This is a genomic window from Pseudomonas sp. NFACC45 (assembly GCF_900113505.1).
In the GTDB taxonomy this organism is placed as follows: Bacteria; Pseudomonadota; Gammaproteobacteria; order Pseudomonadales; family Pseudomonadaceae; genus Aquipseudomonas; species Aquipseudomonas tehranensis.
The window spans coordinates 401,264-512,569 of record NZ_FOPO01000001.1 but is presented as its reverse complement, the minus strand read 5'-3'; the positions used below and the strand labels follow the sequence as shown (position 1 = coordinate 512,569).

General features: G+C 60.6%; 107 protein-coding genes, 1 other RNA gene and 1 pseudogene (2 of these 109 only partly in view). 60 read left to right on the top strand and 49 right to left on the bottom strand.

All coding sequences use genetic code 11. The features are described 5' to 3' along the window. Together lysA and BM132_RS02320 are read right to left on the bottom strand one after the other, a co-directional pair. Positions 1-1,215 carry the 5' portion of a diaminopimelate decarboxylase gene (lysA, locus tag BM132_RS02325; RefSeq protein ID WP_092452888.1) on the bottom strand. Its footprint begins 33 nt before the window's first position, so only the first 1,215 of its 1,248 coding nucleotides appear in the window; it begins with the start codon at positions 1,213-1,215; its stop codon lies off the left edge, out of view. A gap of 9 nt (positions 1,216-1,224) precedes the next feature. Beyond that, the gene (locus BM132_RS02320) at positions 1,225-1,395 is read right to left on the bottom strand and encodes an LPS translocon maturation chaperone LptM (RefSeq protein ID WP_047226132.1); all 171 of its coding nucleotides are present in this window, start codon (positions 1,393-1,395) and stop codon (positions 1,225-1,227) included. A 202-nt stretch (positions 1,396-1,597) separates the two neighbouring features. Here BM132_RS02320 and cyaY point away from each other — a divergent pair, with 202 nt between their 5' ends. The 3 genes from cyaY (at position 1,598) to rnk (ending at position 2,786) form a co-directional block, all read left to right on the top strand. Beyond that, positions 1,598-1,930 carry an iron donor protein CyaY gene (gene cyaY / locus BM132_RS02315; protein ID WP_092395081.1) on the top strand — a complete coding sequence of 111 codons (333 nt, stop codon included), beginning with the start codon at positions 1,598-1,600 and terminating at the stop codon, positions 1,928-1,930. A 4-nt stretch (positions 1,931-1,934) separates the two neighbouring features. Continuing rightward, positions 1,935-2,150, top strand: coding sequence for a DUF1289 domain-containing protein (locus BM132_RS02310; protein ID WP_092395084.1), 216 nt, complete (start codon positions 1,935-1,937; stop codon positions 2,148-2,150). Between the two features lie 225 nt (positions 2,151-2,375). Beyond that, positions 2,376-2,786: a nucleoside diphosphate kinase regulator gene (gene rnk / locus BM132_RS02305; protein WP_047226129.1), complete on the top strand. Its 411-nt coding sequence runs from the start codon at positions 2,376-2,378 to the stop codon at positions 2,784-2,786. Positions 2,787-2,791: 5 nt separating this feature from the next. Here the strand turns inward: rnk and BM132_RS02300 are convergent, their stop codons facing one another. The 3 genes from BM132_RS02300 to BM132_RS02290 form a co-directional block, all read right to left on the bottom strand. Then, on the bottom strand, positions 2,792-5,635 hold the full coding sequence (locus tag BM132_RS02300) for a class I adenylate cyclase (RefSeq protein ID WP_092452885.1): 2,844 nt from the start codon (positions 5,633-5,635) through the stop codon (positions 2,792-2,794). A gap of 179 nt (positions 5,636-5,814) precedes the next feature. Continuing rightward, positions 5,815-6,063 carry a TIGR02647 family protein gene (locus BM132_RS02295; protein WP_047226127.1) on the bottom strand — a complete coding sequence of 83 codons (249 nt, stop codon included), beginning with the start codon at positions 6,061-6,063 and terminating at the stop codon, positions 5,815-5,817. A gap of 277 nt (positions 6,064-6,340) precedes the next feature. Then, a complete protein-coding gene (locus BM132_RS02290) occupies positions 6,341-6,625 on the bottom strand; it encodes a hypothetical protein (protein ID WP_092452881.1) in 285 nt (94 codons plus the stop codon). A 125-nt stretch (positions 6,626-6,750) separates the two neighbouring features. Here BM132_RS02290 and BM132_RS02285 point away from each other — a divergent pair, with 125 nt between their 5' ends. Further along, positions 6,751-7,410 (top strand): glutathione S-transferase family protein, encoded by a 660-nt coding sequence (locus tag BM132_RS02285; protein WP_092452878.1) that lies wholly within the window; start codon positions 6,751-6,753, stop codon positions 7,408-7,410. Between the two features lie 157 nt (positions 7,411-7,567). Here the strand turns inward: BM132_RS02285 and argH are convergent, their stop codons facing one another. Beyond that, positions 7,568-8,962: an argininosuccinate lyase gene (gene argH, locus BM132_RS02280; protein ID WP_092395096.1), complete on the bottom strand. Its 1,395-nt coding sequence runs from the start codon at positions 8,960-8,962 to the stop codon at positions 7,568-7,570. A 458-nt stretch (positions 8,963-9,420) separates the two neighbouring features. Here argH and BM132_RS02270 point away from each other — a divergent pair, with 458 nt between their 5' ends. The 7 genes and pseudogenes from BM132_RS02270 to BM132_RS02245 all read left to right on the top strand — a co-directional run bounded on the left by BM132_RS02270 (position 9,421) and on the right by BM132_RS02245 (position 15,841). Next, positions 9,421-10,167: a LytR/AlgR family response regulator transcription factor gene (locus tag BM132_RS02270; protein ID WP_092395102.1), complete on the top strand. Its 747-nt coding sequence runs from the start codon at positions 9,421-9,423 to the stop codon at positions 10,165-10,167. A 145-nt stretch (positions 10,168-10,312) separates the two neighbouring features. Then, entirely contained in the window at positions 10,313-11,254 is a 942-nt protein-coding gene (gene hemC / locus BM132_RS02265; RefSeq protein ID WP_092452872.1) for a hydroxymethylbilane synthase, read from the top strand. Then, positions 11,251-11,997 (top strand): annotated as a pseudogene (locus tag BM132_RS28615) (uroporphyrinogen-III synthase); the annotation flags it as partial. The gene hemC and the pseudogene BM132_RS28615, both read left to right, overlap by 4 nt. 36 nt (positions 11,998-12,033) lie before the next feature. After that, the gene (locus tag BM132_RS28610) at positions 12,034-13,164 is read left to right on the top strand and encodes a uroporphyrinogen-III C-methyltransferase (protein ID WP_256244100.1); all 1,131 of its coding nucleotides are present in this window, start codon (positions 12,034-12,036) and stop codon (positions 13,162-13,164) included. Further along, complete coding sequence (locus BM132_RS02255; protein ID WP_092452866.1) at positions 13,161-14,408, top strand: heme biosynthesis protein HemY; 1,248 nt, start codon at positions 13,161-13,163, stop codon at positions 14,406-14,408. Before BM132_RS28610 ends, BM132_RS02255 begins: the two co-directional genes overlap by 4 nt. Before the next feature lie 253 nt (positions 14,409-14,661). Beyond that, positions 14,662-15,204 carry a disulfide bond formation protein B gene (locus BM132_RS02250; protein WP_092452861.1) on the top strand — a complete coding sequence of 181 codons (543 nt, stop codon included), beginning with the start codon at positions 14,662-14,664 and terminating at the stop codon, positions 15,202-15,204. A 178-nt stretch (positions 15,205-15,382) separates the two neighbouring features. After that, on the top strand, positions 15,383-15,841 hold the full coding sequence (locus BM132_RS02245) for an Rsd/AlgQ family anti-sigma factor (RefSeq protein ID WP_047226119.1): 459 nt from the start codon (positions 15,383-15,385) through the stop codon (positions 15,839-15,841). Between the two features lie 60 nt (positions 15,842-15,901). On the opposite strand, the gene BM132_RS02240 is transcribed toward BM132_RS02245, so the two are convergent. Then, on the bottom strand, positions 15,902-16,567 hold the full coding sequence (locus BM132_RS02240; RefSeq protein ID WP_092452858.1) for an FKBP-type peptidyl-prolyl cis-trans isomerase: 666 nt from the start codon (positions 16,565-16,567) through the stop codon (positions 15,902-15,904). A gap of 193 nt (positions 16,568-16,760) precedes the next feature. Between BM132_RS02240 and BM132_RS02235 the strand changes: the two genes are divergently transcribed. Beyond that, a complete protein-coding gene (locus BM132_RS02235; RefSeq protein WP_092452855.1) occupies positions 16,761-17,891 on the top strand; it encodes an AlgP family protein in 1,131 nt (376 codons plus the stop codon). Here BM132_RS02235 and BM132_RS02230 read toward each other — a convergent pair. Next, entirely contained in the window at positions 17,888-18,352 is a 465-nt protein-coding gene (locus BM132_RS02230) for a TIGR02444 family protein (RefSeq protein WP_092452852.1), read from the bottom strand. The genes BM132_RS02235 and BM132_RS02230 overlap by 4 nt on opposite strands. Before the next feature lie 50 nt (positions 18,353-18,402). Between BM132_RS02230 and BM132_RS02225 the strand changes: the two genes are divergently transcribed. The 3 genes from BM132_RS02225 (at position 18,403) to rhtB (ending at position 21,614) form a co-directional block, all read left to right on the top strand. Next, positions 18,403-20,313: an ATP-binding cassette domain-containing protein gene (locus tag BM132_RS02225; protein ID WP_092453092.1), complete on the top strand. Its 1,911-nt coding sequence runs from the start codon at positions 18,403-18,405 to the stop codon at positions 20,311-20,313. Then, complete coding sequence (locus tag BM132_RS02220; RefSeq protein ID WP_047226114.1) at positions 20,313-20,894, top strand: mechanosensitive ion channel family protein; 582 nt, start codon at positions 20,313-20,315, stop codon at positions 20,892-20,894. Before BM132_RS02225 ends, BM132_RS02220 begins: the two co-directional genes overlap by 1 nt. 87 nt (positions 20,895-20,981) lie before the next feature. Continuing rightward, a complete protein-coding gene (rhtB, locus tag BM132_RS02215; RefSeq protein ID WP_092395132.1) occupies positions 20,982-21,614 on the top strand; it encodes a homoserine/homoserine lactone efflux protein in 633 nt (210 codons plus the stop codon). Between the two features lie 58 nt (positions 21,615-21,672). Here rhtB and BM132_RS02210 read toward each other — a convergent pair whose 3' ends face one another. The 4 genes from BM132_RS02210 to BM132_RS02195 all read right to left on the bottom strand — a co-directional run bounded on the left by BM132_RS02210 (position 21,673) and on the right by BM132_RS02195 (position 24,992). Then, positions 21,673-22,416, bottom strand: a complete 744-nt coding sequence (locus tag BM132_RS02210; protein ID WP_092452849.1) for a penicillin-binding protein activator LpoB — start codon at positions 22,414-22,416, stop codon at positions 21,673-21,675. A 3-nt stretch (positions 22,417-22,419) separates the two neighbouring features. Continuing rightward, positions 22,420-23,007, bottom strand: coding sequence for a penicillin-binding protein activator LpoB (gene lpoB / locus BM132_RS02205; RefSeq protein ID WP_092452846.1), 588 nt, complete (start codon positions 23,005-23,007; stop codon positions 22,420-22,422). A gap of 197 nt (positions 23,008-23,204) precedes the next feature. After that, positions 23,205-23,576: a YcfL family putative periplasmic lipoprotein gene (locus tag BM132_RS02200; protein ID WP_092452843.1), complete on the bottom strand. Its 372-nt coding sequence runs from the start codon at positions 23,574-23,576 to the stop codon at positions 23,205-23,207. A gap of 18 nt (positions 23,577-23,594) precedes the next feature. Continuing rightward, entirely contained in the window at positions 23,595-24,992 is a 1,398-nt protein-coding gene (locus BM132_RS02195; RefSeq protein WP_092452840.1) for a COG3014 family protein, read from the bottom strand. A gap of 312 nt (positions 24,993-25,304) precedes the next feature. Here BM132_RS02195 and BM132_RS02190 point away from each other — a divergent pair, with 312 nt between their 5' ends. Beyond that, the gene (locus BM132_RS02190) at positions 25,305-27,203 is read left to right on the top strand and encodes an FTR1 family protein (RefSeq protein ID WP_092452837.1); all 1,899 of its coding nucleotides are present in this window, start codon (positions 25,305-25,307) and stop codon (positions 27,201-27,203) included. 108 nt (positions 27,204-27,311) lie between these two features. Next, a complete protein-coding gene (locus tag BM132_RS02185; RefSeq protein WP_092395150.1) occupies positions 27,312-27,767 on the top strand; it encodes a YaiI/YqxD family protein in 456 nt (151 codons plus the stop codon). A 126-nt stretch (positions 27,768-27,893) separates the two neighbouring features. On the opposite strand, the gene elbB is transcribed toward BM132_RS02185, so the two are convergent. Then, on the bottom strand, positions 27,894-28,562 hold the full coding sequence (gene elbB, locus BM132_RS02180) for an isoprenoid biosynthesis glyoxalase ElbB (RefSeq protein ID WP_092395153.1): 669 nt from the start codon (positions 28,560-28,562) through the stop codon (positions 27,894-27,896). A 123-nt stretch (positions 28,563-28,685) separates the two neighbouring features. On the opposite strand from elbB, the gene BM132_RS02175 reads away from it, so the two are divergent. Beyond that, entirely contained in the window at positions 28,686-29,921 is a 1,236-nt protein-coding gene (locus BM132_RS02175) for a sterol desaturase family protein (protein ID WP_092452834.1), read from the top strand. Here BM132_RS02175 and BM132_RS02170 read toward each other — a convergent pair. Continuing rightward, positions 29,902-30,525, bottom strand: coding sequence for a DedA family protein (locus tag BM132_RS02170; RefSeq protein WP_092395159.1), 624 nt, complete (start codon positions 30,523-30,525; stop codon positions 29,902-29,904). The genes BM132_RS02175 and BM132_RS02170 overlap by 20 nt on opposite strands. Positions 30,526-30,730: 205 nt before the next feature. On the opposite strand from BM132_RS02170, the gene hemB reads away from it, so the two are divergent. Together hemB and ppk1 are read left to right on the top strand one after the other, a co-directional pair. Continuing rightward, the gene (gene hemB, locus BM132_RS02165; protein ID WP_092452831.1) at positions 30,731-31,744 is read left to right on the top strand and encodes a porphobilinogen synthase; all 1,014 of its coding nucleotides are present in this window, start codon (positions 30,731-30,733) and stop codon (positions 31,742-31,744) included. Positions 31,745-31,761: 17 nt separating this feature from the next. Further along, positions 31,762-33,984: a polyphosphate kinase 1 gene (ppk1, locus tag BM132_RS02160; protein WP_092452828.1), complete on the top strand. Its 2,223-nt coding sequence runs from the start codon at positions 31,762-31,764 to the stop codon at positions 33,982-33,984. Positions 33,985-34,175: 191 nt separating this feature from the next. On the opposite strand, the gene ppx is transcribed toward ppk1, so the two are convergent. The 5 genes from ppx to BM132_RS02135 form a co-directional block, all read right to left on the bottom strand. After that, on the bottom strand, positions 34,176-35,678 hold the full coding sequence (gene ppx / locus BM132_RS02155) for an exopolyphosphatase (protein WP_092452825.1): 1,503 nt from the start codon (positions 35,676-35,678) through the stop codon (positions 34,176-34,178). 275 nt (positions 35,679-35,953) lie between these two features. Continuing rightward, positions 35,954-36,688 (bottom strand): amino acid ABC transporter ATP-binding protein, encoded by a 735-nt coding sequence (locus BM132_RS02150; RefSeq protein WP_092452822.1) that lies wholly within the window; start codon positions 36,686-36,688, stop codon positions 35,954-35,956. Continuing rightward, complete coding sequence (locus BM132_RS02145) at positions 36,675-37,325, bottom strand: amino acid ABC transporter permease (RefSeq protein WP_092395173.1); 651 nt, start codon at positions 37,323-37,325, stop codon at positions 36,675-36,677. The genes BM132_RS02150 and BM132_RS02145 overlap by 14 nt, the downstream gene beginning before the upstream one ends. Beyond that, positions 37,322-37,990, bottom strand: a complete 669-nt coding sequence (locus BM132_RS02140; protein WP_092452819.1) for an amino acid ABC transporter permease — start codon at positions 37,988-37,990, stop codon at positions 37,322-37,324. Before BM132_RS02140 ends, BM132_RS02145 begins: the two co-directional genes overlap by 4 nt. A 21-nt stretch (positions 37,991-38,011) precedes the next feature. Beyond that, on the bottom strand, positions 38,012-38,797 hold the full coding sequence (locus BM132_RS02135) for a transporter substrate-binding domain-containing protein (RefSeq protein WP_092452816.1): 786 nt from the start codon (positions 38,795-38,797) through the stop codon (positions 38,012-38,014). Positions 38,798-39,051: 254 nt separating this feature from the next. Here BM132_RS02135 and BM132_RS02130 point away from each other — a divergent pair, with 254 nt between their 5' ends. From BM132_RS02130 to BM132_RS02105, 6 genes are all read left to right on the top strand, one after another. Further along, positions 39,052-39,759, top strand: a complete 708-nt coding sequence (locus tag BM132_RS02130) for a FadR/GntR family transcriptional regulator (RefSeq protein ID WP_092452813.1) — start codon at positions 39,052-39,054, stop codon at positions 39,757-39,759. A 121-nt stretch (positions 39,760-39,880) separates the two neighbouring features. Further along, positions 39,881-40,210, top strand: coding sequence for a thioredoxin TrxA (trxA, locus tag BM132_RS02125; RefSeq protein ID WP_092452810.1), 330 nt, complete (start codon positions 39,881-39,883; stop codon positions 40,208-40,210). A gap of 242 nt (positions 40,211-40,452) precedes the next feature. Further along, a complete protein-coding gene (rho, locus tag BM132_RS02120) occupies positions 40,453-41,712 on the top strand; it encodes a transcription termination factor Rho (protein WP_025216061.1) in 1,260 nt (419 codons plus the stop codon). A gap of 121 nt (positions 41,713-41,833) precedes the next feature. Continuing rightward, the gene (gene ubiD, locus BM132_RS02115) at positions 41,834-43,300 is read left to right on the top strand and encodes a 4-hydroxy-3-polyprenylbenzoate decarboxylase (protein WP_092395188.1); all 1,467 of its coding nucleotides are present in this window, start codon (positions 41,834-41,836) and stop codon (positions 43,298-43,300) included. Continuing rightward, on the top strand, positions 43,300-44,268 hold the full coding sequence (locus BM132_RS02110) for a CDP-6-deoxy-delta-3,4-glucoseen reductase (RefSeq protein ID WP_092452807.1): 969 nt from the start codon (positions 43,300-43,302) through the stop codon (positions 44,266-44,268). The genes ubiD and BM132_RS02110 overlap by 1 nt, the downstream gene beginning before the upstream one ends. Before the next feature lie 227 nt (positions 44,269-44,495). Beyond that, entirely contained in the window at positions 44,496-45,164 is a 669-nt protein-coding gene (locus BM132_RS02105; RefSeq protein ID WP_092452804.1) for a gamma-glutamylcyclotransferase, read from the top strand. Here BM132_RS02105 and glpT read toward each other — a convergent pair. After that, positions 45,140-46,489 carry a glycerol-3-phosphate transporter gene (glpT, locus tag BM132_RS02100; RefSeq protein ID WP_092395198.1) on the bottom strand — a complete coding sequence of 450 codons (1,350 nt, stop codon included), beginning with the start codon at positions 46,487-46,489 and terminating at the stop codon, positions 45,140-45,142. The two genes, BM132_RS02105 and glpT, sit on opposite strands and share 25 nt — an antisense overlap. Before the next feature lie 243 nt (positions 46,490-46,732). Next, the gene (locus BM132_RS02095; protein ID WP_092452801.1) at positions 46,733-47,710 is read right to left on the bottom strand and encodes an NADPH:quinone oxidoreductase family protein; all 978 of its coding nucleotides are present in this window, start codon (positions 47,708-47,710) and stop codon (positions 46,733-46,735) included. Positions 47,711-47,860: 150 nt separating this feature from the next. Between BM132_RS02095 and BM132_RS02090 the strand changes: the two genes are divergently transcribed. Then, positions 47,861-48,268, top strand: coding sequence for a flagellar basal body-associated protein FliL (locus BM132_RS02090; protein WP_092453089.1), 408 nt, complete (start codon positions 47,861-47,863; stop codon positions 48,266-48,268). Positions 48,269-48,332: 64 nt separating this feature from the next. Here the strand turns inward: BM132_RS02090 and BM132_RS02085 are convergent, their stop codons facing one another. From BM132_RS02085 to BM132_RS02070, 4 genes are all read right to left on the bottom strand, one after another. Further along, on the bottom strand, positions 48,333-49,451 hold the full coding sequence (locus tag BM132_RS02085) for an ABC transporter permease (protein WP_092452798.1): 1,119 nt from the start codon (positions 49,449-49,451) through the stop codon (positions 48,333-48,335). Next, complete coding sequence (rbbA, locus tag BM132_RS02080; RefSeq protein ID WP_092452795.1) at positions 49,451-52,177, bottom strand: ribosome-associated ATPase/putative transporter RbbA; 2,727 nt, start codon at positions 52,175-52,177, stop codon at positions 49,451-49,453. The genes BM132_RS02085 and rbbA overlap by 1 nt, the downstream gene beginning before the upstream one ends. Continuing rightward, entirely contained in the window at positions 52,174-53,139 is a 966-nt protein-coding gene (locus BM132_RS02075) for an HlyD family secretion protein (protein WP_092395211.1), read from the bottom strand. Before BM132_RS02075 ends, rbbA begins: the two co-directional genes overlap by 4 nt. 81 nt (positions 53,140-53,220) lie before the next feature. Further along, the gene (locus BM132_RS02070; protein WP_092452791.1) at positions 53,221-53,670 is read right to left on the bottom strand and encodes an EVE domain-containing protein; all 450 of its coding nucleotides are present in this window, start codon (positions 53,668-53,670) and stop codon (positions 53,221-53,223) included. Positions 53,671-53,865: 195 nt separating this feature from the next. Here BM132_RS02070 and BM132_RS28405 point away from each other — a divergent pair, with 195 nt between their 5' ends. After that, a complete protein-coding gene (locus BM132_RS28405; RefSeq protein WP_092395219.1) occupies positions 53,866-54,012 on the top strand; it encodes a hypothetical protein in 147 nt (48 codons plus the stop codon). Positions 54,013-54,048: 36 nt separating this feature from the next. Here the strand turns inward: BM132_RS28405 and BM132_RS02060 are convergent, their stop codons facing one another. From BM132_RS02060 to BM132_RS02045, 4 genes are all read right to left on the bottom strand, one after another. Next, positions 54,049-54,654: a 5-formyltetrahydrofolate cyclo-ligase gene (locus BM132_RS02060; protein WP_092395222.1), complete on the bottom strand. Its 606-nt coding sequence runs from the start codon at positions 54,652-54,654 to the stop codon at positions 54,049-54,051. 117 nt (positions 54,655-54,771) lie between these two features. Continuing rightward, a non-coding RNA gene (gene ssrS / locus BM132_RS02055) (6S RNA) lies at positions 54,772-54,951 on the bottom strand. 30 nt (positions 54,952-54,981) lie between these two features. Next, complete coding sequence (locus BM132_RS02050; protein ID WP_047226084.1) at positions 54,982-55,299, bottom strand: cell division protein ZapA; 318 nt, start codon at positions 55,297-55,299, stop codon at positions 54,982-54,984. Next, positions 55,296-55,505 (bottom strand): TIGR02449 family protein, encoded by a 210-nt coding sequence (locus tag BM132_RS02045; protein WP_030138125.1) that lies wholly within the window; start codon positions 55,503-55,505, stop codon positions 55,296-55,298. The genes BM132_RS02050 and BM132_RS02045 overlap by 4 nt, the downstream gene beginning before the upstream one ends. A gap of 127 nt (positions 55,506-55,632) precedes the next feature. Here BM132_RS02045 and BM132_RS02040 point away from each other — a divergent pair, with 127 nt between their 5' ends. The 8 genes from BM132_RS02040 (at position 55,633) to gcvH (ending at position 64,662) form a co-directional block, all read left to right on the top strand. Further along, positions 55,633-56,187 (top strand): YecA/YgfB family protein, encoded by a 555-nt coding sequence (locus BM132_RS02040; protein ID WP_047226083.1) that lies wholly within the window; start codon positions 55,633-55,635, stop codon positions 56,185-56,187. A 27-nt stretch (positions 56,188-56,214) separates the two neighbouring features. Then, positions 56,215-57,549, top strand: coding sequence for a Xaa-Pro aminopeptidase (gene pepP / locus BM132_RS02035; RefSeq protein ID WP_092452787.1), 1,335 nt, complete (start codon positions 56,215-56,217; stop codon positions 57,547-57,549). Further along, positions 57,546-58,733 (top strand): 2-octaprenyl-6-methoxyphenyl hydroxylase, encoded by a 1,188-nt coding sequence (ubiH, locus tag BM132_RS02030; RefSeq protein ID WP_076383057.1) that lies wholly within the window; start codon positions 57,546-57,548, stop codon positions 58,731-58,733. The genes pepP and ubiH overlap by 4 nt, the downstream gene beginning before the upstream one ends. Positions 58,734-58,800: 67 nt before the next feature. Continuing rightward, on the top strand, positions 58,801-60,018 hold the full coding sequence (locus BM132_RS02025) for a 2-octaprenyl-3-methyl-6-methoxy-1,4-benzoquinol hydroxylase (RefSeq protein ID WP_177218132.1): 1,218 nt from the start codon (positions 58,801-58,803) through the stop codon (positions 60,016-60,018). 225 nt (positions 60,019-60,243) lie between these two features. Beyond that, positions 60,244-61,248 carry an extracellular solute-binding protein gene (locus tag BM132_RS02020; protein WP_092452781.1) on the top strand — a complete coding sequence of 335 codons (1,005 nt, stop codon included), beginning with the start codon at positions 60,244-60,246 and terminating at the stop codon, positions 61,246-61,248. Positions 61,249-61,377: 129 nt separating this feature from the next. Beyond that, entirely contained in the window at positions 61,378-62,994 is a 1,617-nt protein-coding gene (locus tag BM132_RS02015) for an ABC transporter permease (protein WP_092395237.1), read from the top strand. A 150-nt stretch (positions 62,995-63,144) separates the two neighbouring features. After that, positions 63,145-64,227: a glycine cleavage system aminomethyltransferase GcvT gene (gene gcvT, locus BM132_RS02010; RefSeq protein ID WP_092395240.1), complete on the top strand. Its 1,083-nt coding sequence runs from the start codon at positions 63,145-63,147 to the stop codon at positions 64,225-64,227. 51 nt (positions 64,228-64,278) lie between these two features. Beyond that, positions 64,279-64,662 carry a glycine cleavage system protein GcvH gene (gene gcvH / locus BM132_RS02005; RefSeq protein WP_092452778.1) on the top strand — a complete coding sequence of 128 codons (384 nt, stop codon included), beginning with the start codon at positions 64,279-64,281 and terminating at the stop codon, positions 64,660-64,662. Positions 64,663-64,846: 184 nt separating this feature from the next. On the opposite strand, the gene BM132_RS02000 is transcribed toward gcvH, so the two are convergent. The 5 genes from BM132_RS02000 to BM132_RS01980 all read right to left on the bottom strand — a co-directional run bounded on the left by BM132_RS02000 (position 64,847) and on the right by BM132_RS01980 (position 69,062). Next, on the bottom strand, positions 64,847-65,167 hold the full coding sequence (locus tag BM132_RS02000; RefSeq protein WP_172436019.1) for a DUF2388 domain-containing protein: 321 nt from the start codon (positions 65,165-65,167) through the stop codon (positions 64,847-64,849). A 65-nt stretch (positions 65,168-65,232) separates the two neighbouring features. Further along, positions 65,233-65,682 carry an NfeD family protein gene (locus BM132_RS01995; protein WP_092452775.1) on the bottom strand — a complete coding sequence of 150 codons (450 nt, stop codon included), beginning with the start codon at positions 65,680-65,682 and terminating at the stop codon, positions 65,233-65,235. A 9-nt stretch (positions 65,683-65,691) separates the two neighbouring features. Then, a complete protein-coding gene (locus BM132_RS01990) occupies positions 65,692-66,612 on the bottom strand; it encodes an SPFH domain-containing protein (protein ID WP_092395249.1) in 921 nt (306 codons plus the stop codon). Between the two features lie 188 nt (positions 66,613-66,800). Further along, complete coding sequence (locus tag BM132_RS01985; protein ID WP_092452771.1) at positions 66,801-68,585, bottom strand: type IV pilus assembly ATPase TfpB; 1,785 nt, start codon at positions 68,583-68,585, stop codon at positions 66,801-66,803. A gap of 144 nt (positions 68,586-68,729) precedes the next feature. After that, on the bottom strand, positions 68,730-69,062 hold the full coding sequence (locus BM132_RS01980; RefSeq protein WP_092395255.1) for a hypothetical protein: 333 nt from the start codon (positions 69,060-69,062) through the stop codon (positions 68,730-68,732). A gap of 125 nt (positions 69,063-69,187) precedes the next feature. Between BM132_RS01980 and BM132_RS01975 the strand changes: the two genes are divergently transcribed. Continuing rightward, positions 69,188-69,658 carry an Lrp/AsnC family transcriptional regulator gene (locus BM132_RS01975; RefSeq protein ID WP_092452768.1) on the top strand — a complete coding sequence of 157 codons (471 nt, stop codon included), beginning with the start codon at positions 69,188-69,190 and terminating at the stop codon, positions 69,656-69,658. Between the two features lie 112 nt (positions 69,659-69,770). On the opposite strand, the gene BM132_RS01970 is transcribed toward BM132_RS01975, so the two are convergent. Then, positions 69,771-71,138: a CYTH domain-containing protein gene (locus tag BM132_RS01970; RefSeq protein ID WP_092452765.1), complete on the bottom strand. Its 1,368-nt coding sequence runs from the start codon at positions 71,136-71,138 to the stop codon at positions 69,771-69,773. 158 nt (positions 71,139-71,296) lie between these two features. On the opposite strand from BM132_RS01970, the gene argE reads away from it, so the two are divergent. The 3 genes from argE (at position 71,297) to BM132_RS01955 (ending at position 75,692) form a co-directional block, all read left to right on the top strand. Beyond that, entirely contained in the window at positions 71,297-72,454 is a 1,158-nt protein-coding gene (gene argE / locus BM132_RS01965) for an acetylornithine deacetylase (RefSeq protein WP_092452763.1), read from the top strand. A gap of 132 nt (positions 72,455-72,586) precedes the next feature. Continuing rightward, positions 72,587-73,885 carry an amino-acid N-acetyltransferase gene (argA, locus tag BM132_RS01960; protein ID WP_092452761.1) on the top strand — a complete coding sequence of 433 codons (1,299 nt, stop codon included), beginning with the start codon at positions 72,587-72,589 and terminating at the stop codon, positions 73,883-73,885. Between the two features lie 487 nt (positions 73,886-74,372). Beyond that, the gene (locus BM132_RS01955) at positions 74,373-75,692 is read left to right on the top strand and encodes an OprD family porin (RefSeq protein WP_092452757.1); all 1,320 of its coding nucleotides are present in this window, start codon (positions 74,373-74,375) and stop codon (positions 75,690-75,692) included. Positions 75,693-75,763: 71 nt separating this feature from the next. Here the strand turns inward: BM132_RS01955 and BM132_RS01950 are convergent, their stop codons facing one another. Then, positions 75,764-76,192 carry a type VII toxin-antitoxin system HepT family RNase toxin gene (locus BM132_RS01950; RefSeq protein WP_092452753.1) on the bottom strand — a complete coding sequence of 143 codons (429 nt, stop codon included), beginning with the start codon at positions 76,190-76,192 and terminating at the stop codon, positions 75,764-75,766. Beyond that, the gene (locus BM132_RS01945) at positions 76,182-76,577 is read right to left on the bottom strand and encodes a type VII toxin-antitoxin system MntA family adenylyltransferase antitoxin (RefSeq protein ID WP_092395275.1); all 396 of its coding nucleotides are present in this window, start codon (positions 76,575-76,577) and stop codon (positions 76,182-76,184) included. Before BM132_RS01945 ends, BM132_RS01950 begins: the two co-directional genes overlap by 11 nt. 345 nt (positions 76,578-76,922) lie before the next feature. Here BM132_RS01945 and BM132_RS01940 point away from each other — a divergent pair, with 345 nt between their 5' ends. From BM132_RS01940 to BM132_RS01910, 7 genes are all read left to right on the top strand, one after another. After that, entirely contained in the window at positions 76,923-77,561 is a 639-nt protein-coding gene (locus tag BM132_RS01940) for a peroxiredoxin (RefSeq protein ID WP_092452750.1), read from the top strand. A gap of 295 nt (positions 77,562-77,856) precedes the next feature. Beyond that, a complete protein-coding gene (ssuE, locus tag BM132_RS01935; protein WP_092452747.1) occupies positions 77,857-78,450 on the top strand; it encodes an NADPH-dependent FMN reductase in 594 nt (197 codons plus the stop codon). 90 nt (positions 78,451-78,540) lie between these two features. Then, entirely contained in the window at positions 78,541-79,506 is a 966-nt protein-coding gene (locus BM132_RS01930) for a sulfonate ABC transporter substrate-binding protein (RefSeq protein ID WP_092452744.1), read from the top strand. Positions 79,507-79,530: 24 nt separating this feature from the next. Continuing rightward, positions 79,531-80,679, top strand: a complete 1,149-nt coding sequence (gene ssuD / locus BM132_RS01925; protein WP_092452741.1) for an FMNH2-dependent alkanesulfonate monooxygenase — start codon at positions 79,531-79,533, stop codon at positions 80,677-80,679. Between the two features lie 7 nt (positions 80,680-80,686). Beyond that, on the top strand, positions 80,687-81,469 hold the full coding sequence (ssuC, locus tag BM132_RS01920) for an aliphatic sulfonate ABC transporter permease SsuC (protein ID WP_092453086.1): 783 nt from the start codon (positions 80,687-80,689) through the stop codon (positions 81,467-81,469). Further along, positions 81,466-82,272 (top strand): aliphatic sulfonates ABC transporter ATP-binding protein, encoded by an 807-nt coding sequence (ssuB, locus tag BM132_RS01915; protein ID WP_092452738.1) that lies wholly within the window; start codon positions 81,466-81,468, stop codon positions 82,270-82,272. The genes ssuC and ssuB overlap by 4 nt, the downstream gene beginning before the upstream one ends. A gap of 88 nt (positions 82,273-82,360) precedes the next feature. Then, positions 82,361-82,576: a TOBE domain-containing protein gene (locus BM132_RS01910; RefSeq protein ID WP_003177394.1), complete on the top strand. Its 216-nt coding sequence runs from the start codon at positions 82,361-82,363 to the stop codon at positions 82,574-82,576. Between the two features lie 75 nt (positions 82,577-82,651). On the opposite strand, the gene BM132_RS01905 is transcribed toward BM132_RS01910, so the two are convergent. Next, a complete protein-coding gene (locus tag BM132_RS01905) occupies positions 82,652-83,284 on the bottom strand; it encodes a TetR/AcrR family transcriptional regulator (protein ID WP_092452735.1) in 633 nt (210 codons plus the stop codon). Between the two features lie 238 nt (positions 83,285-83,522). Continuing rightward, complete coding sequence (locus tag BM132_RS01900; RefSeq protein WP_047226058.1) at positions 83,523-84,899, bottom strand: glutamine synthetase family protein; 1,377 nt, start codon at positions 84,897-84,899, stop codon at positions 83,523-83,525. A gap of 278 nt (positions 84,900-85,177) precedes the next feature. On the opposite strand from BM132_RS01900, the gene BM132_RS01895 reads away from it, so the two are divergent. The 8 genes from BM132_RS01895 (at position 85,178) to BM132_RS01860 (ending at position 94,370) form a co-directional block, all read left to right on the top strand. After that, positions 85,178-85,954, top strand: a complete 777-nt coding sequence (locus BM132_RS01895; RefSeq protein ID WP_092452732.1) for a gamma-glutamyl-gamma-aminobutyrate hydrolase family protein — start codon at positions 85,178-85,180, stop codon at positions 85,952-85,954. Between the two features lie 41 nt (positions 85,955-85,995). Next, positions 85,996-87,354 (top strand): glutamine synthetase family protein, encoded by a 1,359-nt coding sequence (locus BM132_RS01890; protein ID WP_047226056.1) that lies wholly within the window; start codon positions 85,996-85,998, stop codon positions 87,352-87,354. A gap of 60 nt (positions 87,355-87,414) precedes the next feature. Next, entirely contained in the window at positions 87,415-88,779 is a 1,365-nt protein-coding gene (locus tag BM132_RS01885) for an aspartate aminotransferase family protein (protein WP_092452729.1), read from the top strand. A gap of 181 nt (positions 88,780-88,960) precedes the next feature. Beyond that, complete coding sequence (locus BM132_RS01880) at positions 88,961-90,073, top strand: polyamine ABC transporter substrate-binding protein (RefSeq protein ID WP_076386499.1); 1,113 nt, start codon at positions 88,961-88,963, stop codon at positions 90,071-90,073. A 214-nt stretch (positions 90,074-90,287) separates the two neighbouring features. Then, entirely contained in the window at positions 90,288-91,355 is a 1,068-nt protein-coding gene (locus tag BM132_RS01875) for a polyamine ABC transporter substrate-binding protein (RefSeq protein WP_092453083.1), read from the top strand. Between the two features lie 71 nt (positions 91,356-91,426). Continuing rightward, on the top strand, positions 91,427-92,569 hold the full coding sequence (locus tag BM132_RS01870; protein WP_092395290.1) for an ABC transporter ATP-binding protein: 1,143 nt from the start codon (positions 91,427-91,429) through the stop codon (positions 92,567-92,569). Further along, positions 92,566-93,486, top strand: coding sequence for an ABC transporter permease subunit (locus tag BM132_RS01865; protein WP_092452726.1), 921 nt, complete (start codon positions 92,566-92,568; stop codon positions 93,484-93,486). The genes BM132_RS01870 and BM132_RS01865 overlap by 4 nt, the downstream gene beginning before the upstream one ends. Then, entirely contained in the window at positions 93,483-94,370 is an 888-nt protein-coding gene (locus tag BM132_RS01860) for an ABC transporter permease subunit (protein ID WP_092395296.1), read from the top strand. Before BM132_RS01865 ends, BM132_RS01860 begins: the two co-directional genes overlap by 4 nt. Before the next feature lie 213 nt (positions 94,371-94,583). On the opposite strand, the gene BM132_RS01855 is transcribed toward BM132_RS01860, so the two are convergent. From BM132_RS01855 to BM132_RS01845, 3 genes are all read right to left on the bottom strand, one after another. Then, positions 94,584-94,925, bottom strand: a complete 342-nt coding sequence (locus tag BM132_RS01855; protein WP_092395299.1) for a carboxymuconolactone decarboxylase family protein — start codon at positions 94,923-94,925, stop codon at positions 94,584-94,586. 103 nt (positions 94,926-95,028) lie between these two features. After that, positions 95,029-97,437, bottom strand: coding sequence for a penicillin acylase family protein (locus BM132_RS01850; protein WP_092452723.1), 2,409 nt, complete (start codon positions 97,435-97,437; stop codon positions 95,029-95,031). A 110-nt stretch (positions 97,438-97,547) separates the two neighbouring features. Then, positions 97,548-98,135 (bottom strand): DUF6436 domain-containing protein, encoded by a 588-nt coding sequence (locus BM132_RS01845; RefSeq protein ID WP_092452720.1) that lies wholly within the window; start codon positions 98,133-98,135, stop codon positions 97,548-97,550. Positions 98,136-98,242: 107 nt separating this feature from the next. Here BM132_RS01845 and BM132_RS01840 point away from each other — a divergent pair, with 107 nt between their 5' ends. Further along, a complete protein-coding gene (locus BM132_RS01840; protein WP_092452717.1) occupies positions 98,243-99,190 on the top strand; it encodes a phospholipase BipL in 948 nt (315 codons plus the stop codon). A 133-nt stretch (positions 99,191-99,323) separates the two neighbouring features. Here the strand turns inward: BM132_RS01840 and BM132_RS01835 are convergent, their stop codons facing one another. Further along, positions 99,324-100,067, bottom strand: a complete 744-nt coding sequence (locus tag BM132_RS01835; RefSeq protein WP_047226045.1) for a DUF2059 domain-containing protein — start codon at positions 100,065-100,067, stop codon at positions 99,324-99,326. A gap of 140 nt (positions 100,068-100,207) precedes the next feature. Here BM132_RS01835 and BM132_RS01830 point away from each other — a divergent pair, with 140 nt between their 5' ends. Together BM132_RS01830 and BM132_RS01825 are read left to right on the top strand one after the other, a co-directional pair. Continuing rightward, positions 100,208-100,840 (top strand): 2OG-Fe(II) oxygenase, encoded by a 633-nt coding sequence (locus BM132_RS01830; protein WP_092395396.1) that lies wholly within the window; start codon positions 100,208-100,210, stop codon positions 100,838-100,840. Positions 100,841-100,842: 2 nt separating this feature from the next. Continuing rightward, positions 100,843-101,334, top strand: coding sequence for a 2-thiouracil desulfurase family protein (locus BM132_RS01825; protein WP_092452714.1), 492 nt, complete (start codon positions 100,843-100,845; stop codon positions 101,332-101,334). A gap of 193 nt (positions 101,335-101,527) precedes the next feature. Here BM132_RS01825 and BM132_RS01820 read toward each other — a convergent pair whose 3' ends face one another. Further along, entirely contained in the window at positions 101,528-102,901 is a 1,374-nt protein-coding gene (locus tag BM132_RS01820) for a DUF3482 domain-containing protein (protein ID WP_092452711.1), read from the bottom strand. Beyond that, a complete protein-coding gene (locus tag BM132_RS01815; RefSeq protein ID WP_092453081.1) occupies positions 102,894-104,261 on the bottom strand; it encodes a DUF2868 domain-containing protein in 1,368 nt (455 codons plus the stop codon). Before BM132_RS01815 ends, BM132_RS01820 begins: the two co-directional genes overlap by 8 nt. A gap of 75 nt (positions 104,262-104,336) precedes the next feature. On the opposite strand from BM132_RS01815, the gene BM132_RS01810 reads away from it, so the two are divergent. Further along, positions 104,337-104,849: a dihydrofolate reductase gene (locus BM132_RS01810; protein ID WP_092395402.1), complete on the top strand. Its 513-nt coding sequence runs from the start codon at positions 104,337-104,339 to the stop codon at positions 104,847-104,849. Positions 104,850-104,955: 106 nt separating this feature from the next. Here BM132_RS01810 and BM132_RS01805 read toward each other — a convergent pair whose 3' ends face one another. After that, on the bottom strand, positions 104,956-106,347 hold the full coding sequence (locus BM132_RS01805; protein ID WP_092452708.1) for an L-cystine transporter: 1,392 nt from the start codon (positions 106,345-106,347) through the stop codon (positions 104,956-104,958). A 242-nt stretch (positions 106,348-106,589) separates the two neighbouring features. Between BM132_RS01805 and BM132_RS01800 the strand changes: the two genes are divergently transcribed. Next, positions 106,590-107,645: an HAD family hydrolase gene (locus BM132_RS01800; RefSeq protein ID WP_092452705.1), complete on the top strand. Its 1,056-nt coding sequence runs from the start codon at positions 106,590-106,592 to the stop codon at positions 107,643-107,645. A gap of 198 nt (positions 107,646-107,843) precedes the next feature. Here the strand turns inward: BM132_RS01800 and BM132_RS01795 are convergent, their stop codons facing one another. The 3 genes from BM132_RS01795 to BM132_RS01785 form a co-directional block, all read right to left on the bottom strand. Further along, on the bottom strand, positions 107,844-108,584 hold the full coding sequence (locus BM132_RS01795) for a carbonic anhydrase (protein WP_092395408.1): 741 nt from the start codon (positions 108,582-108,584) through the stop codon (positions 107,844-107,846). Positions 108,585-108,825: 241 nt separating this feature from the next. After that, complete coding sequence (gene ilvD, locus BM132_RS01790; protein ID WP_092452702.1) at positions 108,826-110,667, bottom strand: dihydroxy-acid dehydratase; 1,842 nt, start codon at positions 110,665-110,667, stop codon at positions 108,826-108,828. A 267-nt stretch (positions 110,668-110,934) separates the two neighbouring features. Continuing rightward, a protein-coding gene (locus BM132_RS01785) for an MFS transporter (protein WP_092452699.1) crosses the window boundary here: on the bottom strand, positions 110,935-111,306 show its end. It continues 831 nt past the right edge of the window; the window shows 372 of its 1,203 coding nt (coding positions 832-1,203); its start codon lies off the right edge, out of view; its stop codon occupies positions 110,935-110,937.

Below are 111,306 nucleotides of genomic sequence, written 5' to 3'. Positions count from 1 at the left end.
CTCGGCTACCGTCTCGCGGCGACGCACTTCAAACGCCTGATCACCGTCCACCAGCACTTCGGCGCAGCGGCCGCGAGTGTTGTAGTTGGAACTCATGACAAACCCGTAGGCCCCGGCCGAATGCACAGCCAGCAGATCGCCTTCTTCCAGCGCCAGCTCCCGGCCTTTGGCCAGGAAGTCGCCGGTTTCGCAGATAGGGCCGACAATATCGTAGATGCGGGCGGCGGTATCACGAGGACGCACTGCAGTGACGTCCATCCATGCCTGGTACAGCGCCGGGCGGATCAGGTCGTTCATCGCCGCATCGACGATGGCGAAATCCTTGTGCTCGGTGTGCTTGAGGTATTCGACCCGGGTCAACAGCACACCGGCATTGGCAACGATGTAGCGGCCCGGCTCGAACATCAGCGCCAGGTCACGACCTTCGAGGCGTTCACGCACAGCCTTGATGTAGTCGGCCACCAGTGGCGGCTCTTCGTCGCGGTAGCGCACGCCGACGCCGCCGCCCAGGTCGATGTGGCGCAGGTAGATGCCGCAGTCGCCGAGGCGGTCAACCAGCGCCAGCAGGCGGTCAAGGGCATCGATGAAAGGTTCTAGGGTGGTCAGTTGCGAGCCGATGTGGCAATCCACACCCAGCACTTCCAGGTTCGGCAGTTGGGCCGCGCGTACGTACACATCCTCGGCGTCGGCAATGGCGATGCCGAACTTGTTTTCTTTGAGACCGGTGGAAATGTACGGGTGCGTGCCGGCGTCAACGTCCGGGTTCACGCGCAAAGAGATCGGCGCGCGGACACCCATTTCGGCGGCGACCAGTTGCAGGCGCTCCAGCTCATCGGTCGATTCGACGTTGAAGCAGTGCACCCCCACTTCCAGGGCGCGGCGCATGTCTTCACGGGTCTTGCCGACGCCGGAAAAAACGATCTTGTCGGCGCTGCCGCCGGCGGCCAGCACGCGTTCGAGCTCACCACCGGAAACGATGTCAAAGCCGGCGCCCAGGCGTGCCAGGACGTTGAGCACACCGAGGTTGGAGTTGGCTTTTACGGCGAAACACACCAGGTGCGGCATGCCGGCCAGAGCATCGGCGAAAGCCAGATACTGGGCTTCGATGTGTGCACGGGAATAAACGTAGGTTGGCGTGCCGAAACGTTCCGCGAGCGCGGACAAGGCAACTCCTTCCGCGAACAGCTCCCCGCCACGGTAGTTAAAAGCGTCCATGGCGTTCCCTTAATAAGTGGTGTGGGTATCGTGCGCGTGGGACTTGGATTGCGACGATTTGGCCTGTTCTTCAGGGGATTTGCTGTCATCGGGCAGGTACAGCGGACCTTTTTGACCACAGGCTGTCACAAGGCAAGCAACCGCGACGAGCGCAGCAAGGGAAGAGATCAGGCGCTTCATGGCGAAATCCTTGAAAATGCGTTAATTGCGCCGGAGTATACCGGCCACCCGGCAGCTTGCCTATGCAACGGGGTTCCCGTCCGGCGCCGGGGGGCTTTTCCCAAGGCCGGCTGTCGTCGGTCGGTATATCCTTTGCAATCGCTGGGAAGCGTCCGTATCTTGCGGCGCTTGAGCATGAGCAGACATTTTCGAGGTTGCCGCAATGAGTTTGACTGAAGCCCGTTTCCACGATCTGGTCGATGCGACCCAGCAAACGCTGGAGGATGTATTCGACGAAAGCGAGCTGGACATCGACCTGGAAAGCTCCGCCGGGGTGCTGACCGTCAAGTTCGAAAACGGCAGCCAGTTGATTTTCAGCCGCCAGGAGCCGTTGCGCCAGTTGTGGCTGGCAGCGGTGTCCGGCGGTTTCCACTTCGACTACAACGAGGAAAGCGAGCGTTGGATGTGCGACAAGAGCGAAGAGCAACTGGGTGAGATGCTCGAGCGCATCGTCATGCAGCAGGCCGGGGTGGGACTGGATTTCGAAGGCCTTTGACAGCGTGAGCCAGAACACCCCGGCGCGGCCGGCCAAGCCGCTCTACAGCAACGTCAGCCCCGCCGTGCCGTCGCCATGCACTGGCGTGTGCAAACTCGATGAGCAGAAAGTTTGCCTCGGCTGTTTCCGCCACGTGGAAGACATCCGCCAGTGGCGGTCGGCCGATGATGAGCGCAGGCGGGTGATCTGTGCCCAAGCGCTCAAGCGTAGATCCCCGTAGGAGCTGCCGAAGGCTCGGGCCGCGTTCGGACGATCTTTTGATCTTGATCTTGGGGCTTTCGTTTAAGACTCAAGTGCCTGGGGCAAGATCGCAGCCTCGTTGCACTCGTCAGCTCCTACTGATAGTGTCCAGATACGCCTCAACTCATCGAGGCCCGTGAAAACCCCGTCTTTTTGTGGCGGGGTTTTGCTTTTTTCGTGCAGAACAAAGGAGTCTGCCTGAATCATGACCGTACCTTCCATCACCCTTACACGTCTGGACGTACAACGTCTGGAGCGCCTGATCGATAGCCTTGATGAAACGCTGCCGGGCGTGATTGCGTTGCAAACCGAACTGGATCGTGCCGACACCGTGGTAGGCCACGATGAAGTGCCCGCCGATGTCGTGACCATGAATTCGCGTGTGCACTGCCGCGAAGAAAGCAGCGGCAAGGACTATCACCTGACCCTGGTTTATCCACAGGACGCGAATGCCGACGAAGGCAAGATATCCATCCTTGCCCCGGTAGGCAGCGCACTGTTGGGCCTGAAGGTTGGCCAGCACATCGACTGGCCGGCCCCGGGCGGCAAGACGCTGAAACTGACGTTGCTGGCCGTGGAATACCAGCCGGAAGCGGGCGGCGATTTCCACCTCTAAGCGCTTCAGACCAAGGCCAGCGCCTCGTTCAGGGCGCGTTCCAGGTCAGCCTTGTAGCGCAGGTACAAATTACTTGAGCAGGCCCCATCACCCACAAGACCCGAGAGATCCAGGTCGGTGATGTAGCAGCGATAGCGTTCGGCCTCACGGCGCTGTTCGACGATCTCCCTGGCGACCACGCGGAACAACTGGTCGCCATGTTCCAGCTCCGAAAACTCCCGCTGATCGCAATACAGGGTGACGTGCACCTGCCCATGGGTGGCTTTGCCGATGATTGCCTGCACGTCATAGAACGGCTTGTTCACTGGCGTTTGCGGTGCTTGCCGCGCCTCGATCCGCCGTGCCCGCCCGCTGCCCGAGGGCAGGAGCTGGTAGTACAGGGTTTCCAGGGGCAGTGGCTGGGTGGCATCCATCGGCAGTAACGCGTCGCGGCGGTACAGCACCGATTGCAAGAAGCGCTGCAATGGCACCAGCAGGCTGTGGTCGTCGTGATAGGGCAAGCGCTGTTGCCACAGGGCATTGAGCTCATCGAGCACGTACAGCTCAGCGTCGTCCTCGTTGACCCGGTAGAACACCTGAATGCACTCGGGCTGCCCCATGGGCAGGATCAGCGCCAGGTCATGGTCCTCCAGAGCCATCGGGTCCAGGTGCAGCGGGCTGTAGGCCGTCAGCTCCTCGCCCAGGTAATCCATCAGCGCCGACAGGCTGCCCAGGGCCACGTGATTGACCTGGCCCGGCACCAGCTCCAGTACGTGGTAGTGCTGCTGGACCTGGAGCAGATAGCGGTGGTTGAGCCTGCTTAGTAATAAGGTCTGCGCCGTTTCGATGACTTCCTCGACCCGGCGGGCAATGAACTGCGCGCGGTTGTGGCAGAAACAGCGTACCTGCAAACGCGGCTGGCGCTGCGTCACGGGCAAGTCGTTGAGGTAATCGCGCAGACAGTCGAGCAGGGCATGCTCGCCGTCGAAGCGGTTGACCAACACTTCGTTCCAACTGTTGAGCGTGACCTGGTCCAGGGTCAGCACCAGGTTCTCCCGAACCCCGGCGTAGCTCAGGGAGTCCGTGCGCTCGGTGGTCATCAGGATATTGAGGTCGCGATGATGCTTGAGCGGATCGACGCCGACGTTAACCAGTATCAGCACTTCGCTGGGCACGCTGGCGCGCAACAGCTGTTCTTCATCTACCGTGCTCAGCGGCAGGGCGATGGACTGTTGCAGGCTGCCCAGCAGGTTGAACAGTTCGAACTCACTCAGGTCGCTGCTACCAGGGTGCAGCGCCAGGCGCGTACTGCTGTCGATCACACCGTTGCGATGGCACCAGGTCAGCAACTCCAGCAACTCGCGGCAGCGTTTGATCGGTGCGAAGTTTTCCCACTCCAGGGCGTTGAGGCTGCCGTTGTACAGGCCCCACTGGTTCTGCCCAGGTTCTTTCTTGTTCGGTGACTGCACCAGTGTCAGGGTGTCTTCGGCCAGGTCCGGGGCGATGCCGGGGTTGATGAACTCGACTTTGTCGGCCTTGCGCTCGAATGCGGCATACAACCGCCGGCCCAGGACGTTGAGGTCGCGCCTGTTGATCAGGCTGACGGTTTTTTCGGTGCGGGCGAACTGGGTCAGGAAGCGGTAGCTATAGGTCAGTTCGTTGACCAGCGCACGCCGTTCGTTGCTGACCTGACGCACTTTCCACTGGCTGCGGCTGTCCAGCAGCGCCAGTTGCCGTGGGTCCCAGCCCCATTCCCGGGCCAGACGCTCAAGCAGAACCCGTTGCCAGCCGGAGCTGCGCCCCTGGCCGGTCAGCTTGCGATTGACCTTCAGGTAAAGCGCCCTTCGCACCAGCTCCAGGCGTTCGGATTCACCCCGGGCGTTGAGGTACTCCTCGATGCGACGGTAAACCACCATGTATGGATCGAGCTCTTCCAGGTCCAGGCGGTTGGCGAACACCGCCTGTTTGAAGCGCAGGCTCAGGCAGCGAACGTTCGGGTGTTCGCTGGCGTAGACTTCGATCAATAGCAGCTTGAGCACTGATTTGTAGGGCGACTCGATGCCCTTGAACAATTGCCAGAGGCCGGCGCCGATGAATTCTCCCGGCGGGATATAGGCCAGGTGCCCCAGGTTGAGCGTTTCATCGGCGCGGATGAAGCGTTTGGAAATCAGCGTGTGGGTGTACTGCTCATAGTTTTCTTCTTCATACACCGGCACCAGCCACCAGATCGGCGTGCGTCCGGCCAGCCAGATCGCCGTGCGGTAGAACTCGTCCAGCAGCAGGTAATGCTGGGTTGTACCGCAATCGTCGGAACTGAGCTGAGTGTCCCGGTCGCCGCGGACAAAGCGTGCCGGGTCGATCAGGAAAAAATGCGCTTCAGCGCCCTGGGTCGCCGCCCAGGTTTCCAGCAGCAGACATTTTTTGCGCAATTCGGCCAGTTCGTCCTCGCTCAGGTCCGGACCATGGCAGACCCACACGTCCATGTCGCTTTGATCCGCTTGGGCGAGGGTGCCGAGGCTGCCCATCAAAAACAGACCCAGAATCGGTCGCGGCGGATTGCTGCCGTGGCGCGGCTTGTAGGAGAACGAGCGGGTCAGCCGCTGGGCTTCAGCGAGGACGCTGGCGTCGGGCTCGTAGTTGGACAGCCCGGCAGGTGTGCTGCCCGAGACATAGCCGGGCAGTAGCGGGTGGTTGACGTGGAAAAACAACGGCAGCAGCGTCAGTACGCTTTGCTGGCGGGTCGACAGACCTTCCAGGGCGCGATCCATCCGTACGCTGTTGAGCTTGAGAAAACGTGCGCGCAACTGGCTCAGGACCTTGCGGTCGATTCCCTCGTCCAGATCGGGGCGTATTTCGTGATTGCGGGTCATGTCAGCTCAAACCGGCTCGCGGCGTCGAACGTGGGAGATCACAGGTGCTGGCAGTTTAGCGCCCGAACCCCGGATTTCTTAAGCTGAAAGTATGTTTTTGACGTCAGAATTTTTACACAGTGCGCCAGGGCGCCTGCGGAAACCTCGATGAAGGAGATTTCCGTGGGCGACGGGAGGAATCAGGCGGCTTCTTTTACGACGTTGAGAATGGTCAGCAGGCTTTGCACATGCTCGGCGGCATCCCGGCCCAGGCTGGTCAGGTAACCACCGTCGGACTGGGTTATCAGGTCTTTTTCGAACAGGCGTTTGGCGGCAGCGATGGCAGAGGGGGCAGCGGTCTGATGGATTTTCAGGCCTTCCTGGGAACTGTCCAGGTTGAAGAGTGCAAGGATTTCCAGTTCGGCAACCAGCTCAGGGGTAAGCGACATAAGGACTCCAGACTTTCTAGGAATTTGGTCGACAGCGTCACTAAAGTGAGCGCACTCGGCCGAGCTGTCCAGTGTCAGTGTCATGCTTTTTTTGTTTTGGGGGGCAGAGCCACCCTGATCTGTGATGGCCGGTGCAGGCAAGCCCCTGTGGTGAGGGGATTTATCCCCGTTGGACTGCGCAGCAGGCCCAGAAACCAAATATCACTACTCCTTTGGGCCGCTTCGCAGCCCAGCGGGGATAAATCCCCTCGCCACAGGAGCAACTTCGCCTCACGGTTTATTTCTTTTCCGGCGGCAACTCGGGAAGAGCGCGCAACGCCGTTTCGTACCACTGGGTATCGAACGCTCGGTCCTCTTCCAGGATCGTGTCAATTTCCACTGCCAGCACATGGGCCATCAGGTTGAGAATTTCTTCGCGCTCGTAACCCACCAGGGTCAATTTATTGAAAATGGCCTTGGCCGCTGGCGGGTTGTCATTTTCGATCTGGTTTTCGATGGCCTGGATCAGCGTGTTCTCGACGAACTCTTCTTCGTCGTTGTCGATGTCGGTTGGCTCGCTCATGGCAGGCTCCTTGGAGAAAGGTCGCCAGTTTACCCGCATTCAGCGCAGTGATGCGTCTGGCAAGAAACGGCTCGACGGTCTATAACGCAAGGCTGCCCACCCCCGCACGGCCTGGAGGCTTTGTGATGCTCAAGCTTTATGGTTTTTCCGTCAGCAATTATTACAACATGGTCAAGCTGGCGCTGCTGGAGAAGGGCTTGCCCTTCGAAGAGGTGCCGTTCTACGGCGCTCAGACCCCGGATGTGCTGGCCATCAGTCCGCGGGGCAAGGTGCCGGTGCTCAAGACCGAGCAAGGTTTTATCAACGAAACCAGCGTGATCCTCGAATACATCGAGCAAACCCAACCCGGTAAAGCCCTGCTGCCCAGCGAGCCGTTCGAGCGTGCCCAGGTGCTGGCTTTGTGCAGGGAGATTGAGCTGTACATCGAGCTGCCGGGGCGGGCCTGCTACGCCGAGGCGTTTTTCGGCATGTCGGTACCTGATGCCATCAAGGAAAAGACCAAGGCCGAATTGCTGCTGGGGTTCGCTTCGCTCGGCCGGCACGGCAAGTTCTCACCCTACGTGGCGGGCGACAGCCTGAGCCTGGCTGATCTGTATTTCCTCTACAGCGTATCGCTGGCGTGCCAGGTGGGCCGGAAGGTGTTCGATATCGACTTGCTGGCGGATATGCCGGCGGCCAAGGGGCTGATGGAGCGACTGGAGCAGAACCCGCACGTGCAGCGGATTGCGGCGGACAGGGATGCGGCAATGCCGGGGTTTTTGGCGATGATAGCGGCCAAGAAGTAACTTTTTCAGCGCTTTGAAGGACGCCTTCGCGAGCAAGCCCGCTCCCACAGTAGATCTTCAGTGAACTCAAAATCTTTTGGACATGGAGATCCAATGTGGGAGCGGGCTTGCTCGCGAAGCTTTTAGCTTTTAGCTTTTAGCTTTTAGCTTTTAGCTTTTAGCGGCTGGCGAGCAACGCTTGGCCGCGCACCACGGCGGCCTTGACCTGGGCAGGTGCTGTGCCGCCGATGTGGTCGCGGGCATTGACCGAACCTTCCAGAGTCAGCACAGCAAACACGTCCTGCTCGATCTGGTCACTGAACTGGCGTAGTTCGTCCAAGCTCATTTCTGCCAGGTCCTTGCCGTTGTCCACGCCGTACTTCACGGCATGGCCGACGATTTCGTGGCAGTCACGAAACGGCAGGCCACGGCGTACGAGGTAATCAGCGAGGTCGGTGGCGGTGGAGAAGCCGCGCAAGGCCGCTTCGCGCATCACTGCATGCTTGGGCTTGATCGCCGGGATCATGTCGGCAAAGGCCCGCAGCGAATCACGCAGAGTGTCGGCGGCGTCGAACAGCGGCTCCTTGTCTTCCTGGTTGTCCTTGTTGTAAGCCAGCGGCTGGCCTTTCATCAGGGTCAGCAGGCCCATCAGCGCGCCGAACACCCGACCACTCTTGCCGCGTACCAGCTCCGGTACGTCGGGGTTTTTCTTTTGCGGCATGATCGAACTGCCGGTGCAGAAGCGATCCGGCAGGTCAATGAACTGGAATTGCGCGCTGGTCCACAGCACCAGTTCTTCGGAGAAGCGCGACAGGTGCATCATCGCGATGCTCGCGGCGGCGCAGAATTCGATGGCGAAATCGCGGTCCGAAACGTTATCCAGCGAGTTGCCGCCCACGGCGTCGAAACCCAGCAACTGTGCGGTGTATTCACGATCGATAGGGTACGTGGTGCCGGCCAGCGCGGCGCTGCCCAGGGGCATGCGGTTGGTGCGCTTGCGGCAGTCCACCAGGCGCTCGTAGTCGCGGCTGAGCATTTCGAACCAGGCCAGCATGTGATGCCCAAACGTTACAGGTTGAGCGGTTTGCAAGTGCGTGAAGCCCGGCATGATGCTCTCGGCTTCGCGCTCGGCCTGTTCCAGCAAGCCTTTTTGCAGGCGGGTGATTTCGCCCAGGATCAGGTCAATTTCATCGCGCAGCCACAGGCGAATGTCGGTGGCCACCTGGTCGTTCCGGCTGCGGCCGGTGTGCAGTTTCTTGCCGGTCACGCCGATGCGATCGGTCAGGCGCGCTTCAATGTTCATGTGCACGTCTTCGAGATCAACGCGCCAGTCGAACTGGCCGGCCTCGATTTCAGTCTGGATGGTCTTCAGGCCATCGATGATGCTGTCGCGCTCGGCATCGGTCAGTACGCCGACCTTGGCCAGCATGGTGGCGTGGGCGATCGAGCCCATGATGTCGTGGCGATACAGGCGCTGGTCGAAGTTGACGGAGGCGGTGAAGCGGGCGACGAAGGCGTCGACGGGTTCACTGAAGCGGCCGCCCCAGGACTGATTGGTCTTGTCAGTGCTCATGAATTCGCTCGTGATCGGCTGTGGAAAAAGTAGCGGTTAAGGCTGCGGCGGATGATAGCAGGGTTGCCGGGACTGGCGCTGGCACTGGTCGGCAGGTTTTTTGCGCACCTCCCGAGTTTTTAATGGGGTTTTCGCACAACGATATTTTCCGATTGAGCAATATCGGCGCGGCAACCGTCTACAGTGGACTGTAGGACTTTTACTTTTTCATCCACGGAGCATTGGACGAATAGAAGAGGGGGGCTCGTATTGGTCAGATGGAGTGTTAACAATTCCTACGACGACGCCGTGCGACAACAGGCCTTGAGCATCGATCGGCAGGCGCGGGTAAAGATAGACAACCGCCTCGCGGCACTTTTTGGCCCTCGAACGAGTCTTAGCGTGGATCGCGGTGACGGATGTCACTTCCCCTGTCTACGCTATCCTTGTGCGAGACTCACGCAGGAATCCAGCGCAATATGAATGTCCTGATCGTTGATGACGAACCACTGGCCCGTGAGCGCCTGAGCCGAATGGTTGGCGAACTCGAGGGTTACAGTGTCCTGGAGCCGAGCGCCACCAATGGCGAAGAGGCGTTGGCCCTTATTGACAGCCACAAGCCGGATGTCGTGCTGCTCGACATTCGCATGCCTGGCCTGGACGGTTTGCAGGTCGCGGCGAAGTTGTGCGAGCGCGAGTCACCGCCCGCGGTGGTGTTCTGCACCACTCGGGACGACTTCCCGCCGGAGGTCCTGCAAGCCGGCGCCGTGGGCTATCTGATCAAACCGGTCAGTGCCGAGGCGCTGGTCGAGGCCTTGCGCAAGGCCGAGCGGCCCAACCGCGTGCAACTGGCGGCGTTGACCCGTCCGGCGGCCGAAAGCGGCAGCGGCCCGCGCAGCCACATCAGTGCGCGCACTCGCAAAGGCATCGAACTGATCCCATTGAATCAGGTGGTCTATTTTATCGCCGACCATAAATACGTGACCTTGCGTCACGAGAGCGGCGAGGTGCTGCTGGACGAGCCACTCAAGGCCCTTGAAGACGAGTTCGGTGAACGCTTCGTGCGCATCCACCGCAACGCCTTGGTGGCTCGCGAGCGTATCGAGCGTTTGCAGCGCACACCCCTTGGGCATTTCCAGTTGTTTCTCAAAGGCCTCAATGGCGACGCGCTGATTGTCAGCCGGCGGCACGTGGCCGGTGTGCGCAAGATGATGCAACAGCTTTAGCTTGAGGTTCCAAGGCGTCCAAGCCGTTAGCGCGTTCATTTCCAGGACATTGACGGCCAGGGAGGCCTTGGGGTCGTGATTCAAGTCAAAGCGAATTTGGCTGAGCTGTTATTATCCGCCGTATCTTTTAAGTACGGATTGATCCATGTCCCCTCGCGAGATCCGCATCGCCACCCGTAAAAGTGCCTTGGCCCTCTGGCAGGCCGAATACGTCAAAGCCCGTTTGGAAGAGGCCCATCCCGGCCTGATCGTGACGCTGGTGCCCATGGTCAGTCGCGGCGACAAGCTGCTGGACTCGCCGCTGTCGAAAATCGGCGGCAAGGGGCTGTTCGTCAAGGAGCTGGAAACCGCGCTGCTGGACAACGAAGCCGATATCGCCGTGCACTCGATGAAAGATGTGCCCATGGACTTTCCGGAAGGTCTGGGCCTGTTTTGCATCTGCGAGCGAGAAGATCCACGCGATGCGTTCGTTTCCAATACGTATGCAAGCCTCGACGCGCTGCCCGCCGGGAGCGTGGTCGGCACCTCCAGCCTGCGTCGTCAGGCGCAGTTGCTGACCCGCCGCCCAGACCTGCAGATCCGCTTTCTGCGGGGCAACGTCAACACTCGCCTGGCCAAACTCGATGCCGGTGAGTACGACGCAATTATCCTTGCCGCCGCCGGCCTGATCCGCCTCGGTTTTGAAGATCGCATCACGTCGGCCATCAGCGTCGACGACAGCCTGCCGGCCGGTGGGCAGGGGGCGGTGGGTATCGAATGTCGCAGCGCCGACAGCGAAATCCATGCCCTGCTGGCGCCACTGCATCACGACGACACCGCCACCCGGGTCTTCGCCGAGCGCGCCCTCAACAAACACCTCAATGGCGGTTGCCAAGTGCCGATCGCCTGTTACGCCATACTCGAAGGCGATCAGGTCTGGTTGCGCGGTCTGGTGGGTGATCCGAACGGTGGCCGACTGCTCAGTGCCGAGGCCCGGGCGCCGCGCCGCGATGCCGAAGCGCTGGGTGTCCGGGTAGCCGAAGACCTGCTCAACCAGGGCGCGGACGACATTCTCAAGAAGGTCTACGGCGAGGCGGGCCACGCGTGACGGGCTGGCGGCTGCTGCTGACCCGGCCGGTTGACGAGTCGTCGGCCCTGGCGGCTGTCCTGGCCGAGGCCGGGGTGTACAGCAGCAGCCTGCCGTTGCTGGATATCGAGCCGGTCCCCCTGTCCGATTCCGGGCGGGCTATCTTTCAAAGTCTGGACCAGTACTGTGCCGTGATTGTGGTCAGCAAGTCTGCCGCACGTTTGTGTGTGGAACTGCTGCGCCAATATTGGCCTCAGCCCCCAGACCAGCCCTGGTTCAGCGTGGGGGCGGCGACCGGGCAGATTCTTATCGATGCCGGCCTCACTGTGTTTTATCCCGACAACGGCGACGACAGCGAAGCCTTGCTGGAGCATCTGGTGTTACGCCAGGCTATCACCCGACCCAATCCCAAGGTTTTGATTGTGCGCGGCGAGGGCGGGCGCGGTTTGCTGGCGGAGCGCTTGCGCGAGCAAGGTGCTAGTGTCGATTATCTGGAACTGTACCGACGCAGCCTGCCGCATTACCGGGAAGGTGAGTTGGCGGCAAGAGTCAAAGCGGAACGCTTGAACGCGCTGGTGGTCAGCAGTGGGCAGAGCTTCGAGCATCTGCAGCGGTTGGCCGGCGACGCATGGCCTGCGTTGGCACGGTTACCGTTGTTCGTTCCAAGCCCAAGGGTTGCTGAGATGGCCCGTGCCGCCGGAGCCCTGACAGTTGTGGATTGCCGTGGCGCCAGTGCCGCGGCTTTGCTGACGGCGTTACGGAATCAGTCCGTGCCGTTTTCTAATGCAAAGGATGGATACGTGAGCGAAACAGCCTTGCCAAAAGATCAAGACCAACCAGCGATCGATACGCCGGTTGAAACCCCGGCTCCGAAGGCGCCGCGTCGCGGCAACGGGCTGGCCATTGTCGCGTTGTTGTTGGGCGCCGCCGGCGTGGCCGTTGGTGGGTGGGGCGTGTGGCAGGTGCGCCATCTGCAAGCCAATAACCAGCAGCAGTCCACCCAGGTTCAGGCGCTCAACGATCAGGCCCAGGCCCTCAAGCTCAACGAGCAACGCCTCAGTGAGCGTCTGGCGCAGTTGCCACCGGCGCAAGAGCTGGAAGAGCGTCGGCGTCAGGTCGCCCAGTTGCAGGGTGATCAACAGCGACTGAACCAGCGCCTGGAAACCGTGCTCGGTGCCAGCCGCAAGGACTGGCGCCTGGCCGAAGCCGAACATCTGCTGCGCCTTGCCAGCCTGCGTCTTTCCGCCCTGCAGGACATCAGCAGTGCCCAGGCGCTGGTGCAGGGCGCTGACGAAATCCTGCGCGAGCAAAACGACCCCGGTTCGTTCGCCGCTCGCGAACAACTGGCCAAGACCCTTGCGGCGTTGCGCAGTACCGAGCAGCCGGATCGTACCGGGCTGTTCCTGCAGTTGGGGGCCTTGCGTGACCAGGTGCTGCAACTCACCGAGCTGGCACCCGAATACAAGGACCGTGGCGAGTCGTTGCTGGGCTTGACTGCCGATGGCGATGGCGCCAGCCGCTGGGCACAGTGGTGGGAGCAGATATCGCGCTATATCCGTATCGATTTCAACGCGGACGAGAATGTCCGTCCGCTCCTGGCCGGGCAGAGTCTGGTGCAGGTGCGCCTGGCCTTGAGCCTGGCCCTGGAGCAGGCGCAATGGGCCGCTCTCAACGGTCAGGCCCCGGTGTACACCCAGGCACTGGCTCAAGCGCAGGACGTGCTCAAGAACAACTTCAACCAGGACAATCCGCAAAGCAAAGTCATGCTCGAACGCGTGGCCGAGCTGGCCGAACAGCCGGTGACGGTCGTCACGCCGGACCTGACCGGGACCCTGAGCAGCGTTCAGGCCTATCTGGAACGCCGCAACCTGAACGCCGAAGAGTCGGTCAAGCCGCTGGCCAAACCTGATGAGCAGGAGGCCACGCCATGAAACGCCTCTACGTGATTATGTTCGTGGTCATCGCCGTTGCTGCCGTGCTGGGCGTGGCGATCGCCGAACATTCGGGTTACGTGCTGGTGGCTTATAAAAACTTCCGATACGAGGCCGGCCTTTGGGTCACCCTGGCGCTGGTGGCGGTGCTCTGGCTGGTGTGGCGGGGCGTGAGCGCCTTGATTGGGCTGGTGACCACCTCCACTGGCGTGGTCAACCCATGGTCGCGACGCAACCGCAGCCGACGGGTGCAGGTGGCAATCGAGCACGGACAATTGGACCTGGCCGAAGGTCGCTGGGCCAGTGCCCAGCGTCACTTGCATCGCGCGGCCGAAGCCGAGCGCCAACCGTTGCTGTACTATCTCGGCGCTGCCCGTGCGGCCAATGAGCAAGGCCTTTACGAACAGTGCGACAGCCTGTTGGAACGTGCCCTCGAACGCCAGCCTCAGGCCGAGCTGGCGATTGCCCTGACGCACGCACAATTGCAGATGGACCGCGGCGACACTGACGGCGCGCTGAGTACGTTGCAAGCCATGCATGATCGCCATCCACATAACGCCCAGACCCTGCGTCAATTGCAACGTCTGCATCAGCAGCGTGGGGATTGGTCGGCGGTGGTCCGGTTGTTGCCGGAGCTGCGCAAGGACAAAGTCCTGCCGCCGGCTGAGCTGGTTGAACTGGAGCGTCGGGCCTGGGGCGAAAACCTCACCCTGGCAGCCCACCGTGACGAAGACGGCAGTGTCGGGTTGCAATCGCTTAACCGTGCCTGGCAACAACTGACGTCCGCACAACGCCAGGAATCGGCGCTGGTGCTGGCCTATGCCGAGCAACTGCGGCAACTCGGGGCGCAGGCCGAGGCCGAAGAGGTGCTGCGGGCGGCGCTCAAACGTCACTATGACAGTCACCTTGCGCGCCTGTACGGGTTGGTCCGCGGCAATGATCCAGGCCGCCAACTGCAAGCGGCAGAAGGCTGGCTCAAGGATCACCCGAGCGACCCTGGCCTGTTGCTGACGCTGGGCCGCCTGTGCCTGCAAAACAGTTTGTGGGGCAAGGCACGGGATTATCTGGAAAGCAGTTTGCGCCTGCAGCGCAATCCCGAGGCCTGCGCCGAACTGGCGCGATTGCTGGCGCAATTGGGGGATGCCGAGCGCAGCAACCAGCTCTTCCAGGAAGGGTTGGGGTTACTGGATGAGCGCTTGCTGGCCGCGCCGCTGCCGGTCCCGGCTCAGGTCTTGACCACTTGAGAGAGTGAGTCGTTCTTGAGGGTTGTATGAATCATCGTGGCGAGGGAGCAAGCTCCCTCGCCACGTGTTTATTGACGCCCCTAAAGGCGTTACCAATGCCTTCGGTAAAGTCCTACAGCAAACTGCGCTTAATCTTCTCTTGCTTGTCGGGAATTCCCTACACCCCTGGTGAAGTGTCTGCACGGCCCCGCCTTGAAAGGCCGGCGGGCTTTCCTCTACCGTAACAGCCTGTCTCTTCTGTTACGGAACTGCCATGTCTTTGGCTTGCTCACGCTTCTTGTTTTTCATGGCTTTCATCGCCGCCGCTCTGGTTTTTGGTATCGCCAGTTACCTTGAATATGCGGTAGGTCTGACGCCTTGCAGCCTATGTGTTTTGCAACGGTTGTGCCTGATGCTGTTTTTGATGAACTGTCTCGCCGCATGCCTGCATGGTCCCGCTCAGAAGGGCAGCATCTTCTACGGGGCGATGGGGCTGGTTTTCGCGTCGAGCGGGTTGACGTTGGCGTGGCGTCAGGTTCTGGTGCAAGGCGATTCGCTGAAGCAGTTGCCCGATTGTATCGATCACCTCAAGGCAGTGAGTTCGTGGTGGGGCGCTGTACATCGTGTACTCGAGGGTGCGATCGACTGCGCGAGCATCACATGGACCCTGTTCGATCTGAGTCTTCCCGAATGGAGCCTGTTGTTTTTTCTCGCCGTGTCTTTTGTGATGTCCTATCTGCTGCTGCGCCTTGTCTGGAACGCCCTGATACGACCGCTCAGCGGCACAACGTCGCAACTGGTCCGGGTCATGGATTAAACACTTGTATGAACTTTATCTCCTGCGTACCTTGAAGCGGTTGTCGTGCGGGCATAATCTGGCCCGCACGTGTTATCGGATTTATGCCGCTCGATCATGTTGTGTCTGGCCTTGTCCCTGATCATTTCAGGCGGTGCGCAGGCTGCGAGGGGCATGACTCACAAGGGAAGAAATCACCATGCTCGAAAGTTGTCAGAATGCTCAGGAACGCTGGGGTGGGGTGCATCTGCTGATCGACCGCTGGTTGCAGGAGCGTCACGAACTGGTTCGGGCCTATGATGCTCTCGGCGACAGGCCTGAAGCGCTGAGTGAAAGCCGCAAGCCGTTGCAGGAGTTCTGCGGTGTGCTGGTCGACTACGTGTCTGCCGGTCATTTCGAGATATACGAACAACTGACGAGCGAGGCCAAGGCCTTCAACGATAAGCGTGGCCTGGAGCTCGCCGAGCAAATCTACCCGCGTATCGACGTCATCACCGAAAAACTGCTGGCCTTCAATGACCTGTGTGATGAAGGCAAATGCGTAGCGGAAAAATTCAAGGAACTGGGTGGCTTGCTGCACGAGCGTTTCGAACTGGAAGACTGCCTGATCGAAGTGCTGCACAACTCCCACAAGGAAGAAGCGCCGGCCCAGGCTTGAGGTCTTTTGCAGAATCAAAAAAACGGTGCGCATTGCGCACCGTTTTTTTTGGAGTCAGCTTCAGGTCGTCGCGCCCAGTAACTCGATTTCAAACACCAGCGGCGTGAACGGGGGGATGACATCCCCGGCTCCTTCGGCACCGTAGGCCAGGGTCGAAGGAATTACCAATCGCCATTTTGCGCCTACCGGCATTTGTGGCAATGCACTGCGCCAACCGTCAATCACGCTGTCGAGACTGAACCACTGCGCTTGTCCGTTGGAATCAAATACGGTGCCGTCTGGCAATCGACCGACATACAACACCTGGACCTTGCCGTGAGGGCCGGCCTTGGCGCCATGGCCGGGTTTGAGTTCGGTCAGCAGAATGCCATCTGCCAGCTGTTGCGCGCCGGGCCGGGCTTTTTCCTCATCAAGAAATTTCTGCTCGGTTTTCAGTGCCGCTTCGATTTGCGGCGTCGCCGGTGACGACGTCAGCCGTGCCTGATGGTCGGCCAGTATCTGTTCGATGCGCTCATCCTTCAGGGCCAGCGGTTTGCCCAGATAGGCCTGTTGCAGACCCTCGACCAACGCCTGGATCTGCAGGTCGGGCACATCCTGGCGCAGACGTTCACCCAGGCTTGCCCCCAGGCTGTACGCCAGGTCATGAGCGTCGTTTGCGCTGGTTTTTTCTGCGGCCTGAGCCATGGAGCAAACCATGCACAGGAATAAAAACAAGTGACGCGACATGTAGTGTTCTCCGGCCTCGAATCGAGGGGATTATGCCAGTGCCGATATCTGCAAAGCTGGTTTGCCCCGGCAGTGGGGTAGAAGATTTTTCGTACCTTGCAACGCAACGTCTTGTGTACTGTCAACATGCCCTAGCGGCGGTTGCAGCAGAGGTCTAGTATGAGCCGCACTCACGTCAGTCAGGAGGTAAACCATGTCGGCCACCAAGAAGCCAGTAAACACTCCGTTGCACTTGCTCCAACAACTTTCGGGCAGTCTGCTCGAGCATCTGGAAAACGCCTGCTCCCAAGCCCTGGCTGATGCTGAAAAACTGCTCGCCAAACTGGAAAAACAACGCGGCAAAGCGCAGGAAAAACTGCACAAGTCGCGGACCAAACTGCAAGACGCAGCCACCGCTGGCAAGGCCAAGGCACAAGCCAAGGCCAAAGAGGCTGTGAAGGAACTCGAAGACCTGCTCGATGCCTTGAAGGATCGTCAGTCCGAAACCCGCGCCTATATTCTGCAACTCAAGCGTGATGCCCAGGAAAGCCTGAAACTGGCCCAAGGCGTCGGTCGTGTGCAAGAAGCCGTGGGCAAAGCATTGAGCCTTCGTGCTGCCAAGCCTGCCGCTGCCGCTGTATCGGCCAGAAAACCGGCCGCTAAACCGGTCGCGACAAAAACACCGACCAAAGTAGCTGCCAAACCGGCCGCAAAAGCGCCGGCCAAAGCAGCGAGCAAACCAGCTGCTAAACCGGCTGCGAAAAAACCGGTTGCTGCCAGCGCTGCCAAACCCGCTGCGAAAGCAACTGCAGTCAAAGCTGTCGCCAAGCCGGCGGCCAAAGTGGCTGCCAAGCCAGCCGCTAAACCTGTTGCCAAGAGCGTCGCCAAACCAGCCGCTAAAACCGCCGCCGCCAAACCCGCAGCGACAAAACCCTCCGCGGCTAAACCGGCTGCCAAGCCAACTGCTACAAAAACGGCGGCTGCCAAGCCCGCCGCTGCCAAAGCGCCCGCTAAAGTTGCAGCTAAACCGGCTGCCAAGCCAGCCGCTGTCAAAGCACCCGCCAAAGCTGCGGCTAAACCGGCTGCCAAACCGGCTGCTGCCAAACCCGCCACCAAGCCTGCCGCCGCCAAGCCTGTGGCCAAGCCCGCTGCGAAACCTGCTGCGAAACCCGCCGTGAAAAAGCCTGCTGCCGCAAAACCTTCGACTGCTCCGGCGGCCAAGCCTGCGACATCGACTCCGGCTCCTGCAGCGACCCCTGCGCCAACCGCCAGCACTGTGACCCCGGCGCTGAGCCCGAGCGCCACCCCGGCACCGAGCAGCAACACCCCAACCCGCGCTTCCTAAGTGCCGGACGCCGCGACGCGCAGCTGATGCAGCGCGTCGCGGTTCCCTTGGTCGGAGCCCGCCACTAATCCTTGCAGCCATTGCGCTGAATCTTTAGGTTGTTCCCCAGGCCAGTCCTTGGTCGCAGTCTCCAGTCGCTCCAGCAATCTTCGCTCGGCTTCCAGTTCCAGTCGCTTGACCTGCTCGCGCAGGCTATCGAGTGCCGTGTCTTGAAGGGCGCGGACTTTCCATTGGCTACGAAGCGTGCGCAAGGGCTGTACGACGTCCGTGTCCCAAGGCCCGACCCATTGCTGAAGTTGTTGCAGTCTTTGTTCAGTGCAGGCAACCCCGCGCTGTTCCAGCCATAGCCCGCAAAGCAGCAGGCAGACATTGGCGCCGGCGCTCTGTAGCGTCAGACAGGCTTGCTCCACGCCAGGCTTGGCGTAGAGGTCGAGGGAAAAGCTCCATAGATCAGAGGACATCGTGCTACTCGCGCCAGTTGCAAGCGAAGCTGGTAGACTCCGCCGCCATTATGATTCGACTTCAGAACCTGACTTTACAGCGTGGCCCGCAACGTCTGCTAGAAGACGCCGAGCTGACCCTGCACGCCGGCCACAAAGCTGGCCTCATCGGTGCCAACGGCGCTGGCAAATCGAGCCTGTTCGCCCTGCTTCGAGGTGAACTGCACCCGGACTCGGGTGATTGCCTGCTGCCCGCCGATTGGCGTATCGCCCACATGCGCCAGGAGGTCGACACCCTTGAGCGCCTGGCGGTGGACTATGTGTTGGACGGCGACCTGCGCCTTCGTCAGGTCCAGCGCGACCTGGCGGCGGCCGAGGCGGCCCACGACGGCGCCGCCCAGGCCCGTCTGCACGCGGAGCTCGACAGCGCCGACGGCTACACCGCCGATGCCCGCGCACGCAAACTGCTGGCAGGCCTTGGCTTTACCAATGAGCAGATGGACCGTGAGGTCGGGGCCTTCTCCGGTGGCTGGCGGATGCGCTTGAACCTGGCTCAGGCCCTGATGTGCCCCTCGGACCTGCTGCTGCTCGATGAGCCCACCAACCACCTGGACCTCGACGCCATCATCTGGCTCGAAGACTGGCTCAAGAGCTATCCCGGCACACTTCTGCTGATTTCCCATGACCGCGATTTCCTCGACGCGGTGGTGGATCATGTCGCCCATGTCGACCAGCGTAAGCTCACCTTGTACCGTGGCGGCTACAGCGCATTCGAGCGGGCCCGTGCCGAACGTCTGGCCCAGCAACAGCAGGCCTACGAGAAGCAGCAGGCGCAACGTGCGCACATGGAAAGCTACATCGCCCGCTTCAAGGCCCAGGCCACCAAGGCCCGTCAGGCCCAGAGCCGGATCAAGGCACTGGAGCGGATGGAAGAACTGTCCGCGGCCCACGTCGATTCACCGTTTGATTTTGTTTTCCGCGAATCGACCAAGATTTCCAGCCCGCTGATCGACCTGTCGGATGCGCGCCTGGGTTATGGCGACAAAACCGTGCTGGAAAAGGTCAAGCTACAACTGACCCCTGGCGCGCGCATTGGCCTGTTGGGCCCGAACGGTGCCGGTAAGTCGACCCTGATCAAAAACCTCTCCGGCGAGCTCGAACCCCTGGCCGGGCGTCTGACCCGGGGCGAGAACACCGTGGTCGGTTACTTCGCCCAACATCAGCTCGATTCTCTCGACGCCAAGGCCAGCCCGCTGCTGCATTTGCAGCGTCTGGCACCGAACGAGCGCGAGCAGACCCTGCGTGATTTCCTCGGTGGTTTCGACTTTCGCGGTGCACGCATCGACGAGCCGGTGCTGAATTTTTCCGGCGGCGAAAAGGCCCGCCTGGCGCTGGCATTGATCGCCTGGGGCCGACCGAACCTGTTGCTGCTCGACGAACCGACCAACCACCTCGATCTGGAAATGCGCCTGGCTCTCACCATGGCTTTGCAGGAATTCAGCGGCGCGGTGCTGGTGGTGTCTCACGATCGGCATTTGCTCAAGAGCACCACGGATAATTTCTTCCTGGTGGCCGACGGCAAGGTCGAAGAGTTCGACGGTGACCTGGAAGATTACGCGCGCTGGCTGGTGGAGTACCGTCAGCGCAACGCCCCGGTCAGCACCACGCCGGTGAACCCGGACAAGACCGACAAGAAAGCCCAGCGCCAGGCCGCCGCCGCATTGCGCCAGCAGTTGGCGCCTCACAAGCGCGAGGCCGACAAGCTCGAAGTCGAACTGGGCAAGCTGCATGAAAAACTGCAAAAGATCGAAACCAGCCTCGGCGACAGCGGTCTCTACGAAGCGGCGCGCAAGGATGAGTTGCGCGATCTGCTGGCCGAACAGGCCAGGCTGAAGGTTCGGGAAGCGGAGCTTGAGGAGGCGTGGATGCAAGCCCTGGAACTGCTGGAAAACCTGCAAGCGGAGCTGGAGGCACTGTCCTGATGGAAGCCTTGGCCCTGCCTATACCCGTCATGTGGGTCGAGCCGATCTGGCTCGGTGTGCAAATACTGCTGATCCTGCTGGCCGGCTACATCGCACAGCGTTGCGTGGCGCGGGCCCTCACGGGTCTTGCCGAGCGCTACCCATTACCGTCCCAGTTGGTGATCATCCTGCGGGGTGTGCTGCGCTGGCTGATCATGGGCAGCGCGGTGCTGGTGGTGCTCGAACGCCTGGGCGTCTCGGCCACGGTGCTGTGGACCGCGCTGTCGGGGTTCGTCGCGGTGGCGGCGGTGGCGTTCTTCGCCATCTGGAGCGTGCTGTCGAATCTGTTGTGCGCCATCCTGATCTACACCGTCGGGCCGTTTCGTCTGGGCGATGTGGTTGAGCTGGTGGAGTCCACCGACAAGCCCGGCATCAAGGGGCGGGTGGTGGCCATCAACCTGCTTTACACCACCCTGATCGAACCCGAGGAGCTCGGCACGGGCAGTTCCATGGTGCAAGTGCCCAACAGCCTGTTCTTCCAGCGTTCAGTTCGACGCTGGCGCGGCAACGAGGCGTTTCCGGTCGGCGGGTTCGTCGAGTAAGCGGGTCTCGATCATTAAATATCTGTGGTCAACCGTCCGGCGGCGCATTAGCTTAGTGACTTCAACGAATCTGAGCCGAGGTGTGCAATGCTGCTGGAAACATGGCTGGCGTTTTTCGCCGCTTGCTGGGTGATCAGTCTTTCGCCGGGCGCCGGTGCCATCGCATCGATGTCCAGCGGTCTGCAATACGGTTTCTGGCGCGGCTACTGGAATGCCCTGGGCCTGCAATTGGGCCTGGCGTTGCAAATCGTGATTGTCGCCGCCGGTGTCGGCGCGATCCTCACCGCATCGGCGACCGCGTTTTATGCGATCAAATGGTTTGGCGTGGCCTATCTGGTTTATCTGGGCGTCAAGCAGTGGCGAGCCATCCCAGGCGATCTCAGTGATGACGCGGCGGTGCGGCCTATCGGCAAGCCTTTGGCGCTGGTGTTTCGCGGTTTTCTGGTCAACATCAGCAACCCCAAGGCATTGGTGTTCATGCTTGCGGTGTTGCCTCAATTCATCGACCCCCATGCCCCGCTGATCAAGCAATACCTGATCCTGGGCGTGACCATGGTTTGCGTCGACCTCATCGTCATGGCCGGGTACACCGGGCTGGCATCCAAAGTCCTGCGCCTGCTGCGCACTCCGAAACAGCAGCGTCGAATGAATCGCACCTTTGCCGGGTTGTTCATTGGTGCGGCGGGGTTGCTGGCGACGATTCGCAAAGCCTCGGTGTAACCAGACTGTTCTGATGTGGCGGGGAAATTCCCTCGCCACACAATAATCGCTGAACCGCTTAGCGCAAAATAACCGGCGCGGTATCCCGTGGCAGGTTGTTGCGCGGTGCCGGCTCGCCGGCTTGTTCGTAGTTCGGCCCACCGAGTTGTTCGCTCAGTTGCCGTGCCACGTCCTCACCCAGGGCCTTGGACACCTCGCGCACGACCCGCGGGCGGTTGAGGTTGATGCGCACGTCCCGGTGGTTCAACAGCTTGGTGTCCTGGCCTTCACCCATGGCGGTAAAGGCCGAGGTGATTTCGTAGGTCTTGGTGTTGATCAGGCTGAAGTCCGCCACCAGGGTCAAGGCGAGCACCGCCGAGTAGCTGCTGGTATTGGCCAGTTCATTGATGTCGCGGGTGAAGTCGATGTCCGATACGGTGCCGAACAGCACGTAATCGGCGCCCTTGAAATGCCCGGCCTTGATTCGCTTGATCACGTCATAGACGTCGCCCGTGGACGAAGCGGTGTGGGGCGTGCCTTGCACGAGCTGGAACATCCCGCTGCGCAGGATTTCGCCCTTGATGTCGCCAGTGAACTTGCGCAGCTCGCCCTGCTCGATGTAGCTGGTGGTGGCTTCCATCTCGTCGTAGCTCGACGAAGCGCTGGCGCTGTAAGGGTTCGCCTGGAAGTTACTCTGGGCCGAAACGGTGTGGATGTATTCCTCCACCCGTTGTTGGTACGCGAGGTCAGTGACCGCGACTTTCGGGGCCGCCTGCGCGCTGAACGCGCAGGCCAGGGCCATGATGCCAATCCATGTGCGCATGGCTTAGCGCTCCGTGGTCTTGCGGATTTCTTTCTCGTCCATCCACTCGGCCAGACCGCTTTCGACGTCGATCAATTGCAGGCTGAATTTGTAGAAGACGTCCTTGTAGTCGCTGCTGCGCTTGACGATCGAGCTGATGGAGCCTTCGAGGCGGTATTTGGCGGCGATCATGTTGCCGGTCTTGGCCACGGTGCTTTTCTTGTACAGGCCGCTCTGGTTTTGCAGCTTGAGCTGGTCGACCTGGCTGTCCATGGCGTTGTTGTCGCTGGCGAACCGCGCCGCACCGGTCTTCATCAATTGGGTCTTGATGCTGGTGGTGATCTCGCGGGTGTCGATGTACTCGCTGGTCTTGTTCTTCACGTCATAGACCTGAACCACCGGGCGGCCCTGCAAAATGCCGGACTGGGCCAGGGAGCGGGTCATGGATTCGGCGATCATTTGCAGGTCGGTGGAACCGAATTCGTTGGTCACGGTTTCCACGGCCTTGGTGTCGCCGTAGCTGATGTTCTTGTTGCCCAGGACTGGAGAGTTGTTGGCGCAGCCGCTGACCAGCAGGGCGGCCAGAGCGAGGGAAGAGATGCGTAGGAACATGTGGGGACTCTCAAATTGCTGCATAAAGGGTTTTTGTGGCGAGGGGATTTATCCCCTTTGGGCTGCGCACTGTAGGAGCTGCCGAAGGCTGCGATCTTTTGATTTTTCGCTTGCGACTCAATTGTCTAGGACAAGATCGCAGCCTCGTTGCACTCGTCAGCTCCTACATCAGCTCCTATGGCCCAGCGGTGCGTGGCTCAAGGCGTATTGATTTCCAATCGGAAATCCACAGCCTTGGGTGTCGGTGCAATGGCCGGCAGGAAACTGGTTTGTTCGCCGTACAGCGTCAGGCTTTTCCAGGTTTCTGGCTCGGCGATCGGAAAGCCTTCCGGCCCCAGCCAGGCAAAGCGGTAGTACATCGTCTTGTTGTTGAAGCTGGTGTTGCTCAACTGCACATTGACGGTCATGTAGCCGTTTTCCCGGGCTACGCGCATGGCGCCGACCACGATGTTTTTCTGTTTGCCCATGGCCACGACTTTGCTGGCGGCGCTGCCCGGCTCCGGCGGCGGTGGGGTGGCGCAACCGGCCAGCAAGGCCAGGACACCGACGGCGATCAGTTTTAAACGCATTTGAACAAGACTCCGTTCTTAAGGTTGCTTGATGCTGGCGACGGCGGTCGGGTGGGTGCTTGGGATCACTTGGGCGGCCAAGCCGCCGGCGAAGACCTGATTGCCCACCGCCCGCAGGCTGATGACCTGGTAGCGCTGATCGACGGTGACCTTGACCACCGAACCGCCTACTGCACTCGGCAAGGTGACCTGGTGTTCACCTTTTTTCAGGCGCAGACGCACCACCTGGGTGTAGTCCGGCAGGGTGCGCCAGGTTCGGGTGTCCGCGCCTTCGAGCACGGCCGAGGTAAGGCCCACCGCGAGGCCGGCCAGGGGGTTGGTTTCGTTGATCTGTTTTTGCGCCACGCCACGGGTGATCGCACGCACGGTCGTGCGCAGGATGATGCCGGGCATGTCGTCACGCAGGGCGCGGCGGGACATGGCTGTGGTGCTGTTGAGCTGGGTCAGGTCCAATTGACGGCCGTCGACACCGATTTGGGTGAACATGGCGGTGGAGGTATCAGGTTTGATCAGGGGGAATGAAAGTGGCGTGATCACTACATTGCCGCTGATGGGCAAGGGCAGGGGAATGCGGATCGAGTCCCGGGATGGCGCCAGGCCGCTCTGCACCACAATCAGGATGTCGCTTTCATCCTTCTTGTCGGCAGGCTTGTCGAGATTGATCAGTGCCTGCTCCAGCAAAGGCGTGTTCGGACGCAGTTCGGCGGCTTTGCGATAGCCCGGCGCGGCCAGGTCTTTTTCGCCCAAGGCTTCATAGACGAACCCGGCCAGGTAATGGCTGAACGCGCTTTGATAGCTGTTTTTCAGGCTGACCACTTCCGGCGCGTCGAGGCTGGCCACCGGGTAGCCCTGCAGGTCCTTGTACTCGGTCTTGACCCCTTGCTTCTCGGCGTCTTCCTCACGCTTGAGGTATTCCTTGTCCCGCAGGTCGGCAATTACCGCTTCGCGCTCGTGGGTTTTCTTGATCTGCATCCGCGCGCCGTCGAAGTCGTTCACGGCCAGCAGGTTCAGGGCCATCTGCGTGGTGAGCATGACCTTTTCGTAGTCATAGCCTTCGTAGCGCCGAACTTTATCGTTGACCAGAAAACTGCCGAACTGGGCGAGATACTTGCCTGTGTCGAGCTTGACCGCATCTTCCCACTGGCCCACTTGCTGGTCAGCGTTGGTCCAAGCCGCCTGGCTGCCGGGCAGATCGCCCTTGGCACGCAACAGCTCACCTTTTTCGAAGAAATACAGCAGGTCTTTGTCTTGGCTGGTGTTGTTCTTCTCCAGCAGGGTTAACGCCGCGTCGACGTTGCCGGAAGCCAGTTGCTGATTGGTCTGGGCCAATTCGCTGTCGTAGTTGCGAAACGCAGAGCAGCCAGACAACAAGGTGATCGCACCGAGGGCGATCGAAAGAGCGGCACGGGATGCCATGAATACTTCTTCCCTGAGGTATCAGCCGGGGGGGCGGGTCGGGCTGGGACGATCCACGGACGAGCGCCGGGCGCTGTCGGTTCCTCATAACCGGAGGAGCTTTTATGCCATCGAACAATAAGAGGGCGGCGCGATTATAAACATGGCCGTTCGCTATGTAATGGCTTTTTAATCTCGTAATGCAGTTTTTGTGACATCACTTCCAAAGCGTGAAGATCCGATGAAATCTGCTCCTGAAACACATCAGCCCTTGAGCCCAGGTCATTGGAAGTGAACAATGTGTTACTTCTTATTTCCAACTGAGAGTCATTCATGTCTGCCCCGTACCGTTTTCTGGCCTGGCTTGCACTGCCGTTGTTTGCCCTGTGCAGCGCCAATCTGTTGGCCGAGACCCTTGAGGGCGCCCCCCAGGCGCTGCATTTACTGGATTACATTGGGGCGGATTATCCGGCGACAGTGCAGGCGGGCAAGGTTGTTGACGAGTCTGAATACCGTGAGCAACTGGAATTTACCCAGCTTCTGGAAGGGCTGATCGTTGCGCTGCCAGCCAAACCTGAGAAAGCAGAACTGACACAAGGCGTCGGCGCCTTGCGCAGCGCCATCACCGGGCATCAGGATGGCGATGAGGTCGCTCGCCTGGCGCGGCAACTGGGGGCCAGACTGGCGGTGGCGTATGAGGTCAGTCAGGCGCCGGTCATCACCCCGGACCCGGCCCGCGGAGCGCCACTGTATGCGCAGAATTGCTCGGTGTGCCACGGTGACAGTGGAGCAGGCGACGGTCCAGCCGGTGTCGGTCTGGAACCTGCGCCCGCCAACCTGCGCGATGGGGCGCGGCTGGATCATCTGAGTCTCTACGCGATCTACAACACGCTTGGCATGGGCGTTGAAGGCACCGACATGCCGGCCTTCGCGGATCAGCTCGACGATCGTCAACGCTGGGACCTGGCGACGTACATCGCCAGCTTCAGCGCCGATCCGGCGACCGCTAAAAGCGCACAGACCTTCAACCTCGCTGATCTGGCGCGCCAGACTCCGGCCGAAATCCTCGCGGCGCAGGGCCCTGAAGCGGCTGCCACCTTTCGCGCCCAGCGTGCTCAGCCGCCACAGGTGCAGCGTGGCCCGGCGCAGTTGCTCGACTACACCACCAGCACCCTGGACAAGAGCATCGCGGCGTATCGCGCCGGTGATCACGACCAAGCCTATGACTTGTCGGTAGCGGCTTATCTAGAAGGCTTCGAACTGGTGGAAAGTTCGCTCGATAACGTCGATGCCAATGTGCGCAAGGACACTGAAAAGGCGCTGATGGCCTATCGTCAGTCCTTGCAGGATGGCTTGCCGGTCGAGCAGGCCGTACAGCGCCTGGACGCGGCCAAGGCCAAGCTGACGGAGTCGGCGGGGTTGCTGGGTGGCGACGGTTTGAGCTGGTCGCTGAGCTACATCTCGGGCTTGCTGATTCTGTTGCGCGAAGGGCTGGAAGCGATTCTGGTGCTGGCGGCGATCCTGGCGTTCCTGCGCAATACCGGTCAACAGTCAGCGGTTCGCAGCGTCAACGTCGGTTGGGGGCTGGCGTTACTGGCTGGCCTGGCGACCTGGGGGCTGGCCGCCTATGTGATTGATGTCAGCGGCGCCCAGCGCGAATTGCTCGAAGGCGCAACGGCGTTGTTTGCCAGCGTGATGGTGCTGTGGCTGGGAGTGTGGATGCACGATCGGCGTCACGCGGCGGCCTGGCAGGATTACATCAAGAGCAGTCTGGTGGGCGGCGGCGGACGTTTTGGTTTTGCGATCCTGGCGTTTTTCTCGGTCTATCGCGAGCTGTTCGAAGTGATCCTGTTCTACGAAACACTGTGGCTGCAAGCCGGCCCCGCCGGGCATGATGCCGTGTTAGCGGGCGGTGCCACGGCGCTGGTGCTGTTGGTCGGATTGGCCTGGGTGATTCTGCGCGGCTCGGCAAAACTGCCTCTGGCGCTGTTTTTCAGCATCAATGCCGGCCTGCTCTGCGCGCTGTCGGTGGTTTTCGCCGGTCATGGCGTGAAGGCGCTGCAAGAGGCCGGGATTTTCGGAACCCGTCCGGTGGCGTTCTTCGATTTCGATTGGCTGGGCATTCATGCCGATGCTTATTCCTTGGCCGCCCAAGTGGTGGCGATCGCGGCGATTGTGGTGTTGTACGGGCGCAGTTGGGTGGCGGAGAAGCGTAGGGTCCAGGTTTCCTGAACAGCCTTCGCTGCGCTCATAATCGCGGGCAAGCCATGCTCCCACAGTCAGTATCCGCCTGTGGGAGCAAGGCTTGCCCGCGATGCTTTCAATTAGAGGAAAAACTCAATGCGTGTATGGATCGACGCCGACGCCTGTCCCAAGGCCGCGAAGGAACTGGTGGTCAAGTTCGCTTTGAAACGTCGCTTCGAAGTGGTGCTGGTGGCCGGCCAACCGCAGATCAAGCCGGCCTTGGCCTGCGTGAAGTTGATCGTGGTGCCCAGCGGGCCTGACGCGGCGGACGATTACCTGGTGGAGCATGCCGTACCGGGTGAGCTGGTGATCTGCAGCGACGTACCGTTGGCTGACCGGCTGGTGAAGAAGGGGGTTGCGGCACTGGATCCGCGGGGCAAGGAGTTCGATGCGCAGAACATGGGCGATCGGCTGGCGGTGCGCAACCTGTTCACCGACTTGCGTGAGCAGGGCCACGTGGGCGGCGGGCCGGCAGCGTACAGCGAGCGGGACAAGCAGGGGTTCGCCAATGCGCTGGATCGGATACTGACGCGGTTGGCTCGAACCTCCTGATTCTTGCCCGCACCCCTGTGGGAGCGAGCTTGCTCGCGATGGCGGTGTGTCAGCCAATAGATATGCCAATTGAACCGACGCTATCGCGAGCAGGCTCGCTCCCACATGGGGTGGGCGGTGTTGCGGTTACTCATCGTTTTCGTGAGTCAACTCCAATACCCGGTCCACCAGTTTGTTGATCCCCGAAGCCGCTTCACTGATGTTCTGCGCCAGCATGTAGGCCGGAGTACTGACCAGCTTGCGCGCAGTGTCTTCGACGATATCGGTGACTGCGCAGTCTTCGTGGATGCCGCCCATTTTGGTTACGGCGGCGGCAGTGTCGGTATCTGTGCCAATGGTGCAGGTCACCCCCGGACCATAGATTTTTGCCGCCAGGGCCGGGGAGATGCAGATCAGCCCCACCGGTTTTCCCGCTTCGGCAAAGGCTTCGGTCAGCGCCAGAACCTGCGGCTGGACGGTGCAACCCGCGCCTTCGACGGCAAAGTTGGACAGGTTCTTCGCCGCGCCGAAACCGCCAGGCACGATCAGCGCGTCGAAGTCCTCAACGTTGGCTTCGCGCAAATCCTTTACGTTGCCCCGGGCGATCCGGGCGGACTCCACCAAAACGTTGCGGCTCTCGGGCATTTGCTCGCCGGTCAGGTGATTGATGACCTGCAACTGCGCGATGTCGGGGGCGAAACACTGCACCTGTGCGCCGCGCTGGTCGAGGCGCAGCAAGGTGATCACGCTTTCGTGGATCTCTGCACCGTCATACACGCCACAGCCGGAAAGGATCACTGCAACTTTTTTGCTCATGGGCTTTTCTCCAGATTCATGGCGTTAAATGTCCACTAATTTGTCACTCGTTGCCATAGGGTTATCGAGCAGCTACACCTAATCTGCCGACTATCTCCCTGCTTTGTCTGCTCGGGTTGCGTCATGAATTTCATTCTGTATGCCGTGCCGTTTTTCTTTGTGCTGATTGCCGTGGAGTTGCTGGCCGATCGCTGGCGGGGTGTGAGCCACTACCGCGTGGCAGACGCCATCAACAGCCTGAGCACCGGCGTGCTCTCCACCACCACCGGTTTGCTGACCAAGGGCGTGGGGTGGGTGACCTACGCGTTTGCCTTGGAACATCTGGCCGTTATCCACTTGTCTGCCGACCAGGCCTGGGTCTGGGTATTTGCTTTCGTGTTCTATGACTTCTGTTATTACTGGCTGCACCGCATGGGCCATGAGCGCAACATCCTCTGGGCGGCCCATTCGGTGCATCATCAGAGCGAGGACTACAACCTCTCCACTGCGTTGCGTCAGACCAGTACCGGGTTTGTGTTGAGCTGGGTTTTCTACTTGCCGCTGGCTGTGGCCGGCGTGCCGCTGGTGGTGTTCATCAGCGTGGCGGCGTTGAATCTGCTGTATCAGTTCTGGGTCCACACCCAACACATCCCCAAGCTCGGCTGGCTGGAGTGGTGTTTCGTCACGCCGTCCAATCATCGCGCCCACCATGCACAGAACCCTCTTTACATGGATCGCAATTACGGCGGGGTGTTCATTATTTGGGACCGTCTGTTTCGCACCTTTCAGGAAGAAGACGATAACGAACCGGTGATTTTTGGCGTGACCACGCCGCTGGCGAGCTGGAATCCGTTGTGGGCCAACCTGCAGTTCTATGCGCAATTGTGGGCGGATGCGCGACGGGCAGAGCGCTGGCCAGACAAGCTGCGGATCTGGTTTATGCCCACCGGTTGGCGGCCGGCGGACGTGGCGGCGCGATACCCACTGAGCAAACCGGACCTGAGTCAGTTCCGCAAATTCGAGGTGCCGCTGGACGGCCGCCAGCAGTGGTACGTGGCGTTGCAGTTCTGTACCTACATTGCGTTGGGCAGTTACTTGATGAACCTGGAGAGCAGCCTGTCGGTTGCTGCCTTGGTGTTGGGTTGGGGCGCGGTGGCGCTGGGTTTGTTTGTCTTGGGCGTGGCCCTGGAGAATCGCCCGTGGGCCCTGAGGCTGGAGCTGTTACGGCTGGTCCTGAATTTACCCCTGGTGTGGCTGGCGCCGCTGGCGGGGTTGTGGCCGGCAAGCCCCGTGGCCTGGGTCGGGTTGCTCAGCTACAGCCTGCTCAGTGGCATCGGGCTGTATTGCTGTCGCAGTCGAGTCACTCGGTTGGCGTCGTAGGCTCGTGGGGCCTGGCTTGTTCCAGCCGTTCGGCTTCGAGGACTTTCCTGGCCAGGCGTGCATTCTTGATACGCCGACGCAGCCACAGGCACAGCCCCAGCACCAGCAGGGCACCGAGTACCCACAATTCATATTTCTTGATGCTGCCCAGCATGCCTTCGAGCACCGCGCCGAAGTGGTACGCGGCGGCGGCCAGGGCAGTGGCCCAGATCGCCGCGCCGATGCCATTGAGCAACAGATAGCGGCCCGGTGGATAGCCTGACAGCCCGATGGCCACCGGCATTACTGTGCGCAAGCCGTAGACGAAGCGAAAACTCAGGACCCAGATGTCCGGATGCCGGCGAATGTGTTCCAGCGCCCGATCGCCCATCAACTGCCAGCGAGGTTTTCGCGCCAGTAGCCTGCGGCCGTGCTTGCGCCCCATGAAATACCACAATTGATCGCCCGCGTAGCTGCCGCAAAACGCCACCACCACCACCAGATTGATGTCCATGTAGCCACGGAACGCCAGGAAGCCTGCGAGCACGAGGATGGTTTCGCCTTCGAAGAACGTGCCAATAAACAAGGCCAGGTAGCCGAAGTCATGGAGAAATTGCTGGAGCATTGTCTGGGTGCTGGCGAAATGAACGCGCAGCCTACCCCTTCAGGCACATTCAGGAAAGTATCGAGATGTGTCTCGACGTGAACATTTCCTGCAACGACAATGACTGCGACGACGAGACGCAGGTGCACATATCTGTCATCTGTTCGTCATAATGGCCGTCTATAACTGTCACGCTCGCCCGTCAGCGCGGGCTCAGGAGTCTGCCGTGAGCTTTACCCCCGCCAATCGTCTGTTCCCCGCTACCCGTCTGCGTCGCAATCGCCGTGATGAGTTCTCTCGTCGGCTGGTACGTGAAAACGTGCTGACCACCGATGACCTGATCCTGCCGGTGTTCGTGCTGGACGGTGAGAACCGTCGCGAGGCCGTGGCATCGATGCCCGGGGTAGAGCGCCTGACCATCGACCTGTTGCTCGAAGAAGCCGCCCAGTGGGTCGAGTTGGGCATTCCGGCGCTGGCGCTGTTTCCGGTCACGCCTGCCGAGCTCAAGTCCCTGGACGCCGCCGAAGCCTGGAACCCCGATGGCATCGCCCAGCGCGCGACCCGTGCCCTGCGTGCCCGTTTCCCGGAGCTGGGTGTGATCACCGATGTGGCGCTGGACCCGTTCACTACGCATGGGCAGGACGGCATTCTCGATGAAGAAGGCTATGTGCAGAACGACATTACCGTCGATGCCCTGGTCCGGCAGGCGTTGTCTCATGCCGAGGCCGGTGCTCAGGTGGTGGCGCCGTCGGACATGATGGATGGCCGGATCCAGGCGATCCGTGAAGCGCTGGAGATGGCCGGTCATGTCAATGTGCGGATCATGGCCTACTCGGCCAAGTACGCCAGTGCCTATTACGGCCCGTTCCGTGATGCGGTCGGCTCGGCGCTGAACCTGGGCAAGGCCAACAAGGCCTCTTATCAGATGGACCCGGCCAACAGCGAGGAAGCCTTGCACGAAGTGGCGGCGGACTTGTCAGAAGGGGCTGATATGGTGATGGTCAAGCCGGGCATGCCTTACCTCGACATTCTTTGCCGGGTCAAAGACGAATTCAAAGTCCCGACCTTTGTCTATCAGGTCAGCGGCGAGTACGCCATGCACATGGCGGCCATCCAGAACGGCTGGTTGGGCGAAGGCGTGATCCTTGAGTCCTTGACCGCTTTCAAACGTGCAGGAGCTGATGGCATCCTGACTTACTTTGCTGTGCGCGCCGCCCAATTGTTACGAGAGCAGAAATAGCCTCCCAGGAACTTGCGATGAATACCGAAGGACTTTCTGAAGTTGCCGTAAAAGACGCTCAGCCCGTGGTCGAGCAGGTCGCCGAAACACCGCCGGAGCATGAGGCTGTGCCTACGCCGCCGGTGGTGCCCGATGCCCCCGTGGCGCCTGCGATTGTCATTCCCAACCTGGATGACAGCAGCCTGTACATCCATCGCGAGCTGTCGCAACTGCAGTTCAACATCCGCGTGCTGGAGCAGGCGCTGGACGAGTCCTACCCGCTGCTGGAGCGGCTCAAGTTCCTGCTGATCTTTTCCAGCAACCTGGACGAGTTCTTCGAAATCCGCGTCGCCGGCCTGAAGAAGCAAATTACCTTTGCCCGCGAGCAGGCCGGTGCCGACGGTTTGCAACCGCATCAGGCCCTGGCACGGATCAGTGAGCTGGTCCATGGTCACGTGGACCGCCAGTACGCGATTCTCAATGACATTCTGTTGCCCGAGCTGGAAAAACATCAGGTTCGCTTCATTCGTCGGCGCAACTGGAACACCAAGCTCAAGACCTGGGTTCGCCGCTATTTCCGCGACGAGATCGCACCGATCATCACCCCGATCGGCCTCGACCCGACGCACCCGTTCCCGCTGCTGGTCAACAAGAGCCTGAACTTCATTGTCGAGCTTGAAGGTATCGACGCCTTCGGTCGCGACTCCGGCCTGGCGATCATCCCCGCGCCGCGTCTGCTGCCGCGCATCATTCGTGTGCCGGAAGACGTCGGCGGCCCCGGTGACAATTATGTGTTCCTGTCGTCGATGATCCACGCCCATGCCGATGACCTGTTCCAGGGCATGAAGGTGAAGGGTTGCTACCAGTTCCGCCTGACCCGCAACGCCGACCTGTCGGTAGACACCGAAGACGTCGAAGACCTGGCCCGCGCCCTGCGCGGCGAGCTGTTCTCGCGCCGCTACGGCGACGCGGTGCGCCTGGAAGTCGCCGACACGTGCCCCAAACACCTGTCCGACTACCTGCTCAAACAGTTCAACCTGCATGAGACTGAGCTGTATCAGGTCAATGGCCCGGTCAACCTGACCCGACTGTTCAGCATCACCGGTCTGGACAGCCATCCGGAACTGCAATATTTACCGTTCACGCCGCAGATCCCGAAGTTGCTGCAAAACAGCGAGAACATCTTCAGCGTGATCAGCAAGCAGGACATCCTGCTGCTGCACCCTTTCGAGTCGTTCACGCCGGTGGTCGACCTGCTGCGCCAGGCAGCCAAGGATCCCCACGTATTGGCGGTGCGCCAGACCCTGTATCGCAGCGGCGCCAACTCGGAAATCGTCGACGCCCTGGTGGACGCAGCGCGTAACGGCAAAGAGGTCACGGCGGTGATCGAGTTGCGGGCGCGCTTCGATGAAGAGTCCAACCTGCAACTGGCCAGTCGTCTGCAAGCGGCCGGTGCGGTGGTGATTTATGGTGTGGTCGGCTTCAAGACCCACGCCAAGATGATGCTGATCCTGCGGCGCGAGGCCGGCGAAATCGTGCGTTACGCCCACTTGGGCACCGGCAACTATCACGCCGCCAACGCCCGTCTGTACACCGACTACAGCCTTCTGACCTCCGACGATGCCTTGTGCGAAGACGTCGGCAAACTGTTCAGTCAGTTGATCGGCATGGGCAAGACCCTGCGCATGAAAAAACTGCTGCACGCTCCCTTCACTTTGAAGAAGGGCATGCTCGACATGATCGCTCGGGAGACGCAGTTCGCCCTGGACGGTAAACCGGCGCACATCATCGCCAAATTCAACTCGCTGACCGATCCGAAGATCATCCGTGCGTTGTACAAGGCCAGCCAGTCGGGCGTGCGCATCGACCTGGTGGTGCGCGGCATGTGCTGCCTGCGGCCGGGTATCCCGGGGGTTTCCCATAACATCCACGTGCGCTCGATCATCGGCCGCTTCCTGGAACATACGCGGGTGTTCTACTTCCTCAACGGTGGGGAGGAGCAGATGTTCCTGTCCAGCGCCGACTGGATGGAGCGCAACCTCGACAAGCGCGTCGAGACCTGCTTCCCGGTGGAAGGCAAGAAGCTGATCCTGCGGGTCAAGAAGGAGCTGGAAAGCTACCTCACCGACAACACCCACAGCTGGAGCCTGCAATCGGACGGTCGCTACATCCGCAACACGCCGACCGGCAACCAGAATGCACGCAGCGCCCAGGCGACATTGCTGGAGCGCTTGGGCAGCCCGTTGCTGACGGTTCGTTAAGAGGGGGAGGCAGGCTCGGCTTTTGTGGCAAATGGGCTTGCTCTCTCTGAGCCCGTAGGAGCTGTCGAGCGAAGCGAGGCTGCGATCTTTTGATTTTCGCTTGATATTCAAACGTCAGGAAAAGATCGCAGCCTCGCTTCGCTCGACAGCTCCTACGGATCCAGCGGGATTGCAGTCACTGCAGCAAACAATCAGTGGATGTTCAGCGCAATCCCGACCCGGGTGAGCCATTCGGCTTCCTGGGCGAAGTCAGCCTGGGTCAGTTGGTTCTCTTGCAGCCAGCCTTCGGGAAACAACACATCCAGCTCAGCTCCATCGGCGCGCAGGACCACCTGGGGCATTTCCTGGGTACCGCGGATGTGGTGGAACAGAATCGCAAAGCGCAGCAGCACGCACAGACGAATCAGCTTGATGCCGTCATTACCGAACTCAGCGAATTTATCCTTGGGAATATTGCGCCGGTGTCCACGCACCAATAGCGCGAGCATCTGCTGGTCTTCGCGGGAGAAGCCCGCCAGGTCCGAATGTTCGATCAAATAGGCGCCGTGCTTGTGGTAGTGATAGTGGGCGATGTCCAGGCCCACCTCATGCACCTTGGCGGCCCAGCCCAGCAGTTCGCGCCAGACCCCGTCGTTCAGGTCCCAATCGTCGGCCACCTGGTCGAAAGCGTGCAGCGCCTTGCGCTCGACCCGTGCGGCCTGTTCCTGATCGACGTGGTAACGCTCCATGAGCGAGCCCAGGGTGCGCTCACGGACGTCTTCATGGTGATGGCGCCCGAGTAGGTCATAGAGCACGCCTTCGCGCAGGGCGCCCTCGCAGTGGTCCATGCGTTGCAGTTCGAGGGCGTCGAAAATCGCTTCGAGGATCGCCAGGCCCGCCGGGAAAATCGCCCGGCGGTCGGGCTTGATGCCTTCGAAATCGATTTTGTCCGAGTCGCCGAGCTTGAACACCCTGCGCTTGAGCCAGGCCAGGCCTTCGGCGTTGACCTCGCCAGTGCCATGGCCGCCGGCCTTGAGGGCCAGGCCAATGGCGCGAATGGTGCCTGAGGAGCCGATGGCTTCATCCCAGGTCAGGCGGTGCAAGGCATGTTCGATGCTCATGATTTCCAGGCGCGCCGCCGTATAGGCCTGGGCGTAGCGCGCCGGAGTGATCTTGCCGTCGCGGAAATAACGCTGGGTGTAGCTGACACAACCCATTTGCAGGCTTTCGCGCAGCAGAGGCTCGAAGCGCTGGCCAATGATGAATTCGGTACTGCCGCCCCCGATGTCCGCCACCAGGCGTTTGCCCGGGGTGTCGGCCAGCGTATGGGAGACGCCGAGGTAGATCAGACGGGCCTCTTCACGCCCGGAAATGACTTCCACCGGATGGCCGAGGATCTCTTCGGCGCGGTGGATGAATTCGCCCCGGTTGCGCGCCTCGCGCAATGCGTTGGTGCCCACGATCCGCACCGCGCCCAGGGGCATGCCGTTGATCAGTTGGGCGAACCGCTTGAGGCAATCGAGCCCGCGCTGGATGGATTCTTCGCTCAGTTGGCGCTCTTCGTCGATGCCGGCGGCCAGCTGGACCTTCTCGCCGAGCCGCTCAAGAATTCGGATTTCCCCGTTCTGGGCCTTGGCAACGACCATGTGGAAGCTGTTGGAGCCCAGGTCTATGGCAGCGATCAGGGACAGATTCTTGGCTTGGGATGGCGGCATGGTCAAAAAGTCTCGGTCGATAACCTCGCCATCCTGCCACGATCAACCGCTTACGCCAACGCACCTGAACCAAACCCTTGAGCCAGAGCAGTTCAGTGTGGCGAGGGCGCTTGCTCCCGCGCCTCTGTAGGAGCTGGCGAAGCCTGCGATCTTTTGATCTTTCGCTCCAGACTCAATTGGCAGGGGAAAGATCGCAGCCTCGCTTCGCTCGGCAGCACCTACAAACCCGGCGGGAGCAAGCGCCCTCGCCACAGGAGGCTCTTTAGCCGTGAGGATCAGGCCGGCTCCACTGTGCCGATAAAGTTCGCCAGCTCCGCCGTCTGCGGATCGGCGAACAACACCTTGGGATCCCCCACCTCATGCACCTTGCCTTGGTGCATGAACACCAGTTTGTCCCCGACTTCCCGGGCAAAGCGCATTTCGTGGGTGACCATGATCAGGGTCATGCCGTCCTTGGCCAGTTGGCGCACCACGCCGAGCACTTCATTGACCAGTTCCGGGTCCAGGGCGGAGGTGATTTCGTCGCACAGCAGCACCTTTGGCGACATCGCCAGGGCGCGGGCGATGGCGACCCTCTGTTGCTGGCCGCCGGACAGGCGGTCCGGGAAGGCGTCGAATTTCTCCCCGAGTCCGACTCGCTCCAGCATCTGGCGTGCCAGTTCAGCCGCTTTGGCCTTGGGTACTTTTTGAACAACCTGCGGCGCGAGCATCACGTTCTCACCGACGGTCAGGTGCGGGAACAGGTTGAATTGCTGGAACACCATCCCGACTTTCTGCCGCAGGCTGCGCAGGTCGGCGCGGGCGGCGTCGAGGTATTCACCGTCGACTTCAATCACGCCGTCGTTGATCGACTCCAAACCATTGAGGGTGCGCAACAGGGTGGATTTGCCCGAACCGCTGCGGCCGATGATCGCCACGACCTGGCCCTCCTCGACGCTCAGGTCGATGCCTTTAAGCACGTGGTGATCGCCGTAGTATTTATGCAGGGCGGAAATTCTAAGCAGAGGCATGCAGTCTCCTTTCCAGGTAGCGCGCACTGAGGGACAAGGGGTAGCAAAGCAGGAAGTAACCGAGGGCCACCAGGCCATACACCATGAACGGCTCGAACGTGGCGTTGGCGAGCATGCCGCCGGTTTTGGTCAGTTCGGTAAAGCCAATGATCGAAGTCACGGCTGTGCCTTTGACCACCTGCACGGAAAAGCCCACGGTCGGGGCCACGGCGATGCGCAAGGCCTGGGGCAGGATCACGTAGCGCAACTGCTCCAGCGGGCTGAGGGCCAGGCTCGCCGAGGCTTCCCATTGGCCGTTGGAAATCGAGTCGACACAACCGCGCCAGATCTCCGCCAGGTAGGCGCTGGTAAACAGCGTCAAGGCAATCGCCGCGGCCATCCACGGGGAAATCTCCACCCCGGCCAGGGCTACGCCGAAGAACACCAGAAACAGCTGCATCAACAGCGGCGTGCCCTGGAACAGCTCGATGTAAGTACGGGCAATGTTGCGGGGCAGGGCGCTTTTGGAAATGCGCAGCACCATCACCAGCAAGCCGATCACGCCGCCCCCGATAAACGCCACCAGCGACAAGGCCAGGGTCCATTGCAGGCCCGTGAGCAGGTTGCGCACCACGTCCCAGAAAGTGAAATCGCTCATTGGCTACTCCTGGCAATGTAGCGGCGCCCCACCCAGTTGAGGAACTGGCGGATCAACAGCGCCATGCACAAGTAGATCAGCGTGGTCAGTGCATAGGTCTCGAACGCGCGGAAATTACGCGACTGAATGAAGTTGGCGGCAAAGCTCAGCTCTTCGGTAGCGATCTGCGAGCAGACCGCCGAGCCGAGCATCACGATGATGATCTGGCTGCTCAGGGCTGGCCAGACCTTGCCCAGCGCCGGCAGCAGCACCACATGACGGAAAGCTTCGAAACGGCTCATCGCCAGGGCCGCGGCGGCTTCCAGTTGCCCGCGCGGGATGGCCTGGATGCCGGCGCGGATGATCTCGGTGGAGTAGGCGCCGAGGTTGATCACCATGGCCAGTACCGCTGCCTGCCATTCGGATATCTGCAAACCCAGGGACGGCAGGCCGAAGAAAATGAAAAACAGCTGCACCAGGAATGGCGTGTTGCGGATCAGCTCCACGTACACGCCGAAGATCGCCGCGAACGGACGAATATGCCACGCCCGCACCACGGCCCCGACGATGCCCAGGCCAACCCCGAGCAGCGCGCCGATGGCCGTCAACTCCAAGGTGAACAAGGCACCGCGCAGCAGTAGCTCGGTGTTCTGCACCACCGGCATAAAATCGAACTGATAAGCCATGCTCAACCTCTCAAGCGACGGTCAGAGATCGGCTGGCAGCGGCTGTTTGAGCCAAGTCTGGGAGTTTTTCTCCAGGCTGCCATCGGTTTTGGCAGTGGCCAGGATCTGGTTGACCTTGTCCAACAGCGCCGGCTCGTTCTTGTTCACGCCCACATACACTGGCGAATCCTTGAGTTTGACTTTCAGCGCCGGGACGCGCTTGGGGTTGCGTTCGCTGATCGCAACCATGACCACGTTGCCGCTGGCGATCAGGTCCACCTGACCGGCCAGATAGGCGGCGATGGTCGAGTTGTTGTCTTCAAAGCGCTTGATCGTGGCGCCCTGGGGAGCGACCTTGGTCAGCTCGATGTCTTCGATGGAGCCACGGGTGACGCTGATGGTCTTGCCCTTGAGGTCCTCCAGGCCATTGATGGCGGCGTCGGGCGGGCCGAATACGGCGAGGTAGAACGGCGCGTAGGCACTGGAGAAATCGATGACTTTTTCACGCTCGGGGTTTTTGCCCAGGCTGGAGATCACCAGGTCGACCTTGCCGGTGGTCAGGAACGGAATGCGGTTGGTGCTGTTGACGGGGGTCAGTTCAAGCTTGACCTTGAGTTGGTCGGCCAGCAGCTGCGCGGTGTCGATGTCCAGGCCGCGAGGTTTCATGTCCGGGCCTACCGAGCCGAACGGTGGGAAGTCCTGGGGCACTGCGACCTTGAGGGTGCCGCGCTTGACCACCTCTTCCAGGCCGTCTGCTTGAGCGGGCAGATGAGTGAGCATCAGGCTGGCGAACAGGGCGGTAAGCAGGGCGCTGTAACGCTTAATCATGGCGAATCTCCGCATCGGTGATGTGATTTCTGCGTTCGGACAGAGCACAGGCCATGCCAAGCTGGTTTTTAATCTGCCAAAGCCACGGTTTTACTGGCGGGATGAGGTCTTACTGGTCTGAACAGTTGCGCCGCGTTTCGCACCGTTATCGGGCGTTGGTATTTGCCGCCGAACCCAACTGGAGCACGACTTGCCGGGCGCGGCGTTTAGCTTTACAACTAGCCGTTCACTGGCCCGGTTCATCTGAAAAAATCATGAATTCCATCGCTCGCGCCGTTCCCGAAGTGGCCCTGCAAGCCATCCGTAAACTGATCGTCGACGAAGGCTTCGCTCCCGGGGATGCGCTGCCGTCACAACGGGACCTGGCGCTGCAACTGGGGGTGAGTCGAGCCTCGTTGCGTGAGGCGCTTTCATCGTTGAGTGCGCTGGGCGTCATCAGCGTACAGCCGGGCAAGGGTGTGTTCGTGCAGTCCTCGGTGGAGGTTTCGCGCAGCGAACTGGCCCCGGGCTGGCCGTTCGCGGCCCAGGCTTCACCGGTGGATATCTTCCAGTTGCGTTATGCCCTGGAAGGTTTCGCGGCCGGGTTGGCGGCGGTGACGCTGAGCGCCGATGAACTCGACACGCTGGAGGACAACGTCGAGGCCATGCGCCGGGAGCTCAAGTCAGGGGATTTCGATGCCGCAGCGCGGCTGGATTTCGAGTTCCATCGGCGCATCCTGCAGGCCAGCGGTAACCAGGCGATGCTGAGTATTCTCACCGCCAGCGCCGACATCTTTCTGGAAAGCCAGAAACTACCGTTCATCCGAGCGGAACGGGCGATGGAAACGTGGCAGGAGCATCGCAAGATCCTTCGGGCCCTGGCCCGTCGTGCTTCGGCTGGCGCGCAAAAAGCCATGCAGGAACATGTGCGTAACGCCGCGCTGCGCACCGGAATTTCCTTCGTGGCCCCGGCTGCTCCATGAGGCGCGTCATACCCAAATACATCGGACACCATAGCGAGACTCAATCAACTGCGGCTTCCTGAACCCGGTAAGGGCCGCTATGATGGGCCACGTTTTTTTGCTGACAATCCCGGAGATTTCAATGAGCAGCGATCTGATCAAACACGTTACCGACGCTAGCTTCGACGAAGAAGTACTTAAGTCCGAAGGCCCGGTACTGGTCGACTATTGGGCTGAGTGGTGCGGTCCGTGCAAGATGATCGCGCCGGTCCTGGACGAAATTGCCCAGACCTACGAGGGCAAGCTGACCGTGGCCAAGCTGAACATCGACGAGAACCAGGAAACCCCGCCCAAGTATGGCGTGCGTGGTATCCCGACGCTGATGCTGTTCAAGAACGGCAACGTCGAAGCCACCAAGGTGGGTGCGCTGTCGAAGTCGCAACTGGCCGCGTTCCTCGACGCCAACATCTAAGCGCCGAATGCTGCTGAAAAAGCCCCGCTAATCGCGGGGCTTTTTTCGTTACTCGGGGCTAGACGCTCGCAAACCCAGGTGTTACATTCGGCCCCGCACTGGTTTCTCCTTTGCCCCCTGCAAGCCGTCGCCGACGCACTCCTTTCGAATAAGTACGCGATCCTGTCGCCTTCTCCGCGGCGCGGCCTCATTAAGCCAAAAGCTTAATTTCCCCCCTCCATAAATGATTACGTCATTCCTATATGAATCTGACTGAACTCAAGCAAAAGCCGATTACCGAACTGCTCGAATTGGCCGAACAGATGGGCATAGAAAATATGGCCCGTTCGCGCAAGCAGGACGTGATTTTCTCCCTGCTCAAAAAGCACGCGAAAAGCGGCGAGGAAATCTCCGGTGATGGCGTGCTGGAGATTCTCCAGGACGGCTTCGGCTTTCTCCGCTCCGCAGACGCTTCCTATCTTGCCGGCCCAGACGATATCTACGTCTCGCCGAGCCAGATCCGTCGTTTCAACTTGCGCACCGGTGACACCATCGTTGGCAAGATCCGCCCTCCGAAGGAAGGCGAGCGTTACTTCGCACTGCTCAAGGTCGACACGATCAACTTCGACCGTCCGGAAAACGCGAAGAACAAGATTCTCTTCGAGAACCTGACCCCGCTGTTCCCGACCGTGCGCATGAAGATGGAAGCCGGTAACGGTTCCACCGAAGACCTCACCGGCCGGGTCATCGACCTGTGCGCACCCATCGGCAAGGGCCAGCGCGGTCTGATCGTGGCGCCGCCGAAAGCGGGCAAGACGATCATGCTGCAGAACATCGCGGCCAACATCGCTCGTAACAACCCTGAAGTTCATCTGATCGTGCTGCTGATCGACGAGCGTCCGGAAGAAGTGACCGAGATGCAGCGCACCGTGCGCGGCGAAGTGGTTGCCTCGACGTTCGACGAGCCGCCGACCCGCCACGTGCAGGTTGCCGAAATGGTGATCGAGAAGGCCAAGCGCCTGGTCGAGCACAAGAAGGACGTGGTGATCCTGCTGGACTCCATCACCCGTCTGGCCCGTGCCTACAACACTGTGATCCCGAGCTCCGGCAAGGTGCTGACCGGTGGTGTCGATGCCCACGCCCTGGAGAAACCGAAACGTTTCTTCGGTGCTGCGCGTAACATCGAAGAAGGCGGCTCGCTGACCATCATCGCCACGGCGCTGGTTGAAACCGGCTCGAAGATGGACGAAGTGATCTACGAGGAATTCAAAGGCACCGGTAACATGGAACTGCCTCTGGATCGCAAGATCGCTGAAAAGCGCGTCTTCCCGGCCATCAACATCAACCGTTCCGGCACCCGCCGCGAAGAGTTGCTGACCGCCGACGACGAGCTGCAGCGTATGTGGATCCTGCGCAAGCTCCTGCATCCTATGGATGAAGTCGCTGCCATCGAGTTCCTGGTCGACAAGTTGAAACAGACCAAGACCAACGATGAGTTCTTCCTGTCGATGAAACGCAAGTAATCGATCAGGCAGGGCAGCAAAGCCGGGGAAACCCGGCTTTTTGCTATCCGTGCATTCACTATTTTGAACGGGCGGCGTTAAACTCGGGCCCCCGACGCCCCGGCTACCATGAGGCTTTTGCATGCAGTATCGCGACTTGCGCGACTTTATCAGCGGTCTGGAACAGCGCGGCGAACTCAAGCGCATCCAGGTGCCGGTGTCCCCCGTACTGGAAATGACCGAGGTCTGCGACCGTACGCTGCGAGCCAAAGGCCCGGCGCTATTGTTTGAAAACCCGACCGGTTATGACATCCCGGTGCTGGGCAACTTGTTCGGCACGCCACATCGCGTGGCCTTGGGCATGGGCGCCGAAGCCGTCAGCGAATTGCGCGAAATCGGCAAGCTGCTGGCGTTTCTCAAGGAGCCTGAGCCGCCCAAAGGTCTGAAGGATGCGTGGTCCAAGCTGCCGATTTTCCGCAAGATCATTTCCATGGCGCCGAAAGTCGTCAAGGACGCCATCTGCCAGGAAGTGGTGATCGAAGGTGACGATGTCGACCTGGCGATGTTGCCGGTGCAGACCTGCTGGCCGGGCGATGTGGGGCCGCTGATTACCTGGGGCCTGACCGTCACCAAAGGTCCGAACAAGGATCGTCAGAACCTTGGTATCTACCGTCAGCAGGTCATTGGCCGTAACAAGGTCATCATGCGCTGGCTGAGCCACCGTGGCGGTGCGCTGGATTACCGGGAATGGTGTGAAAAACATCCTGGGCAACCGTTTCCGGTGTCCGTGGCCCTGGGCGCGGACCCGGCGACCATCCTCGGTGCTGTCACGCCAGTGCCTGACAGTCTTTCCGAATACGCATTCGCCGGGCTGTTGCGCGGCAACCGCACCGAACTGGTGAAATGCCGCGGCAACGATCTGCAAGTCCCGGCCACGGCCGAGATTATTCTTGAAGGCGTGATCCATCCCGGCGAAATGGCCGATGAAGGGCCGTATGGCGACCACACCGGCTACTACAACGAAGTCGACAGCTTTCCGGTGTTCACCGTCGAGCGCATTACGCATCGAATCAAGCCGATTTACCACAGCACCTACACCGGCCGTCCACCGGATGAGCCGGCCATTCTCGGGGTGGCGCTGAACGAGGTGTTCGTGCCGATCCTGCAGAAGCAGTTTCCCGAAATCACCGACTTCTACTTGCCGCCGGAAGGTTGCTCTTACCGCATGGCCGTGGTGACCATGAAGAAGTCGTACCCAGGGCACGCCAAGCGGGTCATGCTGGGGGTCTGGTCGTTTTTGCGACAGTTCATGTACACCAAGTTCGTTATTGTCACTGACGACGATATCAACGCACGGGATTGGAACGACGTGATCTGGGCCATCACCACGCGCATGGACCCCAAGCGTGACACGGTGATGATCGAGAATACGCCGATCGATTACCTCGACTTTGCCTCGCCGGTGTCCGGCCTGGGCTCGAAGATGGGACTCGATGCCACGCATAAATGGCCCGGTGAAACCACCCGTGAATGGGGCCGGGTGATCGTCAAGGATGAAGCCGTTACCCAACGGATCGATGCCATCTGGAATCAGTTAGGAATAGATTGATGCGTGTAACCTTGCAGCCTTCCGGGGCGGTGTTGGATATCCGGCCCTCCGAGCGGATTCTCGATGGCGCGCGACGCCTGGGCTATGAGTGCCCGCAAAGCTGCCGCAATGGCAACTGCCATGTCTGCGGTGCGCTGCTAGTGGAAGGCCGCGTGGAGCAGGCGGGTGAAGTGCGCGATCACGGTGAGATTTTCACCTGCATTGCCGAGCCTCTGGAGGACTGCGTGGTGCTGTGGGATGGCGTGCTGTCACCGGGTGAGTTGCCCGTGCGCAGCCTGGCGTGCCAAGTCACTGAATGCGCCGACGTGGGTGGTGATGTCTGGCGAGTACGCCTGCGCGCACCGGCGGGCAAGCCGCCGCGCTATCACGCGGGGCAGTACCTGATGATCGAGCGGGAGAATGGCGAGAAATCGGCGTTTTCCCTGGCCTCGGCGCCGCATTCGGGGCGCGAGCTGCAATTGCACGTATTAGTGCGCGAAAACAGTGCGCAGACGCTGCTGGAGCAACTTCAGCGTAACCCCAATGTGCGCATCGAAATGCCCTTTGGCGACACCCATTTGTCCGAGTTGCCGGAGGGCCCGCTGGTGTTGATTGCCGCCGGTACTGGCATGGCGCAGATGCACAGCCTGATCGAACATTGCCGCGCAGCGGGCTTCAAGCACCCGGTGCATCTGTATTGGGGGGTGCGGCGCCCGGAAGATTTCTATGAAATCGAACATTGGGACGAGTGGAAAACGCTGCCTAACCTGTTCCTGCACAAAGTCGTCAGCGACTTGTGTGGCTGGGAAGGGCGCTGTGGGATGCTTCACGAAGCCGTGTGCGAGGACATCAGCGATCTCAAGGGCGTGCATGTCTACGCCAGCGGCTCGCCGGCGATGATCTATGCCACCCTCGACGCGTTGGTCGATGCCGGAATGGACGCCCACCAAATGCGCGCCGACGTATTTGCCTATGCGCCGCGGGCGTAGGAGCTGTCGAGCGAAGCGAGGCTGCGATCTTTCCCCTGACAGTTGAGTCTCAAGCGAAAGATCAAAAGATCGCAGCCTCGCTTCGCTCGACAGCTCCTACGCAATATTAGAATTCCCTCGTTCATGGGCATTTATGGCATTTAATTTGCCTTGCTCCTGACAAGCGTCAGTGTCATGACGCGCACCATCCAGCTTCATGAACCGCGAGGAGCCAACCGCTACCGGCCATGACCGCGATCGAATCCGCCTTTACTTGTGCGCCATACCCGCCACGCCTCGACCTGGGGCCGCAGCTGACCCGTGAGCAATTGCTCGCCTCGATGCAATTGACCATGAGCCTGCACCGGGGTGGGCCGGTGTGGCTGTTTGCTTACGGTTCGTTGATCTGGCGGCCGGAGTGCACAGCGGTGGAGCGGGTGCGCGGTCGGGTCCACGGGTACCATCGCGGTTTGTATTTGTGGTCTCACGAGCACCGGGGGACCCCGGAATTACCGGGGTTGGTGTTCGGGTTGGACCGAGGCGGGTCGTGCAGCGGTTTCGCCTATCGATTATCGGAAGAGAATCTGGAGGACTCGCTGTTCGCCCTGTGGCAGCGCGAGATGCCGTTCCCGTCCTATCGCCCGTACTGGCTCAGTTGCCGCCTCGAAGATGGCAGCCGGGTGCAGGCCTTGGGATTCGTGCTGGAGCGGCACCTGCCCAGCTATGCCGGCAACTTGCCGGACCATGTGCTGAGCCAGGTGTTCGAAAACGCCTGTGGGCGCTATGGCACCACTCGCGATTATGTCGAGCAGACCATCCACGCCCTGCGCAGCCACGCCATGCCAGACCGGAATCTGGAGGCGCGGCTCAAACGCTGCAAATCAGCCCTGGATCAGGCCACCGCTTCGCGGCTCTGACTGGCGATTTGCTTGTGCCACAAGGTTGGCGCGAGGAACGCCATCGCCAGCAGGCAAGCACCCACCAGCAATACAAAACCACCGTTCCAGCCGAAATGGTCCACCGTGTAGCCCATCGCAGCACTGGCCGCGACCGAGCCGCCCAGGTAGCCAAACAGCCCGGTGAAACCGGCGGCGGTACCGGCGGCCTTTTTCGGTGCCAGTTCCAGGGCCTGCAAACCGATCAGCATGACCGGGCCGTAGATCAGAAAGCCAATGGAAACCAGGGCGACCATGTCCACGGTCGGGTTGCCCGCCGGGTTCAGCCAGTACACCAGCGTCGCCACGGTCACTAGCGCCATGAACACCATGCCCGTCAGGCCCCGGTTGCCGCGGAAGATTTTGTCCGACATCCAGCCGCACAGTAACGTGCCAGGGATGCCTGCCCACTCATACAAAAAGTACGCCCAGGAGGTTTTATCCACCGTGAAGCCTTTGGCTTCCTTGAGGTAGGTGGGCGCCCAATCCAGCACGCCGTAGCGCAGCAGGTACACAAAGACGTTTGCCATGGCGATGTACCAGAGCATTTTGTTGCGCAGCACGTACTTGACGAAGATTTCCTTGGCGCTGAACTCGTTCTCGTGACTGGCGTCGTAGCCTTCCGGGTAATCGTTCTTGTATTTTTCGATCGGCGGCAGGCCTACCGATTGCGGGGTGTCGCGCATGGTCGCGAAGGCAAACAGCGCCACCAGTAGCGCCACGGCCGCCGGTACATAAAACGCCGCGTGCCAGTCATTGAACCAGCCCATCCCCAGCAGGAACAACGGCCCAATCAAGCCACCGCCGACGTTATGCGCCACGTTCCAGACCGACACCACGCCGCCGCGTTCTTTCTGTGACCACCAGTGCACCATGGTCCGCCCACTGGGCGGCCAGCCCATGCCCTGGGCCCAGCCATTGATGAACAGCAGGATGAACATCATGGTGACGCTGGAGGTTGCCCAAGGCGCGAAACCGAAAATGAACATCACCCCCGCCGAGACCAGCAAACCGAATGGCAGGAAATAGCGCGGATTGGAACGGTCGGACACCAGGCCCATCAGGAACTTCGAAAGCCCGTAGGCGATGGCGATGGCCGACATGGCCAGGCCCAACTGACCTCGGGTGTAGCCCTCGTCGATCAGGTACGGCATGGCCAGGGAGAAGTTTTTGCGCAGCAGGTAATACCCGGCGTAGCCGATGAAGATGCCGGCGAAAATCTGCCAGCGAAGGCGTCGGTAGGTGCTGTCTATTTTTTCTTCAGGCAGGGGCGCCTGATGTACGGCAGGACGAAAGAAAGCAAACATTCAAGGGCTCCAGATTCTTGTTATGACTGCGGATGCGAATGTTACAGTTTCGTTACCGAAAATAGCACCGCTTCTCATCGTCAAAACAGTGGAAATTCCCCTTGATGAATGTTCTTAAATGAACATGTCGCTCAGACATACGCTGATGGCGCTGTCGGAATTGCCTTGTGGCCAGGTTCAACGTGGCCAGGTTCAACAATCATGCGGTCCGCAGCCTCCGGCACCCGGACCGCTTGATTGGCTTCAACGAACTTGCACCACCACCTTCCCCACAGCCTTGCGCTGGCCCAGGTCGTTGATCGCCTGGGCGGCGTTGCTCAGTGGATACACCTGCGAGACCAGCGGCTTGAGCTTGCCTTCGGTAAACCAGTCGAACAATTGCTGGAAGTTGGCGGCGTTGTCCTGGGGTTGGCGTTGGGCGAAGGAGCCCCAGAACACACCCACCACGGCGGCGCCCTTGAGCAAGGCCAGGTTCACGGGCAACTCGGGGATGCGCCCGCTGGCAAAGCCGACCACCAGCAGCCGGCCATTCCAGGCGATGGCGCGAATGGCCTGGTCGAACAGGTCGCCGCCTACCGGGTCGTAGATCACGTCGGCGCCTTGGCCGTCGGTGAGGCGTTTGATTTCATCCTTGAGGCTGGTTTCGCTGTAGTTGATCAGTTCGTCGGCGCCGGCGGCCTTGGCCACGGCCAGTTTCTCTGCGCTGCTGGCGGCGGCAATCACCCGGGCGCCCATGGCCTTGCCGATCTCCACCGCCGCGAGGCCGACGCCGCCGGATGCGCCGAGCACCAGCAGGGTTTCGCCAGGTTGCAGGTTGGCCCGTTGCTTGAGGGCATGCATCGAGGTGCCGTAGGTCATGCTGAAGGCGGCAGCGGTGTTGAAGTCCATGGACGCCGGGATCGGCAACACGTTGTAGCCAGGCACCGCCACCTGTTCGGCAAAGCTGCCCCAGCCGGTCAGCGCCATCACCCGGTCACCGACCTTCAGGTGGCTGACTTTTTCACCCACCGCGCTGATCACGCCCGCCGCTTCGCCGCCAGGGGAAAACGGGAAGGGTGGCTTGAATTGATATTTGCCCTCGATGATCAGCGTGTCAGGGAAGTTCACCCCGGCGGCATGCACGTCCAGCAGCACTTCGTTCTTCTTCGCGACGGGGCTGGCGACGTCTTCCAGCACCAGCGATTCGGCAGGACCGAATTCTTTGCACAGCACGGCTTTCATCAGGGCTATTCCTTTGGGAGTGATGGCCGATAAGTGTAGGTGTGAGAGTCAACGGGTCAATGAGCATGCCCCGCCCTGATAGCCGGCCATAAGCTTGTGCTTGAACGGCGGGTCGGTATGCTGGGCCGCAAACCGTATGAGGAGTCGAATGTGAAAGCGTGGATCATGTTGATGCTGGCTCTGTCGTTGCCTGTGACGGCGATGGCCGAGGAAACCAAAGAAGGCGAGGCGCCGAAGGTCAGTTACATCACCCTCAGCCCGCCATTCGTGGGCAATTATGGCCTGGACGGCTCGGCGAAGCTGAGGGTGTACAAGGCCGATGTGGCCCTGCGTGTGACCGGTGACGCAGCCGCTGCGGCAGTCAAGGCCAACGAGCCATTGATCCGCAACCAACTGGTGGCGTTGTTCGCCCAGCAGACCACCGAGGCGATGAACAACCTCGAAGCCAAGGAAAAACTGCGTCAGGAAGCGTTGAAGCAGACCCAGCAAGTGATGAACGACGAGACCGGCAAGCCGATGGTGGATGATCTGTTGTTCAATAACCTGATCATTCAATAAGTCGGCTGGATCGTAGCCCCGACAGCGCCACGAATCAGTAGGCGCTGACGAAGGCTGCTTATTATCAGGACGCCAGGCTTTTGCGAAACCGCCCCAGGGCGATGAAAAAGAACAAGAGCCCGATTGCCGCCAGTGCCAGCAGGTCTGGCCATACCACGCTAACGCTCGCATCCCGGAATAGAATCGCCGCGCTGAGGCTGACGAAATGGGTCGAAGGCGAACCTTGCATCACCCATTGCAACCATTGCGGCATGCTATCGAGCGGCGTGCTGCCGCCCGACAACAGCAGCATCGGTATGATGACCGGGATCGACAGTAGACCGAACTGCGGCGTTGAGCGGGCCAGGGTGGCGAGAAAAATGCCCAGGGCGGTGCTGGCGAACAGGTAGAGCGCGGTCACCAGCAGAAATAGCAACATGGAGCCGGCAAGCGGCACGCCCAAGGCGACCTTGACGATTATTTCCAGCGAGGCCCAGGTGCATAGCACCACCACCAGCATGTTGCTCCAGATTTTCGCCAGCATGATTTCCAGTGCGGTCAGCGGTAGCACCAGCAGGTGATCGAGGGTGCCGTGCTCGCGCTCGCGCAGCAGCGCGGTGCCCGTCAGGATGATGGCCAGGATCGTGATGTTGTTGACGATCTGGATCACGGCCAGAAACCACCCGCCCTCAAGATTGGTGTTAAACAGCGCTCGGGTGGTCAGCTTCACGGGCGTTTGTGCGCTTGCTTGTGCCTGCCCGCTGTAGGTCAGCAGTTCCTGTTGGAAAATCCGCCCGATGTAGCCGGCGCCCATGAACGCCTGGCTCATGGCTGTGGCATCAACGTTGAGTTGCAGCGCAGGCTCTCGTCCGGCGAGCAGATCGGCCTGGAAGTTGGCGGGCACATTGATGACGAAGGTGTAGCGGCCACTGTCCATGACCTTGTCCAGCTCGGCATAGGGCAACGCCACGGGGCTCTGGAATTCCGGCGGTTGCAGAGCCTGGATCAATTGACGTGAGAGATGGCTTTGGTCTTCATCCACCACCGCCACGCTGGCGTTGTGGACGCCGATCACCGAGCCTGCGGCCGGCATGTAGATCGCCACGGTGAATGCGTAGCCTAAAAACAGCAGCAGGACGGAGTCATACCGCAGGCTGGTCAGTTCCTTGAGGCCAAGACGCCAGATATGCGAAAACTTGTGCATCAGGCCTCCTGTTTTTTCAGCATGACCAGGCTGAGCCCGGTGAACACCAGAAAAAAGCCCAGTAGCGCCAGGCATTGCGGCCATAGCTGGCGCAGGTCCAGGGCCTTGGTGAAAGTGCCGACGGCGATGTCCAGGAAATAACCGGCGGGAAACAACTGGCCCATCACCGAGGCTGCCCCGTCCAGGGATGAGCGCGGCACGATCAACCCCGAGAATTGGATGGTCGGAAGACTGGTGATGATCATGGTGCCGAGGATCGCTGCGATCTGGGTGCGGGTAAACGCCGAGATCAACAACCCCATACTGGTGGTTGCCAGTACGTAGAGCAGCCCGCCCAACGCCAGCGTCAGGCCGCTGCCTTTGAATGGCACGCCGAACAGCCAGCGATTCATCGCCGTCAGCAGGGCCAGATTGATCAGGCTGACCGCCAGATAGGGCGCTTGTTTGCCCAGCAGGAACTCCAGGCGGGTCAACGGTGTGGCGTAGAAATTGGTGATCGAGCCCAACTCCTTTTCCCGCACGATCCCCAGAGCCGTCAACATGGCCGGAATGAACGCGAGGATCAACGCCATCACGCCCGGACCGATAGCGTTCACGCTGACCACGTCCTGGTTGTAGCGGAACCGGGTCTCCAGGCTAGCTGCGCTTTGCTGGTTTAGCGCTGGGCTGCTCTGTTCAACCCGTTGTTCGAGATTGGCCTGATGTACCGCCTGGACGTAGTTGCGACTGGTTTCGGCGCGAAACGGCATGCCGCCGTCCAGCCAGGCGCCAACGGTGGGTTGCCGACCGGCATACAGGTCACGGCCGAAACCGGGTGGGATTTGCAGGGCCAGCTTGATTTCCGAACGTTGCAAGCGCCGATGCAGCGCGTTCGCGTCCTGGATAACCGGCTGCTCCTCGAAATAGCGCGAGCTGCGAAATGCTTCCAGGTAAGCGCGACTTTGCGGGCTCTGATCCTGATCGAACACGGCGAAGGCGAGCTTTTCCACGTCCAATGAAATGCCGTAGCCGAAGATCACCATCATGAACAGGGCTCCCATCAAGGCGAAGGCCATGCGTACCTTATCTCGCAGCAGCTCCTTGCCTTCCCGGCTGGCGACGGCCCACAGGCGCCTGAGGCTCAAGCCGTGCCGGTCCTGCGGCGTGCCGGCATTGTCGAGGGGCACGGGGGCGGTGTCTTGCTGTGCTTCACCCTGGGCCTGTTCCAGGCAGGTGACGAACGCGGCCTCCAGCGTCTGACCGTTGAACTGTGCCTGGAGGGCCGCGGGTGTGTCGCAGGCCAGGACTTTGCCGGCGTGCATCAGCGAAATGCGGTCGCAGCGTTGGGCTTCGTTCATGAAATGCGTGGAAAGAAATATCGTCACGCCCTGTTCGCGGGACAACTCAATCAGCAGTCGCCAGAAATCATCCCGCGCGGCCGGATCAACGCCTGAGGTCGGTTCATCGAGGATCAGCACTTCCGGGCGATGCAGCACCGCCACCGCGAGGGACAAGCGCTGACGCAGGCCCAGGGGCAGGGCGCCGGAAGGCTGGTCTGCCATTGCCTGAAGATTGAAGCGCCGGATCAACTCGTCGATGCGCTGATGGCTGTCCACCGTGGGCAGATCAAACAGTTTGGCGTGCAACTCCAGGTTTTGGCGCACGCTCAATTCGCCATACAGTGAAAAACTCTGGGACATGAAGCCCACGCGTTTGCGGGTGGCCAGGTCTTTGGCGTTGACCGGGTTGCCCAGCAGATGGGCGCTGCCTTCGCTGGCGGGCATCAGCCCGGTCAACACCTTCATGGTGGTGGTCTTGCCGCAACCGTTGGAGCCCAGAAAGCCAAAGATCTCACCGCGACCAATCGCGAAGCTGACGTTGTCGACTGCGGTGAAATCACCGAAGCGCAAGGTAAGGTCGTGGGCTTCGATGGCGATGTCGGCGGTATCGTCGGTCCTGGGTGGGATCATCAGCGGTTCGGCGCTGTGGCCGCTGTCGCCCTGAAAGTGGGTGAAGGCCGAGTCGAGCTTGCCGTCGGGTGTGACGCCGGCCAGCTCGACGCTCAGCCCCTGGGCAATCAAACGACCGCCGTCGAGCATCAGGCAGTGCTCGAATTGTTCGGCCTCTTCCATATAAGCCGTGGCGACCAGCAAAGTCAGTTGCGGGCGTTGTCGGCGCACATCTTCGATCAGTTCCCAAAAGCGTCGGCGGGAGAGGGGGTCCACGCCGGTGGTGGGCTCATCGAGGATCAGCAGGTCCGGTTCGTGGATCAGTGCGCAACACAAACCCAGTTTCTGTTTCATGCCACCGGACAATTTGCCCGCTGGCCGGTCGGCAAACCGCTGTAGATCGGTCGCCAGCAGCAGCGTGCCCATTCGCTGCTCGCAGTCTGCCCGCGATAGCCCGAACAGCGTGCCGAAGAACCGGATGTTCTCGCGTATCGACAAGTCAGGATAAAGGTTGCCCCCCAGCCCTTGAGGCATGAAGGCGATGCGTCGATAAAGGGTCTTGCGATGGTGTCGGTCCTCGATTGAGCCACCCAGCACCTGCAGTTGGCCGCTCTGGAGTTTCTTCACGCCGGCAATCAGCCCCAGCAGGCTCGATTTGCCTGCCCCGTCCGGCCCGATCAGGCCACAACGGGTGCCGGCGGGCAGGCTGAAGGCAATATCGCTCAAGGCCAGGTGCTGGCCATAGCGGTGATCGAGGCCCGAAGCGTGCAGTGCCGGTTCGCCGAGAGCGGCGCTCATTGCAAGTTGGCCGGCCAGTCAATGGGGGCCGTGCGCACGTAGCCGGCGCCGGGCATGCCCGGTTTTGCCTGGGGCACTTCGCCGGGCCGCGACAGGCGTATCTTGACGCGGAACACCAGTTTCTGGCGCTCGTCACGGGTTTCGACTTCTTTGGGAGTGAACTGCGATTTGGCCGCGACGAAGCTGACCGTTGCCGGCAATGGTCGATCGGGCAGGGCGTCGAGCAGCAGACGCGCCTGATCGCCCACCGCCAGTTTCCCGGCCACGGACGCCGGCAAATACAGGTTCATGTATTGATCGTTCGGATCGATCATCAGCAGTACCCGTCCACCGGCACCCAGCACTTCGCCCGGCTCGGCCAGGCGTAGCTGAATCACGCCGTCAATGGGGGCACGCAGGCTGCTGTCGTCGATTTCGCTGGTCAGTTGGGCAACCTGGGCCTGGGTCGCACCGATGGCGGCGGCCGCGGCCGACACCTGAGCCTGAGCAGCATTGACCGCAGCGTTAGCTGTGTCGAAACGGGCTTGTTGTTGGTCGATCGCCTGGGCACTGGCGTAACCGCGCCTGAACAGTTCCTGGGTGCGTTTGAGTTCTTGGTGGGCGAGCAATTGTTCGCTCTGGCGCAGTTGCACATTGGCTTGAGCGGCGGACAGGTTTTCCCGGGCGCGCGTTACTTCGGCTTCGGCCTGGTTTCGCTGGGCCTCCAGGGTGCGGGTGTCCATGCGCGCCAGAAGTTGGCCCTTGCTGACGACATCGCCTTCGTCAACATGAACGTCGGCCAGGCGCCCGGGTGTCTTGCTGGCGATCTGGACTTCGGTGGCCTCCAGGCGCCCATTGCCCATGCTTAGGCCTTCGGGCAGGCGATCCTGGCGTGACTTCCAATAGCCAAACCCTCCGGCGGCCAACAACAGAGCCATCAAGGCGAGGGCGAAAAAGCGAGAGCTACGGTGGTTTGTCGACATGTCCGGCATCCTGCGGCTGTAGCGTTGCAGTCTGCTGGATCCGTTACTGGCCCAGCTTGATATCCATCAACTCATGGCGGATCAGCGTAAGGCAATAACCGCCGCCCACTGCTCAGCCGTCACCGGCATCACCGACAGTCGCGAGCCTTTTTGCACCAGCGGCATTTCAGCCAGGGCGGTTTGCTGCTTGAGATAGTCGAGCTTGAGCACGCGGGGAAACGTTTGGACATGGGCCACGTCGATTGCAGTCCAGGGATTTTTATCCGGGCTGGCCTTGGGGTCGAAATAGTGACTGTCGGGCTCCAATGCCGTCGGGTCAGGGTAGGCCGCCCGAATGATTTGTCCAATGCCGGCTATACCCGGCTCCGGGCAACTGGAGTGGTAGAAAAAGAACGAGTCGCCCACCGCCATGGCCCGCAAGAAGTTACGTGCCTGGTAGTTGCGAACCCCGTCCCATCGTGCCTGGCCGAGCTTTTCCAGACCCTTGATGGATAATTCGTCGGGCTCGGATTTCATCAGCCAATAGGCCATGATTTCTACTCCTGGGCGGTAATGATAAAAAAAGTTCAGCGATCTTATGACAAACCGACAGTCGGTTGACGCCAGAGTTTGCGTGTTGATGCCGGTTGCCGCAAAATGCCGGCCTTCCAAGCTTTACGCTGCTGCACGGCCAATAAGAAAACCGCTGCTGTCATCGTGTGTGATATGCCTTGAGGGGGGCAATCGATGAAACGCAAACCGGATTTGTTGTGGATCTTGGTCATTCTGTTCGGCCTGGGGGTCGTTACCACGGGTTACGCCCAGAGTTTGTGGGCCAGCAAGACCGATACACCGATGGAAATCACCCAGCCCGCGCCTTCGCTCAAACGCTGAGCCGGTCTGCAGGACGCCGCTGTTTTCCTGCGGCGTCTACCCCGCGATATACCAGTACCGGTCGCTGACCGTTCCCAGCAGCGGCACGTCCCAGCTCGCCTGCGCCAACCGTTCGACTTTCTGACACTCATGGGCCAGCCCCAACAGCGTCGGTTTGCGCCATTGCTTGCGTCGCGCCAGATACCCCAGGCTGCGGTCATAAAAGCCACCGCCCATGCCCAGCCGACCTCCCGCATCGTCAAACCCCACCAGCGGCAATAGCACCAGGTCCAGCGTCCAGACCTTGCGTTGCCGGGCAATGTTCATCCGCGGCTCCAGAATACGAAAACGATTGGGTCGCAGCTTTTCGCCGGGGCGGATGCGTTGGAACACCATCTTGGTCTGCGGCCATGGGCTCAGTACCGGCAGATAAGTAGCCTTGCCCCGGCGCTGAGCGGCGCGCAGCAACAGGCGCGGGTCGATCTCGCCATCGTTGGGCAGGTACAGGGCGATGTGTCTTGCCCGGCGAAACAGCGGGTGCTGGGCCAGTTGCTTATAGAGCCCTCGAGCGGCTTCACGCTGCTGGGCAGCTGTCAGGGCGCGACGAGCCTGGCGTAGCAGGCGGCGGAGTTGCGGGCGCGGCAGCAGCGCGGGTTCGGTCATATGAATATTTCACGCAATCGGTGGCGACAGCACAGCGTAACCGCAAAACAGGGCGCTCAGAAATGCCTGCGCCAGACACAACAATGCCAGTCTTGATGACTGGCATTGTGAGAAATCAGGCTCCCCGGATGAACCGCTGTCGGCTTAGCCCTTGAACCCGAAAGTTCAAGGTGGAAGTTGCAGGGGGCGTTAAGGCTTTCCGTCAAGCGGACATGCACACCGGCCCCAACGTGCAACTCCCGTGGTTGTGCGTATCGGCTCAGGGACATCACCAACTGGCAAGCACCCCAGGGAGTGACGCAAGTATACCCCAGGCAGCCTCGCGAATCAGCCCTTGCTGACGTCCGGGTCGGTGGCCAGTACCAGATCCACCCGATCGAGCAGATCGCGCACCTGTTCACGGGTCGAGCCGCTGACTTGCACGTCCGGCGTATCCTGGCGGTGCAACAGCTCGTGGGTGATGTTCAAGGCAGCCATTACAGCAATGCGGTCGGCGCCGATGACTTTGCCGCTGCTGCGGATCTCGCGCATCTTGCCGTCCAGGTAACGGGCGGCGCTTACCAGGTTGCTGCGCTCTTCCTGGGGGCAGATGATCGAATATTCTTTATCGAGGATCTGCACGGTTACGCTATTGCTTGAACTCATGAGTCTTGCTCCAGGGCCTTGAGGCGCGAAATCATCGATTCGACCTTACGCCGGGCGATTTCGTTTTTTTCAATGAGGTGCGCGCGTTCCTCGCGCCAGGTCTTTTCCTGAGCTAATAGGAGTCCGTTTTGGCTCTTAAGTTGCTCGACCCGCTCAATTAGCAATTCGAGTCTGGCCATCAGCGCTTGCAGGTCGGTGTCTTCCATTGTGTCCACTGAAGATTGTGTCTGATGGGGATAGGGTCGCACAGCCTCTGATAGTCTTGGCGAGTCTGTCGATGTAGGATACAAGGCCTCCATTCTAGACATAGCGCCGTCTGGCGCCTAGCTGCCCATGCCCATTCAGAATTCCCCGTATCAAGCGTTTGCCACCCTGCTGAGCACCAGCGGTCATCCTGTCTCGCCTGCTGAACTGCATGGCCTGTTGCTGGGGCGCAGTTGCGCCGGCGCCGGCTTCGATGCCGACGGCTGGCTGGCTGACGCCGCCGAGTTGCTGGAAGGCGAACCGGCGGACAACGTGCGCAATGCGCTCATCGGCCTGCAGGAAATGGTCAAGGGTGAGTTGACCAGCGATGACATGACCGTCGTCCTGCTGCTGCCTACCGATGACGCTCCGCTGGCCGAACGCGCCGCTGCGCTGGGCCAGTGGTGCCAGGGCTTCCTCGCCGGCTTCGGCCTGACCCGCCGCGAATATGCGTTGAGTGACGAGGCCAAGGAAGTATTGCAAGACCTGGCGGCGATCTCTCAGGTCCAGGACGCTCTGGAAGAGTCCGATGACGGCGAAAGCGACTACATGGAAGTGATGGAGTACCTGCGGGTCGCGCCATTGCTGCTGTTCACCGAAACCAAGAAAACCGCTGAACCGGCCGCCAAGCCGTCCTTGCACTGATTGCTTGAAAGGGAACACCGTCTGCCCATGATTCATATCCCGAAATCGGAATACAGCCGTCGCCGCAAGGCCCTGATGGCGCAGATGGAACCCAATAGCATCGCAATCCTGCCCGCCGCCGCCGTTGCCATTCGCAACCGCGACGTCGAGCACGTTTACCGCCAGGACAGCGACTTTCAATACCTCAGCGGCTTCCCCGAGCCGCAAGCGGTGATCGTACTGATGCCCGGCCGGGCCCATGGCGAATACATCCTGTTCTGCCGCGAACGCAACGCCGAGCGGGAGTTGTGGGATGGCCTGAGAGCCGGCCAGGAAGGGGCGATGCGTGACTATGGCGCCGACGATGCATTTCCTATCACCGACATCGACGACATCCTGCCGGGCCTGATCGAAGGCCGTGACCGGGTGTACTCGGCCATGGGCAGCAACCCGGAATTCGACCGGCACCTGATGGAGTGGATCAACGTGATTCGCTCCAAAGCCCATCTCGGTGCCCAGCCGCCGAACGAATTCGTTGCCCTGGATCACCTGTTGCACGACATGCGCCTGTATAAATCGGCGGCAGAGGTGAAGGTGATGCGCGAAGCGGCGCGGATTTCCGCCCAGGCGCACATCCGGGCCATGCAGGCCGCGCGCGCGGGGTTGTACGAATACAGCCTGGAGGCCGAGCTCGATTATGAGTTCCGCAAGGGCGGGGCAAAAATGCCGGCCTACGGGTCGATCGTCGCGGCGGGTCGCAACGGCTGCATCCTGCATTACCAGCAGAACGACGCACTGCTCAAGGACGGTGACCTGGTATTGATCGACGCCGGTTGTGAAATCGACTGCTACGCCAGTGATATCACCCGTACCTGGCCGGTCAGCGGCAGGTTTTCGCCCGAACAGAAGGCAATCTACGAAGTGGTGCTGGCCGCCCAGGAGGCGGCGTTTGCCGAAATTGCACCGGACAAACACTGGAACCAGGCCCACGAAGCAACAGTGCGGGTCATTACCGAGGGGCTGGTGCGCCTGGGCCTGTTGGAGGGCGAGGTGGACGAGTTGATCGCCAGCGAAGCCCACAGGGCCTTCTACATGCACCGCGCCGGCCACTGGCTGGGCATGGACGTGCACGACGTTGGCGAGTACCGGGTCGGCGGCGAATGGCGGGTACTGGAAGTCGGCATGACGTTGACCGTTGAGCCGGGCATCTACATCGCCCCGAACAATCGCAACGTAGCGAAAAAATGGCGCGGCATTGGCGTGCGCATCGAGGATGACGTGGTAGTGACCAAAACCGGTTGTGAAATCCTGAGTCACGGCGTACCCAAGACGGTCGCTGAAATCGAGGCCCTGATGGCCGCCGCCCGGGCTGATGCGGCATGAGCCGGGTCAATCTGGCGATCGTCGGCGGTGGCCTGGTGGGCGCGAGCCTGGCTCTGGCCCTGCAAGCCGGTGCCAAGGCGCGGGGCTGGAAGATCATGCTGATCGAGCCCTTCGCTCCCGGCGATGCCTGGCAACCGAGCTACGATGCCCGTTCCTCGGCATTGTCGTTCGGGTCGCGGCAGATTTATCAACGCCTGGGGATCTGGCAGGAAGTTTCTCGTCGCGCCGAGCCGATCAAGCAGATCCACGTGTCTGATCGCGGACGATTCTCCACGGCGCGGTTGTCGGCCATGGAAGAAGGGGTGCCGGCCCTGGGTTATGTGGTGGAAAACGCCTGGCTCGGCCAGTGCCTGTGGCAAGGGCTGGACACCGAGGTGGTCAGTTGGCACTGTCCGGCACAAGTCACCCGGATGGAGCCCATGGTCGGCGGCTATCGCCTGACGCTCGATGACGAAACCACCTTGGAATGCGACCTTGCCGTGCTGGCTGACGGTGGCCGTTCCAGCCTGCGTGAACAGCTGGGTATTGGCGTGCGCAATCGACCTTACGGCCAGAGCGCGCTGATTGCCAACATCACACCCGGCGAAGCCCACAACGGCATGGCCTTCGAGCGCTTCACCGACGATGGCCCGATGGCCTTGTTGCCGCTGCCGGAGAACCGTTGCGCGCTGGTCTGGACCCGTCAGGGCATGGATGCGCAACGACTGGCGACCCTGGATGAGCGCAGCTTTCTCAGCGAATTGCAGGGCGTGTTCGGTTATCGCCTGGGTACCCTGAAACAGGTAGGCGCTCGACATCTTTATCCGTTGGCGCTGGTGGAAGCCGAAGAGCAGGTCCGCCCGCATCTGGCGATCCTGGGCAACGCGGCCCACAGTCTGCATCCGATTGCCGGCCAGGGGTTCAACCTGTCTCTGCGCGATGCCCAGGCCCTGGCCGACGCCTTGCTCGACAGCGACAGCGCGCCGGGGGATTTCGCCGTGCTGCAAGCCTATCGCGAGCGTCAACGGATGGATCAGACCCTGACCGTCGGGTTTTCCGACCAGGTTACGCGTCTGTTCAGCAGCAATCTGCCGCTGGTGTCTCTGGGCCGTAACCTTGGCCTGCTGGGCCTCGACCTGTTGCCGCCGGCCAAGCGCTGGTTCGCCCGCCAGGCCATGGGGTTGGGGACACGTCCCGATGCGTGAGGCTTGTTTCGATCATTTTTCTCATGGGCGACTCATGTCGCCAGCACAACAGGCTTAAAGCATGGAATTGCGTGCAGATCTGCTGATTGTCGGCGCCGGAATGGTCGGCAGCGCCCTGGCGCTGGCGTTGCAGGGCAGTGGCCTGCAAGTGCTGTTGCTCGACGGCAGCCCGATGAGCGTCAAACCCTTCGATCCCCAGGCTGCCTTCGAACCCCGGGTCAGTGCCTTGTCGGCGGCGAGCCAGCGGATCCTTGATCGTCTTGGGGTCTGGGACGGCATTATCGCCCGGCGCGCCAGTCCTTATACCGACATGCACGTCTGGGACGGCAGCGGCACCGGGCAGATCCATTTCTCGGCGGCCAGCCTGCATGCCGAGGTCCTGGGGCACATCGTCGAAAACCGCGTCGTGCAGGATGCCCTGCTGGAGCGCCTGCATGACTGCGATCTGGGCCTGCTGGCCAACGCGCGGCTTGAGCAGATGCGCCGCTCCGGCGATGACTGGTTGCTCACCCTGGCCGATGGCCGCACCCTGCGGGCACCGCTGGTGATCGCCGCCGACGGGGCGAACTCCGCCGTGCGTCGCTTGACCGGGGTCGCGACCCGGGAATGGGATTACCTGCACCATGCCATCGTGACCAGTGTGCGCAGCGCTCGGCCTCATCGGATGACCGCATGGCAGCGCTTTACCGATAACGGTCCCTTGGCATTCCTGCCACTGGAGCGCGACGGCCAGCAGGATTGGTGCTCGATCGTCTGGTCCACCACCCCTGGCGAGGCACAGCGGTTGATGGCGCTTGAGGAAGCGGATTTCTGCAACCAACTGGAGCGGGCCTTCGAAGGTCAACTGGGGACGGTGCTGAGTGCCGATCCGCGCTTGTGCGTACCGCTGCGCCAGCGCCATGCCAAGCGCTACGTGGCCGAAGGGCTGGCGCTGATCGGCGATGCGGCCCACACCATCCATCCGCTGGCCGGACAGGGGGTGAACCTGGGTTTCCTGGATGCCGCCGTCCTGGCCGAAGTGCTGCTGCAGGCAGCCGGGCGCGGTGAACGGCTGGCGGACGTGAAGGTATTGAGCCGCTACGAACGCCGACGCATGCCCCATAACCTGGCGCTGATGGCCGCGATGGAAGGGTTTGAGCGGCTGTTCCAGGCCGATCCGTTGCCGGTGCGCTGGCTGCGTAATACCGGGCTGAAACTGGTGGACGGTCTGCCCGAAGCGAAGGCGCTGTTTGTGCGTGAGGCGCTGGGGTTGACTGGGGACCTGCCGGATTTGGCCAAGGCCTAGATTTTTGTCGGGACGAAAGACCTCATCGCGGGCAAGCCATGCTCCCACAGAGGGCAATGTAGGACGACTTTTGTGGGAGCAAGGCTTGCCCGCGATGGCGGACGCAAAAACACAGCACATCTCATAGCTGCAACATTTTGAAACGTGTCTGCGCAGTGTTAGATTGAGAAGCTAAATGTGAGTCCTTATCATTTGCGCACTTATAACAATCGAGAGACCGCCCCCATGTTGGCATCCAAGCGTCTGCTGTCCGTCCTCGCCCTGACCCTGATCGGCGCCACTGCCGCCCAGGCTGCCGATGAGGTGGTGGTCTACTCCTCGCGTATCGATGAACTGATCAAGCCGGTTTTCGATGCGTACACCAAGAAGACTGGCGTCCCGGTGAAGTTCATCACCGACAAGGAAGCGCCATTGATGCAGCGGATCAAGGCCGAGGGTGAAAATGCCACCGCCGACCTGCTGCTCACCGTTGACGCCGGCAACCTCTGGCAGGCCGAGCAGATGGGGATTCTCCAACCGTTCACTTCCAAGGTGATCGACGCCAACATCCCGGCCCAATACCGTGCGTCTTCCCACGCCTGGACCGGCCTGAGCCTGCGGGCGCGGACCATTGTCTACTCCACCGACCGGGTCAAACCGAGCGAACTGACCACCTATGAAGCCCTGGCGGGTAAAGAGTGGGAAGGCCGCCTGTGCCTGCGCACCTCGAAGAAGGTCTACAACCAGTCCCTGACCGCCACCCTGATCGAAACCCACGGCGCGGAAAAAACCGAAGAGATCATCAAGGGTTGGGTCAAGAACCTGTCCACCGATGTGTTCTCCGATGACACGGCATTGCTTGAGGCCATCAATGCCGGGCAGTGCGACGTCGGTATCGTCAACACTTACTACTTCGGGCGCCTGCACCAGCAGAAGCCGGACCTGAAGGTCAAGCTGTTCTGGCCGAACCAGGCCGACCGTGGCGTGCACATCAACCTCTCGGGCATCGGCCTGACCAAGTACGCACCGCACCCGGAAGCGGCGAAGAAACTGGTGGAGTGGATGACCACGCCTGAAGCCCAGAACATTTTTGCCGACGTGAACCAGGAGTTCCCGGCCAACCCGAACGTGGAGCCTTCCAAGGAAGTCGCCGCCTGGGGCAAGTTCAAGGCCGACACCCTGCCGGTGGAAGTGGCGGGTAAACGCCAGGCCGAAGCCATCCGCTTGATGGATCGCGCTGGCTGGAACTAAAAAAGCACTCAAGATCGCAGCCTGCGGCAGCTCCTACAGGGATTCGCGTCCCAATGTAGGAACTGTCGCAGGCTGCGATCTTTTTTTTGCGGTTTAATAGGCGTTTGCTGTCAGCCCCGAGACTCCCCCTTGACCCACCCCGTCCAACGCCGCTGGTACCCTCTGGTTTTTGCTATCGCCGCGCTGGTGCTGTTGCCCTTGAGCGTCCTGCTGCTGTCCTGGCAAAACATCGACCAGCAGATATGGTCCCACCTGTGGGATACCCAGATGCCACGCTTGTTGGGCAACACCCTGACGCTGATTGTCGGCGTGGGTGTCGGTGTAACCTTGCTGGGCGTCAGCCTCGCCTGGCTCACCAGCCTGTGTGAGTTCCCCGGCCGACGCTGGCTCGACTGGGCGTTGATGTTGCCGTTTGCGATTCCGGCCTACGTGCTGGCGTTTGTCTTCGTCGGCCTGCTGGACTTTGCCGGACCGGTGCAGACATTGATGCGCGAATGGTTCGGCAGCAACCTGCGCCTGCCCCGGGTTCGCTCCACCGGCGGGGTGATCCTGGTGTTGGTCCTGGTTTTTTACCCGTACGTTTATTTGCTGGCGCGAAGTGCATTCCTGGCCCAAGGCAAGGGCTTGATGGAAGCGGCCCGGGTGCTGGGGCAGTCGCCCTGGCAGGCGTTCTGGCGAGTGGCGTTGCCGGTCGCCAGGCCGGCCATTGGTGCCGGCGTGGCGCTGGCGTTGATGGAAACCCTGGCGGATTTCGGCGCGGTCTCGGTGTTCAACTTCGACACCTTCACCACGGCCATCTACAAAACCTGGTACGGCTTCTTCAGCCTCTCCAGCGCCGCGCAACTGGCCAGTCTGTTGTTGCTGGCGGTGATGCTGGTGCTTTACGGCGAACGCCGCGCCCGAGGCGCCCAGCGGGCGAGCAACGAGCGACCCCGGGTCAAGGCGCTTTATCACTTGCGCGGCCTCAAGGCTGCGGCGGCCAGCGGCTGGTGCGCCCTGGTATTTGCCTGTGCTTTTGTTATTCCGATGCTGCAACTGCTGGTGTGGTTCTGGCAGCGCGGCCGGTTCGATCTGGACGAACGTTATGCCGGGCTGATCGTCCACACGCTCTATCTGGGTGGGCTGGCGGCCCTGGTCACCGTTTGCGTCGCCTTGCTGTTGGCGTTCGCCCGCCGTCTGGCGCCGACCCGTCCCATTCGCGCCGGTGTCGGCCTGGCGAACCTGGGCTACGCCTTGCCCGGTTCGGTGCTGGCGGTATCGATCATGCTTGCCTTCAGTTATCTGGACCGCGAACTGGTCATCCCCCTGTCAACGCTACTGGGCGGTGCCGGCAAACCGTTGCTGTTGGGCAGCCTGTCGGCCCTGCTGCTGGCCTATCTGGTGCGCTTTTTGGCCGTGGCCTACGGTCCACTGGAAAGCAGCCTCGCGCGAATCCGCCCTTCTTTGCCTGAAGCGGCACGTAGTCTTGGGGTCAGTGGGCCGCGACTGTTTTTCAAAGTGTATCTGCCGTTGCTGTTGCCGGGCACCCTGAGTGCGGCGTTGCTGGTGTTCGTCGATGTGCTCAAGGAAATGCCCGCGACCCTGCTGATGCGCCCGTTCGGCTGGGACACGCTGGCGGTGCGGATCTTCGAAATGACCAGTGAAGGGGAGTGGGCCCGGGCCGCGTTACCGGCGCTGACCCTGGTGCTGGTGGGGTTGTTGCCGGTCATCGGATTGATACGACGCTCTGCCCATCGAAACAGCTAGGTGTCAGTCCTACATCATGCGGCTACAATGCGCGGCATTCGGTGCGGTCCGTCTGTCGGACCGGGCAACTGATAGCGTCTGAAAACGTTTTTGGCGTTCACGCTGTGCAGTGCTCGTCCGCACCTTCGCCAAGCCCGGAAGGAGACACCCATGGGACAGCGTACGCCTCTGTATGACCTTCATCTCGCCCTCGGCGCGAAGATGGTCGATTTTGGCGGTTGGGATATGCCTTTGCATTACGGCTCGCAGGTTGAGGAGCACCATCAGGTGCGTCGCGACTGCGGTGTGTTCGATGTATCCCACATGACCGTTATCGATGTCGCCGGTCCCCAGGCCAAGGCCTGGTTGCAGCGCTTGCTGGCCAACGATGTCGATCGCTTGCAGGACACGGGACGTGCCTTGTACAGCACCATGCTTAACGAGCGCGGCGGCATCGTCGACGACATGATCATTTATCGGGTCGAGCACGGCTATCGGCTGGTCTTCAACGCCTCGACCCGCGACCAGGACCTGGCCTGGATGCAGGCGCAGCTTGGTGAATACGATGTGCGCCTGCTTGAGCGCCCCGAACTGGCAATGCTGGCTATCCAGGGCCCCCAGGCCCGTCACAAGATTGCCGAACTGGTCTCGCAATCGCGCGGCCAACTGATCCAGCAACTCAAGCCTTTCGAAGGCCGTGCCGACGGTGACTGGTTCATCGCCCGCACCGGCTACACTGGCGAAGATGGCCTGGAAATCGTCCTGCCTGCCCACGAAGCCCCGAGTTTTTTCAATGATCTGGTGGGCGCCGGCATTTCTCCCATCGGCCTTGGCGCTCGCGATACCTTGCGCCTGGAAGCCGGCATGAACCTGTATGGCCAGGATATCCACCAGGAGGTTTCGCCGCTGGCCTCGAACATGGCCTGGAGCATCGCCTGGGAACCGGCGAGCCGTCAGTTTATCGGTCGCAGTGCGCTGGAAGCCGAACTGGCCGGCGGTGTACAGCAAAAACTGGTGGGCCTGGTGTTGGAGGAGCGCGGCGTTCTGCGCGCTCATCAGGTGGTCCGCATCGCCGATGTTGGCGAAGGGGAGATCACCAGTGGTAGTTTTTCTCCTACGCTTAGCAAGTCAATTGCCTTGGCACGCGTTCCGATGGCCACCGCCGATCGTGCCGAGGTGGAAATTCGTGGTAAGTGGTACCCGGTACGAGTGGTCAAGCCGACCTTCGTCCGCCATGGCAAAACCCTGATCTAACCTTTTGCGGCGGGCCGCTGGCCGCTGACACTACTCTTGAGGACACAGAATATGAGTGATATCCCTGCCGAACTGCGTTTTGCCAAAAGCCACGAGTGGGCGCGTCTGGAAGCTGACGGTACGGTCACCGTGGGCATTAGCGATTATGCGCAGGAAGCTCTGGGTGATGTGGTGTATATCGAACTGACCGAGGCCGGTAAGGTTTTTTCCGCCGGTGACCAGGCCGGTGTGGTGGAGTCGGTCAAGGCTGCTTCCGACATCTACTCGCCGATCAGTGGCGAAGTGATTGCGGTCAACGAAGACCTGGGCGGTTCACCGCAACTGCTGAACTCCGATCCTTACGGCGCGTGGATTTTCAAGCTCAAGCCAAGCGACAAGGCCGAGTTGGACAAGCTGCTTGATGCGGCAGGCTACGAGGCTGCTATCGGCGAATAACCCGGATCTAATGTGGGAGCGGGCTTGCTCGCGAAAGCGGTGTGTCAGCTTCAGTGTTGTTGACTGATACACCGCTTTCGCGAGCAAGCCCGCTCCCACGCGGGATACTGCGTACAGCCTGATAATATTTTCGGGCAAAAAAATGCCGCTCCCATCGAGCGGCATTTTGTTTATGGGTCTGGAATCAGTCCTGGGCGACGGCGTTTTTCGCCAGGATCGCGTTGGCCAATTCCATGTCGGTGGCCTGCAGGCCTGGGTTGTCGGCACGGACTTTCTGCATCGCAGCTTCCAGGTAAGGACCACGGATACCGCCGTCGCTGGCAACGAAACTGCCGGCATCGTCCTGAGCGGCGACGATCAGCTTGTTGTCCTTGAAGGTCAGGTAGGTGGAACCGGTGGTTGCACCGGATGAAATGACGTTACGCCAAAATGTGTCGGCCATTGCCGAGCCGACAGGAAGAGACAGCAAGGCCAGGGTCGCGACAGCAAGTTTGAGACGCATGATTGGTGACTCCACAGGGTTAACTATAGGTTTTGAGCGTCAATGCCCGCGTTCAGTTCCGTGACCCTTCAGTCATCCCGTTCCACCCTCAATACCGCCCCTTCCTGTGCCACCACCCGGACCCGCGTACCCACGGGCGATTCGGGGCCTTTGACCAGCCACACCCCGTCGGCCACCTTGATCTTGCCGCGCCCGTCGATGATTGCTTCGTGCACCTGGAAAGTTTTGCCGATCAGCTCCTGTCCACGCAGGTTCAGGAGAGGCTGATCGCTTTCACGGACGGCACTGCGCTGACGTCGCCACCAGTACAACGCTGTCGCCATGGCGAACAGCCCGAACAGCAGGAACTGCATCTCCCATGACAACTGCGGCAGGATGAATGTCAGCACGCCGACCGCCGCTGCGGCCATGCCGATCCATAGCAGGTAGCCACCGGCACCGAACACTTCCAGGATCAACAGGATGACGCCCAGCGCCAGCCAGTCCCAATACGACATCTGTTGCAGGAAAGCCCACATACCCGAGCCTCAGCTTTTCTTGCTGTCGAAAGTGGCCTTGACGATCTCACCGATGCCACCGACTGCCCCGATCACCTGGCTGGCCTCCAATGGCATCAGGATGACCTTGCTGTTGTTGGCCGAGGCCAGACGACCCAGGGCGTCGATATATTTTTGTGCGACGAAGTAGTTCACCGCCTGAACATTACCGGCGGCAATCGCTTCGGATACTACTTTGGTGGCCAGCGCTTCGGCCTCCGCCTGACGCTCACGGGCCTCGGATTCCAGGAACGCGGCCTGACGGCTGCCTTCGGCCTCGAGGATCTGCGCCTGTTTCTTGCCTTCGGCGGTCAGAATCGCTGAGGCGCGCAGGCCTTCAGCTTCCAGGATCTGGGCACGCTTGATCCGTTCGGCTTTCATTTGTCCCGACATGGCAGCCATGAGATCCGCCGGCGGGCTGATGTCCTTGATCTCGATCCGGGTGATCTTGATACCCCACGGCGCCGTGGCTTCGTCGACAGTGCGCAGCAGCTTTTCGTTGATCCCATCACGCTGGCTCAGCATCGCATCCAGCTCCATGGAGCCAAGCACGGTACGGATGTTGGTTTGCAGCAGGTTGCGGATGGCGTGTTCGAGGTTGTTGACCTCATAGGCCGCCTGGGCCGTATTCACCACCTGAAAGAAGCACACCGCGTCTATCTGCACCGTGGCGTTGTCGGCGGTAATGACTTCCTGTGGCGGGATGTCCAGTACGCTTTCCATGACGTTGATCTTGCGACCGATACGGTCCATCACGGGAATGATGATGTTCAGGCCGGGCTTGAGGGTGTTGGTGTAGCGCCCGAACCGCTCGACGGTCCATTGGTACCCCTGGGGCACGACCTTGAAGCCCATGAACAGGATGGCGACCACCAGCCCGATAAAAAGTAAAAGTACGCTACCGATCTGCATAACTGCTCCTTGTTTAAATGAGATGATCCGTGAGTGTAAGGCAAGCGGCCATTATCTGTGGCGAGGGAATTTATCCCCGCTGGGCTGCGAAGCAGGCCCCAACTGACAACGTGGTGTTTCAGACCGATTGTGTTGTCTGTAATTGGGCTTGCTCCGCAAGCCAACGGGGATAAATCCCCTCGCCACAATTACTTCTGCTCACTCTGTGGCGTCACCCGCAACACTTCCTCGACAGTGGTCAAGCCCGCCGCCACCTTTTGCGCCCCCGACAGCCGCAAGCTGCGCATCCCTTCCTTGAACGCCTGGCGACGCACTGCCAGCAGGTCGGTGTCGGGGTGAATCAAGCTTTTGACGCTGTCGGTCAATTGCATGATTTCGTAGACCCCGGCACGGCCACGATAGCCGGTGTCACGACACTCCAGGCAGCCGACGGCCTGTTGGGCATTGCCCGGCAACGGGGCCTGCCAGGGGCGTGTCAGGGTTTGCCAATCGTCGTCATCCAGGGTCAGGGGGGCCTTGCAGTGCGGGCATAGCGTGCGTACCAGGCGCTGGGCCATGACACCGAGCACCGTGGCTTTGATCAGGTAATGGGGCACGCCGAGTTCCAGCAAACGACTGATGGCGCTCGGTGCATCGTTGGTGTGCAGGGTCGAGAGGACGAGGTGTCCGGTGAGCGCCGCCTGGATCGCCATTTCGGCGGTTTCCAGGTCGCGGATCTCGCCGATCATGATGATGTCCGGGTCTTGCCGCATCAGCGCCCGTACTCCGGCGGCGAAAGTCAGGTCGATGTTGTGCTGCACCTGCATCTGGTTGAAGGACCCTTCGACCATTTCAATCGGGTCCTCGATGGTGCAGAGGTTTACCTCCGGCGTCGCCAGCTTCTTGAGGGTGGTGTAGAGGGTGGTGGTCTTGCCCGAACCGGTGGGGCCGGTCACCAGGATGATGCCGTTGGGCTGACGGGTCATGTCTTGCCAGCGGCGCAAGTCATCGGCGGAGAAACCGAGCTGGTCGAAGTCCTTGAGCAGTACTTCGGGATCGAAGATCCGCATGACCATTTTTTCGCCAAACGCCGTGGGCAGCGTCGACAGGCGTAATTCCACTTCGCCGCCATCTGGGGTCTTGGTCTTGACGCGACCGTCCTGGGGCTTGCGCTTTTCCGCGACGTTCATCCGCCCCAGGCTCTTGAGGCGACTGATGATCGCCATCGTCACCTGCGGCGGGAACTGATAGACGGTGTGCAGCACCCCGTCGATGCGAAAGCGCACCGTCCCCTGCTCGCGACGCGGTTCGATGTGGATATCGCTGGCGCGTTGCTGGAAGGCGTACTGGAACAGCCAGTCGACAATATTGACGATATGAGCGTCGTTGGCGTCCGGCTCCTGATCGCTGGCGCCCAGGTTGAGCAGTTGTTCGAAATTGCTCAGGTTGCTCGGTTGCTGGTCGACCGTCGTGGCGCCGCTGACCGATTTGGCCAGGCGATAGAACTCCACGCTCAAGCGCTGGATATCGACCGGGTTGGCAACGACTCGCTGGATCGGCAGCTTGAGCACATGGGTCAAGTCTGCTTCCCAACTGCGGACGTAAGGCTGCGCGCTGGCCACCGTGACCGCGTCGCGGTCCACAGCCACCGCGAGAATCTTGTGGCGCTGGGCAAAGGCGTAGGACATCAGCGGCGTGACGGCCGCCACGTTGATTTTCAGCGGGTCGATGCGCAGGTAGGGCTGGCCGGCCTGCTGCGACAGCCAGAGGGTCAGGCTTTCCAGGTCCAGGCGCTTGCCGGGGCGGCTGAGGTCGTCCAGATGCTGGTTGGCGATGAACTCCAGTGGGTGCAGCTGGGCGCTGGCGCTATGGCGCCGGCGCGCATTGAGTGCGGTTTCGGCGCAGTCCTGGCTGATGAAGCCCTGGGCGACCAGTTGGCGCAGCAGATCGTTGAGGTCCAGCCAGCGGTCCTGAGTGGCGTGTTTGGTGGACATGCGGGTTCCTATTGGACAATTGCAGCAAAGCCGCGATACAGACGCTTCGGCGTCCTCGCTCGGTCTGCAAAAGAATAGTCCCGACACTATGGACCGTTGGGCCACTACCCGACCAATGCGTTTCGAATTCTTGCCGCTAGCCTTTCAGCCTGCCGCCTGGGCCGGCTCAAGGCGCGCACTGTCAGCGTCTTGCAGGTCCACGGAACACACGCTGATCAGGTTACGTAATTTTTCAGCGAGCACTTGGGCACGGTGCCAGCTCAAGCCGTCCATGAGGAGTTCCATCGACAGCAGATCGTCGTGGCGTTCGACGCGGACCTGTCGGGGTGTCAGGCCCTGCAAGGCAAACAGATTCAGCGCCCGGCACAGCAGATCCGGTTCAGCTTCGGCCAGCAGATGGTAGCGAGCGCGACAATGGGCGTTATGAGCGTGCCAGACATCGGTGCGGGTGGGGGTGACGGCTTCGAGAGGGGGCATGGACAGTCTCCGGGGTTATGGAGAAATGTTTACATGCGCGAAGGGGTATTTCTTATCTAATATGGATGATTCTCCAGATATTGAGAATAATTCTATTCAGAATTTAACATAAAAAGGGTTTATTTATGCACGATGAACTGGACGGCTACGACCGCAGGATTCTGGCGCTGCTGCAAGAGGATGCTTCGCTGTCCAGTGCGCAAATCGCCGAGCAGGTGGGCTTGTCCCAATCCCCCTGTTGGCGGCGAATTCAACGGATGAAGGAGGAAGGGATTATCCGCGGTCAGGTGACCTTGCTCGATCGCAAGAAAATCGGCCTCAACACGCAGATATTCGCCGAAATCAAACTCAACGCGCACGGACGTTCAAATTTCACGGAGTTCACCGAAGCCATTCGCGGCTTCCCCGAGGTGCTGGAATGCTACGTGCTGATGGGCTCGGTGGATTTCCTGCTGCGCATCGTCACGGCGGACATCGAGGCGTATGAACGCTTCTTCTTCGAAAAGCTGTCGATGGTGCCTGGGATCCAGGAAGTGAACTCGATCGTGGCGCTGTCGGAGATCAAGTCGACGACGAGTTTGCCGGTACTGCGCTGAGCTTATTTTTGCGGTGTTTGTGCTGGCCCCATCGCGAGCAGGCTCGCTCCCACATGGAATCTCTGTTCGCCGAAGATCCATTGTGGGAGCGAGCCTGCTCGCGATGGCGATGTTACAGCCGCAGCAAAGTCTTCCAGGCCCGATTCTGATAGACCGCAATCGCCTGTTGCTTGCGCGCCTCCAGGGCTTCGTCGGTAATCGGTTCGTTGGCCAGTTGCGCCAGTTTGTTCAGCTCCCCGTAGAGGCGGTCCATTTCCGGGATTTCCAGCACCTGGCGAGCGTGGTGCAGCCAGGCCTGGATGCGTTCGATGCGCGGCAGCTGTTCGGCCAGGTCTTCCGGCTGTTGCTGATAGCGTTGCAGTTGCAGCGACGACGATTCTTCGCCCAGCAGGCGGGGCAGCCAGCTACCCAGTTGGGCCGCTCCCTGGCGATTGCCGCGGGTGTTGCGCTCGGCAGCCCAGCTACGAGCCAGCAGCCAGCGTGAAGTGTTGAGGGAGAATTGGCCCCAGCGCGGGTCTTGCAGCTCTTCAAGGAACTGTTCCGGCGCGGCCTTGCGCACGTCTTCGTCATCCAGGCCGGCCTGGACCAACGGGCGCCAGTCTTCCAGCAGTGCGTCCAGGGCGACGCGCAGGTCATGGGTCGATTGGCGTGGTGCGGCCTGGCCAAGGCTGCTGAGCAGGGCGCGCAGTTCGGCCAGGTTTTCCACCCAGTCCTGCAGCAGGCGCCAGTGGCCGTTAAAGCGATACTGTTCGGCCAGACGCTGGCTGCTGCCCAGCAAATGCCAACTCAGCGCGGCAAAGGCATCATCGAGTGGCATCTCGGCGGTCAATTGCGGGGCTGGCAGGCTCAGGGCATAGCTGTTCGCATCATGCAGGCGATAGCCACGCTCGGCCTTGCTGATATCACACGGCATCAGGGGCAGGGTCGCGGCCAGCTCGGCCGCCAGTTCCAGCAGGGCGGCGGGTTCGCCTTCGCGCAATTCCAGCTCCAGCTCGCAGATTTCTTCCTTCTGCTTGCCGACCACGACGTGGCCCAGGTCCAGCGCGGCCTCGATGACCACTTTGCTTTTGCCGCGGCCCCAGGCGATTTCCGCGCGTTCACGAACGAAGTCTGTGGTGAAGATGGCCTTGAGGGTTTTCTTGTCCAGTTCGGCCAACGTCTCTGGCCAGCATTCGCCATCGAGTTTCTTCAGGTCGAGCTTGGCTTTGGGCAGGTGCCAGTCGTACTCGTTGCGCTCGGACAGGCCGGCGATGCTCTGGCCGCGCGTCTTGAGGGTCTGGATCACCTCTTCGCCGTCGCGCCGCAGGCGCAGGGCGACCTTGGCCCCGGCCAGGTCGCGCTCTGGCGTGTCGAAATACTGGTTCATCAGTTCGTGGCGTTCCCAGCCGCTTTTGTTGCGTTTCTTGAGCAATGGGTGCTCGCGCAAGGCTGCCAGGGTCTCGCGGCTGACGCGGAGTTTGATTTCGGTTTCTTTCTGCATGGCCGGAAAATCCAGGGATCGAGTGCGCAGCCGGGGGAAGGTGTGGCTGCCAAGGTCGTGCAGTGTACAGGACTCATCCGTCCTACGCGCCGCGACGGTTTCTTCCTTGCGCCGGATGGTTCTATGATGAACGTCAATTTGTAAGTCCGGAGCCAGCGATGCCTTTGCCTACCCTGAAAGATCAGTTCGCTGCCCTGATCGCCGTGCCTTCGGTCAGTTGTACCCAGCCTGGGCTGGACCAATCCAACAGTGCCGTGATCGAGCTGCTGGCGGGCTGGCTCGCCGACCTGGGGTTCTCCTGTGATATCCAGCAGGTCAACCCCGGCAAGTTCAATTTACTGGCCAGTTTCGGCAGCGGTCCCGGAGGCCTGGTGCTGGCCGGGCACAGCGACACGGTGCCGTTCGACGGCCAGTTGTGGCAGACCGATCCGCTGAAGCTCACCGAGGTCGATGGTCGTTGGGTTGGCCTGGGCAGTTGCGACATGAAGGGCTTTTTCGCCCTGGCCATCGAAGCGGTCAAGCCCTTGCTGGAGCAGCCGTTCAAGCAGCCCTTGCTGATCCTGGCCACTTGCGACGAAGAAAGCTCCATGGCCGGCGCCCGCGCCCTGGCCGATGCCGGAAGGCCGTTGGGGCGCGCGGCGGTGATCGGCGAGCCGACCGGCCTCAAGCCGATCCGGATGCACAAAGGCATCATGATGGAGCGCATCGATATCCTTGGGCGCAGCGGCCATTCCTCCGACCCGAGCCTGGGTCACAGCGCCCTTGAAGCGATGCACGACGCCATGGGCGAATTGCGTGGCCTGCGCCTGCAATGGCAGCGCGAATTTCGTAACCCGCAATTCACCGTGCCACAGCCAACCCTGAATTTCGGCTGCATCCACGGCGGCGACAACCCCAACCGGATTTGCGGCCAGTGCTCCATGGAGTTCGACCTGCGGCCATTGCCTGGCATGGACCCGAATGTCTTGCGGGCTGCGATCCAGCAGAAGCTCAATCCCATCGCCGAGCGCCATAAAGTCAAGATCGACTACGCACCGCTGTTTCCCGAGGTGCCGCCCTTCGAGCAGGCCGAAGACTGCGAACTGGTGCGAGTGGCCGAGCGACTCACCGGCCATCGTGCCGAAGCAGTGGCGTTTGGCACCGAAGCGCCTTATCTTCAGCGTCTTGGCTGCGAAACCCTGGTACTTGGCCCCGGCGATATCGCCTGTGCCCACCAACCGGGCGAGTACCTTGAAATGTCACGTTTGCAACCTACCGTGCAGCTATTGCGGCAACTGATCGAACATTACTGCCTGACACCGGCCACGGCCGGCTAAATTGCCCACATCCGGGCTCGTATTCATGAGGAGAGCGCGCGTGTCGCCAAGCCTGTTCCGACGATAACCATCAGCCCGCTGTGCGTTCCGTTTCGTCTTTTTTCGGCTGCTATTTATTACAGGCCCAGGTTCATGCCCGAATACGTCAATTGGCTTCGTCACGCTTCGCCCTACATCAACGCCCACCGCGATTGCACCTTCATCGTCATGCTGCCCGGCGATGGTGTGGAACATCCGAACTTCGGCAACATCGTCCATGACCTGGTGTTGCTGCACAGCCTGGGTGTACGCCTGGTGCTGGTTCATGGTTCGCGCCCACAGATCGAAACCCGCCTCGCTGCGCGGGGCCTGACGCCCCATTACCACCACGGTATGCGCATCACCGACGCTGCAACCCTGGAGTGTGTGATCGACGCTGTCGGCCAGTTGCGCATTGCTATCGAAGCGCGGCTGTCGATGGACATGGCGTCCTCGCCGATGCAGGGTTCGCGCCTGCGTGTCGCCAGCGGCAACCTCGTGACGGCACGGCCCATCGGCGTACTGGAAGGCGTGGATTATCACCACACCGGCGAAGTCCGTCGGGTCGATCGCAAAGGCATCAATCGCCTGCTGGACGAGCGCTCCATCGTCCTGCTGTCACCATTGGGCTATTCGCCGACCGGGGAGATTTTCAACCTCGCCTGCGAAGACGTCGCGACCCGGGCGGCCATTGACCTGGCAGCCGACAAACTGCTGCTGTTCGGTGCCGAGCAGGGGTTGATCGGCGAAGATGGTCGGTTGGTACGCGAGTTGCGCCCGCAACAGGTCCCGGCCCACATGCAACGGCTGGGCAGTGACTATCAGGCCGAGCTGCTGGATGCGGCGGCCCAGGCCTGTCGCGGTGGTGTGGCGCGCAGTCATATCGTCAGCTACGTCGAAGACGGTGCGTTGCTGGCCGAACTGTTTACCCGCGATGGCAGCGGTACGCTGGTGGCCCAGGAACAATTCGAGGTGGTGCGCGAAGCGGCCATCGAGGATGTCGGCGGTTTGCTGGACCTGATCAGCCCGCTGGAAGAGCAGGGGATTCTGGTGCGTCGTTCCCGCGAAGTGCTGGAGCGTGAGATTGAGCAGTTCAGCGTGGTCGAACGCGAAGGCATGATCATCGCCTGCGCGGCGCTTTACCAGATCGCCGACTCGGATGCCGGGGAACTGGCGTGCCTGGCGGTGAATCCGGAATACCGCCACGGCGGTCGTGGCGATGAGCTGCTGGAGCGGATTGAAAGCCGGGCTCGGGCCAAAGGACTCAAGACGCTGTTCGTACTCACCACCCGTACGGCCCATTGGTTCCGCGAGCGGGGCTTTGAGCCCAGCAGTGTCGAGCGTCTGCCAGCGGCGCGGGCATCGCTGTACAACTATCAGCGCAATTCGAAAATCTTCGAAAAAGCCCTCTAGGCGCGCTGCCTGGGGGAGCCGCCCATCGCAGTGAACCGCGTAGCTGCGACCTTCTTGATTCCAGACAATGATCCGTCAGGCTGGAATCTATCAAGATCGCAGCTACGCTGTTTTGTCCATGAGTGCTGCAGTTGGAATGCTCGGGAGCCTGCTGCGTTTCCCAGGATCGCCACACTGCAGAACCGCTATCAATAAAAACATTCAGTAATTCCCAGGCTGGCCGATATGCCATGTCACGGTTGGATGAGGCTTTGATGGCCGTGATATTTCCAAATGAGCTGAAAAATTATGAAACAATTATTTTTAGATTTATAAACAAACCATTATTCTGCGGGCAGGTGTCGCAGGGTTAGACCTTGGTCGTAATCACAAATGCTTACGATTGACTTGCCAGTCACAGACTGGCGCTAATCAAGCATCCGCGGATTCCGGGCGTTCGACCCGAAGCCAAAGACACACAAGAATTAGAAAACGAGAGGAGCGAAGCATGAACAAGTCCACCTTGGCCCTGGCTGTGGCCGTTGGGGTTTTGGCGCAGCAGGCAGGCGCCGCCGGTTTTATCGAGGACAGCAAGGCGTCTGTCAGTTCCCGTACTCTGTACTTCAATAACGATAACCACGAAACGGGCAGTGAAGATCTGCGCGAAACGGGCACCGGCCTCAAATTCGACTACAAATCTGGCTTCACACAAGGTGTTGTTGGTTTCGGTATCGACGCTCAGGCGCTGGTTGGTATTCGTCTCGATGGCGGCAGGGGTCGTAACAACGGCTCCTACATGCCAAGCGATACGGATGGTTCGGCGGTACATGAGTGGAGCCGTTTGTCCGGTAACGTAAAGGCACTTTTCTCCAAGACAGAAGCTCACGTGGGTGGCGCCCTGGCACCAAACCTGCCAATCCTGGTTGCCAACGACAGCCGTCTGCTGCCACAGACCTTTGAAGGTGGCACCATCACCTCCAAGGAAATCGACAACGTTACTTTCAACGCTGGTCAGTTGGAACACGCCACAGGTCGTGCATCGAGCAACAGCACTGGTCTGGCAGTGGCGGGCGGTACCGAGGAGAGCAACCAGTTCCGCTTTGCCGGTGCTGACTGGAAGGTCACTAAAGACCTGACCCTGCAGTACTACTACGCTAATTTGCAGGATTACTACAAGCAGCACTTCCTGGGCGCGGTACACGTTTTCCCGATCAGCGAAGGTCAATCCTTCAAGACTGACCTGCGTTACTTCGACAGTAGCTCGGATGGCCGTAACGGCGACGCAGGCTATCGCTTCAACAACAACAACGGCTATGCCAAGACCCCAGGCGAGGTCGATAACAAGACCTGGAGCGCGATGTTCACTTACACCCTCGGCGGCAGTGCCTTCCTGTTGGGTCACCAGCAAGTCGGCGATGACGGTGGCTTTGTCTACCTGAACCAGGGCAACGTAGTTGATGGTAACGGTCGCCCCGAAGGTGCCGGTGGTGCGAGTTTCTATCTGTTCACCGATAGCATGATCAACGGGTTTGTCCGTGCCGGTGAAAACACCACGTTCGGTCAATACTCCTACGACTTCGCTTCCTTGGGCGTTCCAGGCCTGAAAGCCTCGGTTTCCTACCTGCGTGGTGATGACGTTAAAACCGTCAGCGGCGCAAGCGATTACTCCGAGTGGGAACGCGACATGCGTGTGGATTACGTCATCCAGCAGGGCGCGTTGAAAGGCTTCGGTACCACCGTGCGTCACGGTACCTACCGCAGCAGCGGTGTTGGCGATGATCAGGATCAGACTCGTGTGATCTTCAACTACACTTACAACTTCATGTAAGACGTAGAGCCATAAAAAAAGCCCCGCCCGGCAACACACCGGACGGGGCTTTTTGCGTTTTCGGGGCAGCGCTATGGTGCTGACTGGGTGGCGTCTTTACGCAGGATGAACGCGCTGAATGCCAGGAAGTCGTCCAGGTGCCGGGTAATGATGGCAACCATGATCGGCAGTTGCAGGGCTTGATAGTCATGCACGGCGATATTTCTGAAACCCACCATGTTTTTCAGATTTTTCACCAAGCCTTCTTCCACCCAGCCACCTTGAAAAAGTAACTCGAAGACATCCCGGGCACTTTGCGGGACGCCCAGTCGCTCGCGGCGAATCAAATGTTGGCCCATATCCAGTGCCGCTTCACACGCACGCTGAATATTCAGAACAGCCGAATCCTGGCGAGTGAAATCAGCCGCGAAGGTGGCGGGATCCTTGTCGTATTCCTCCCGCACCCTGGCGACGCAGCGCTCAATGCTCGCCGCTTTGTTGACCAATACATCATCGACCATACACATTGCCTTCTGTGTGAATATCCTTGAGCAGGCCGGCCCGAGCGGCGTCGAAAGCGGTTTTTTCACTGAGAATAAAACTTTCGAACAGCCCCGCCTGGACGTCCCTGGCCCACAGTCGCCGACCCCGGGTCACGATCTGGTATTGCATGACGGTCGTTGCCGCGCCTAAATCAATCAGGTCCACCGGACTCCCGGCGATATCCGCCAAGTCTCCTGAAAGCTGCCATAACAACACAGGGTCGACCCGGCCAGGCAAGAGCACAGCCATATCGACATCACTGTCGGGGCCTGCGGTCCCCTGTGCATGGCTGCCGAACAGGTAGACCGCGAGTAGATCAGGCAAATGGTTTTGCAGATGAGTCAACAAGGCTTGAGTGTTCATGCTGCCTATCCTAGCCGCTCGTCCAGACAGCGGGCCAATAATTTACTCATCAAAGGCGCAAACAAAGCCGGTAAGAAAAAGCCCCGCCCGGCAACACACCGGACGGGGCTTTTTGCGTTTTCGAGTCGGGCCCACCCCTGTAGCCTTTCTCGAACCTTCTCCTCTTTCAGCAAATCGAGGCCTTCTCGAACCTCAGGGGCAATCCTGGCTCCGATGGCGCTCCGGTGCCAGTGAACAGTTTTTTAATATTTGAAAACGTTATAAACAAATCGACATTCGGTCTTTCTAAGCCGAGTCAAACGCAGGCACAGTTGGGCTCCCCAAGCACCCCATCAGGAGCTGCACATGAGCCTCAGACTGGGCGACATCGCCCCCGACTTCGAACAGGATTCCAGCGCGGGCAAGATCCGCTTCCACCAATGGCTCGGCGATAGCTGGGGTGTGCTGTTTTCCCACCCGGCGGACTTCACCCCGGTATGCACCACCGAGCTGGGCTTGACCGCCAACCTCAAGGGTGAATTCGACAAACGCGGCGTCAAGGCCATCGCGCTATCGGTGGACCCGGTGGACTCGCACCAGAAATGGATCGAGGACATCAACGAAACTCAGAATGCGGTCGTCAATTTCCCGATCCTGGCTGACGCTGACCGCAAAGTCTCGGACCTGTATGACCTGATTCACCCCAACGCCAGTGACACCCTGACCGTGCGTTCTCTGTTCGTGATCGACCCGAACAAGAAGATTCGCCTGACCATCACCTATCCGGCCAGCACCGGGCGCAATTTCAACGAGATCCTGCGGGTGATCGACTCATTGCAACTGACCGACAACTACAAAGTCGCCACCCCGGCCAATTGGCAGGACGGCGATGAAGTGGTGATCGTGCCGTCGCTCAAGGATGAAGACGAAATCAAACAGCGTTTCCCTAAAGGCTATCGCGCGGTGAAGCCCTACCTGCGCCTGACGCCGCAGCCTAATCGCTAACGCACAACCTGAGTCAGCACCTGTGGGAGCCTGCTCGCCAAGTGTTATGCCAGGCAGCGCAGTCTTGCCAAGCCTGACGCCTTCGCGAGTGGGCTCGCTCCCACCGGAGAAGCACTGTGCACCAAGGTTTTGGCCGTTCCGACGGCCTTTTTTACGATCTGATTTTTATATATTTTTATCGAATAAATAAATGAATAAATATGATTTAAAGATATATAAACCGGCTGCTATGGTTTGCTCCATCCCGCGACATCGCCCACCGCGCATCGCACGTTACAGTTGAGGAATGGTTGGTATGTTGGTTGTCTCGCTCGGCGGCAGTCCCAGCCGGCGCTCCCGTTCAGGAGTGCTGCTGGAGCGCTCAAAACGTTGGTTGCAGCAACAGCGGGTGGAAGTGGTGAGCTATCAGATACGCGATTTTCCCGCTGAGGATCTGCTCCATGCCCGTTTCGGCAGCCCGATGGTGGTCGATTTTCTCGAGCAGATCGAGCATGCCGACGGCCTGCTGATCGCCACGCCGGTCTACAAGGCGTCTTTTTCCGGTGCATTGAAGACCGTACTGGACCTTCTACCGGAACGTGCCCTGGCCCATAAGGTGGTCTTGCCCATGGCCACGGGCGGCAGCATCGCCCATATGCTGGCGGTGGATTACGCCCTCAAGCCGGTGCTGTCGGCGCTCAAGGCCGAGGAAATGCTCCATGGGATTTTCGCCGAAGACAACCAGATCGCTTATGGCGAAGGCAGTGCCCAGGCGCAGTTGGCCCCGGCCCTGCAAGCGCGCCTGAGCGAAGCGCTGGAGCAGTTCTACAGCGCCATGGCTCGCCGGCCAAAGCCGCTGGACCCCAGCGTATTGAATGAACGCCTATTGAGTGCTCGCTGGAGCATCTGACCCGATACATCACTGATTCAACTCCACCTTACTCAGCCGCCAACGGCCAAGCAGGTGCAGCCAAAACCCCACAGCAAAAGGAGAGGCGCCATGCGCACTGTCATTTTGCGTCGCGGGCTGGTCGCTCTGTTTGCTGCGGCTGTGTCCTTCGGCGCCATCACCCAGGCTCAAGCCGAGACCCTTCGGATCGGTTATCAAAAATACGGCACGTTGGTGCTGCTCAAGGCCAAGGGCACTTTGGAAAAGCGCCTCGCTGCCCAAGGCGTGGACGTGCAATGGACCGAGTTTCCCGGTGGCCCGCAACTGCTCGAAGGCCTGAACGTCGGCTCCATCGACTTTGGCGTGACCGGTGAAACCCCGCCGGTGTTCGCCCAGGCGGCAGGCGCCGATTTGCTCTACGTTGCCTACGAACCACCAGCGCCCACCAGCGAGGCGATCCTGGTGCCCAAGGGATCGCCCATTCAGTCGGTGCAAGACCTCAAGGGCAAGAAAGTTGTGCTGAACAAAGGCTCCAACGTCCATTACCTGTTGGTGCGGGCGCTGGAGGATGCCGGTCTCAAATACTCCGACATCCACACGGTGTTCCTGCCACCGGCCGACGCCCGCGCTGCGTTCGAGCGTGGCAGTGTCGATGCCTGGGTGATCTGGGACCCGTATCAGGCCGCCGCCGAACAACAGTTGCAGGCGCGGACCCTGCGTGACGGCCAAGGGATCGTCGACAACCATCAGTTCTACCTCGCTACCCGATCCTATGCGCAAACAAATCCTCAGGTCATTACCGCCCTGGTGGAAGAAGTGCGCGCGGTGGGGGAGTGGGCCAGCGCCAATCCCGAAGACGTGACCCGACAGGTATCGCCGTTGCTCGGCCTGCCTGCTGATATCACCCTCGCCTCGATGAAGCGCCAGGGCTTTGGGGCGTTATTCCTCACGTCAGAGGTGGTGCTGGCGCAGCAGAAAATCGCCGACAGCTTCTACCAGCTCAAATTGATCCCCAAGCCCTTGAGCATCAAGGACGTGATCTGGACGCCGCCGGCGGCCGTTGTGAACGCGCAGTAATTCGATCCCTTAGGAGACCACTCCATGAGCCTCAATATTTTCTGGTTCCTGCCCACCCACGGCGATGGCCATTACCTTGGCACTACTGAAGGCGCCCGCGCCGTCGATCACGGCTACCTGCAACAGGTTGCCCAGGCGGCGGATCGACTGGGTTTCGGTGGTGTGCTGATTCCTACCGGGCGTTCCTGCGAGGACTCCTGGCTGGTGGCCGCTTCGTTGATTCCGGTGACCCAGCGCCTGAAGTTCCTCGTCGCCCTGCGCCCCGGGATCATTTCCCCGACGGTGGCGGCGCGCCAGGCCGCGACGCTCGACCGATTGTCCGGCGGACGTGCGCTATTCAACCTGGTGACCGGCGGCGACCCAGACGAGCTGGCTGGCGACGGCCTGTTCCTGGACCACGAGCAACGCTACCAGGCGTCGGTGGAGTTCACCCGCATCTGGCGCCGGGTGCTGGAAGGCGAAACAGTGGATTATGACGGTGAGCACATCAGTGTGAAGGGCGCCAAGCTGCTCTATCCGCCGATCCAGCAACCGCGTCCACCGCTGTATTTCGGCGGCTCGTCGCAAGCCGCCCAGGATCTTGCTGCCGAACAGGTGGAAATGGTGCTGACCTGGGGCGAGCCGCCCGCAGCCGTCGCGCAAAAAATCGAACAAGTGCGGGCCAAGGCCGCGAAGCTTGGTCGTACTGTGCGCTTCGGCATCCGCCTGCATGTGATCGTGCGTGAAACCAACGCCGAAGCCTGGCGAGCGGCCGACCGGCTGATCTCCCACCTGGACGACGACACCATTGCCCGTGCCCAGGCTTCCCTGGCGCGTTTCGATTCGGTGGGCCAGCAACGTATGGCCGCGTTGCATGGCGGCCGACGCGACAAGTTGGAAGTCAGCCCCAACCTGTGGGCCGGTGTCGGCCTGGTGCGCGGCGGCGCCGGAACGGCGTTGGTGGGTGATGGCCCGACCGTGGCGGCCCGAGTCAAGGAGTACGCCGACCTTGGTATCGACACCTTTATCTTCTCCGGTTATCCACACTTGGAAGAGTCCTATCGCGTGGCGGAACTGCTGTTCCCACACCTGGACGTGGAGCGCCCGGAGTTGCCGAAGAGCCAAGGCTATGTGAGCCCGTTTGGTGAAATGGTCGCCAACGATATTCTTCCCAAAGCCGCATCCCAGAGCTGAGGTGGCCATGAAGAAAATTATCCACAACCTGGTGCCCTGGGCGGTGCCGCTGCTGTTGCTGGCGGTGTGGCAATTGTCGGTATCGGCAGGCTGGTTGTCCACGCGGATCTTGCCGGCCCCCGTGGCCGTCATCGAAGCCGGGGTCAACCTGGTGCGTAGCGGCGAGATATGGACGCATCTGGCCATCAGCGGTTGGCGCGCCGCGGTGGGCTTTCTGATCGGTGGCGGCATCGGCTTGGCCCTGGGCTTCATCACCGGTTTGTCGAAGTGGGGCGAACGCCTGCTGGACAGCTCCGTGCAAATGGTAAGGAACGTCCCGCACCTGGCGCTGATTCCGCTGGTGATCCTGTGGTTCGGCATCGATGAGTCAGCGAAGATTTTCCTGGTGGCGCTGGGCACGCTGTTCCCCATCTACCTCAATACCTATCACGGTATTCGCAACGTCGATCCGGCGCTGGTGGAAATGTCCCGTAGCTACGGCTTGTCCGGCTTCAGCCTGTTTCGCCAAGTGATCCTGCCGGGCGCGTTGCCTTCGATCCTGGTGGGCGTGCGCTTTGCGTTGGGCTTCATGTGGTTGACGCTGATCGTGGCGGAAACCATTTCAGCCAGTGCCGGCATCGGTTATCTGGCGATGAATGCCCGGGAATTCCTGCAGACCGACGTGGTGGTCCTGGCGATTCTTCTGTATGCCGTGCTCGGCAAGCTGGCCGACCTTACCGCCCGCGGGCTTGAGCGGGTATGGCTGCGCTGGCACCCGGCGTATCAAGTGAGCAAGGGAGGCACCGCATGACCGCCCAACAACCTCCACGCCTGCTGCGCGGTGTCCCGCTGGCCGTGCGCAAATTGCAAAAAAACTTTAGTTCACGCCAGGTGCTGCGTGACATCGACCTGCATATACCGGCCGGGCAGTTCGTTGCAGTGGTCGGGCGCAGCGGCTGCGGCAAAAGTACTTTGCTGCGCTTGCTGGCGGGCCTCGATCAACCCACCGACGGCCAATTGCTGGCGGGTTCGGCACCGTTGAGTGCCGCGCAACAGTACACGCGGTTGATGTTCCAGGAGGCGCGTTTGCTGCCTTGGAAAAAAATCATCGACAACGTCGGCCTCGGGCTAAAGGGCAACTGGCGCCCGCAGGCGTTGCAAGCACTGGAAGCCGTCGGCTTGGCCGACCGCGCCCATGAGTGGCCGGCGGCGCTGTCTGGCGGACAGAAACAACGGGTGGCCCTGGCCCGCGCGCTGATTCATCAGCCACGCCTGTTGCTGCTCGACGAACCCTTGGGGGCGCTGGACGCCCTGACCCGGATCGAGATGCAGCAATTGATCGAGCGCCTGTGGCAGCAACACGGCTTCACCGTGCTGCTGGTGACCCATGACGTCAGCGAAGCGGTGGCCATCGCCGACCGGGTGATCCTGATCGAAGATGGCCGGATCGGCCTCGACCTGGCCATCAACCTGCCACGCCCACGGGCTCGCGGCTCTCATCGGCTGGCGAGCCTGGAAACCGAAGTCCTCAACCGCGTGCTGTCCTTGCCCGGCCAACCGCCGGGGCCCGAACCCGTTTCACCCTTGCCTACGCAATTGCGGTGGGCGCAGTGAGGCAGCGGCAAGCTTCAAGCTATAAGCGACAAGTCAAAGCAAATCGGCTTTTTACTTGCCGCTCATTTCAACCCCCAGGAGAAATCGTATGACGATCAAAGCCATCAACGTACGCAACCAGTTCAAAGGCACCATCAAGGAAATCGTCGAAGGCGACGTGCTGTCGGAAATCGACGTGCAGACTGCCTCGGGTATTGTCACCTCGGTCATCACCACTCGTTCCGTCAAGGAGCTGGAGCTGGCGATTGGCAGCGAAGTGATCGCCTTCGTCAAATCCACGGAGGTGTCTATCGCCAAGTTGTGAGCGATGTTCCACCACAGCCCCGGACGGCTTTAGCCCTTCGGGGCTTTTTTGTTCCCACGCTCTGCGTGGGAACGATCAATCAGAGCGCTTGGGCAAATACGGTGGCAGATACAACCCCAGGTAAGCATCGAACACCCGCATGCCTTCTTCGGCCATGCGCGGGGTGATCTGGCCGTGTTGCTGCACCGAGCGGGCGTAGACGCGGTCGCCCAGTTCCATGGCCAGGGCAAACACATCAACATCATGGGGCAGCGCTGGCAGCTCGAAATGGCGAGCGAAGAGCTTGTGCAACAATTCGCCGAGTTCGAGATCGTGCTGGCGGTCGGCCTGGATGACTTCGGTCAGGCCATGTTGGGCCAGGATCAGTTGGCGGGCGGCGGCGTCCTGGCTGTAGATGGTGAGCATGCGTTGCTCCACCAACCGCGACAGGTCGTGCCAGTGGTTCAGTCGCGCATGATCGATCGGCACTTGCAGGCAGGCGCGAAAGGCCGCGTGGACGTCGGCGGTCAGCCCTTGCAGCAGCGCCGGGACGCTGGCGAAGAAGTGATACACCGAGGAGGGCGGGATGCCGGCGCGCTCGGCGACGCTGTAGATCGACAGGCTGGCCACGCCTTCGGCAGCAAGCAGCGTGCGGGCGGCATCGAGTATCGAGTCGATCCGGGCCTGGCTGCGTGCGCGAGGCTTGCGAGGGGTGGCGGTGCGCGTCATCGGTGTCTCCTGCGGGGCTGCCGAGCATTGTACGAGCGGGGATTTGTGTTGTCTGCCAGATCGCCATCGCGAGCAGGCTCGCTCCCACAGGATTTTGTGCAAATCAACTAATCCATGTGTCGCAAAGTTCATTGTGGGAGCGAGCCTGCTCGCGATCCGCCGAAGGCGGCCATTTGTCCGCGTCCATAAAAAAACGCCGCAGCCTCGAAGGCCTGCGGCGTTTTTCTACTGCAACCGCTTACACGGTATGCAGGTACCAGTTGTACTCAAGGTCGGAGATGGAATGTTCAAACTCCTCCAGCTCGCTTTCCTTGCAGGCCACGAAGATATCGATGTATTTCGGATCGATGTACTTGGCCATGACTTCGCTGTCGTCCAGCTCGCGCAGGGCATCGCGCAGGTTGTTCGGCAGGCTTTGCTCGTTCTGCTCGTAGCTGTTGCCTTCCACCGGCGCACCGGGCTCGATCTTGTTGACCAGGCCATGGTGCACGCCAGCCAGTACGGCGGCCATCAGCAGATACGGGTTGGCGTCGGCGCCGGCCACGCGGTGTTCCAGACGCACCGCATCGGCGGAGCCGGTGGGTACGCGCAGGGCCACGGTGCGGTTGTCCAGGCCCCAGGTCGGCGAGTTCGGCACGTAGAACTGTGCGCCGAAACGACGGTAGGAGTTCACGTTCGGGCAGAGGAAAGCCATCTGCGCCGGTAGGGTCTCGAGCACACCGCCGATCGCGTGACGCAGTGCGGCGTTCTGCTCGGGATCCTCGCTGGCAAAAATATTCTTGCCATCCTTGTCCAGAATCGAAATGTGAACGTGCAGACCGTTGCCCGCCTGGCCGGGATACGGCTTGGCCATGAAGGTGGTGTCCATTTCATGGTCGTAGGCGATGTTCTTGATCAGGCGCTTGAGCAGTACCGCGTAGTCGCAGGCCTTGATCGGGTCGGCCACGTGGTGCAGGTTCACTTCGAACTGCGCCGGGGCACTTTCCTTGACGATGGCATCGGCGGGAATGCCTTGCTCCTTGGCTCCCTCCAGAATGTCCTGGAGGCAATCGACGTATTCGTCGAGGTCGTCGATCAGGTAGACCTGTGTCGAGTGCGGGCGTTTGCCGGAGATCGGCGAGCGGGGCGGCTGTGGGCGTCCATTCACGTTCTCCTGGTCGATCAGGTAGAACTCCAGCTCGAATGCCGCGCAAATGGTCAGGCCCAGCTCATCGAACTTGGTCACGACCTGGCGCAGCACTTCGCGAGGGTCGGCAAAGAAAGGGTCACCTTCAAGTTCGTGCATGGTCATTAACAGTTGCGCGGTAGGACGCTTCTGCCAGGGCTCGTTGCACAGGGTGTCAGGGATTGGATAACAGATCCGGTCAGCGTCGCCGATGTCCAGGCCCAGGCCGGTGCTTTCCACCGTGGAGCCATTGATATCCAGGGCAAATAAAGAGGCCGGCAGGTTGATGCCTTTCTCGTAAACCTTGTGGAGGCTGGTGCGTTCAATGCGCTTGCCGCGCACCACACCATTCATATCCGCAATCAGAAGGTCAACGTACAGAACCTCAGGATGTTCCTTAAGGAACGCGTTCGCTTCGTTAAGCTGAACGGCACGCGGGGGTACCGACATGATGCAACACCTTTGTTGTTAAAAATATCAATCATTGATCTCTTCTAAACCCAGTCAACCCGAACGGCATGCCGAAGTCAAGCTGGGCCTTTTTTGCTCTAAAAAAGCACCTGCGGGGCTTTTTTGAGGCAATTTGGGGCGTTTTTTTCCCTTTGGAGGAGACGGCGCCCGCAGGCTTGAGCGGGCCGTGTTGTATTTTTTACGGGGGTGTTGTGTAAAAAAATGAACAAGGCTAAGCTCGATTCAAACCCATAACAGCAATAATACCGGGGTGCTTCATGTCTCGCCTGCCGTTAATCGGCGTCACCACCTGCTCCAAGCAGATCGGTCTGCATGCTTATCACATCAGTGGCGATAAATATTCCCGGGCTGTCGCGACAGCCGCCAAGGGTCTGCCCATGATGATCCCGTCCCTGGCGGATCTGTTCTCGCCGTCCGATATTCTGGACGCCCTGGACGGCATTCTTTTTACCGGCTCTCCTTCCAATGTAGAACCTTTTCATTATCAGGGCCCCGCCAGCGCGCCGGGCACTGCACATGATCCTGCACGCGATGCCACCACCCTACCGTTGATCCGCGCCGCTGTAGCTGCCGGCATCCCGGTGCTGGGTATCTGTCGTGGGTTCCAGGAGATGAACGTAGCCTTTGGCGGCAGCCTGCATCAGAAAGTTCATGAAGTCGGAACGTTCATTGATCATCGTGAAGACGACACTCAAGCGGTGGATGTCCAATACGGTCCTGCCCACGCCGTGCATATCCAGCCTGGCGGCATCCTGGCAGGTCTGGGGTTGCCGCAGGTGATTCAGGTCAATTCGATCCACAGCCAGGGTATCGAACGTCTGGCACCGGGGTTGCGGGCCGAAGCGGTGGCGCCGGATGGCCTGATCGAGGCTGTTTCGGTGCCAGGAGGCAAGGCTTTTGCTTTAGGTGTGCAATGGCACCCTGAATGGGGGGTAAGCTCCCATCCGTACTACCTTGCGATTTTCCAGGCATTTGGCGATGCCTGCCGGGCAAGGGCAACACAACGCGACGCCGATGCGTCAAACAACGCCTGACTACTAAATAGCAGCCAGGAAACTCACGCCTAGAGGCATTTATGAGTAACAACCTCGACCAGCTCACCGATTGGTTGAAAGACCATAAGATCACAGAAGTCGAATGCATGATTGGCGACTTGACCGGCATCACCCGGGGCAAGATTTCGCCGACCAACAAGTTCATTGCCGAAAAAGGCATGCGCCTGCCCGAGAGCGTTCTGCTCCAGACCGTTACGGGCGACTATGTCGAAGACGACATCTATTACGAACTGCTCGACCCTGCCGACATCGACATGATGTGCCGCCCGGACGAAAACGCAGTGTTTCTTGTGCCCTGGGCCATTGAGCCCACCGCCCAGGTTATCCACGACTCCTACGACAAGCATGGCAACCCGATCGAACTGTCGCCGCGCAACGTGCTCAAGAAAGTGCTCAAACTCTATGCCGACAAGGGCTGGCAACCGATCGTCGCGCCGGAAATGGAGTTCTACCTGACCAAGCGCAGCGACGACCCGGACTTCCCGTTGCAGCCGCCCATTGGCCGCTCCGGTCGCCCGGAAACCGGTCGTCAGTCGTTCTCGATCGAAGCGGCCAACGAATTCGACCCGTTGTTCGAGGACGTCTACGACTGGTGTGAACTGCAGGAGCTGGACCTCGACACGCTGATCCATGAGGACGGCACGGCGCAGATGGAGATCAATTTCCGTCACGGCGACGCCTTGTCCCTGGCCGACCAGATCCTGGTGTTCAAGCGCACCATGCGCGAGGCGGCGCTCAAGCACAACGTAGCCGCCACCTTCATGGCCAAGCCCATGACCGGCGAGCCCGGCAGTGCGATGCACCTGCACCAGAGCATCATCGACAAAGACACCGGCAAGAACGTCTTTTCCAATGAAGACGGGACCATGAGCACGCTGTTCCTGAATCACATCGGGGGGCTGCAGAAGTTCATCCCCGAACTGCTGCCGCTGTTCGCCCCCAACGTAAACTCGTTCCGCCGCTTCCTGCCGGATACATCGGCGCCGGTGAATGTGGAATGGGGTGAAGAGAACCGCACCGTGGGCCTGCGTGTGCCGGAAGCCGGGCCGCAGAACCGTCGGGTGGAAAACCGTTTGCCGGGCGCCGACGCCAACCCGTACCTGGCGATCGCCGCCAGCCTGTTGTGCGGCTACATCGGCATGGTCGAAGGCATCAACCCGAGCGCGCCGGTGGTGGGGCGAGGGTATGAACGTCGCAACCTGCGCCTGCCACTGACCATCGAAGATGCCCTCGAGCGCATGGAAAACAGCGCCACCATCGAGAAATACCTGGGCAAGAAATTCATCACAGGCTACGTCGCGGTCAAGCGGGCCGAGCATGAAAACTTCAAGCGCGTCATCAGTTCGTGGGAGCGGGAATTCCTGCTCTTTGCCGTCTGAAGCGCCGGGCGGGGCTGCTTCAGGCAGCTGCGCCCCCACCGATCTACAAGGAGAATTCGCATGACCGGCAACAATCCGCAAACCCGTAAATGGCAGGCCCTGAGCAACGATCACCACCTGGCGCCATTCAGCGACTTCAAGCAGCTCAAAGAGAAAGGCCCGCGCATCATCACCCACGCCAAGGGCGTTTATCTCTGGGACAGTGAAGGCAACAAGATCCTCGATGGCATGGCCGGCCTCTGGTGCGTGGCCGTCGGCTACGGCCGCGACGAACTGGCCGACGCCGCCAGCCAGCAGATGCGCGAGCTGCCGTACTACAACCTGTTCTTCCAGACCGCTCACCCGCCGGTACTGGAATTGTCCAAAGCCATCGCCGACATCGCCCCTGAAGGCATGAACCACGTGTTCTTCACCGGCTCCGGCTCCGAAGGCAACGACACCATGCTGCGTATGGTCCGCCACTACTGGGCGATCAAGGGCCAGCCGAACAAAAAAGTCATCATCAGCCGCAAGAACGGTTATCACGGTTCGACCGTGGCCGGCGCGAGCCTAGGCGGCATGACGTACATGCACGAGCAGGGCGACCTGCCGATCCCCGGCATTGTCCACATCGCCCAACCTTACTGGTTCGGCGAGGGCGGCGACATGAGCCCGGAAGAGTTCGGCGTATGGGCCGCGAACCAGTTGGAAGAAAAGATCCTGGAGATCGGCGTGGACAACGTCGGTGCCTTCATCGCCGAGCCGATCCAGGGCGCGGGCGGAGTCATCGTGCCGCCGGACAGCTACTGGCCGCGCATGAAGGAAATCCTCGCCAAGTACGACATCCTGTTCGTGGCCGATGAAGTGATCTGTGGTTTCGGTCGCACCGGTGAGTGGTTCGGTACCGATCATTACGGGTTGAAACCCCACATGATGACCATCGCCAAGGGCCTGACCTCCGGTTATATCCCCATGGGCGGCCTGATCGTGCGCGACGATGTGGTGGCGGTGCTCAACGAAGGCGGCGACTTCAACCACGGTTTTACCTATTCCGGTCACCCGGTTGCCGCGGCGGTGGCCCTGGAAAACATCCGCATCCTGCGCGACGAAAAGATCATCGAGCGCGTTCACGGCGAAACGGCACCCTATTTGCAGCAACGCCTGCGGGAACTGAACGATCATCCGTTGGTGGGTGAGGTGCGCGGGGTCGGTTTGCTGGGGGCGATCGAACTGGTCCAGGACAAGGCCACGCGCAAACGCTACGAAGGCAAGGGTGTGGGCATGATCTGCCGGCAGTTCTGTTTTGATAACGGGCTGATCATGCGCGCCGTGGGTGACACCATGATCATTGCGCCGCCGCTGGTGATCAGCAAGGACGAGATCGATGAGCTGGTGACCAAGGCGCGGTACTGCCTGGACCTGACGCTCAGTGCGTTGCAAGGCTAAGTGCTAGGCTCTGAGCGAGGCGCCCGTACGGGCCTCGTCCGGCGTAAACAAAAGGCTGGGCTTTTGTTGAAAGGCTAGCCTGTAACTTGCCAGACTACCGGCGGTTCAAGTTGCCCGCGATCCGGCTGCTGAACGACGGCTAAGAAGAATAACTGGAGCATTTTTCATGAAGGCATTAGGCATGAAGACATTAGGTATGAAGATGGCTGGCAAGACCCTCCTCGCCATGTCCCTGACGGGCGTGATGGCGAGTGCTGTTCAGGCGGACGACAAAGTGCTGCACGTCTATAACTGGTCCGATTACATTGCACCGGACACGGTCGCCAAGTTCGAGAAAGAGACGGGGATCAAGGTCGTCTACGACGTCTTCGACAGCAACGAGACCCTGGAAGCCAAGTTGCTGGCGGGCAAGTCCGGCTATGACATCGTGGTGCCGTCGAACAACTTCCTGGCCAAGCAGATCAAGGCTGGCGTTTATCAGGAGCTGGACAAGTCCAAGCTGCCGGACTGGAAGAACCTGGACACGGACTTGCTCAAGGCCGTGGGCGACGCCAGCGACAAGGGCAACAAATACGCCTTCCCCTACATGTGGGGCTCCATCGGTATTGGCTACAACCCGGAGAAGGTCAAGGCCGCACTGGGTATCGACAAGATCGATTCGTGGGACGTGGTGTTCAAACCGGAAAACATGGCCAAGCTCAAGAGCTGCGGCGTGAGCTTCCTCGATGCTCCGACCGAGATGATCCCGGCGGCCCTGCATTACCTGGGCAAGCCGACCGACAGCAAGGACAAGGCCGACCTGAAGGCCGCTGAAGACCTGTTCCTGAAGATTCGTCCTTCGGTTGCCTATTTCCACTCCTCCAAATACATCTCGGACCTGGCCAACGGCAACATCTGCGTGGCCGTGGGTTACTCCGGTGATCTGGAGCAGTCCAAGGAGCGCGCCAAGGAAGCGGGAGACAAGGTCAAGCTCAGCTACGTCATTCCCAAAGAAGGCGCCGGCACTTTCTACGACATGGTCGCCATTCCCAAGGACGCCGAGAACGTCGAATCCGCCTACAAGTTCATGAACTTCCTGATGCAGCCGCAGATCATGGCTGAAATCACCAACGCCGTGCGTTTCCCGAACGGCAACAAGGCGGCCACGCCTCTGGTGGACAAGGACATCACCAGCGATCCGAGCATCTACCCGTCTGACGAAGTGAAGAAGCAGCTGTATGCAATCAGTGATCTGGATGCCGGTACGTTGCGTTTGATCACCCGCAGCTGGACCAAGATCAAGTCCGGTAAATAAGCCGGTCTGAAGCATCTTCCTGTTGCCGCCGGCATCGCGGCGGCGGCAACGGGAACAATTAAATGACTAAAAGTTTTGCTGGATCGGTTTATCGAGGGTAAGTTGCGCGCCGGTTTTGTTGCAGGGCACATCGCTGCCAGGTAACGGGGGCAACTTGGGCCCAACTATTTAAGAGGACCTCCACGTGCCTGTTTTTTCTTTGTTACGCAATGCCATGCTGATCGGTGCCGGACTGACGCTTGCCCTCAGCGTCCAGGCTGCCTCCACCGTGCATATTTATAACTGGTCGGACTACATCGGCGAGACCACCCTGGCGGACTTTGAAAAGGCCACCGGGATCAAGCCGGTGTATGACGTGTTCGATTCCAACGAAACCCTGGAGGGCAAATTGCTGGCCGGTCGTACCGGTTATGACGTGGTCGTGCCGTCCAACCACTTCCTGGGCAAGCAGATCAAAGCCGGGGCGTTCCAGAAGCTCGACAAGTCGCAGTTGCCCGAATACGCCAACCTGGACCCGGTGCTGCTCAAGCGCCTGGACAAGAACGATCCGGGCAACCAGTACGCCGTGCCTTATCTGTGGGGCACCAACGGCATCGGCTACAACGTCGAGAAGGTCAAGGCTGCGCTGGGCGTCGACAAGATCGACTCGTGGGCCATGCTGTTCGAACCGGAAAACATCAAAAAGCTGTCCAGCTGTGGCGTTTCGTTTCTCGATTCGGGCGACGAGATGATTCCGGCGATGCTCAATTACCTGGGCCTGGACCCCAACAGCCAGAACCCTGAAGACTACAAGAAGGCCGAGGCCCAGCTGCTCAAGATCCGGCCTTACGTGACCTACTTCAACTCCTCCAAATACATCTCCGATCTGGCCAATGGCGAGATCTGCGTGGCCGCCGGTTTCTCCGGTGACATCTTCCAGGCTCGCGAACGTGCTGAAGAAGCGAAAAAAGGCATCGAGATCGCTTATGTGATCCCTAAAGAGGGCGCCAACCTCTGGTTCGACATGCTTGCGATCCCGCGCGACGCCTCCAATGCCAAAGAAGCCCACGCCTTCATCAATTACTTGCTCAAGCCCGAGGTGATCGCCAAGGTCAGTGATTACGTCGGCTATGCGAACCCGAACCCCAAGGCCGGCGAGCTGATGGACCAGGATGTGCGCACCGATGAAGCGGTTTACCCACCGCAAGCAGTCGTCGACAAGCTTTACGTCAATTCCGAGCTGCCACCCAATATCCAGCGCGTCATGACCCGCAGTTGGACCAGGGTCAAGTCAGGCAAATAGCGCCAAGCGCTTTAACTATTCCAAGGCTCGTCCGCGCAGGGCGAGCTGCAAATTTTGTGGGAGTTTCGTAAATGGCAGTTGCCTCCGGCGCCTATAAGAAAGCCCTCGAGGGCGACCAGACACCCAAGCAGGTGTTGGTCAAAATCGACCGGGTCACGAAAAAGTTCGACGAGACGATTGCCGTGGACGATGTGTCCCTGGAAATCAAGAAAGGCGAAATCTTCGCCCTGCTCGGCGGTTCGGGATCGGGCAAATCCACCTTGCTACGCATGCTGGCGGGTTTCGAACGGCCCACGGAGGGGCGCATTTTCCTCGACGGTGTAGACATCACCGACATGCCGCCCTATGAGCGGCCGATCAACATGATGTTCCAGTCCTACGCCTTGTTCCCCCACATGACCGTGGCGCAGAACATTGCTTTCGGCCTGCAGCAGGACAAAATCCCGAAAGCCGAGATCGACGCCCGGGTGGCCGAAATGCTCAAGCTGGTGCAGATGAGCCAGTACGCCAAGCGCAAGCCGCATCAGCTCTCCGGCGGCCAGCGTCAACGTGTGGCCCTGGCCCGTTCCCTGGCCAAGCGGCCCAAGCTGTTGCTGCTCGACGAACCGATGGGGGCCTTGGACAAGAAGCTGCGTTCGCAAATGCAGCTTGAGCTGGTCGAGATCATCGAGCGGGTTGGCGTAACCTGCGTCATGGTGACTCACGATCAAGAAGAGGCCATGACCATGGCCGAGCGCATCGCGATCATGCACCTGGGTTGGATCGCCCAGATCGGCAGCCCGATCGACATCTACGAAACACCCACCAGCCGGCTGGTCTGCGAGTTCATCGGCAACGTCAACATCTTCGAGACCGAAGTGGTGGACGACGCCGAAGGCCATGCGGTGCTGACCTGCAAGGACCTGGACCGCCACATCTACGTGGGCCACGGCATCAGCACCTCGGTTCAGGACAAGTCCGTCACCTACGCCATCCGCCCGGAAAAACTGCTGGTCACCGCCGAGCAGCCGGATTGCGAGCACAACTGGTCCAGCGGCAAGGTCCATGACATTGCCTACCTGGGTGGCCATTCGGTGTTCTACGTCGAATTGCCGAGCGGCAAGCTGGTGCAGTCCTTCGTCGCCAACGCCGAGCGCCGTGGTCAGCGTCCGACCTGGGGCGACCAGGTATTCGTGTGGTGGGAAGACGACAGCGGCGTGGTGCTTCGCTCATGAACATGCGCAAATTCAAACGCCGACTCGACCGAATAACGCCCGGTGGCCGTCAGCTGGTCATCGGGGTGCCCTTCATCTGGCTGTTCCTGTTCTTCATGCTGCCGTTCTTCATCGTCCTGAAGATCAGTTTTGCCGAAGCCGACGTGGCCATTCCGCCGTACACCGAGATCTACAGCTACATCGACCAGAAGCTGCAGGTGCTGCTCAACTTCAGTAACTATGTGCTGCTCAGCGAAGATGATCTGTACATCGCCGCTTACCTCGGCTCGCTGAAGATGGCCCTGATCAGCACCGTCTTGTGCCTGCTGATCGGCTACCCGATGGCCTACGCCATCGCCAAGGCCCGCCCGGAACTGCAAACGGTGCTCCTGCTGCTGATCATGATGCCGACCTGGACCGCGATCCTGATCCGCGTCTACGCCTGGATGGGCATCCTCAGCAACAACGGTCTGCTCAACGGGTTTCTGATGAGCATGGGCTGGATCAGCGAACCGCTGCAGATCCTCAACACCAACCTGGCGGTGTACATCGGCATCGTCTACTCGTACCTGCCGTTCATGATCCTGCCGCTCTACGCCAACCTGGTGAAGCACGATGCCAGCCTGCTGGAAGCAGCGTCCGACCTGGGATCGAGCACCTTCAACAGTTTCTGGAAAATCACCGTGCCGCTGTCCAAGAACGGCATCATCGCCGGCTGCATGCTGGTGTTCATCCCGGTGGTGGGCGAGTTCGTCATCCCGGAGCTGCTGGGCGGCCCGGAAACCCTGATGATCGGTAAAGTGCTGTGGCAGGAATTCTTCAACAACCGTGACTGGCCGGTGGCGTCCGCGCTGGCAGTGGTGATGCTGGCGATCCTGATCGTGCCCATCATCCTGTTCAACCGCAGTCAGGCCAAAGAAATGGAGGGCAAGGAATGAAGCGCTTCAGTTTTTCAAGCCTGATGCTGGTGCTGGGTCTGCTGTTCATCTATGCGCCGATGCTGATCCTGGTGATTTACTCTTTCAACGCCTCGAAACTGGTGACGGTGTGGGGCGGCTGGTCGATCAAGTGGTACGTCGGTCTGCTGGACAACAGCCAGTTGATGGGTTCGGTAGTGCGCTCCCTGGAAATCGCCTGCTATACGGCGATCGCCGCGGTGGCCCTGGGTACACTGGCGGCCTTCGTGCTGACCCGCATCACCCATTTCAAGGGCCGCACGCTGTTCGGCGGCCTGGTGACCGCACCGTTGGTGATGCCGGAAGTGATCACCGGTCTGTCGCTGTTGCTGCTGTTCGTGGCGATGGCGCAGATGATCGGCTGGCCCCAGGAGCGTGGCCTCGTCACGATCTGGATCGCCCACACCACGTTCTGCTCGGCCTATGTGGCGGTGGTGGTCTCGGCGCGCTTGCGTGAGCTGGACCTGTCCATCGAAGAAGCGGCCATGGACCTGGGGGCGCGGCCGTGGAAGGTGTTCTTTCTGATCACCATCCCGATGATCGCGCCATCGCTGGCGGCGGGGGGCATGATGTCGTTCGCCTTGTCGCTGGACGATCTGGTGCTGGCGAGTTTCGTCTCCGGCCCGGGCTCGACCACCTTGCCGATGGAAGTGTTCTCGGCGGTACGCCTGGGGGTCAAGCCGGAAATCAACGCCGTGGCGAGCCTGATCCTGCTGGCCGTATCGTTGGTGACGTTCCTGGTCTGGTACTTCAGCCGCCGCGCCGAAGAAAACCGCAAGCGGGCGATCCAGCAAGCCATCGAAGAAAGCGCCGCCGACTCCTGGAAACAACCAGACCCGCGCCGGGCCGAGACCGCGCCGGTCTGACCGGACGCTGAGTCACTGTGGGAGCGGGCTTGCTCGCGATAGCGGTGTGACAGTAGACGAAGATGTTGAATGTCAGTCCGCCTTCGCGAGCAAGCCCGCTCCCACAGGTCTTTTGGTTGCCCACAAATCCGGGGGCAGGCCCCAATCCAATGTGGGAGCAAGCCTGCTCGCGATAGCCGCGTAGCAGTCAATGAAGATGTCAGTGATCGCCTCTCACTTCTTCAACGCATCATGCGCTTCCAGCGCCCGCAGGGAGTAGATATACGCCGCGCCGGCATTCAGCGAAACCGCAGTGGCCAGGGTGGCGGCGATCTCTTCGCGGGTGGCGCCAGCCTTGATGGCCGCATCGGTATGCACGCCGATGCAGCCGTCACACCGGGTCGTGATCGCCACGGCGATGGAGATCAGCTCCCGGGTCTTGGCATCCAGCACGTTGTTATCGGCCGCGGCTTCATCCAGGGCCATGTAGGCCTTGACCATTTTCGGATTGCTTTTGCCCAGGGCGCCGAAGGCAGTTTTGATGGTGGGCAGCAGCTCGGACCAGTTGATGAACATGGGGGGACTCCATAAAGAGGGGTAGTTGTTAAACCCGTTCAGTCTTGACCATAAATAGCGTCCAAGCCTGTTAATTGATGAAAAGCGCTGCCCGCCATCGGGTTCAGGGTTCGGCTCCGACCGGCAGCAGCTTCAAGGTGCTGCGGGTATTGGCCATCACTTCTATTTCGGCCAGATGCGCCTGGTAGTACAGCCCTTCGATGTAAGCCTCGGCTTGATCCGCGTAATGCGCGTCGAACGGCACGCCGCTTTGGCCGACGGGGTTGACGGTGACGCTGTGGGCCGGATCGGCGAAGTCGATAATGCGCCGGGTGGAAGGGCCATAGGTCACTGGCCAGGGCGCCGGGCCGATTTTGGCCGAGAGGTTGTTGGGTACTTCATGGGTGCCGGGTGCAGCAAAGGGGCCGACGTTGAAGATCCGGTCCAGCGGCTTTTGCAGGCCCAGCGGATGACCATGGGTCAGAGTGTGGGCCTTGCCCCATTGCCATTGGCTGGCATCCTCGCCCAGGGTGGCCTTCAAGTGTGCCAGGCTCTTGCCCCAGGCGCTCATCACCGTGTCGGCACGGGTCTCCTTGCCCGGGGTGGTGCGATCGTCCCACCAGGGCGAATCCTCTGAGGCCGCCAGGCGTGGCAGCGCGGCGTCGATCACTCGGGTCGATAGCGCCGTTTCGAAGAGCCCGTCGCCCAATTCATCGTGCAGCGCGGCGTCGGCCAGGTTGAAGAGGAACTGGTTGAACAGCGTGGCGCTGATGGAGTCCAGCGGATAGTCGCCCTGCCATTGGGCCAGTTGCTCCACCCATTTGCGCTCCCGGGGGGCGCTGACCCCGTTGCGCAGCACCGGCAGCAAAGGCGCGAGCAGACGCGGGCCGTAGGCGGTGGTGGTGCCCAGTTGCAGTTTCTGGGTGGTTTGGAGGTCCCACTTCGCTTGCTTGTCGCTGAGCTGGAGATTGAGTTGCTGGCCGCGGTCGGCGAGGTTGTAGTAGCCCGGTATCTCAATGCCGCTGGCCGGCACTGGCTGGAAGTTGGCCGAGACGATGTAGCCCCGCGCCGGATTTTCTTCCTGGGGGTTGCTGCTGAACGGGTAGAACCCTTCCTTTTCCGCTTCCTGGCTGCTGCCATCGAGGATGAACCCGGGTTTCACGCCGGCCGGCCGCTTGGGCAACTGCGCGGCGGCCCACCAGCCGATATCGCCCTTGGCGTTGGCCCACACGACGTTCAGGCCCGGCGCGTGGATCTTGGCCGAGGCACCGCGGGCCTTGGCCAGGGTATCGGCGCGGTTGAGCTGGTAAAAGGCGTCGAGGATCGGGTTGCGGCTTTCCAGAAAACCCCACCACATGGCGATCGGTGTCTTGCCCGCGTTTGCGCCGAGAGCATCGTTGACGATCGGGCCGTGGGGCGACTGGCGCAGCACCAGCGTCACCGGCGCCTGGCCCTTGACCGCGATCTGTTGTTCGCTGCGGGTCATGTCCACCCATTGGTCGCGATACCAGACCTGTTGGGGATTCTCAGGGTTGACCCTCTCGGCGATCAGATCCAGGTCGTCGTTCTGGAACATGGTGATGCTCCAGCCAAAATCCTTGTTCATGCCCAGCGTCGCAAACGGCATCAATGCCTGGTAGTGCCCGTAGAGCTCGAAACCCGGCGCGGACAGATGCGCTTCGTACCACACCGATGGCGCGGAAAAGCGGATGTGCGGATCACCCGCCAGCAACGGCTTGCCGCTGAGGGTGCGGTTGCCGGAAACCGCCCAGGCGTTGCTGCCTTCGAACTGCGGCAGGCCGTTCTCGGCCAGGGTCTGTTCACTCAGGCGGGCCAGGGCGTTGAGGTCTTTCCAGTCGGCGGCGGCCAGGGGCAGGCCGCTCTTGCGAGTCTCGGCCAGGACGCCCTTGGGCTGCCAGTCGAGGTCGAAAATGTTCAGGTAGTCGCTGCCCAGCTGATCGCGCACATAAGTCAAAAGCGGCTCGGTGCGAAACGCTGCCGCAAAACTGTAGGCCATGTAGCCGGCAATGCTCACAGTGTCCTCTGCGGTGAAAGGACGCTTGGGGATGCCCAGCACATCGAACTCCACCGGCCTGGCATGGGTTTCCTGGTAGCGGTTGATGCCATCCAGGTACGCCTGCATCGCGATCCAGGCCGGGGATTGTGGGTCTTGTTCGGTCACATAGGTCGCGGCGCGCTCGCGGATGCGCAGGCTGCGCATCAGCTTGTCGGTGTCGAGCAGCTTCGGCCCCAGCACCTCGGCCAGTTCGCCACGGGCGAGACGGCGCATGATCTCCATTTGAAACAGCCGGTCCTGGGCATGGACATAACCCAGGGCGCGGTACAGGTCGGTTTCGTTTTCAGCACGGATATGCGGCACGCCGCGCTCGTCATAGCGCACGGTCACCGAGCCTTGCAGACCTTGCAGCTGCACCGTGCCCTGGCGGGTGGGCTGCTTGCTGTAGAGGTAGCCGCCCGCGACGATGATGGCGGTGACGACCAATGACAGGAAGGCGATGAGGCTGCGTTTCATGCTAAATCCTTATTGAGTGACAGCGGTCCCATGGTTTCGCTGTTTATTCCCATGTGTAACATGCCGCCGGGTGTCTGCGTATGCTTGCTCAGGGGGATTTTCCCTGCGGCCTATTTTTTGGCGGATGTGTCCTGTCCCCACGGGCAATAACACCCTACCGCCAGCGTGTGGGTCGCATTCACCGCCCGGCCGCTGCTCAGGGCCTCAAGTATCGGCTCGATGAAGCTGTTGCTTGAATTGCAGGTCAGGCCTTCGCTGTAGGGGCCGAAGTACGCCAGTTTGCCGCTGCGATCCCAGATCGCCACCGCCGGGCTGGCGGGAATCTGGCTTGAGCCGGGGAGCACCGAAAGCGGTTTGAGGCTGCTCAGCGTGGTCGGCAATTGACCCTGGCTGCCGGTTTTTTGGACCGCATAAAACTCGACGCCTTGCGGTATGTACTTCTCCACCAACTCGGAAAGGTGCTGTTGATTGCCGACGTTGCACGGGCAGGCCGGATCCCAGAAATGCACCAGGCGGATCGGGCCGGGGCCGGCCAGGCCGGGGGGCAGGCGCAAAGGGTCGCCGGAAAATACCGCCGTGTGTTCGCTGAACGCTCGCAGAAAACGTCCCTGGAACCAGTCGTAGGCGATCCACAACACGACGGCGCATCCGAGGGCAAGCAGGCTGGCAAGCAAGGTCGTGCGGTGGGACGGGCGCATGGAGTCGATCCTCTGAGGCCGCGTAGCTTGCCATGCCTGGCGCGACAGATGAATATCGCAGGCCTACAAAGTCTGTTTCGCGCGTTGCGCTTTTGTCTGGAAATCCTATGCCCGTCAGTTTCGACCCCGATCACCTGCGTGCCAGCCTGCAACCTCTGGCTCAGTGGCAGCCGTTGTCTGCGCAGGCGCTGGCTTATCAGCGGTTCTACGGCCTGGATTTTCCCCACCGCACATTGCGCAAGGGCCTGGGGCGTTTCGAGATAGACGGATATGAGCTGGTCGGTCAGGTCTGGTGGCCGGAAAAAGCTGTAGCGACGCTGTTTCTGTTCCACGGCTATTACGACCATATGGGGTTGTACCGGCACTTGATCGAGTGGGCGCTGGAGCAGAAATTCGCCGTGATCGCCTGCGACTTGCCGGGTCACGGCCTGTCCAGTGGCGAACGCGCCAGCATCGGTGATTTCGCCGAGTACCAGGCCACGTTGCAAGGGCTGCTGACCGAGGCCGGGACGCTGGAGCTGCCGCAACCCTGGCATCTGTGCGGACAAAGCACCGGAGGGGCCATCGTGGTTGATCACGTGCTCAATCAGGGCCAGCACAGCCCTGCCCAAGGTCAGGTCATACTGCTGTCGCCCTTGGTGCGGCCGCGGGCCTGGGGCTGGTCGCGCTTGAGTTACTACTTGCTCAAACCCTTTGTAACCGGCATCGCCCGACGTTTCAGCGAGAACTCCACCGACCCGGACTTCCTGCCGTTCCTGCAAGCCGACCCGTTGCAACCGCTACGCCTGCCCACCGCCTGGGTGGGCGCATTGGGGCAATGGATCAAGCGTATTGAAGCCGCCCCGAGCAGCCCGCGCCAGCCCTTGATCGTGCAGGGCCAGGCGGACATGACGGTGGATTGGGCGCATAACCTGCAGGTGTTGCGCAGCAAGTTCGATCGGCCCCAGGTGCTGATGTTGCCCGAAGGCCGGCATCATCTGGCCAATGAGGCACTGGCGATGCGGCAGGAGATGTTTGGGTTCTTGACGAAGCGGATGAGCCGGATTCGGCGGTGACCGTGCTATTGCTATCGCGAGCAGGCTCGCTCCCACACTGGTTTTTCGACGATCACAAAATCTGAGTTCACTCAAACGCCCTGTGGGAGCGAGCCTGCTCGCGATAGCGGTGTCAGGGGCGCTGAAGATCTATCTATTGCCCCAGAGTCTGCCCCACCGCCAACCCCGCCCGAATCGCTGCCAAGGCCGCTTGATAATAGGCCTGGCCCTCCGCCGACTCGGCGAAGGTGGCGAACTCTTCCAGCTCGGTGTCCGTCAGGTCGCGGTAGACATACAGCAGCGTGTTGTTCAGGTCTGCGCCGATCTGCTCCATCAGACGCTGGCGCTGACCGTTCAGCATGCCCTGGGCCTGGCCGGCACCCAGCAGGCCGGGGATCATCGAGCTCAGGCTGTCCGCCGCCACGCCGGCGATCGCCAGGCTGACTTCGGCGCCGGCCTCGCGGGCGGGTAGGGACTGGGCCAGATGGCCGATGATCAACAGGCGGTTGTCACTGACTTGCATCTTCGGCAGGCCCTTGGCGTTCTTCGCCAATTGATCGCGACGGGTCGCCAGCAGCTCGGCTGCCACGACCTTGCGGCCCAGGGGCGACTGAAAAAAACTCAGGGCCGGGGCTGGGTCGGTGAGGTTCTTGCGCAATTGCGCCTCGGCCCGCTGGTCCATGGCCTGGGGGGCAAAGCGTTGATTGCTGTTGTTCACCAGTGCCTGGAACACTGCCGGTGGCAGGCTGCTCTGGTAACGCTGTTGCGCGGCGCTCAAGGCGTCATTGAAATGCGCCCGTTGTTCCGGCCAGCCGGCGACCTTGTACAACTGGTCGTAGCTGTCTGCCCAGGCGGGCAACGCACAGAACATCAACAATGAGAAAAGCAAACGGCGCATAGGGACTCCTGTCAGCAGCCGACTATTCTCCGTGGGGTGTGGGGACTTGTCGAGAATTCGTATCAAGTTCCTGCGCCTGCGCCATGAAGCATGACAAACCCGCTGCGCGGCGCTGTCGGTTTTGCAGGCACAGGAATACTATGCGCGCCATGCAAATACCTTCTGATCATCCGCTGCTGTTACGTATCGTCGACGACCTGGCCGAGCGCGGCTGGTCGCAGCAGAATATCTTCCTGCCCGATGCGCTGACCCGCGCGTTGGCAGCCGAATGTCGCCAGCGCGCCGCCGAAGGCGAACTGGCCCCGGCCGCGGTCGGGCGCGGGCCGTTTTCGGAGATTCGTGAAGGGATTCGGGGTGATCATATCCAATGGATCGAGCCCGGCCAGGCGCAAGCGTGTGACCGTTACCTGGGCTTGATGGACAGCCTGCGGGAGGCGATCAATCGCGGATTGTTCCTGGGGCTGGAGGATTTTGAAAGTCACTTCGCGCTGTACCCTCCCGGCGCCTTCTACCTCAAACACGTCGACCGCTTTCGCGATGACGATCGACGCATGGTGTCGGCGGTGCTTTACCTCAACGACGCCTGGTTGCCGGAGCATGGCGGCCAGTTACGCATGTACCTGGACGATGGCGTGGAGCACGATGTGGTGCCTACCGGCGGTTGTCTGGTGGTGTTCCTGTCGGGGGACATCCCCCATGAAGTCCTGCCGGCTACGCGCGATCGCCTGTCCTTGACCGGCTGGTTCCGGCGCCGCGGCACTGAGTTGTTCTGATCATGGAAAAGATTCTGGTCAGTCGTTGCCTGCTTGGGCACCGCGTGCGCTACGACGGCGGTGCCAGCGGCCCGTTCGATCAGCTTCAACGCTGGCTCGATGAAGGTCGGGTCGTGCCGCTGTGCCCGGAAGTGGCCGGCGGCTTGCCCACGCCTCGGGCGGCGGCGGAGATTTCCGGCGGGCAGGGTGGGCAAGTGGTCGATGGTCTCGCATCAGTGATCACTGCCGACGGCGAAGAGGTCAGTGCGCAGTTTTTGTCAGGTGCGCATCAGGCGCTGGCGTTGGTGCGCGAGCACGGCATCCGGGTCGCCGTGCTCAAGGCCAACAGCCCATCGTGCGGCAATCTGCTGACCTATGACGGGACGTTCAGGGGGGTGAAAGTCAGTGGCGAAGGCGTGACGGCGGCCTTGCTCAAACGTCATGGGGTGAAGGTGTTCAGTGAGTTGGAATTGCCTGAAGCGGCTTTGGCGCTCAAGGGATTGATCAACGACTGACGATTGGCGGCGCTGCCTTTTGTGGCGAGGGGATTTATCCCCGCTGGGCTGCGTAGCCGCCCCAAAACCTGACACCCCGGTTCCTCAGATTAATAGCGTTCAACCATTTTGGGGGCGCTTCGCACCCCCAACGGGGATAAATCCCCTCACCACAAACTGTGTCCACCCTATCCTCGGTTCAGGTAGGGGGTGTCTAGAACTCCTCGGCCAACCGCTCAATCTGCTCCTGCCGCTCCGCCTGGTTCAATCGTGACTTGGGATTAAGCGACGACCACTGCGGATACGCCCTAGCCCTGTTCAAGGCTTCGGGCAGCTTGCCCTCGCGCCAGGCCTTGTCCTGGGACGGGGCGATGTGGATGCTGTCCATTGCCGCATGGCCGCGCTGGTTGAGGGCTTGCAGCAGTTGCCGTTGGCGCAGGGCCAACAGGCGCAGCACGCTGTCGTCCACGGTCAGCTCCCGCTGGCCCTTGAGCTTGCTCATCAACCGATTGCCATAGCTACGGGCGGTTTGCAGGGCGCCACCGGCAATGGCGCCGGCCAGGGCGGCGGCGCCGAGGGTCAGACCACCCACCAGCAAGTCCACGCCGGCACCGGCCGCTGCGCCCGCCGCGATCCCGCCACCCACACGCACGCCCAGCTGTTTGAGGGTGTCGGGATTGAACAGGTCGTCGCCCCAGCGGCCGTCGAGTAGAGGTAAATCGCTGGCCGCGGCATCCTGGGGGCGGAAGGCGTAGAGCTTGAGCAAGGCTTCGACGCAGCGCTGCTCCCGCTGACGCACTGCGTTGCGCAGCTCGCTGATGGCCTGTCGTTCCAGCTCGGCATCGCTGGCTACGCTGCGTCGGCAAGCGGCGCAATCGATCAGCAGTTCGGCGATCAAGCGCTGCGCGCTCCGTTGACGGGCCAGGCGTTGTGCCTGTTGATCGGCGACCAGTCGCTCCAGTTGCCCTCGGGCGCTTTCCAATAACAGCGCGAGGCTTTCATACAGGCGTCGCTCGCCATCCTCGGGCGGGGCGACGCTGTCGAAACGCACCAGAGCGTGCAGCCCCAACCGTGCCAGGGCTTCGCGCCAGTCGGGCTCGCGGTGGCTGGCGCTGCTGACGAAATTCAACACCGGCAGCAGCGGTTTGCCGCAACTGGCGAGCACTTGAAGCTCATCCCGGTACTTGGCCAGCACCGGCTCTCGCGCGTCGATCACATAGAGACCGGCATCGCTGGCGAGTAATTGCCGCAGCACTTTGGCTTCCTGTTCGAAGCGTTGTCGTGCTTCGCTGCCGTCCAGGAATCGCGCCAGGCGTGCCGGTCCGTCCAGGCGTTCACCAGGACGCTCCAGGCGCTCGAGATAATCGAGCAGGGCGATGGCGTCTTCCAGGCCCGGCGTGTCGTACAGTTCCAGCAGGGCTTCGCCGTCTACCGACAGGCGCGCGCCCTCGACGTGTCGGGTCGTACTGGGGCGGTGGGAAACTTCACCAAAGCCGACATCCCGGGTCAGGGTGCGCAGCAAAGAGGTTTTGCCCACATTGGTGTGGCCAACCACGGCCAGTTTCAGCGGCTTGCTGGGTTCAGTCATGGCCGGTCTCCAGCCAGTTCAAAGGCGCGCAGTCCGCGAAGGGTAATTGCAACTGTTGCAGCGCGTTGTGCCAATCGCCCAGGCGTTCGGCGTCCAGCACTTGCCCGGGCGGTGCTTGCAACAGCCAGATACGGGTGGCACTGGCACTGCGGGCCAGCTCGGCAATCAGCGCCAGGCTGCCACGATCCGGTGAACGTCGTGGGTCGCAGGCAATCGCCAGGCGCGCGGGAGGAAAGCGTGACAGTTGCTCAAGCAGTTTGTGGCGGGATTCGCGGCTGTCGAGCACCCCGGCGTTTTTCACCGTGCCTGGCAGTTTCGGTGGCCAAGGCCGGTCGTCCAGTTCGATCGCCACCAGCAGCGCACCGTCGCTTTGCAGTGCGCCGACGTTATTTTCAATTTGATGCAATTGCGCGGGCGCGGCATCGCGGATGCCCAGGCGCTCGCTACTGGGCATCAGCCGCTCCCGCAGCTGAGCATAACCTGGCAGATTCAAGTCCAGGCGCAGCGTGGCGCTGCCGCGACGCCAGCGCCACAGGCACAACAGCGCCAGACACAGGCGCGGCAACACGCCGTAGACCAGCGTCACGCCTACCAGCCAGGCGGCCCAGGCCTGGCGGGCGCTTTCGATATTCAGCGCGGCGTCGCCACTGGCGCGAATCATCTCTTCGGTTGGCCCGCTCAAGCCCAGCAAGGCGGGCAGGGCGCCGAGGGCCTGGGTCATGACGACGAAGGTCTCACCGCCGAGAATGGTGGTTTCCCATACAAAACCGTAGCGCCGGGTGGCCATCAGCATCAGTACGATGACCAGCGCGCTGAGCATCGCCAGTAGCCACAAACCATTGACCAGCGCACCGAGAGCCCAGCGATTGAGCTTGTGCCGTTGCAATAACAGCAGCAGGGCTGGCGCCAGTTGCGCAGCCTTGGCATCGCGGGCGAGTTTTTCGCTGAGCCACAACCACAGGCGCCCCAGCGCTGCTCCTTGCTCACCCGCAAAGAACAGGCCCAGGACCCAGCCGATAAGCAAGATCAGGTTCAATGCCAACAGGCTGCCCAGGGCCCAGAACACATTGACCGGCGTTTGTCCGTCGCCGAGTGCGGCAAACCCTAGGCCAGCGCCACTGATGATGGCGAGTACAGCCATTATGATCAGCGCCAGGCGCGCCCCTTGCAGCCAGTGATGCAAGGCCTGGCTGAGGCCGTCGCGCTCGGCCAGCCAGCGGGCGCGGTGGCGGATACGGCTGGATAAATCGCCGCCCGCCGCGCGGGCCAGGCGATTGGCTTCCTGATCTTCGAGCGGGCCGGCGTGTTCTTCACGCAGGCGTACCGTCTCGGTCAACCAGAGGTCGTGCAGCTTTGTCAGGGGTTCAGACACGGGCGTTTCCGTTGCAAATGAGGGTTGAGCATAACCGCTGTGGCCTCTGGTATCCTCGCCGTCATGAAAAAAACACTTCCCTTAAGCCTGATCGCAGCCCTCGGTGAAAACCGTGTGATCGGCGTCGACAACAGCATGCCCTGGCACTTGCCAGGGGACTTTAAATACTTCAAGGCCACCACCTTGGGCAAGCCGATCATCATGGGCCGCAAGACCTGGGATTCCCTGGGGCGGCCGCTGCCGGGGCGCTTGAACATCGTGGTCAGTCGTCAGTCTGGCCTCGTGCTGGAGGGCGCGGAAGTCTTTTCCACGCTGGAGGCCGCGGTGGAGCGGGCCGAGGCGTGGGCGCTGGAGCAGGGCGTCGATGAGTTGATGTTGATTGGCGGCGCCCAACTGTACGCCCAGGCCCTGGAACAGGCGGATCGGCTGTACCTGACCCGTGTGGCGTTGAGCCCGGATGGCGATGCCTGGTTTCCGGCGTTCGATTCGAGCCAGTGGAAATTGGTGTCGACCCAGCCGAATCCGGCAGAAGGAGACAAGCCGGCCTACAGCTTTGAGGTGTGGGAAAAGCTGTAAGTCATGTGGGGGCAAAGCTTGCTCGCGATTCAGACGACGCGCGCTTCAGTCGAACCGCATCACCGTTCTTCGCGAGCAAGCTTTGCTCCCACAAGTTATCGAGCAATCAAGCCTGCACCAACTCCCCATGCTCCTCGGCATCCAGCAAAGCCTTGTCGGTCTGCTGCATCACCTGGCTGGTGATGGCCCCGGCGGTGATCGAGCCGCTGACGTTCAACGCCGTGCGGCCCATGTCGATCAGCGGCTCGACGGAAATCAGCAGCGCCACCAGGGAAACCGGCAAGCCCATGGCCGGCAGCACGATCAACGCGGCAAACGTTGCGCCGCCACCGACGCCGGCCACCCCGGCCGAGCTCAAGGTCACAATCGCTACCAGCGTTGCGAGCCACACCGGATCCAGCGGGTTGATGCCCACGGTCGGCGCGACCATCACCGCCAGCATGGCCGGGTAGAGCCCGGCGCAGCCGTTCTGGCCGATGGTAGCGCCGAATGACGCGCTGAAGCTGGCAATGGCCCGTGGAATGCCGAGACGGCTGGTCTGGGCTTCGATACTCAGCGGGATGGTCGCGGCGCTGGAGCGGCTGGTGAAGGCGAAGGTCAGGACCGGCCAAATCTTGCGGAAGAAGCGCAACGGGTTGATTCCAGCCGCTGACACCAGCAGGCCGTGAACCACGAACATCAGGCCCAGCCCCAGGTACGACACCACCACGAAACTGCCAAGCTTGATGATGTCCTGCACGTTGGAGCCGGCCACCACTTTGGTCATCAGCGCCAGCACGCCGTACGGGGTCAGCTTCATCACCAGCCGCACCAGACGTGTCACCCAGCTTTGCAGGGTGTCGATGGCGTTGACCACTTTCTGACCTTTTTCCACGTCATCCTTGAGCAATTGCAGCGCCGCGACACCCAGGAAGGCCGCGAATATCACCACGCTGATGATGGAGGTCGGCTTGGCCCGGGCCAGGTCGGCAAAGGGGTTTTGCGGAACGAATGAGAGCAGCAGTTGCGGGATATTCAGGTCAGCGACCTTGCCGGCATAGTCGCTCTGGATCACCTGCAGGCGCGCGATTTCCTGGGTGCCGGCCACCAGGCCTTCGGCGGTGAGACCGAACAGGTTGGTCAGGCCGATACCAATAAGCGCGGCGATGGCGGTGGTGAACAGCAGCGTGCCGATGGTCAGGAAGCTGATCTTGCCCAGGGAGGAGGCGTTATGCAGGCGCGCTACCGCGCTGAGAATTGAAGCGAAGACCAGCGGAATCACGATCATCTGCAGCAACTGCACGTAGCCGTTGCCCACCAGGTCAAACCAGCTGATCGAGGCTTTCAACACCGGGTTGCCGGCGCCGTAAATCGTGTGCAGGACGGTGCCGAACAGCACACCCAGCACCAGTGCCAGCAGCACTTTTTTGGCCAGGCTCCAGGTGCTGTGACGGGTTTGCGCCAGACCAAACAGCAAGGCGAGGAACACCAGCAGATTGAGGATCAGCGGAAGATTCATCAAAAAACTCCGATAGAACGTGTGCCAGTCGCCTGAAGCCGCGACTGCGAGGCGGGAAGCCTAACAGCCTGATATCTAATGAATTAATAATAAAAAGGTATGTAGATTGTCGTTTATGGAATAAGGCAATGACGTTTATGGGCATGCCGCTGGCGGTATCAAGACGCAAGCGGTCGCGGGCAGGAGAGAAACGTCACAAGCATTTGTTAGCGTCGAGTTCTTTGAACCTTGGAGAAACGCCGATGAAGCTTGCACCTCACCTTCTCGTTGTCGCCTTGGGCCTGGGCCTCGTTGGCCAGGCGCTCGCTACTGAGCTCAAGCACTGGCCAGCGGAACAGGCCAAGGCGCTGGACGCGATGATTGCGGCCAACGCCAACAAAGGTAACTACGCGGTGTTCGACATGGACAACACCAGTTACCGCTACGACCTGGAAGAGTCGTTGCTGCCGTTCATGGAGAACAAGGGCCTCATCACCCGCGAAACCCTCGACCCATCTCTGAAGCTGATGCCGTTCAAAGACACGGCCGAACACAAGGAAAGCCTGTTCAGCTACTACTACCGTTTGTGCGAAGTGGACGACATGGTCTGCTACCCCTGGGTCGCCCAGGTGTTTTCCGGCTTTACCCTCAAAGAACTCAAGGGCTACGTCGACGAACTGATGGCTTCTGGCAAACCGGTCCCGACCACGTATTACGACGGCGACAAGGTGGTCAACTACAACGTCAACCCGCCGAAGATTTTCACCGGTCAGGTCGAGCTGTACAACAAACTGATGGAAAACGGCATCGAGGTCTATGTCATGACCGCCGCTTCGGAAGAACTGGTGCGCATGGTCGCCGCCGATCCGAAGTACGGCTACAACCTCAAGCCGCAGAACATCATCGGTGTAACCACGCTGCTCAAGGACCGCAAGACGGGCGAACTGACCACGGCCCGCAAGCAGATCACCAATGGCAAATATGACGAGAAGGCCAACCTGAGCCTTGAGTACACACCGTATCTGTGGACCCCGGCGACCTGGATGGCCGGCAAGCATGCGGCAATCCTGACGTACATCGACGAATGGAAAAAACCGGTGTTAGTGGCTGGCGACACGCCCAGCAGCGACGGCTACATGTTGTTCCACGATGTGAACGTGGCCAAAGGCGGCATTCACTTGTGGGTCAATCGCAAAGATAAGTACATGGACCAGATCAACGGCATGATGGCCAAGCACGCAGCGGCCCAGGCCAAGGAAGGACTGCCGGTGACGGCGGACAAGAACTGGGTGATCGTCAAGCCGGAAGATATCCAGTAGGCGCTGGCGAAGCCTGCGATCTTTTCATCTATCGCTTGAAATTCGAGCGGTAGGGAAAAGATCGCCTCGCCTGATCGCGGCTCGGCGACTTTTCGTATAAGCCTGGAAATGGGTTATCAAAATCAAAAATGCAGGGCAAAGCAAAATCCTGAATTCTTTGTTTTGATTGCGGGGAGAAATGACAATCGGTTCGCCCGACTATCCCCCACCTACCTCCACTATCCGATTGTTCAATGGCTGAAGCGGCCGAGCATTCATTTTGTAATGCGTTTTAAAAGCTTGTATCTGCTCTTTGGAAATCTCAACAGGCTCCGTCATAATCCGCCAAGTAACACCATCGCTACACGGAGGTGTTGTGAGTGAGCCCGTGTATTTATAGTATTCCCTGCCCTGGGGAAATAGGCTGTGCAGATTGTAATAGGCGACTTTGTTGACTTGGCCGGCTGTTGGGAATGCATTAAAAATTTGCGTAACTCCAAAATTTTCATGCCCTTCTTTAAATAGAACAGCCGTCACCGAAATCCTGCCATCACGAGTCACGTGAACAAAGTGGGCATCTAACGGGTAGGCCACTCCATCAATCTGTTCTTCACTGGGAGAATGGAAATGAAACTGTTTAAGATCCGCTTCTTCCCCGCCCACGTATAGTTTGCTGCCTGGTGCGACGTTTACTTGTATCGTATGTTCATTGTTTATGATCTCAACATGGTCTGCGATGTAGTACATATCTAGCTTTGGTAGAGCGACCCTCTGAGCAAGACCTGACTCAATGTTAATAGGGGATTGTTGATAGCTTGTCATGCAGGTCGCATACTCTGGAGTTAAATTTCCCCAGTGCTCTGGTCCGTGACTGCCGTCATAAGTCCATGAGGCGCTGAAACAACTTTCATATGCACCCAAAGCTGCCAAAAAGATGAAGGTATCAATTTTTCTGTTCATCACCGTTTCTCCTTGTGAGTGAGGAAAAATATCAATCTCCGGGTACTTTCAGACACTGTTATAACTGACAGTTTTTTATGCTTGTTAGAGATAGGTCTTGCTACTTATTGAAATAAGTAATCAGGCATAAAAAATCCGATGCCAGGGCCTGGCATCGGATCTCGGTAAGCCCGCCGATGACGTCAATGCTTACGTAACAGCATTAATTACTTAGGCGGGCATTGTGATTGAGATGTTTGACTTATAGCCCGTCCAACATCGCCTTGTTCCGCACCGCGCCCTTGTCGGCGCTGGTGGCGAGCAGGGCGTAGGCCTTGAGGGCGGTGGTGACTTTACGCGGACGCACTTCTACCGGCTTCCAGCCTTTGTTGTCCTGTTCAACACGGCGCCCGGCCAGTTCTTCATCGCTGATCAGCAGGTTGATCGAGCGGTTCGGAATGTCGATCAGGACTTTGTCACCGTCGCGTACCAGACCGATGGCCCCGCCAGCAGCGGCTTCCGGTGAAGCATGGCCGATGGACAAGCCTGAGGTGCCGCCGGAGAAGCGTCCATCGGTCAGCAGGGCGCAGTCTTTGCCCAGGCCTTTGGATTTCAGGTAGGACGTGGGGTAAAGCATTTCCTGCATGCCCGGACCGCCTTTTGGCCCTTCGTAGCGGATGATCACAATATCGCCAGCTTTCACTTCGTCGGCGAGGATCCCGCGCACGGCGCTGTCCTGGCTCTCGAAAATCTTGGCGTTGCCCTCGAACACATGGATCGATTCGTCGACGCCGGCGGTTTTTACTACGCAGCCATCCAGGGCGATGTTGCCGTACAGCACGGCCAGGCCACCTTCTTTGGAGTACGCGTGTTCGACGCTGCGAATGCAGCCGTTCTCACGGTCATCGTCCAGGGTTTCCCAGCGGGTCGATTGACTGAACGCCGTTTGCGTCGGAATGCCTGCCGGGCCGGCCTTGAAGAAATGATGCACAGCTTCGTCAGTGGTCTGCGTGATATCCCACTTGGCGATGGCCTCGGCCATGGTTTTGCTGTGTACGGTCGGCAGATCGGTGTGCAACAGACCACCACGGGCCAGAGAACCGAGGATGCTGAAGATCCCGCCAGCGCGGTGTACGTCTTCCATATGGTACTTCTGGATGTTCGGCGCGACCTTGCACAACTGCGGCACGTGCCGGGACAAACGGTCGATGTCGCGCAGGTCGAAATCGATCTCGGCTTCCTGGGCGGCGGCCAGCAAATGCAGGATGGTGTTGGTGGAACCGCCCATGGCGATGTCCAGGGTCATGGCGTTTTCGAACGCCTTGAAGTTAGCGATGTTACGCGGCAGCACCGACTCGTCGTTCTCGCCGTAGTAGCGTTTGCAGAGCTCGACGATGGTCCGGCCGGCCTGCAGGAACAGCTGTTCGCGATCGCTGTGGGTGGCGAGGGTCGAACCGTTGCCCGGTAGGGCAAGGCCCAAGGCTTCGGTCAGGCAGTTCATCGAGTTGGCGGTGAACATGCCGGAGCACGAACCGCAGGTCGGACAGGCGCTGCGCTCATACTCCGCGACCTTCTCGTCAGAGGCGCTGGAGTCGGCGGCGATCACCATGGCGTCGACCAGGTCAAGGCCATGACTGGCGAGTTTGGTCTTGCCGGCTTCCATCGGGCCGCCGGAAACGAAGATCACCGGGATGTTCAGGCGCAAGGCAGCCATGAGCATGCCAGGGGTGATCTTGTCGCAGTTGGAAATACATACGATGGCATCGGCGCAATGGGCATTGACCATGTATTCGACCGAGTCGGCGATGATCTCGCGACTGGGCAGCGAATAGAGCATGCCGTCGTGGCCCATGGCGATACCGTCATCCACGGCAATGGTGTTGAACTCTTTGGCTACGCCACCTACGCGTTCGATTTCCCGGGCAACCAGTTGGCCCAGATCCTTGAGATGGACATGGCCTGGCACGAACTGGGTGAAGGAGTTGGCAATGGCGATGATCGGCTTCTTGAAGTCGTCATCCTTCATCCCCGTGGCGCGCCACAATGCACGGGCGCCGGCCATGTTGCGGCCATGGGTGGATGTTTTCGAGCGGTAATCAGGCATGGAGCACTCCGGGCGGCAAATCAGGTACGTATCAGGTATCAATGGGAAGTGAGCTTCTGTCGACGTCTGGAACACTCGGTTTTGGCCGTGTGTCCGGAAGTGGCCGATGACTTTGCAGGATCACTGCGCGCCTGGGCATGAGCTCATAAACCCGCCGGGGATGAATGGCGATGAATCTCGCGATTCTACACCGCTGGCGTCAGGATGAAATGACGCAAAGCGCTGATCGGGCGCCAATGTCGCGCTCGGGATGACGACTGGCAACGTTCAGCCTGCCAACAGCTCCCTGTGACGATGCCGGAGCAGACCATTGAGTGCCAGCCCCAGGAGGCTGAGCAATATCAGGCACAGGGCCAGGGTGGTTTGCAGGTCCAGCGGCGTGAGGCTGAGCGCAGCACTGGTCAAACCGCCAACAATGAAGATCAGCACGCTGCCTGCCGAGGCCGATGTACCGGCTTGCTCGGGGAATATGTTCATCGCCCGGGTGTGGGCCGCCGCACGGGCAATGGTTGTTCCGGCGGTGCATACGATCATGGGCAGCAACAGGGTAGTGATCGACAAACCGCGCTGGCTGGAGAGCCCAAGCATCAATACGCCCGCCGTCAGGATCAGGCACAGCCCCGTGAGGATTTGCGTCTG

Excerpts from the sequence above, each read along its gene's own strand:
- BM132_RS01850 (WP_092452723.1), bottom strand. The coding sequence starts at position 97,437 with ATGAAACGCAGCCTCATCGCCTTCCTGTCATTGGTCGTCACCGCCATC.
- BM132_RS01995 (WP_092452775.1), bottom strand. The coding sequence starts at position 65,682 with ATGTGGGCTTTCCTGCAACAGATGTCGTATTGGGACTGGCTGGCGCTG.
- BM132_RS02140 (WP_092452819.1), bottom strand. The coding sequence starts at position 37,990 with ATGGCTTATCAGTTCGATTTTATGCCGGTGGTGCAGAACACCGAGCTA.
- BM132_RS02130 (WP_092452813.1), top strand. The coding sequence starts at position 39,052 with ATGAATTCCATCGCTCGCGCCGTTCCCGAAGTGGCCCTGCAAGCCATC.
- BM132_RS02300 (WP_092452885.1), bottom strand. The coding sequence starts at position 5,635 with ATGACCCGCAATCACGAAATACGCCCCGATCTGGACGAGGGAATCGAC.
- BM132_RS02200 (WP_092452843.1), bottom strand. The coding sequence starts at position 23,576 with ATGCGTTTAAAACTGATCGCCGTCGGTGTCCTGGCCTTGCTGGCCGGT.
- argH (WP_092395096.1), bottom strand. The coding sequence starts at position 8,962 with ATGAGCACTGACAAGACCAATCAGTCCTGGGGCGGCCGCTTCAGTGAA.
- rbbA (WP_092452795.1), bottom strand. The coding sequence starts at position 52,177 with ATGAGCGCCGCTCTCGGCGAACCGGCACTGCACGCTTCGGGCCTCGAT.
- BM132_RS28405 (WP_092395219.1), top strand. The coding sequence starts at position 53,866 with ATGAAACGCAAACCGGATTTGTTGTGGATCTTGGTCATTCTGTTCGGC.
- BM132_RS01825 (WP_092452714.1), top strand. The coding sequence starts at position 100,843 with ATGGAAAAGATTCTGGTCAGTCGTTGCCTGCTTGGGCACCGCGTGCGC.
- BM132_RS01945 (WP_092395275.1), bottom strand. The coding sequence starts at position 76,577 with ATGAACACTCAAGCCTTGTTGACTCATCTGCAAAACCATTTGCCTGAT.
- BM132_RS02105 (WP_092452804.1), top strand. The coding sequence starts at position 44,496 with ATGACCGCGATCGAATCCGCCTTTACTTGTGCGCCATACCCGCCACGC.
- ssuE (WP_092452747.1), top strand. The coding sequence starts at position 77,857 with ATGTTGGTTGTCTCGCTCGGCGGCAGTCCCAGCCGGCGCTCCCGTTCA.
- BM132_RS02210 (WP_092452849.1), bottom strand. The coding sequence starts at position 22,416 with ATGCGCACATGGATTGGCATCATGGCCCTGGCCTGCGCGTTCAGCGCG.
- ubiD (WP_092395188.1), top strand. The coding sequence starts at position 41,834 with ATGCAGTATCGCGACTTGCGCGACTTTATCAGCGGTCTGGAACAGCGC.
- ssuC (WP_092453086.1), top strand. The coding sequence starts at position 80,687 with ATGAAGAAAATTATCCACAACCTGGTGCCCTGGGCGGTGCCGCTGCTG.
- BM132_RS02075 (WP_092395211.1), bottom strand. The coding sequence starts at position 53,139 with ATGTCGACAAACCACCGTAGCTCTCGCTTTTTCGCCCTCGCCTTGATG.
- BM132_RS01910 (WP_003177394.1), top strand. The coding sequence starts at position 82,361 with ATGACGATCAAAGCCATCAACGTACGCAACCAGTTCAAAGGCACCATC.
- BM132_RS01835 (WP_047226045.1), bottom strand. The coding sequence starts at position 100,067 with ATGCGCCGTTTGCTTTTCTCATTGTTGATGTTCTGTGCGTTGCCCGCC.
- BM132_RS01985 (WP_092452771.1), bottom strand. The coding sequence starts at position 68,585 with ATGTCCACCAAACACGCCACTCAGGACCGCTGGCTGGACCTCAACGAT.
- ubiH (WP_076383057.1), top strand. The coding sequence starts at position 57,546 with ATGAGCCGGGTCAATCTGGCGATCGTCGGCGGTGGCCTGGTGGGCGCG.
- cyaY (WP_092395081.1), top strand. The coding sequence starts at position 1,598 with ATGAGTTTGACTGAAGCCCGTTTCCACGATCTGGTCGATGCGACCCAG.
- trxA (WP_092452810.1), top strand. The coding sequence starts at position 39,881 with ATGAGCAGCGATCTGATCAAACACGTTACCGACGCTAGCTTCGACGAA.
- BM132_RS02230 (WP_092452852.1), bottom strand. The coding sequence starts at position 18,352 with ATGTCCTCTGATCTATGGAGCTTTTCCCTCGACCTCTACGCCAAGCCT.
- rho (WP_025216061.1), top strand. The coding sequence starts at position 40,453 with ATGAATCTGACTGAACTCAAGCAAAAGCCGATTACCGAACTGCTCGAA.
- BM132_RS01860 (WP_092395296.1), top strand. The coding sequence starts at position 93,483 with ATGAAGCGCTTCAGTTTTTCAAGCCTGATGCTGGTGCTGGGTCTGCTG.
- BM132_RS02145 (WP_092395173.1), bottom strand. The coding sequence starts at position 37,325 with ATGAGCGATTTCACTTTCTGGGACGTGGTGCGCAACCTGCTCACGGGC.
- glpT (WP_092395198.1), bottom strand. The coding sequence starts at position 46,489 with ATGTTTGCTTTCTTTCGTCCTGCCGTACATCAGGCGCCCCTGCCTGAA.
- BM132_RS02250 (WP_092452861.1), top strand. The coding sequence starts at position 14,662 with ATGTCTTTGGCTTGCTCACGCTTCTTGTTTTTCATGGCTTTCATCGCC.
- BM132_RS02195 (WP_092452840.1), bottom strand. The coding sequence starts at position 24,992 with ATGGCATCCCGTGCCGCTCTTTCGATCGCCCTCGGTGCGATCACCTTG.
- BM132_RS02320 (WP_047226132.1), bottom strand. The coding sequence starts at position 1,395 with ATGAAGCGCCTGATCTCTTCCCTTGCTGCGCTCGTCGCGGTTGCTTGC.
- lpoB (WP_092452846.1), bottom strand. The coding sequence starts at position 23,007 with ATGTTCCTACGCATCTCTTCCCTCGCTCTGGCCGCCCTGCTGGTCAGC.
- BM132_RS02135 (WP_092452816.1), bottom strand. The coding sequence starts at position 38,797 with ATGATTAAGCGTTACAGCGCCCTGCTTACCGCCCTGTTCGCCAGCCTG.
- argA (WP_092452761.1), top strand. The coding sequence starts at position 72,587 with ATGCCCGAATACGTCAATTGGCTTCGTCACGCTTCGCCCTACATCAAC.
- ilvD (WP_092452702.1), bottom strand. The coding sequence starts at position 110,667 with ATGCCTGATTACCGCTCGAAAACATCCACCCATGGCCGCAACATGGCC.
- rnk (WP_047226129.1), top strand. The coding sequence starts at position 2,376 with ATGACCGTACCTTCCATCACCCTTACACGTCTGGACGTACAACGTCTG.
- BM132_RS01875 (WP_092453083.1), top strand. The coding sequence starts at position 90,288 with ATGCTGATCGGTGCCGGACTGACGCTTGCCCTCAGCGTCCAGGCTGCC.
- BM132_RS02220 (WP_047226114.1), top strand. The coding sequence starts at position 20,313 with ATGGAAGCCTTGGCCCTGCCTATACCCGTCATGTGGGTCGAGCCGATC.
- BM132_RS01870 (WP_092395290.1), top strand. The coding sequence starts at position 91,427 with ATGGCAGTTGCCTCCGGCGCCTATAAGAAAGCCCTCGAGGGCGACCAG.
- BM132_RS02045 (WP_030138125.1), bottom strand. The coding sequence starts at position 55,505 with ATGGAAGACACCGACCTGCAAGCGCTGATGGCCAGACTCGAATTGCTA.
- BM132_RS02185 (WP_092395150.1), top strand. The coding sequence starts at position 27,312 with ATGCGTGTATGGATCGACGCCGACGCCTGTCCCAAGGCCGCGAAGGAA.
- BM132_RS02240 (WP_092452858.1), bottom strand. The coding sequence starts at position 16,567 with ATGTCGCGTCACTTGTTTTTATTCCTGTGCATGGTTTGCTCCATGGCT.
- BM132_RS01800 (WP_092452705.1), top strand. The coding sequence starts at position 106,590 with ATGAAGCTTGCACCTCACCTTCTCGTTGTCGCCTTGGGCCTGGGCCTC.
- BM132_RS02020 (WP_092452781.1), top strand. The coding sequence starts at position 60,244 with ATGTTGGCATCCAAGCGTCTGCTGTCCGTCCTCGCCCTGACCCTGATC.
- BM132_RS01805 (WP_092452708.1), bottom strand. The coding sequence starts at position 106,347 with ATGAATCTTCCGCTGATCCTCAATCTGCTGGTGTTCCTCGCCTTGCTG.
- BM132_RS02235 (WP_092452855.1), top strand. The coding sequence starts at position 16,761 with ATGTCGGCCACCAAGAAGCCAGTAAACACTCCGTTGCACTTGCTCCAA.
- BM132_RS01855 (WP_092395299.1), bottom strand. The coding sequence starts at position 94,925 with ATGTTCATCAACTGGTCCGAGCTGCTGCCCACCATCAAAACTGCCTTC.
- BM132_RS01990 (WP_092395249.1), bottom strand. The coding sequence starts at position 66,612 with ATGCAGATCGGTAGCGTACTTTTACTTTTTATCGGGCTGGTGGTCGCC.
- BM132_RS02085 (WP_092452798.1), bottom strand. The coding sequence starts at position 49,451 with ATGCACAAGTTTTCGCATATCTGGCGTCTTGGCCTCAAGGAACTGACC.
- rhtB (WP_092395132.1), top strand. The coding sequence starts at position 20,982 with ATGCTGCTGGAAACATGGCTGGCGTTTTTCGCCGCTTGCTGGGTGATC.
- BM132_RS02225 (WP_092453092.1), top strand. The coding sequence starts at position 18,403 with ATGATTCGACTTCAGAACCTGACTTTACAGCGTGGCCCGCAACGTCTG.
- BM132_RS02050 (WP_047226084.1), bottom strand. The coding sequence starts at position 55,299 with ATGAGTTCAAGCAATAGCGTAACCGTGCAGATCCTCGATAAAGAATAT.
- BM132_RS02295 (WP_047226127.1), bottom strand. The coding sequence starts at position 6,063 with ATGTCGCTTACCCCTGAGCTGGTTGCCGAACTGGAAATCCTTGCACTC.
- BM132_RS02245 (WP_047226119.1), top strand. The coding sequence starts at position 15,383 with ATGCTCGAAAGTTGTCAGAATGCTCAGGAACGCTGGGGTGGGGTGCAT.
- ppx (WP_092452825.1), bottom strand. The coding sequence starts at position 35,678 with ATGCCGCCATCCCAAGCCAAGAATCTGTCCCTGATCGCTGCCATAGAC.
- BM132_RS01895 (WP_092452732.1), top strand. The coding sequence starts at position 85,178 with ATGTCTCGCCTGCCGTTAATCGGCGTCACCACCTGCTCCAAGCAGATC.
- BM132_RS02290 (WP_092452881.1), bottom strand. The coding sequence starts at position 6,625 with ATGAGCGAGCCAACCGACATCGACAACGACGAAGAAGAGTTCGTCGAG.
- gcvT (WP_092395240.1), top strand. The coding sequence starts at position 63,145 with ATGGGACAGCGTACGCCTCTGTATGACCTTCATCTCGCCCTCGGCGCG.
- BM132_RS01970 (WP_092452765.1), bottom strand. The coding sequence starts at position 71,138 with ATGCAGAAAGAAACCGAAATCAAACTCCGCGTCAGCCGCGAGACCCTG.
- BM132_RS01940 (WP_092452750.1), top strand. The coding sequence starts at position 76,923 with ATGAGCCTCAGACTGGGCGACATCGCCCCCGACTTCGAACAGGATTCC.
- ppk1 (WP_092452828.1), top strand. The coding sequence starts at position 31,762 with ATGAATACCGAAGGACTTTCTGAAGTTGCCGTAAAAGACGCTCAGCCC.
- BM132_RS01980 (WP_092395255.1), bottom strand. The coding sequence starts at position 69,062 with ATGCCCCCTCTCGAAGCCGTCACCCCCACCCGCACCGATGTCTGGCAC.
- BM132_RS02150 (WP_092452822.1), bottom strand. The coding sequence starts at position 36,688 with ATGCCTCTGCTTAGAATTTCCGCCCTGCATAAATACTACGGCGATCAC.
- BM132_RS01845 (WP_092452720.1), bottom strand. The coding sequence starts at position 98,135 with ATGCGCCCGTCCCACCGCACGACCTTGCTTGCCAGCCTGCTTGCCCTC.
- BM132_RS01955 (WP_092452757.1), top strand. The coding sequence starts at position 74,373 with ATGAACAAGTCCACCTTGGCCCTGGCTGTGGCCGTTGGGGTTTTGGCG.
- BM132_RS02255 (WP_092452866.1), top strand. The coding sequence starts at position 13,161 with ATGAAACGCCTCTACGTGATTATGTTCGTGGTCATCGCCGTTGCTGCC.
- BM132_RS01795 (WP_092395408.1), bottom strand. The coding sequence starts at position 108,584 with ATGAACAGAAAAATTGATACCTTCATCTTTTTGGCAGCTTTGGGTGCA.
- elbB (WP_092395153.1), bottom strand. The coding sequence starts at position 28,562 with ATGAGCAAAAAAGTTGCAGTGATCCTTTCCGGCTGTGGCGTGTATGAC.
- BM132_RS01975 (WP_092452768.1), top strand. The coding sequence starts at position 69,188 with ATGCACGATGAACTGGACGGCTACGACCGCAGGATTCTGGCGCTGCTG.
- argE (WP_092452763.1), top strand. The coding sequence starts at position 71,297 with ATGCCTTTGCCTACCCTGAAAGATCAGTTCGCTGCCCTGATCGCCGTG.
- BM132_RS01885 (WP_092452729.1), top strand. The coding sequence starts at position 87,415 with ATGACCGGCAACAATCCGCAAACCCGTAAATGGCAGGCCCTGAGCAAC.
- hemC (WP_092452872.1), top strand. The coding sequence starts at position 10,313 with ATGTCCCCTCGCGAGATCCGCATCGCCACCCGTAAAAGTGCCTTGGCC.
- BM132_RS01905 (WP_092452735.1), bottom strand. The coding sequence starts at position 83,284 with ATGACGCGCACCGCCACCCCTCGCAAGCCTCGCGCACGCAGCCAGGCC.
- BM132_RS01830 (WP_092395396.1), top strand. The coding sequence starts at position 100,208 with ATGCGCGCCATGCAAATACCTTCTGATCATCCGCTGCTGTTACGTATC.
- BM132_RS02070 (WP_092452791.1), bottom strand. The coding sequence starts at position 53,670 with ATGGCCTATTGGCTGATGAAATCCGAGCCCGACGAATTATCCATCAAG.
- BM132_RS02170 (WP_092395159.1), bottom strand. The coding sequence starts at position 30,525 with ATGCTCCAGCAATTTCTCCATGACTTCGGCTACCTGGCCTTGTTTATT.
- BM132_RS02270 (WP_092395102.1), top strand. The coding sequence starts at position 9,421 with ATGAATGTCCTGATCGTTGATGACGAACCACTGGCCCGTGAGCGCCTG.
- BM132_RS02040 (WP_047226083.1), top strand. The coding sequence starts at position 55,633 with ATGCCCATTCAGAATTCCCCGTATCAAGCGTTTGCCACCCTGCTGAGC.
- BM132_RS02175 (WP_092452834.1), top strand. The coding sequence starts at position 28,686 with ATGAATTTCATTCTGTATGCCGTGCCGTTTTTCTTTGTGCTGATTGCC.
- BM132_RS02060 (WP_092395222.1), bottom strand. The coding sequence starts at position 54,654 with ATGACCGAACCCGCGCTGCTGCCGCGCCCGCAACTCCGCCGCCTGCTA.
- BM132_RS02190 (WP_092452837.1), top strand. The coding sequence starts at position 25,305 with ATGTCTGCCCCGTACCGTTTTCTGGCCTGGCTTGCACTGCCGTTGTTT.
- pepP (WP_092452787.1), top strand. The coding sequence starts at position 56,215 with ATGATTCATATCCCGAAATCGGAATACAGCCGTCGCCGCAAGGCCCTG.
- ssuB (WP_092452738.1), top strand. The coding sequence starts at position 81,466 with ATGACCGCCCAACAACCTCCACGCCTGCTGCGCGGTGTCCCGCTGGCC.
- BM132_RS01810 (WP_092395402.1), top strand. The coding sequence starts at position 104,337 with ATGAAAAAAACACTTCCCTTAAGCCTGATCGCAGCCCTCGGTGAAAAC.
- BM132_RS02110 (WP_092452807.1), top strand. The coding sequence starts at position 43,300 with ATGCGTGTAACCTTGCAGCCTTCCGGGGCGGTGTTGGATATCCGGCCC.
- BM132_RS01950 (WP_092452753.1), bottom strand. The coding sequence starts at position 76,192 with ATGGTCGATGATGTATTGGTCAACAAAGCGGCGAGCATTGAGCGCTGC.
- ssuD (WP_092452741.1), top strand. The coding sequence starts at position 79,531 with ATGAGCCTCAATATTTTCTGGTTCCTGCCCACCCACGGCGATGGCCAT.
- BM132_RS02095 (WP_092452801.1), bottom strand. The coding sequence starts at position 47,710 with ATGAAAGCCGTGCTGTGCAAAGAATTCGGTCCTGCCGAATCGCTGGTG.
- BM132_RS01840 (WP_092452717.1), top strand. The coding sequence starts at position 98,243 with ATGCCCGTCAGTTTCGACCCCGATCACCTGCGTGCCAGCCTGCAACCT.
- BM132_RS01880 (WP_076386499.1), top strand. The coding sequence starts at position 88,961 with ATGAAGACATTAGGTATGAAGATGGCTGGCAAGACCCTCCTCGCCATG.
- BM132_RS01890 (WP_047226056.1), top strand. The coding sequence starts at position 85,996 with ATGAGTAACAACCTCGACCAGCTCACCGATTGGTTGAAAGACCATAAG.
- BM132_RS01900 (WP_047226058.1), bottom strand. The coding sequence starts at position 84,899 with ATGTCGGTACCCCCGCGTGCCGTTCAGCTTAACGAAGCGAACGCGTTC.
- BM132_RS01865 (WP_092452726.1), top strand. The coding sequence starts at position 92,566 with ATGAACATGCGCAAATTCAAACGCCGACTCGACCGAATAACGCCCGGT.
- BM132_RS02285 (WP_092452878.1), top strand. The coding sequence starts at position 6,751 with ATGCTCAAGCTTTATGGTTTTTCCGTCAGCAATTATTACAACATGGTC.
- BM132_RS01930 (WP_092452744.1), top strand. The coding sequence starts at position 78,541 with ATGCGCACTGTCATTTTGCGTCGCGGGCTGGTCGCTCTGTTTGCTGCG.
- BM132_RS01820 (WP_092452711.1), bottom strand. The coding sequence starts at position 102,901 with ATGACTGAACCCAGCAAGCCGCTGAAACTGGCCGTGGTTGGCCACACC.
- gcvH (WP_092452778.1), top strand. The coding sequence starts at position 64,279 with ATGAGTGATATCCCTGCCGAACTGCGTTTTGCCAAAAGCCACGAGTGG.